This window comes from Nevskia soli DSM 19509 (assembly GCF_000711955.1).
Classification (GTDB): Bacteria; Pseudomonadota; Gammaproteobacteria; order Nevskiales; family Nevskiaceae; genus Nevskia; species Nevskia soli.
The window spans coordinates 1-110,264 of the sequence record NZ_JONR01000011.1; the positions used below are offsets into that span (position 1 = coordinate 1).

The following is a 110,264-nucleotide window of genomic DNA, read 5'->3' on the forward strand; positions in this document are numbered from 1 at the left end:
ACCATGGAATCACCATGCCGCACTCTGTCCGACTTGCACTGCGCAAAAATGACCGCCGTCGCAGGCGCGATTCATTCTGTTACAGGCTCTAAGTACTTGCCGTAATCGTCTTTCGGAAATCCCGAATGGTGGCCATACCACCGCACGCGCAAGCTTGAAGGCAATAGAAACGCGGAGGAGATCGATGGGCAACAGGATGCTGGCATATGTCGCGGCGGCAGTGAGCCGCCGGACCTTGCGGCCGCATATTCCGAGCGCGGCGCAGATCCGCAGGGGCGTGTATGCCGGCGCGCCGGCGTGGGCCGTTCCCGTCCTCCAGGGCACAAGCCCGGCAAGCGGGCTTGCGGGCCGCCTGTCGCGAAGCGGCACGCGGTAAACGGCGGGTCACGACCCGCCCTGTCTGGATTGCGCTATCGAATCAGATCATCGGCATCCTGATCCCCTGGACCTCGCAGACCGGGCGAATGAAGTGTGCAACGTGCGCCCTGGTCATCCACTGCTTGCCGGAGAGCTGCAGGATCCAGCCGAGGATTTCCGTGTGGGTGCGGCAGCGGTTCAGAGGCAGGCCGTACTTTGTGCGACGGTTGCCGGTGGTGATGTGGAAGCGGATGGTGCCGTTGAGCCGTTCAACCAATTTGCCGAAGTCGGCGGGCTCGATGTCGGCGGCGCAGATGATTTTGGGCTTGAGGATGGATTCGTTCATGTGTTGCTCCTGGATCGTTGGTTAGGGTTAAACGGTGTTTCGTGGGAAAGCGGATTGCCCTACTTCATGGCGCAGCCCATCTCGCGCATCACGCGCTGCGTCCTGGCCAGCACCTTGAGCCGCAGCAGCAGCGTGCGCCGCGCGTTGGCCACCATCAGGCTGACCAGTTGCTGGCGCAGGCCGATCTGCTGGCCGATGGTGCCTTGCGAGTACTCCATGGCGGTGCCGTAGAGGCAGACGCGCCAGTCGCGCGGCATGTCCATGACGATGGCGTGGATGCTGGCGGGCCAGTCCCAGTGGCGGCGTTCGTCGGCGAGGAGTTTGCCGAGGACGTGGTCGGCGTGCTGGTCGGAAGGGCGGCCGAGGCGGTTGGCGGCGTCGTAGGTGGTGCCGGCGATGGCGCCGTCGGCGCCGCTGAGGTTGCGCTGGGGGTTGTCGCCGTGGAAGGTCATGAACCAGTCGATCCACTGGCGCAGGGCTTCGCGGAACAGGGCCTGGTCCGGGTCGGGCCGGTATCTGCGGGTCATGGGGTGATCCTCTTGTGCTCGCCGCCGGGCCGCGCGGTCGGAGGCATGGTGTTGTGGTGGCATTGCAGGCATTTGCGGCGCCGCGTGCCGATCTGCTTGAAGCCCGTGGCGACGGGTTTGCGGGTCTGGCACCAGGGGCAGTAGAAGGTGGGCTGCATGGGGGGCTCCTTGGCCGGGCAGGTGGGTGTTCATTGGTTTGTTTCGCTCTGTTTCGAGGTTGAAAGCGGGCTGCGGCGAGAGTGGGTTTGGCATCTCCCTCGGTACAAATCGCCGCGCGATTCACTCGGGACATTCGGGAATGACATGTCTGCTGCGCCGTCACTCGGCATGCCCGGAGCTTGGCGCTGGCATCTCGATACACCCGCTACGCGGGCACTCGATGCGAACGGAGTTTTCTGTATGGGCGAGGGAAAAGCGGTTCCTGCACCGAGGGTGCGCATCACGCCAGGGCCATTCGGCACACCCGCGACACGCGGCGCGCTCATACCTTCTCCAGCACGGCGGTCACCGTGGGCAGGGGCTGGCGCGGATCGGCGTGCGGATAGCTGGGGCTGTAGACGAGGAAGCCGAGCTGGGGGCCGACATGGCTGGCGCTGACGATGTTGCCGTCCGCCGGCAGGTTGCGCACGCGGGCCTGGCCGCGCAGGAGGAGGTTGAACTGGCTCTTGTCGAGCACGAAGACTTTTACCTGGTGGGACATGTGCCCTCCCGGGCTGGTGTTTGAAGCAGCTGCGAAACGCGGGGGCTTGCGGTGTGTAGGGCGGCCCATGGCCGCCGGCTTTGGGTGGCGCAGCGGCGGCCACGGGCCGCCCTACGGGTGCTGCATGAGGTTGAACCGCGCTCGGGTAACAGAGCGCGAGAGCCGTCTGGGCGCGGTGCACCAGGCTGTTTGCCGGCCCCTGCGCCCAACCGTTCGTCCCGAGTGCGTCGCGAAGCAACGCGTATCGAGGGATGAACAGCAACGGAGTGCCGGGCTTTGAGTAGCGCCGAATTCCGGAAGTAAGATGAGAGCTTGGCACTGGCACCTCGATACATCCGCTGCGCGGACACTCGGTGCGAACGGACTTTTACCAAGCGTCCAGTGTTCAAAGCACAGCACTGCGCGCTCATGATCCCTCCCCCGCATCCTGCCAATGCGCTATCGGCGCACCACGCGGCGCGAAGTCCGGCTCGCCGCCGCGGCTGTCCTCGACCAGCTCGTGAAACGTCTGCGTGGCGCCATTGAAGCTGATGCGCTTGCCGATCCAGCCTTTGCGGCCGCCGCGGTTCTTGAGCAGGCCCAGCTCCATGGTGATGGTGGCCTGGTTGTCTTCGGCCTCGCTGTGGAGGAAGAGGCAGGCGTCGGCGTCCTGTTCGATGTTGCCGGAGTCGCGCAGGTCGGCGAGCGTGGGGCGGCGGCGGTCCTTCTCCACACCGCGGTTGAGCTGGCTCAGGGCGATGATGGGGATCTGCAGGCGCTTGGCGAGTTTCTTGAGGGTGCGGGTGATGGCGCCGATCTGTTCGTTGCGGGTGTTGTAGCCCTCGACTTCGATCAGGCCGATATGGTCGACGGCGGCCCACTCGATGTCGTGCGTGCGCTTGTACTGGCCGATCTGGGCGCAGATGCCGCTCAAGGAGTACGTGTCGGTATCCACGTGCAGCGGCAGGCCGCTCAGTTCCACCCCGGCGTGCGCGGCGGCTTCGTGCGGCTCGCGGTAGCCGCGCATGAGGGCGGAGACGTTGACGCCGGCGGCGCTGGCCATGGCGCGGATGCCCAGTGTTTCCGGGCCCATTTCCAGGCTGAGGATGAGGCCGGCGTGGCCGCGCCGGGCGGCGTGGACGGCGATCTGGTTGAGCAGGGCGGTCTTGCCCAGGCCCGGGCGGCCGGCGATGACGATGAGGTTGTCCGGCTGCCAGCCGCCGGTGCGCGCGTCCAGGCAGGGGATGCCGCTGGGCACGCCGCCGTCGATGCCGGCTTCGCGCTTGCGCTGGGCGAGGCTGATGGCCTGGTCGGCGACGTCGATGATCTCGGCGAAGCTGCGCGCGCGCACCTGCCGGGTGCGGGCGATGCGGGTGAGGCGGGACTGCGCTTCGTCGAGCAGGGCATCCGGCGCCAGCGCGCCGGGGCTGTAGCCCAGGCCGGCGATGTCCTGCCCGGCGGCGATGAGGCCGCGCAGCAGGGCGCGCTCGTGGACGATGGCGGCGTAGGCGGCGGCGTTGCTGGAGCCGGCGGTGTCGACGCTGAGGGTGGCGATGTAGGCCAGGCCGCCGGCTTCGTCGAGCAACTCGCGCTGGCGCAGGTGCTCGCTGACGGTGACGAAGTCCGCCGGCTCGCCGTGCAGCAGCAGCTCGCCGATGGCGCGGTAGATGAGCTGGTGGTCGCGGCGGTAGAAGTCTTCCTCCGCCAGGCGCTGGGTCACGTCGTGCCAGACGCGGTTGTTGAGGAGCAGGCCGCCGAGCAGGGCCTGCTCGGCTTCCAGCGAGTACGGCGGCTGGCGCGTGGCGGGGGCGCTGTTGCGCGCGGCGTGGTTGCGGTGATGGCGGCTCACAGGATGTCTCCTTCACCGAGGTAGGAGACCGGCGCCGTGGGCGGTGGATTGAGCTTGGCCCAGTCGTCGCGGATGGAGGCCATGAAGGCCACGTCCCAGTCGGCATAGCGCGCGGCGCAGCGGACGGCGTAGCTGGTGAAATACTCGAAACGGTGCTCCAGGCGGTCGTGGCCCCTGCGCTGCGCCCAGTCGCGCACGTGCTCGGAGATGGCGAAGTCCTTGGGCAGGTAGGTGCGGCGGACGGGTTTCTCCGGTGGTTCGTCTTTCGGGCCTTTCACGATTTCGTTTTCCAACACAGAGGCTGGTTTGGTGGGCGTGGGTGCATCGGGTGATGAACCGCCTGCTTCCCCTGGCGCATCGCCTGGTGGTGCCTCGCCGCTGTTGTTCACGGCCTGCGCTGCTGCCGGCTGGGGGCTTCCGTCAGGGAAGCCCCCGACAGCCGGTGTGCGAGCGCCTGCCGGCGTGATGACACGCGCCTGCGAACCCGAGCCCTTTTTCGCCGCCGCAGGGGTGCAAAAGGTTTTTTCTTTTTCTTGGTTGTTGGTTATTGGTTCTTGTTTGGCTAAGCCTTGGGTTAGGGTTGGGTTAGGGTTGGGTTTGCCCTGGGTTAGGCCTGGGTTAGGCGTGGGTTTTGTTTCGCGTGGAACATCGCCGCCGAACATGCGCGGCCTGCCGCCCTTCTTGCCGTTGTTGCGGCAGCGCTCGACATTGGACTGGTAATGCGCGATCTCCGCCTCGCAGCGCCTGTGGTAGAGCAGGCCGTCGCGCTCCTCGAAGTAGTTGAGGGCGACGATGAGCACCGCCGCCCGCTCCTCCTCGCCGCGCGCGCCCACGGCGCGGCACAGTGCCTCGGGCGCGGCGGGCAGCGGTTGCTCGTCGAGGTAATACAGATCGAGCATGGTGCGGTAGGCGCCGTGCTCGGCCAGGCTCAGGCCGCGCGTGGCGGCGGCGTAGTCGCCGATGTTGTGGGGGTAGTAATTCATGCCGCCCTGCTCTCCTCCGATAGGTGATGGGTGTGCTGCGCTTCCAGCTCGGCCAGCCGCTGCGCGGGGATCTGCTGCCGATAGGCCGCGGCGCGTTCGAAGCACTGGCGGCTCTCCGCTTCGCTGCTGGCGGCGCGGCGCGCATGCGCCTGCCCCAGCTCGCTGAACTGCCGCCACAGGCGCTCCGCGCCCGCCGCGGACACGCGCGGCACGGTGCTGTACACAGCCGGCTCCTGGCTCATGCCGGGCTCCTTGGGAATAGAAAGCGCCGGCCGCAGCCGGCGAAGGAGGCGCGGACGCGCCTCGGGAGGTAAGCGTTCACGTACCTGTTGGTACGTGTGATATGGATGTGGACCGGATGGCGCATCAGCCCCACCCCTTGCGCTTGCCCAGCGCCAGCGTGCCCCAGCCGATGACGCAGCCGAGCAGCGCGGGGCCGACGATGACGAGGTAGACGCCCAGGCCGTTCATCGCGTGGCCTCGATCTGCAAGGCGAGCTGGGGGGCGGGCGTAGCTTCCGGCAGGCGCTGCGCCCGCCCCGCCCGGCCGCCGATCTTGCCGGCCGCGGCGAACAGATCCGGCCGCATCTGGGCCTTGGTCACCGCCCCGGCGGAGCCGCATTCGAGCGCGGCGCAGGCCTCGGCGGTGAGCTTGCGGGTGTGCAGCCAGCGCCAGATATGGCCCTGTTTGACCCGTCCGCCACAACGCCGGGCCAGCTCGGATTGCGAGCCGGCACAGGCGGCGATGGCCTTGATTACGAAAGGATTTTGATAAAGTTGTTGTGACATGGCCACAACAATTTACAACGTTTGTTGTTATCAGGCAACAACAATCTTTGTTTGCGAATCAACAACGTACGTTGTTAAGTTCACAACATGAATCTCGGCGGACGAATCAAGCAGGTGCGGGAAGAGCTGCGCTGGAGCCAGGAAGAGCTGGCCCGGCGCGCCGGCATGCCCGGCAAGCAGCAGACCATCCAGGCCCTGGAAATGCGCGACAGCAAACGCAGCGACTACGCCGCGGTGCTGTGCAATGCCCTGGGCATCAATCTGCAATGGGCGCTCACCGGCGACGGCCCGCGCTGGTCGGACGAGCACTCGCCCGCCCCCACCGGCTACCGCGTCGAAGAGCCGCCGCCCGCCGCCGCCGACGAATTCACCTTCGTCCCCCGCGTCTACGGCCCCATGCTCTCCGCCGGCCCAGGCCGCTACGCCTGGAAGCAGGAAGTGGTGGACAACACCCACGCCTTCCGCCGCGAGTGGCTGCAAGCCAAGGGCCTGCACACCAACGAGTGCCGCCTGATCAGCGTGAAGGGCGACTCCATGTCGCCTTACTTGCAGGACGGCGACATCGTGCTGGTCAACATGGCCGACCGCGCCGTGAAGAGCGGCGAGGTCTACGCCATCGCCGTGGAAGACGAGCTGCGCGTCAAGCGCCTGGTCCGCCGCACCGACGGCGCCCTGGAAGTGAAGAGCGACAACCCCTCGCCGCAATACCCCACCGAAGTACTGGAAGGGGCGAAGATCGAGCGGCTGAATGTGATCGGGCGGGTGGTGTGGCGGGGCGGGTAAACCTGCATCGGCGACAGAGATGGTCGTAACGGCTTTAATGGGGAGGGCAAATGAATATAAAAACTCTGACCATAGGCTTGTGTGTAGCCCTTGCTCTCGGGGCATGTAAAGACAATAACGACACACAACAACTACAGCGCCAAATAGATGCGTTGGAGAAGAAAGTTCAGTCGTTAGAAAACGCGGCTTTCAAACCAGTGCCGCAGGTTCAATTAGACCCTGCAACAAAAAGCTACGACTACTACGAAGACGGACGATATCGCTTTGCGTTCGCCATAGAAAATATTCGACAACAAGCCGATGGTTTGGTAGTTCAAATAAGCATTGGGAACCTTTCTACGGCGACATTTTCTGGGGTTTCGTTCACCGTTGACTATGGTCGTCGCGAAGGCGAATCTGAGAATCCAGCGACTTGGTACTCTTCCGTTCGTGAAATTAAAAACGTAACAGCACCTAACGATATATTTGCGAGTCGCTGGAACATTGTCGAAGTAAGCCTGCCTAACATAAAGCAGGAAGATTTTGGTTATCTATCCATCATGGATGTGAATTCCAAAAGTATTCAATTTTCCGGCTACGCTCGATAATTCGAATGTCGAAGAAGGGTAAGCACCGATTAGCGGAGCATCGCGGGTCCGGACACTCAACAGGACACTGAAGGTCTATGGATTACGCACGTTTCCGTTCGCGCCTGGGCGCTCACATCCTCGACATCCTCCTGATGATTCCGCTCGTCGGCCTGATGATCGCCATCGGCGCGGGCAACCAGTCCACCGCCATATCGCTCATCCCGTTCCAGGGACTCATCCTCTGCGCCTACACCTTCTACTTCCACGCCAAGTCCGGGCAGACGCTCGGCAAGCGCTGGCTCGGCATCAAGGTGGTGACGCTGGAAGGCGGGCCGATCGGCTACGCCGGATCCTTCCGCCGCAACCTCATCATGCTCTGCGAAAGCCTGCCGTGGATCGCCGCCACCATGATCGCCGCCCTGCATGTGACCGAGGAGCAGTTCAGCACGCTGCATGGGCGCGCCTACACGCAACTGCTCAGGAGCCTGCAGCCGGCGTGGTACCCGGTCGTCGCCAAGGTATTCGCGGTGCTTCTGCTCGCCGAGATCGCTTCCATCTTCCTGAGCAAGCGCAATCAGAGCCTGCACGATTTCATCGCCGGCACCGTGGTGGTGAAGCTGCCGCCGCGGACGCAGCCGCTCGCGCCTGCGCCCACGGAGCCGGTCAATACCTGAGCTGCGCTGAATCGCCAGGAGAGATGTGCAATAGTGGGAGGCGCCGGTTCCGGCCGAGGGGAATCCCGCGGGACGCTGCACAATTGGGCGGCCGGTGCGCCCGGCATCGGGGAATCGAAGTGAGAGAAGTGACCGCATCCATCACCGGCACCGTGGCCGGCATCCTGTCGCTGGCCGCATGCGCGCTATGGGCGTTCGATGGCCCGCTGCTGTTCAGCCTGGTGAGGACCGGCGCCTTGAGCCCCGTCTCGGCGCTTCCGGCTATCGCCTTGGTACTGACGCTGCTGACCGGCGGGATCCGCGCGCTGCGGTGTCGCAGCGGCAAGGTGGTCTTCCCGCTGGCCATGGTGTTCACGATCCTGACGGCCTTCGCCATGCAGTTCTTCAACTTCCTGCCGACGCTCGCGCTCGCCCTGGCGGCCTCCATTGCGGGGCTGGTGTATGCGTTTGCGCCGAAGAGAAATCCGTAGGCCGGCTGCACACGCCCTGGATTACGAGGACGACTACCGATGGCCATGCACAATCCCACCCATCCCGGTAAATTCATCACCGAGGTCTACCTTGAGCCCAACGGCATCAGCGGCCGGGAGCTTGCCCTCAAGCTCAGCGTCGCCGCATCCACCCGGAGCCGGGTCTTGAAAGGCACCAGCGGCATCAGCCCCGAGATGGCGCTGCGGCTTTCCAAGGCGCTCGGCCGCTCGCCCGAGAGCTGGCTCGCCTTGCAGTACAACCACGATCTGTGGCAGGCGAAGCGGACGGTCGATCTGGGCAAGGTCGGCAAGGCCAGGCTTACCGCAGCTTGATACTCAAGCTGCCGTCAGAACATTCCCGGAGGCTCCCATGCCGACCATCGAACACCGCCTCTCCGCCCGCGGCCTGATCCTGCCGCCGCCGATCACGCCGCCGCCGGGCGTGGCCCTGCCCTTCCAGTTCGTGCGGCTGGTCGGCAACCGCGCCATCTTCTCCGGCCACGGCCCGCAGAATCCGGACGGCTCGCTCGCCGCGCCGCTGGGCAAGCTGGGGCGGGAGCTGTCGGTGGAGCAGGGCTACGACGCGGCGCGGCTGACGGCGCTGTCCATCCTTGGCAGTCTGCAACGCGCCCTAGGCGATCTGGATCGCATCACCGCCTGGGCGCGCGTCTTCGGCATGGTCAACGCGGCGCCCGGCTTCAACCGCCAGCCGAGCGTGATCAACGGCTTTTCCGACCTGATCCTCGAGCTCTTCGGCCCGGAGATCGGCGCCCACTCCAGAAGCGCGGTGGGCATGGCGGAGCTGCCGTTCGACATCCCCGTGGAGATCGAGGGCGAGGTGGCGTTTTCCTGAGGTGGGGCGGCGGACTGTGCTGCGGGTGGCTGGCAGGTTACCCTTTGCCGAATAACTGGAGCCAGACTTGAAACCCGCTACCCCGCTGCTACTCGCCGTATTGACACTCGCCTCATTGTCCGGATGCGCCTCGAGACAGGAAGAATCCACAGCGGCAGCCGCCGCCGGAGCCGAAACGCGCCCGTCGCTGGCCGCAAAGTACGCAAGCTCCCGGTCGCAGGATGTGGCCGCTTCGATCCTGCGCAAGTGGAAGCGCCCGCCGGGCTCGGATAAAAATGCCAGAGCGCTGGTGGACGTGGAAATGACCAGCGACGGCGACGTCGTGGTGGCGGAAGTCACCGAGAGCGACGGGGACGCCGCGTTCAATCAGTCGGTGATACAGGCGGTCTATCGAACCAGTCCGCTGCCCACATCCGACGATCCCCGCGAGTTCACTCCCAACGTGAGCATCTGCATCTCGCAGACCCCGCGCAATTGCCGATGAAGTCATGCGGGCTTTCACCCGGGGCCAGGCGGCTACGCTCACCCGCCTCCTGATCACGGCCCTGGCTTGCACCGTGCCTTGTGCCACAGCGCACGGCAAGGCGCCGGAGCGCGCGGTAACAGGCACGGCCGTCATCTCGGCACACGAGCCGGCATTGCGCATCGAGCGGCCGGCTACCGCACAATACGTCGGTGCGGCCCGCTGGGACCTGTACGGCATGGCCGACTGCGAGCTGCACGTCTTCGTCGAGGCCGATGCGCGCAAAAGCGTGGAGCGCCCGTACCGGGTGCAATTCGAAAGCCGCCTGCCGACGGCGCACCTTTGATCATGCAAGTTCGCCATACTAACGCTTTACGTTACTAACGAATTACGTTACTATTCGCCATGGCAATACAGTCCTTCGCGTGCACCGACACGGAAAGCCTGTTCGACGGCACGCGAATCCGGCGTTTCGTCAATATCGAGGCCGTGGCCATGCGCAAGCTGGCGATGCTGAATCGCGCGGGAAAGCTGGACGACCTGCGCATCCCGCCCGGCAACCGGCTGGAAGCCCTCAAAGGCAAGCGCAGCGGCCAATACAGCATTCGCGTCAACGATCAGTTTCGCGTCTGCTTCCGCTGGACCCCACAGGGCCCGACAGACGTCGAGATCGTGGACTATCACTGAGTGAGCAAGCACATGCGCAAGATCCCCTACCCACATCCCGGCGAAATCCTCCTGGAAGAATTCCTCAAGCCCATGGGTATCACCCAGTACCGGCTGGCGAAGGAAATCGGCGTATCGCAGCGCCGGATCGGCGAGATCGTGGCGGGTAAGCGCGGCGTCACGGCGGACACCGGCCTGCGCCTGTCCCGTTTCTTCGGCATGTCCGAAGGGTTCTGGACCGGCCTGCAGCTGGACTACGACGCTGCCCAAGCGAAGGATGCCCTGGCCAAAACGCTCGCCAGGATCAAGCCGTGGGCCGCAAGCGGCAGCCACGCCACCTGAGTGTTGCCGGGCGACCGGTTTTAATCGCCCTCTCCTCAAATCGCCGCCGCCGCATACCGGAACACCGCCATCGCCAGCACCGCCGCGCCCAGCAGCCGGCGGTGACGCGCCCGCTGATCATGGCGCGCTGGCGCAGGGCGGCGATGCGCTGCTGTGTTTCCGCTGAAGGCGGCGCACCTTCCGCGGCCCCTGCCTGCAACTTGAACAGGGCCTGGCCGGCTGGGCGGCCGATCAGCAAGGTCACCGCCAGCGACAGCAGCGCCGCCACGGCGCCGGCGGCGAGCACGCGGGCGCTGGCCGAGTCGTCGTGATGATGCAGGGTGGCGAACAGGTAGATGCCGGAGACGATGGTCAGCAGCGCCGCGATCAGCGAGACGCGGGCGGCGCGCCGCCCCACCAGACTCAGCCAGCGACCGGCGCCTTCCGCCGCGTGCCGCGCCAGCAGGGGCGCCACCACGCCGGCCATGATGAAGGTGGCGCCGGCCCAGGCCACGCCGGACAAGACATGGACCGCGCGGGCCAGCACAATAAGGCTCAGTTCGTTCATCGGTATCTCCTCGTCGCCGATATTGGATATACATACTGTATACTCAACTTATGATTGTCAAGAGCACACCCCGTTCCTACAGCAGCCCCGCGCGCGCCGCCGCCGCCGATGAAACGCGCGCGCGCATCCTCGTCGCCGCCCGCACCCTCCTCGGCGACGGCAAGGGCCTGCCGCCGTTCTCGCTCGACAACGTGGCCAAGCAGGCCGGCGTGACGCGGTTGACGGTGTACAACCAGTTCGAATCCAAGCGCGGCCTGCTGGAAGCGGTGTTCGACGACGTGGCGGAAGAAGGCGGCCTGACCGAATTGCCCGCGGTCTTCGCCGAACCCGACATCGACGTCGCCCTGCGCCGCTTCGTCTCCGTCTTCTGCCGCTTCTGGTCCGGCCACGGCAGCGCCGGCCCGCTGATGCCCAAGTTCGGCGCCCTGGCCAAGCTGGACCCGGAGACCGCCGCCAGCCTGCGCCTGCGCACCGAGCGCCGCCGCCAGTCCCTGACGGTACTGGTCAAGCGCCTGCTGCCGGACGCACCCAAGCCCAGCGCGGAACTGGTGGACGTGCTCTTCGCCCTCACCGGCTTCGAAATGTTCGAAGCCCTCTCCGCCCGCAACCGCAGCGCAGCGGCGGTGGAGGTGCTGGTGCAGGAACTGGTGGCGCAGACGGTGGCGCGGTATCGCGGCGGGAAGTGATGCGGCCATAGGCGCCACTCGCTTCATGCGCCTTCGCGTGGCATCCTGTTGCGAGGGGAATCACAATGACGACGCTTTGATCGGATTGCCCCACAGCCGAGCGCATTCCTGCCTACGACTGCTGATCACGAGCGCTTCCAACCCTACACGCTTCCGCTCCATCAAAGCAGGAATAAGATCGTCAGGCGTGAAGCAGTCCGGTGAACGCGCCCCCCCCGCGCGTTGACGGGCAGACCAGATCCAGGGAGGAACCCCAATGAGCAAACTCAAAGTCCAGGCCTTCTCCATCTCGGTTGACGGCTACGGCGCCGGCCCGGGCCAGAACCTCGAAAACCCGCTCGGCGTCGGCGGCATGGCCCTGCACGAATGGGCCTTCGCCACGCGCACCTTCCAGAAGATGTTCGGCAAGGGAGGCGGCGACACCGGCATCGACGACGACTTCGCCGCCCGCGGCTTCCACAACATCGGCGCCAACATCCTCGGCCGCAACATGTTCGGCCCCGTGCGCGGCCCCTGGCCGGACGAGAGCTGGAAGGGCTGGTGGGGCGACAATCCGCCCTACCATACGCCGGTGTTCGTCCTCACCCACCACGCCCGCGCCCCCATCCCCATGCAGGGCGGCACCACCTTCCACTTCGTCACCGCGGGCATCCACGCCGCCCTGGAGCAGGCCAGGGCCGCGGCCCAGGGCAAGGACATCCGCCTCGGCGGCGGCGTCGCCACCGTGCGCCAGTTCCTGCGCGCCGGCCTCATCGACGAACTGCACCTGGCCATCTCGCCCGTTGTCCTCGGTTCCGGCGAAAACCTGCTGGAAGGCATCAACCTGCCGGAACTGGGCTACCGCGTCACCGAGCACGCCGCCACGGCGAAGGCCACCCACATCGTCCTGACCCGCTGAGGCCGGAGAATAGCGCTGAGCTGAAGCACGCGGAACGCACGCCCCCCGCTACTTCCGGCTACAGGGAAACGCATCCTTGAACGCATCGAGCGCCACGCCGAAGTAATCCTTCTCCATCTGCTCGGGATGATTGCCGGCGTAGTGCGTGAACGCGGCGATGAGCTGCATCCTGGTGGTCTGCGGCGGCACGCAGGCGTCGAACTGCTGCCGGCCCCGCCAGTCCTTCGAGGTGGTTGCCGATTGCAGGCTGGAGAACGCGCCCCAGCAATAGCCGGTATAGAAATCCGTGGGCAGGCGGACCTCGCCGGTGCCGCTCTGCGCCGCGGGAATGGCCTTGCAGGCGGACAGCATCTGCCCCGCGGTGTCCTGCTGCGCATCCGCCGGGAAGACGGCGAGCGCGAAAGCCGCGGCAAGCGGCAACAGCAATCTGCTCATACGGCCATTCATGGGTTCGACCTTGTGTTTCACCGGGAGCCGTCGATACACGGCACGCCGCGCCTGTCGCGGCGCGAGCGGGCCACGAATATACCAGCCTCCCGGCCTTGCCCGGGCGTAGCGGCACCGCCGAGACACGGCAGCGCCGAATCCGGCAGACTTGATCGACGGCGGCGGCAGGACAGCATCCGCAAAGCCCTGCCTGCGCACGCTTCCTGCATCAGTCGCACATAGCATCCGCACCGCAGCGCCACCAGGGAACACCGGTGAACCAAGACCAGCCCCTCCCCCGCGTCCTCGGCGTTTCCCAGGCCACCGCCGTGGTGGTCGGCACCATCATCGGCAGCGGCATCTTCCTGGTGCCGCGCGAGATGATGCAGGCGGCCGGCTCGGCCGGGTTGGTGTACCTGGCCTGGATCGCCGGCGGCCTGCTCTCGCTGTTCGGCGCGTTGACTTACGCCGAGCTGGGCGCGGCCCGGCCACAAGCGGGCGGCGAATACGCCTACCTGCGCGATGCCTACGGCGACCTCGCCGGCTTCCTCAATATGTGGACCTGGTTCGCCGTGGCCAAGCCGGCCTCCATCGCCAGCGTCACCATCGGCATCACCCGCGTGCTCGGCACCTTCCCCGCGCTGGACTTCCTCAACCGCCCCATCGCCCACGGCCTGCCCCTGCTGTGGGCGCAGCCCGCCGCCATCGGCTTCGCCTGGCTCGTCACCGGGCTCAACTACCTGGGCATCGAGAAGGCCGCCAACTTCCAGCTCGTCTTCACCTGGCTCAAGGGCCTGCTGGTGCTGGTCATAGTCGGCTTCTGCCTCTCCGGCGGCCATGGCGACACCGCCAACTTCCACACCCTCCTGCCCGGCGCCACCGGCGGCTTCACCGGCTTCATGATCGCCCTCACCGCCACCCTGTGGGCCTACGACGGCTGGAACGATCTGAACATGGCCGCCGGCGAAGTGAAGAACCCGCAGCGCACCCTGCCGCTGGCCCTGATCCTCGGCCTGCTCATCGTCGCCTTCCTCTACATGCTCACCAACGCCGCCATCCTCTACGTGCTGCCGCCAGCGGACATGGCCGCCTCGCCGCGCCCCGCCGTGGAAGCCATGCTGCGCAGCGCCGGCCCCGTCGGCGCGGGCCTGGTCTCCGCCGCCATGGCCCTGAGCATGCTCGTCACCCTCAACGGCACCGTCCTCTCCGGCGCGCGCATCCCCTACGCCGCCGCGCGTGACGGCCTGTTCTTCCGCCGCATGGCCGCCGTGCACCCGCGCTTCCACAGCCCCGCCAACTCGCTCATCGTGCAGGGCCTGCTCGCCACCGCCCTGCTCCTGCTCAGCGCCGGCTTCCAGGCCCTGTTCGAACTGGCCATCTTCGCCGAGTGGCTGATCTACCTGCTCGCCGCCAGCACCGTCTTCGTCTTCCGCCGCCGCCCGGGCGAACCGCCCTCGCCCTACCGCATGCCCGGCTACCCGGTGGTGCCGGCGCTGTTCGTGCTCGCCGCCGGTGCCGTGCTGGTCTATACCTATGCCACCAACTTCCTGCACTCGCTCGCGGGGACCGCGCTGATCCTGGCGGGGGTGCCGTTGTATTGGTGGATCAGGAAGGGCCAACGACATCCGCCGGTAATCCACTGACCCGCTGTAAAGTCAGTTTGGGCAACTTGAGCAGGAGACCGCGCGGTACGCCCTCTTTCAGGCCGCCCCTACCGTCCATCCGGGCACGTCCGCTCCCGCCCCTTGGACGGGTCGCGCTTGCGCTAATCTGGTGGGCCCAAATCGCCGCCGCGTCCATCCCCGACGCGATGCAAGAGGCCTACGCCACCGCCGATCCGGAACATTGGGTCTTCTGGCAGTGTTTCGAAGATTTGCAGGAGAGAATTCGAATGGCCGACCCAGGGCATCCAATGATTCATGTACAGCTGGAAGAATCCGATTTCCTCCAAGGCAGCAAGCTCGGTACGCGCTGGAGCGTCAAGCGCTGGATTTTTGTGGCGTTCATTCCGAGCGTCATGTATCTCGGCATGGGTTTGTTCCTGATGTTTTCCCCTACCGCGGCACACAGGTATGGCTCCCTGGGGTTGTTCATCATGCTTCTGGTCCCGGCCGGATGGATACTGGGCGCGCTCACCCGACTGATCTACTTTCCCTACAGGGCACGCAAGATGTTCAGGGCGCGGAAGCAGATCAGCAGGCCCTTCACGCTTTCGTGGGGCGAGACTGGCCTCACCGTCGACAATGAGAACGGGCACATGCTCATACCCTGGGGAGATTTCGTCAAATGGCTTCAGGACGAACACGTATTGCTGCTGTTCACTTCCCGCATCCTGTACATGAACATTCCCAAGCGGACGTTCGCGAGCAGCAATCAGTTAGCGGACTTCACTGCACACCTCGTGAAAAAGGTTAATCCCCGGCCCGCAACTCCGGCGGAAAAACCGGCCGCCTTGGATCAACGCTGAATCCAGGCGAAAACTGATTTCAATGAAATGGCAATTGCTCCGATGAACTGGGCCTTGTGGCTGGGCGTATTTCTACTTGCCATCAATATTGTGGCGACGATCGGCGTCGCGTTCAGCCGAACCTACGAGACGCAGCAGAAACTCCTCCATATCCTGTTCATCTGGATCATCCCGGTCATCGGCGCTGTCGTCTGCTGGAATATCCTGCGTGAGGGGCGGCGATCGTGTCACCCGCCGAAAGCCGACAATGGATTGGTGGACGCCAGCGGCAGTTACTCCGCTTCGGGGAACTACGGCAATGGTCACAATCACAGCCACAGCGACCACGGCAATGGCGGAGGGCACGATGGCGGGAGTGGGCACTAGCCGGGCTTTTGCACCAGCTGGCCCAATGACCATGAATCCGCATCCGTTATGACGCTGTACTTCGTCCGCTCAACCGCCTGAAGATCTGACCCAATGGGCTACCACTTCACCACCATCGGCCTAGGCCCCGTCCTGCTGGCGCAAGGCCGCTATGTGCGGCGGGTGACGCCGCGCCTGCCGGAGCCGGACGGGCTGCGCCAGGGCGTCGAGGGGAGCGGGCCGCCGCTGAGCCTGTTGATCCTCGGCGATTCCTCGGCCGCGGGCGTCGGCGTGGCGACGCAGGCCGAGGCGCTGTCCGGCCAGCTCGTTGCCGCGCTCGCCGCCGCGTTCCGCGTGTCGTGGAAGCTCGTCGCCACCAGCGGCCTGACCAGTGCGGAAGTCCTGGCGCGGCTTGAGGCGGAACCGCAGCAGCCTTTCGACATCGTCGTCACCGCCACCGGCGTCAACGACGTCACCGGCAGCACCGGCCGGGCGCAATGGCTGGCGGTGCAGCAGCGGCTGGTCGCGTTGCTGAAGGGCAGATTCCGGGCCCGGCACATCCTGCTTTCCAGCCTGCCGCCCCTGCACCATTTCCCCGCCCTGCCGCAGCCGCTGCGCTGGTACCTGGGCCTGCGCGCCCGGCGGCTCAACCGGGACCTGCGTCACTGGGCGCCGCGTAACGAGGGCTGCACCTTCGTCCCCATCGATTTCCCGCTGGATCTGTCACTGATGGCCTCCGACGGCTTTCATCCCGGCGCGGGCGCCTATGCCCTGTGGGCGCGCCAGTTGGCCGGGATCATCCGCCGCCTGGAGCCGGCGGCGATCATGGCGGCGCGGCAATGGAGCGCCGACGGGCTTCAGACTTCATAGGACGCTCTCGCTGCGGCATGGCCATTCAAGCCTCACCCGGAAGCGCAAAATCACCACATCCAGGGGGAGACACATGATCTACAAAGGCAGCTGCCACTGCGGGCAAATCTCCTTCGAAGCCGAAGGCATGCTGGAGCAGGCGATGGAGTGCAATTGCTCGCACTGCAACCGCAAGGGCTACCTGCTTTGGTTCGTGCCGCGCAGCCGCCTCACCCTGCTCAAGCCCGACGCGAAGCTGGCTACCTACACCTTCAACAAGCACGTCATCCAGCACCATTTCTGCCCGACGTGCGGCTGCGCACCCTTCGGCTTCGGCAAGGACCGCTCCGGCGCGGAGACGGCGGCGGTCAATGTCCGCTGCCTGGAAGGCGTGGACGTGGCCGCGCTGAAGCGGATCGCGGTGGACGGGCGTTCGTTCTGATACCGTCCGGCCCAGCCGGGGATCGCCTGGACAACAAGGAACAGGTCGACGGCGTCAAGGCTGTACCCACAGCGGCAACCTGCCTCACTCCCCCGCCGGCACCATCCGCATGACGATGGGCACGATGTAGTCGCGGGCGAAAGCGCGGATCTGGCGCTCACTGTCCAGCGGCACGCCACCCTGCGGCGTCAGGATCAGCGACTGCGCCATGCGCGTGAGGATCTCCGCCACCGGCCGCGGATCGTAGGCCGGCACCTCGCCGCGTCGCTGCGCATCGCGGATCTGCTGGGCGATGAAGGTGCTGACGATGGCGACGACCGGGCCGGCCTGCAGCGTCATCACCGGCAGCAGATCTTCCGGCTCGATCGCCATCAGCCGCACCAGCAGGGGATGGCCGCGCATGGTGCGCAGGGCGAAGACGAAGCTCTCCACGATGCGCTGCTCCGGCGTGGCCAGCGGCAACATCACCGTGCGCATGTCGCCGATCAGGCGCCGGCACTCGCGCAGCAGCACCGCTTCGAGCAAGCGGTCCTTCTGCGGAAAACGGCGGTAGATGGTGACGCGGCTCAGCCCGGCGCGCTTGGCCACGTCCTCCATGCTGCTGCGGCGCAGGCCCACGCTCTGGAACTGCTCCAGCGCCGCGTCGAGGATGCGGTCGCCGGTGGCGTCGGCCGGCGCCGACGTATCGTCGGTGATGAAACGGGCGAGCTGGGCGGCGAGCGTGGCGGACATGTCCCGCAGTTTATCCCAGCGGCGGCTTGCTCCGGATGATCAGGCCGCAGCCTCGGTGATATGCCGCGCCGCCTGCCCGATCTGCGCCGACTCCGGCCCGGTCATCGAGCGCACGAACGCGATCGTCGCCCGCCGCCCGTGCCGCGCCTGCCATTGCCGCCCGCCCGGCAGCAGCCACACCAACAGGCGCCATAGCAAGTTCGGCGGCGCTCGCAGCAGCGGATACCAGGGCAGCACGTTCTCCGGCAGCCCGAGATTGCGCATGCCGGCGCGGCCGACGAAGAAACGGCTGACGCTCAGATGGCGCGCATACTGATAGCGTCGGCGCAGCCAGCGCAGGCGCGTGTAGGGACGCTGCAGCGGCTCGTTCATCAGCGCCTGGCCGAGCTGCTTGCTGGTCTCGTCCGGGTTGGTGATGCTCAGCGAGAACTGGTACAGCAGGATGCGCCCCTCCCGCTCGTCGCGCGGCACCCATTGATCTTCCACGCCGATCAGCCAGGCGGCATAGCGGCCCAGGTGCATCGCCGCGCGCGAATCGCGCCGCGTCAGCGGCACGCCCATCATGCGACCGCCCAGCAGCATCACCATCGGAAAGGCCAGGGCGGTGGCGGCCATATCCACCTGGTTGATCGGCAGGCCCCACTCTTCCAGGCGCCACTGCGGCAGGCGCCCGACGTGGCGCCGCACCAGCGCATGAATCATCCGCACCCGCACGGTGGACTTGAAGCCGACGCCGAAGCGCTCCATGCCCCCTTTCTCGGTGCAGTCCAACCACCATTGCACGGTTTCCGCCACGCGCCGCCCCGCACCTTTCTGCAAGGCCCCGGTGAGCAGCAAAGCCTTGTTGAAGGCCGATGCTTGATAGCCGCCCATCAGGGCCAGATCGCGATCGACCAGGAAATAATCCATGCCGCCGCGGTCATTGACCAGCGCGCCTTCCGCCACCAGCTTCATGTCCACCCAGTCCGGCCGCCGCTCCACCACGGCGAAGAACTCGCGCAGCGGCGCCGGCGCCTCGGGCACCGACTCGATGCCGTTCTCCAGCGCGCGCTCGAACAGCGGCCGCGTCACTTTCATGTCCCCGGCCAGCATCCACTCCACCAGCCGGTCCGCCGGCGCGTCGCCGCGCATCAGGTCCTCGCCCATCGCCTGCCAGCGCGCGGCGTCCGGCTCCGGATCACCGCGCATCACCAGGCGCAAGGTGCCGAGCAATCCACGCGCCTGCTCGCGCGCGGCGCCGTGACGGCTCGGGATGAAGCCCGGCGGCAGGGACCGCGGCGGCAAAGGCGCGGCGGCTGCCGCCACTGGCTGATCGAGGACTGAAGGCATGGTCGCGCTCCCGCTTGGATAGATACAATGTTACAAATAACATACTCTTGTATCATTGCAAAGCGCAAACCGCCGCTTCACTGCTGAAGCAACCGCTCCCCTGGCGCTACACCACCCCCACCTCATGCCGCGCGAACTCCCGCGCGATCCAGTCGATGAACACCCGCACACGCGGCGACAACTGGCGCCGGTGCGGATAGAGCAGCGACACTGGCGTCGCTGAAGGCGGCCACTGCGGCAGCACCGCCACCAGCGTGCCGGCCGCAAGATCCGCCGCCAGGTGATAACGCGGCGCCTGGATCAGGCCAAGGCTGAGGCGTGCGGCGGCGATAACGCCGACCACATGTCCTTCGGCCCCGCCGAAGCCTTCACTACGGAGCAGTTCGCCGAGTTGTAGGACATCAATGTGCACGAAGCGGATCGCGCGCCCCGCCCCAAACCGGCGGGGCGCGCCATTTCCAGCCCCGTTCAACCGTTCGGCGGGATATTTCGGATCCAGTGGAACCCTGGCACACTGCTCCCGGTCTTAATGCTGCAATGCACCATTTTTGACGGAGCAGCACCGGCATGATGCCTGTCCAGCGTGATTACGAATTCGACCTGCCCGCCTCCCGCCTGTCCAGCTGGCACCCTGACGGCGCGGGCGTGAGCCATTTCTTCAATGCCCTGTCCCTGTTCTTTCCGCCGGGCGAGCGCTTCTTCATCGGCAGCGTGCGCAACTACCGCGCCTGCGTGAGCGACGACCGCCTGAAGCGCGAAGTCAAAGCCTTCATCGGCCAGGAGGCCATGCACGGCCGCGAGCACGAAGCCTACAACCAGCAGCTCGAAGAGGCCGGCCTGCCCGCTGCCGAGCTCGAACAGCTGGTGAAAAAAGTGCTGGACCTCGTGCAGAAGACCGCGCCGAACGCCTGGCAGCTCTCCGTCACCATCGCCCTGGAACACTTCACCGCCATCCTCGCCGACAACCTGCTCGGCAACGAACGCATGCTGCACGGCGCGCAGGAACAATACCGCCAGCTCTGGCTGTGGCACGCCCTGGAAGAAACCGAACACAAGGCCGTCGCCTACGACGTCTGGCGCCAAGCCATGGGCGACGGCGTGGAAGCCTACGTCGTGCGCTGCGGCGGCATGCTCATCACCGGCGCCGCCTTCGTCGCCCTCGTCGCCGCCTTCAGCGCGGTGCTGATCGAGAAGGACGCAAGCCGAGGCGCCAGGCCGGGCCGCCTCGCCGCCTACCGCCCGCTCGCCGGCTTCCTCCTCGGCCGCGACGGCCTGCTGCGCAAAGGCCTCCCCGCCTGGCTCGACTACTTCCGCACCGACTTCCACCCCTGGCAGCACGACAACCGCCGCCTGCTGCGCCGCCTGAAGGAAATCGCCCCCGCGCAGCAACAGCGCAAGCAACTGGCGCAAGCCGCCTGAGTACCCTCATGTCCAATCCGTACTGGATGGTCGCCGCACCGCTTGCCGGCGCAGCGATGGTATTCGCCGCGACGCAAGTCCGCCAATTGCGCCGCGGCAGGACTTTGCGAGCGCCGACTCCAGGCTTCACCATCGACCTGGAAGGCCTGACCGAAGAACTGACCAATCCCTTGGCACGGTCATTCGACCCACCGGAATTTCCCGAGCCCCGCCTGAGCGGGCATGCCGCGTTGCCCTGGTGGCGGCGCCACGGCTAGGTCAGAAGCACGGGCTGGTTCCCGGCAGACCATCTCGCGATCAGTTCTTCCCAGGAATGCCTAACCCAGGTGCAGCGGCGCATACAGCCGGGTGACATACGGCACCAGCACCAGGGCCACCACGAAGTTGAATAGAGCGGCCGCGATCTTGAGAAACCCGGACGGCTCGGGATGATCGCCGAAATCGTTGGTGTATCTCGGCCCGGACAGAAAGCACAGCACCGGCAGGATGATCACGCCGATCAGCGGAAAAGCCAGCACCATCGACCATTTCCCCGGGCAATTCAAATCCTGCAGCCGCCCCCTGGAAAGGCGGAAGAACAAGTACCCCACCGGTGCCGCAACGACCCACAATACATAGCTTGCATAGTCCCGGTCGATCCTTCCCGGAAGGAAGCCATAGCTGTAGACGGCGATCATTGCCAGGCACCAGGCATTGACCGCCATGGACATGAACAGCAGGTAACTCCCGGCACCAACTCTGTAACCCATCTTCCATCCCCTCAATGGAATCCTGCTTCCAGCGCAAACGCTCAGCTTCCGCGTGAATTCGACACCCTACTCTGAGCATCGCGAATGATGTTGTAAACCCTGCGCACCTCTTCGACCAGATCGAAAGCCGGCGACAATTTCTTGCTCGTGCCCGGCCATGCGGTACCCGCCCAAGCCGCGGCCATGGGACCGGTCGGTCCGAACGTGATGGTGCCGCTGCGATCGCCGCGCTCAGTCAAAAGCATCTCGTTGAGACCTTGCAACGAGATGCTTTTGACCTCGCGATTCATCAGGCCGCCCAGAATGATCACCCGCTGGTCGGTGACGCCATAGTAGGTCCGCGCGCGGAGGTAGCTGTCGACAAAGAAGCGCCCGACGATGATGTAGATGCCGATCAGCACGAACGGCATGCCCCACAGCGAGAAGAAGAACGGCGCGCCTTTCGTGGTAACCGCCCCCTCCCAGAAAAAAGCGAACCCGCCCCACATCAAACTGAACGGTACCATGAAAATATCCGACTGCCGGAAGCGCAGCCCCTGGCGCGGCATGCCGCTCCACAGCAGGCGCTCGCCGCGCCCAAGCTCAGGCCGCAGCTCGGTTTCGCAATTGTTCACGCTCTCACTTCTCCACATTCAAAAACGGAATCGGCGCCCCCGCGTAAATCGCCGCCGGCAGCACCCCGTTCCAGCGGTCCGCCTTGGTCTGCTCCACCTCGATGCGGCGCAGCTCCAGCACGTCCTTGGCCTGCGTCAGCGCCGCGTTCTGCACCTTCAGCGCATCGGCCTGGGCGGTGGCGATCTTCAGGTTGGCGTAGGCATCGCCATCCGCCTTGGCCCGCACCGCGCTCGCTTCCGCCTCGGCGATGGCCACTTTCTGCTTCTGCTCGGCTTCCACCGTGAGCAGCTTGTTCTCCGCCACCAGGCGCAACTGCTCCTGCGTCACCTTCTCGTTGATCGCCGCCATGTAGGAGGGCGAGAAGGCGAAGCCGCGCATGTCGATGCTGATCACCTGGGCGCCGTAGACGGCCAGCTTGGTGCGCAGGGCATCGTTGATGTCCGCCGACACCTTGGCGCGCTCGGCGATCAGGTCCGGCGCGCTGTAGCGCGCGGTGACGGCCTTGAAGATCTCCTGCGTGGCGGTCTGCACATAGGAGGAGAGATCGCCGTTGTGGCTGTACTTCTCGTACACCTCCGCGACCTTGTCGGTGGCGATGGAGTAGCGCACCGTCAGGCTCACCTTGACCGGCTGCGTATCCGAGGTGCTGCCCTCGGCATCCTCGATGTCCGCCTGCTCGGCGCGGATGCTGAACACGCTTAGCTTCTTCCACGGCGGCAGCACCACCAGCCCCTCGTCCTCGATGCCGGTGATCTTGCCGAAGGTGGTGACCACGCCGCGGTTGCCGGTGGGCACCGTGTAGAACGGCCACAGCACCAGGAAGGCGACGGCAATCGCCAGCACCACCGCGACCAGGCGCACCACCTTCCCCGACTTTACAAAATCGACCATGGAAAAACTCCCTGTATTGTCCCTTGGATACTACAACGGCGAGGCGAGTGGCGACGTCCACCGGTTCACATTTGCAGGCGCTGCCGCGGCGCGCCCGCGTGGCCCAAACCCGCCGCGCCCACGCAGCGGCTTGACCGGCCTGTATCCGCCGTACATCATTGTTCCAGGGAATTTCTCGACATCCAGGAACCGGCCGGCAGTGCTGCGCTGAGCCCGGCGGGACACCCTGTTCATCGGACTCAAGCGAACCGCCGCTTCCGTCCATCGACCGGAGACAACGCTGGGCACATTGCGAAGCAGGCGCGGATGAAGGCACCACGAACCGTGGTACTCGCCAACCCGTATGCCATCGGCGACACCGTCATGATGCTGCCGCTGGCGGGCGCCATCAGGCGCCATTGGCCGGACGTGAAGCTGTATTTCGCCGGCTTGCAGCTGCAACTGGTGCAGGCCTGCGAATTCTTCGACGGCGTCATCGACAGCCGGGAACTCATCGCCGACCCCCAGATCCTGAAGCGGATGGGGACGGACGTCTTCCTCAACCCGTTCGCCTGCAACGACATGGCCCGCGTGGCTTTTGCCGCGCGCGTGCCGATCCGCGTCGGCAACCTGTTCCGCCGCCGCTCGGCGGCGTTCTACAACCGTTTCGTGGCCTACGGCGACACCGGGCACGCGCACATGCTGGGCTTTTCCCTGCGGCATGTGAAGGCGCTCGGCGTGCCGATCTATCCCCTGCCGTCCGACCCGCGCGCGCTGTTCGGCCTGACGCGCGTCGGCCCGCCGCCGGAACACCTGAAGCAGCAGCTCGACCCCGACCGCTTCAACCTGATCCTGCACCCGAAATCCGGCGGCTCCGGACGCGAGTGGCCGCCCGAGTACTATCTGGAACTGGTGCGTACGCTCGGCAAGACCAACCAGTTCAAGCTGTTCCTCACCGGATCGGAGAAGGAGCGCCAGGCCGTCGAACGGGAGTGTCCGCAGCTTCTGCAAAGCGAATCGATCACCAACGTCATGGGCGCGCTGTCGCTGGGCGAACTGGTGTCGTTCATCAACGTCGCCGACGGCCTGCTGGCCAGCGGCACCGGCCCGCTGCACATCGCCGCCGCGCTCGGGCGCCACGCCATGGGCATCTACGCCACCGGCCCCACCCTGGATCCCACCTCGTGGCGGCCCGTCGGCCCCTACGCCCGCACCATCAGCTCACCCGGCCGCTGCAAGCCCGGATCGCAAACCTGCCCCAAGAAAACCGGGCCGCCCTGCAACTGCACCCGGGCACTGCAACCGGACGAAGTCATCAGCCGCCTGGTGATGCCGGTGTTGCAGCGCGGGGCCGGCGAACTGCGCTGGAGCGAGTTGCCGGGAAGCGATATCAGGCTGGCACTCTAGCAGGGCCGCGCCCGCCCGGCCCTGCGGCTGCGATAATCGCCGGGCGCCACGCCCGCCTCGCGGCGGAACGAGCGGGCAAAGTTGGACATATCGGTGTACCCCAGTTCGTGGGCAATATGGGTGATCGTCAGGCGCCCGTCGTCCAGCAATTCCAGCGCCTTCTCGTGGCGCGTGCGATTCGACAGCGCGCGGAAACTCTCCCCCTCCTTTTTCAGGTAGCGATCCAGCGTGCGGGGAGACAGGTTCAGGGTTTGCGCCAGTTCGGTCAGGCCGGGCCAGCCGTCGCTGGCTTCGCGCAGCATCATCCGCATCCAGTCGCCCACCTTGCCCTGCGCGATGGCGCCGCGAATCTGCTCGTTGCAGCGTCTCTCCGCCATCTGCACCGCGCCAAGGTCCGCGAGCGCCGGCGTGCGCTGCGCCACGGCGGCCGGAAACTGCATCCGCAATCCAGGCCGTGACTGCCATCCGAAATGGCAGCGCGCCTCGACCAGCTCGTTGTAGCGCTCTTTGTGCGGCGGCGCGGCGATGGACAGGTACAGCTCGTAGTCCGGCATCTGGTTCTTCAGCAGCTCCCGGATCTCCCAGTGCAGCGCCACCGCGATGGCCTCCAGGTGAAACTGCAGGCAGCTCCTGCTCATCGGCAGCACCGGCAGGATCTCGATCTCCGCCAGTTCGGCATCGACGCGGAAGCGCATGCGGAAACTCGGCATGATCAGCCGGAAGTAACGCGCCGCCAGCGTCATGGCGTAACCGACCGTGGGACTGCTGAGCATGCCGTAGCCGACGATGCTGTGAGAGCTCAGCTTCAGCGCGCGGCCCAGATCGTGGCATTGATCCTGCCGCCGCGTCAGCCGGAACATCTCATCCAGCAGCATCTCCACCTGGTTGAGCCGGAGCACCGCATCCGGCGCCCTTACGGCGGCCGGGCGAATGCGCGCCGCCTTGAGCAGGGCGGAAACATTCACCCCATCCTGCCCCAGCAGCTCGCACAGGCGCGCATAGTAGCGCGCAGGCACCTCGGGGCTCTTCGCGGCCATGCCCAGGCTCCAGGGGAACGAGACCCTACTGTCTGAAAATGACCGATGATTGTCAAGAAATGACTTGGCCCGGCTTCCGCTTCCCGGCGAAAGTGCCTATGCGCCACCAATCAAAGCCGGCGCAAGAACGTACACCACGGAGGACACCGAACATGACGACCCAAAGCATCACCAACGACGCAGCGGTCCAATGGGCTGACGGCAAGCGTCTGCTGTGGCTGTTGAGCCCGGCCATTCCCCTGGCCGCCCTCGCCTTCCAGGTGCTGGCGATCGCCACCGGATATGGCCTGTGGTGCTGGGCGATGCCCGTGCTGTTCTACGGCATCATCCCCCTGTTCGACCACTTGATCGGCGTCGATCGCGTCAACGCGCCGGAATCGGCGGTGGCCCAGCTCGAAGGCGACCGCTACTACCGCGCCATCGTCTACGCCTACGTGCCGACGCAATTCGTGGTCACCGTCCTCGGCGCCTGGATGGCCGTCCGCGGCGGATTCGCCTGGTGGGAGATCCTCGGCCTGGTGGTCAGCACAGGCATGATCAACGGCATCGGCATCAACACAGCGCACGAGTTGGGGCACAAGACCAACAGCCTGGATCGCTGGCTGGCCAAGCTGACGCTCGCGCCGGTCGCCTACGGCCACTTCTTCGTCGAGCACAACAAGGGTCACCACAAGAACGTCGCCACCCCGGACGATCCCGCCAGCTCGCGCATGGGTGAAACCTTCTGGGCGTTCCTGCCGCGCACCGTGAGCGGCAGCCTGCAATCCGCCTGGGGCATCGAGAAGGAACGCCTGGCGCGCAGCGGCAAGAGCGTCTTCAGCGGCGACAACGAAAACCTCCAGGCCTGGGCCATGACCGTGATCCTGTTCGGCGCGGTGAGCCTGTGGCTGGGCTGGATCGCCCTCGCCTTCCTCCTGGCCCAGGCGTTCTACGGCGCCGCCCTGCTCGAAGTCATCAACTACATCGAGCACTACGGCCTGCTGCGCGCCAAGGACGCCAGAACCGGGCGCTACGAGCGCTGCGCGCCGGCCCATTCCTGGAACAGCAACCACGTCGTGACCAACCTCGTGCTGTACCAGTTGCAGCGCCACTCCGACCACCACGCCAACCCGACGCGCCGCTTCCAGGCCCTGCGCCACTTCGACGAAAGCCCGCAGCTGCCCTCCGGCTATGCCTCGATGCTGCTGCTGGCCTACTTCCCGCCCCTGTGGTTCCGGCAGATGGACCCGCTGGTCGTCCAGCACTACAAGGGCGACCTGACCCGCGCCAACCTCTACGCCGCCAAGCGCGAAAGCCTGCTCAACCGCTGGCAGGGCAAGACCCTCGACGACGGCCAACCCAGCCTCTACCCGCTCGGCCAGGAAGCCGCGCAGCAGCAGCCCCCCGGGGGCGAAGCCGCACGCTACCAGTGCACCGACTGCGGCTACATCTACGACGAGCGCAAGGGCTGCGAACACGAAGGCTTCGCCCCCGGCACCCGCTGGTCGCAGATCCCCGACGACTGGACCTGCCCCGACTGCGCCGTGCGCGACAAGCTCGACTTCATCCGCCTCGGTGCGGTCGAAGCCGCCTGAGCACCGGCCACGCCGTCCCCCTGCAAAGCCGATCTTTCCACGGCGCCCCGTCCTGATCAGCAGGACGGGGCGGCCAGGTGATCTGGATCAATGCCCGGCTGACAAGGCGGTGATCTACTTGAAACATATGGGTAGAGGAGCCTCGTCATGCCGGATGCACCAAACATCGATTGCCGCAAGATCCTTCAATGGTGGCCGGCAGCCGTCGCCGCAATCCTGTCCCTGCCGACAGCGCCATGGGCGCAGCAGGCCGCCAACACGGCAGCCGGGCACGAACTCGCCCGGAGGTGGTGCGTCAGTTGCCATGTCGTCGACTCGGCGCAGACGGTGGCGACCGTCTCGGGTGCACCGACTTTTTCAGCCGTCGCGGCGATGCCATCGACGACGAAGCGAAGCCTGCACACGTTCCTGGCAACACCGCATCCGCCCATGCCCAACCATCAACTGTCCAACCGGCAGATCGATGACGTCACGGCTTATATCCTGAGCCTGAAACAGCAATAGGCGGCGCCCGCTCGTTGTTCACCGCCTTCATTGCGGGCTTGATATGCATCAATGTCCAGGCGCCCTGATCCACTTATGGTGAACTTGGCGCATATGCGCCATAGCCGGATTGGTGCGACAGTGATCGATCGCGATCCCGATGTTTCAGCCGTGGCGGCCATTCAGTTGCCCCCGCCGGCGAACGACTGCGACGTCTCGGTATTCACAGCCCTGAAGCACCGCAGGACCACGCGCGAGATCAGCTCGAAAGCCTTGTCCGCTCAACAGCTTTCCAACCTCCTGTGGGCCGCATGGGGCGTGAATCGCGAGGCCGGTCCGTTCGGGCAGCCCGGAAGAACCGCGGCCTCGGCCAGCAACTCACAGGAAATCGAACTCTTCGTCGCGCTCGCGGAGGCCGCTTACCTCTACGACGCTGTCGAACATCGCCTGAATCCCGTCGCCGCGGGGGATATTCGCTTCAGCGCCTTGACGCCGCACCAGCGCGGCGTCGACGCCAAGGCCCCCGTACAGCTGGTTTTCGTCGTGGACCTGCAGCGGCTGATTCACACCGCCGGATTCCAGGAACCCGGCTTGCAGGACCCGGAAGTCCAGAAATCCTACTACTACGTCGACGCCGGACTCATCGCGGAAAATGTCTACCTGTTCGCCGCCGCTTTCGCGATGGCCGCCTGGTTTCACAACTGCGACAGGGCCCGCCTTGCGCGGGAGCTTGGCCTGCGTACCAGCCAGAGGGTGCTGTTCGCCCAATCCGTCGGCTACCCGGCCTGAGGCGGTCTCGTAAAGCATCGTCGGATCACGGCAGCGCAATGCAATATCCAAAGATCGATCTCGTCATGTCGCTGCTCGACCACCTCGAGGCAATGGTGGCTTATTGGGACGAGAACGAGGTATGCCAGTTCGCCAACAACGCCTACCTGTACTGGTTCGGCAAGACGCGGGAGCAGATGGCCGGCATTACGCTTCGGCAGTTGCTCGGGCCCGAACTCTACGAGATGAACTCGCCATATCGCATCGCCGCCTATGCCGGACAGGTGCAGGTGTTCGAACGCACCTTGACCACGCAGCAGGGCAACATCCGTCACACCCTGGCGACCTATACGCCGCACATCGTCGATGGAAAGGTGCGGGGAATCTTCGTCCATGTGGCGGACGTGACGCCGCTCAAGCAGCTCGAAACCGAGCTGCGGCAGGCGAAAGAGAACGCCGAACGGCTGGCCACCCATGACTTCCTGACCGGGCTGCCGAACCGCGTGCTGCTGAATGACCGCATTCGCCAGGCGCTGGCGCTCGCCAAGCGCACCCAGAATCTCATCGCCGGCGCTACGCTCGACCTTGACGGATTCAAGCAGATCAACGACTCCCTGGGCCACGCCGCGGGAGACAAGCTGCTGATCGAGGTGGCTGGCCGCATCCGCCACGCGCTCAGGGATGTGGATACCGCGACCCGGCTGGGCGGGGACGAATTCTTCCTGCTGCTCCCGGACATCGAGACCCAGGCCCAGCTGGAAGGGCTGGCCACGCGCATCCTCGACGCGGTGCGGGCGCCGGTGGACCTGTGTGGCACCACCTTGCGGCCCTCGTGCAGCCTCGGCGTGGCCATCGCATCGGACAGGCACATCGCACCGGAGGCGCTGATCGAGGCATCCGACAAGGCGCTGTATGCAGCCAAGGCGCTCGGCAAGAACTGCTTTTCGATTTCGTACCTTCCCCCAGCCGCATGATCCAGGGCTTGCTCCAGGCGAAGGCCAGTGCCCGGTTGGTCCCTCCAGCGCCAGCGCTTGACCGGTTCCAGGATCCCAGCTTCGGGCCGTGCGGCGGCTCTGGAGAGCCCGATCCTGTCGATGGCTCCTGGATTCAGGGCAGCGGCGCGGCCCATCAGCGGGACTCCGCCATCCAGGCCTCGGCATCGGCGCCGGCCGCGATGCGCAGCGGAGACGAGGGGTCGGTCACCGCGCGCCACACCGCTTCGGCAACATCCTGCGCGTGGGTGACCGGGGAGGCGGCATCCATCATCCGCGCGACGGCAGTCTTCACGATGCCGGCATAAGCCTCGTGATCGAACCCGAGCATGTGGGGACGCGCGTTGTCGCCGAAGCGCGTCTCGGGTGAGCGGCCCGGCAGCACCAGGCGCATGCGCACGCCGAACGGCTCGAGCTCCAGCGCCATCGACTCGGTGAACGCGTTCACCGCCATCTTGCTCGCGCGGTACGCGCCGATCAGCGGCAGCACCTTCAGCGTCACGCTCGAAGTGACGTTCACGACGACGCCGGCACGGCGCTGCCGGAACCGGGGCACCACCGCCTGCGTCATCGCGATCGTGCCGAAGGTGTTGGTCTCGAACACCTCGCGCACCGTCGTCATGGGCGTGAGTTCGGCCGGGGAAGCCGCACCGAAGCCGGCGTTGTTGACCAGCGCGTCGATCGCGCCCGCGGCGGCCACGCACCGGCGGATGCTCTCCGCATCGGTCACATCGAGCGCGAGCACGCGCAGGCGATCGGAAGGCGGCAGCACATCGTTGCGCGGCGTGCGCATGGTGGCGATGACCTGCCAGCCGCGGGCCAGGAAATGGCGGGCGGTCTCCAGGCCGAAGCCGGACGAACAGCCGGTGATCAGAACGGTATTCATGGGATGTCCTTGATTGGGGTGGGATTGCGAGGGCCACACGGTAGCCCGCCAGGACCGAACTAACTACAATCCAAAGTCCATATTTCTTTCGCGGGAGTCCGGCCATGATCGATCCGCTGGCCGAGGTGGTCACACTGCTCCAGCCCCGCGCGCGCTTCTTCAAGCGGGTACTCGGCGCCAGCCCCTGGCGTGTCAGGCGCTCGGATGCCGGCCAACCCTTCTATTGCGCGGTCCTCGAAGGCGGATGCCGCATCGTCATCGACGGCCACGAGCCGATCGAGCTCCGGTCCGGCGATTTCACCCTGATCCCTTCGACCGACAGCATCGCCCTGTCCAGCCTCGAAGCGCCGCCGGCGGGCATCGGGACGGCAGCGCCCGTTGCCCTGGGCAATGGGGAATTCAGGATCGGCGCAGAGGATGGCCCGATCGACACCCGCATGCTGGTGGGCCATTGCGACTTCGGTTCGCCGGACGCATCCCTGCTGATCTCACTGCTGCCGCAGCTCGTGCATGTCCGCGGTGAACAGCGCCTGGCCACGCTCATGCAGCTGATACGCGAGGAATCCAGCGCGCAGCGGCCCGCGCGCGACGTCGTGCTCGCGCGGCTGCTGGAAGTGCTGCTGATCGAGGCGCTGCGCTCCACCGCGGGAACCCAAGCGTCGCCGGGCTTGGTGCGCGGGCTCGCGGACAGCCGCCTCGCGGCCGCACTCCGCGCTTTGCACGACCGTCCGGCGCACGCCTGGACCGTCGCCGAACTGGCCAGGGAAGCTGCCCTTTCACGCTCGACGTTTTTCGAGCGCTTCAACCGCGCGGTGGGCACCGCCCCCATGGAATACCTGCTCGCCTGGCGCATGGCCCTGGCCAAGGACCTGCTGCGCCGCGGCGAAGGCCGCATCGTCGAGATCGCGGAACGCGTCGGCTACAGCTCCGCCAGCACCTTCAGCGTTGCGTTCGCCCGCCAAGTCGGTGTGCCGCCGGCGCGCTATGCGCGGGAGCAGACGGAGCCGCGGGCGATCGCCGCGGAAGCCGCCCTCGATGCGCAGGGCATCTGAGGAAAAAGGGCACCCTCAGCGCAGCGCGAAGCGCTTCATCAGGATGCGGTCGAGCGCAGCCGTGGGCAGCAGGGCCTTCAACAGCGGCAGCAGGCGGCTCAGCGGCCCGATGCGCACCACCGGCGCCGGCCTGGCGGAGAGCAGGACATCCGCGAGGCGGCTTGAAAACAATTCGGCGGCGATGGCGTGCCGCTGCGAGGCCTGCGCCCGGTCCGCCACCACTGCATCCTGCGCCGCATACCAGGAAGCCGCGGCGCGCGGCGGGCTCTGCCGCACGGCCGTGTCGCCGAAGCTCGAGCGGACCGCGCCGGCCAGCACGCTCACCACGTGGATGCCGAATGGCGCGAGCTCCATGCGCAGCACGTCGGACAAGGCATTGACCGCCGACTTGGACGCGCAGTAGGCGCCCGCGAAAGGCGTTGCCACTTCGCCCGATACGCTGCCGATGTTGGCGATGACGCCCCGCCCCTGGGCGCGCATCAGCGGTGCCGCCAGTTGCGCCAGTACCAGCGGCGCAACGGTGTTGGTCTGGAGCTGGGCGTTGAGATCGGCGGCGGACAGGTCCATCAGCGGCGCCATCAGGCCGTAGCCGGCGTTGTTGATCAACACGTCGAGGCGTCCGTAGCGCTCCCGGATGCGGGCCATCACGGCGCCCGCCTGCGCCGCATCGGTGACATCCAGCTCCATGCAGTCCGCCGCCGGCGCCAGCCGCGACAGCGCCTCGCGCCGGCGCGCGGTGGCGACGACGCGGCAGCCGCGCCGCGCGAACTCCTGCGCCAGGGCCAGGCCGATGCCCGAGGAGCATCCGGTGATCAGGACGACGGGGCCGCTCGGAGTGGTGTCGGGCATCGCGTGCTTTTCCAATGGTGACGAATCAGAACTGGTACTTGAGGAAGAACTGCGCATAGTCGCGGTCGCTCATGGTGTTGTAGACGCCGCCGCCGAAGAACCAGGTATAGCCCAGGTTCAGCGACAGGCTGGATTCGTAGCGGATCTCCAGCATCAGGTCCACCTGCTTGCGGCCCGCGACGAAGTTGCCGCCCGGTCCGGGCGAGGTGCCCTGCACATCATGCGACCAGATCAGGGAGGGATGCAGGCCCACGCGGGGCAGCACGTTTTCGTAGCTGAACAGGCCGATCACGCGGTAGCCCCAGGAGAACGGATCCGGAAAGCCCCGCGGGTCCTGCTGGTGCGGATTGAAGCGGATGCCGTCCGCGCCCAGGCTGCACGAGGCGTTGGTGGAGCAGGCCTGGCGCGAGCCATCGGCGCCCGACCCGTCCGCGCCGGCGCTGGCGTGGTAGTACACGCCCGGCGCCTGGAACTGCAGCTGGTCCAGGGCCGGCATGTAGGGCACATAGGTCGCGCCCCATTCCGTCACCAGGATGATCTGGTCGGCGCCGAAGGGGTTGTCGCTGGCGCCGAACACGCGCGTGCTGCCCAGGTTGAATTCATAGACCTGCTCGCGCTCGTAGCCGCGGATGTAGCAGGCGATGCCGGGGTGGTAGTCGGCGTCCGCCATGCCCGTGGGGCAGCCTGGGTTGTCGCCGACGCGGCCGCCGCGGAACGGGATCACGAAGCTGGGAAAGGCGCGCGCCGAACCGGGCACATGGCCGATGCCGACGTTGACGATATCCGGAAACGCCGCATGCCCCGGAGCCGCGATGAAATCGCTGGAGCCGTAGTTCACCGTGCTGCCGTCCGCCGCGTAGCCGATGCCGATGTCGGCCAGCGCCGCCGAACCGCCGCAGTGCGTCGCCTCGTCGTGGCAGGCGGTGAGCGTGGGGCCGAACGCGCCGAAGGCCAGATCCGTCAGCGCCACCTGCAGGGGCAGGTTCGGGCGGTAGGCCACCTCGCCCTGGATCGAGTACGCGCCCACCGTGGTGTTGAAGCTCAGGCCGTAGAGCTGGATGTTGCGCGGGTACTCGAGCTGGAAGCGCGCGCTGTCCAGCGGTGCCGCGCTGTCGGTGGCGTACTGCGCCGGCTCGTTCGGGTGCAGCAGCGAATGCGCGAACGGGATGTCCGGACAGTCCAGCAGGAACGAGACGAGGTCGGTGGCGTCGTTGCCGCGGCTGTTGCCCGCCTTGCGCGCGCAGCTTGGGTTGGCGGCGTAGAAGCTGCCGATCGGCAGGCGCGAGTGGTAGTTCATGAAATACAGGCCCACGTCCAGCCCGTTGCCGATGTCCTCGAAGTTGTGCTTGAGCGCAAGGCCGAACTGGCCGGCGGCGTTGGGCTTTGCGTCCGGCATGCGCCGCAGCGTCGAGGTGGTGTTGGACAGGCCCGCCAGCGGCGAGTCCAGCGGCGTGCCCTTGCGCGCGGGGTCCTCGGCCACCTCGCCGAAGTTGCCACTGGTGGTGTCGCCGATGTTGCCGGTGCCGATATCCAGGTCCGAGAAATAGCTGCCCGGCGCGGCGATCTCCACGCCCTTCCATTCCAGCTGGTAGAAAGCCTCGATGTTGTAATCGTCCACCGGCTCGAAACTCAGGTCCAGCATCGCCACCGGCGTGAACACCTCGTCGATCTGCCGGCCGACGCGGTTGTAGTTGTTGACGTCGATCGGGTTGGCCTGGTTGATGCTGTTGACCACCAGCGTGGTGCTCTCGCCCCAGCCCACCACCTGGCGTCCCAGCTTGATGGTCAAAGCCTTGTCGTTCCACAGCGGCAGCGCGCCGGTGACGTAGGCGTCCAGCCATTGCAGGTTGCTGCCGATCTGGCGCCCCTCCTCGCCGCCAGCGCGCCGGTTGCGGACCACGCCGCCGGGACCGTAGACGATGGTGGTGCCGTTCGGCCCCGGCTGGCCGTAGGGGCGCGCGTTGAGCAGCAGCCCGCCGATCTCGAAGGGGTTGGCGATCAGTGCCGTCGGATTGCCCAGGTCTTGCAACAGATTCTGCACGGCACCGGCCGCCAGACCCGGCGTCTGCCGCCCGACCTGCAGGTAGTTGTCGGCGGTGATGCGGTCGGGATGGTATTCGGTGAAGTCCTGATTGACCGGGTCATTGAAGTACAACCAGCGCGTGAAGAACTTCAGGCCCTTCCACGACAGGGTCCAGTCCTGCGTGACCTTGGCCACCGCCGACACCAGGTCGCCCTTGTTGTAATTGAGGTCGCCGTCGTCGTCGTTGTTCGAGGGCGCGCCCGGCGCGGCGACGAGACGCTGCGCCGGAAACAGCTGCTTGCGGAACAAGCCCTGGCAGGATTGGTAGGCGCCGTTCGGCCCGGAGCAGAGCTGCGGATCCAGGTTCGCCTTGCCGACCAGGTTCTGCGACTGGCTCTCCATGCGCACCGCGCCGCCGGCCGTGACCGTCGTGTTCACCGCCGCCTCCAGATCGGCGCCGCCGAGCGGGAATTCCCAGCTGGCGGAGCGCGCCATGGCGGACGCCAGCAGCAGCGCGCCGCCGATGCAGACCAACCCCAAGCGTTTCATGTTCTCCCCTCGCCGTCGGACGCGGCCTTGGCCCGGCCGCGTGCCGGCCGTGACTGACTGTTTCAACCGGGTGTGGAGACGGAGCGCCGCCGGCCCGGCCCGGCGGCGGCGACGTTCACGCCGCGTCGATCACCCGGTTGCGCTGCACGCCCAGGTCGATGGCGCCGTCCGGCGTGGCGATGCGCGACTCCACCAGGTCGCCGGCCTTGAGGTACTGGCTGCGCCCCGCCTGCACCTTCAGGAAGGCCTTCCACTTCACCGCCTCCGGCAGCAGCGCCGCAAGGCGCTGCTTGCCCGGCGAAGGCACGCTCAGCGCGCAACCGGCCGGCGTGCCGGTGGAGAGCAGGTCGCCCACGTGCAGATCCTGCACGCCGGACAGCTCGCTCAGGGTCTCGGCCGGCCCGTAGACCAGGTTCGCGACCGAGTCCTGCTGGCGCACCGCGCCGTTCACCGTGAGCTTCAGTTGCAGCTCGCGCAGCCTGGCGAAGTCGCCTTTCTCCAGCAGGCACAGGTAGGGACCGACCGGGCCGAAGGTGCGGAAGCTCTTGCCCTTGTAGAACTGCATCTGGGGGATCTGCACGTCACGCGCCGAGTAGTCGTTGACGATCACCGCACCGGCGACGTATTCGTGCAGGTTGGCGTCGGTGACGGACTGGCGCGCGGCGATGTCACGCTTCAGCACCAGGCCCAGTTCGATCTCGTAGTCGAGGAAGCGGACTTCCCTGGGCCGCAGCAGCGCGGAGTCGGCCGGCACGATGCAACTGGCCGCCTTGGTGAAGATCATGTTGAAGGTCTTCACGTCCGGGTCCATGCCGGACTCGATCATGTGCTGGCGGTAGTTCGCGCCCTGGCAGACGAACTGCTGGTTGCGCGTCACCGGCGACAGCCAGGCCACGTCCTTCTCGGCGATGCCCGGCCCGTCCAGGCGCGACAGCGCCTCGATGGGGTTCGACTGGAGGAAGGCGGCCGTGGTGGCGAAGGTGCCCGCCACCGGCGTGACGACGCCGTTGCGGACCACGCCCCACTGGGCGCGGCCCTGGTGCTCGAAATGCAGAACGTTCAGCGACATGATGTGTTCCCGTTGCCGATCAAGAGATGAAAGTCAGCCGAAGATCCTGGCCAGGGTGAGCAGCTTGCGCAGGCTCAGGTCCGGACTGCGGCGCAGGTTGCGCAACAGCAGCGCGAGATTGGCCGGCCCGAGCCTGGGCTTGGTGAAACTGCGCGGCATGGGCGCCCCCCATTGCGCCATCGCATCACGGCTGACGGCATGGATGCCGGTGGGCGCGTCGGCGGTGAACAGGTCGCCGTCGCAGTAATGCTCGTGCTTGTCGCCCCAGGGGTCCTGCCAGTAGTCGAAGATCTGGCTGCCGAGGATGTGGCGGCCGATGCCCCAGGCGTGCTTCCAGCCCCGTTCCCGCAGCAGGCGCTGGCCCATGCCCACCGCGTCGGCATCCACCACCTCGTAAGCGCTGTGGCTGTACATCGCGGCGAAGCCCTGCGCCAGCGCCAGCGTATGGTGATCGGCCGGCGCATCGCCCAGGTCCAGGCGCATGAAGGCCACCGCCGGCGAGCCGTCGGGCAGCACCTGCACATCGCTGGGGATGAAGCCGAAGTGGCGCGTGTACCAGGCGCAGGTGGCCTGGTAGTCGGCCAGCTCCAGCACCACGTGGCCGAGGCGGACCACGTCCGGCGGCGCAAGCGGCGGGCGCTGCGTCTGGTTGACGCGCGGCGTGGTGTCGGCGCTGTTGAGCGGCAGCGCCGCGCGCCGCGGCAGAGCGGCCACCGGCTCGCGGCCGCTGACCGCATGGACCACGAAGCCGGAAGGATCGCGCAGTTCCACGCGGTGGCCGCCGCCCGGACAGGTCACCGCCTGCACCGGCGAGGCGCCCGGCAGGCGCGACAGCGCTTCCAGGTCGGCGAGACGATCCACCTGCAAGCCCAGCCCGACGAAACGCGCGGCCGGCGCCTTGCGCACGACGTAGCAGAACGGCGCGCTGCCGGTGCCGCGCAGGAACAACAGGTCGCCGTCGTGCGCTACCGGGTGCAGGCCGAAATCGCGCAGGAAGCGCTCTGCCTGTTCGAGATCGGGCCGGTCGAAGATCAGATAGGCCAGCGCCGACGCCCGGGTGGTCGGGGCCGGGTGGCGTGCGGGTTGTGGCGTGCTGAGCTGCATGGTGTTCCTCATGCGGCGCGTGCGGCCGCGTGGACGGGGACCGCCTGATCTTTGGCCGGGTCTGCAGCCGGCGCGCCGAGCAGGGCCAGGCTTTCGCGCACCAGGCGCCCGGCCTCCGCCGCCGGGCCCTCGTGCAGCACGGTGCGGTCGGGCCGCACCACGGCGGCCCAGCCGAAGGGAACCACCGCCGGCAGGAAGCTGCCTTGCAGGTCTTCCCAATGCGCCGTGCCCGACAGGTGCAGGCGCTGCCCGCAATGCGTGATGCGCACGATCTCTCCGCCGGCGGCGGCGAAGGCGCGCGCGCAATCCGGGTCGAGCGCCGCGCCGGCATCGAGGCCGAAGCCGATCAGGGTGAGCGCGGCGCCGAGCACCTCGTCGCTGAGCCGGATCCCGCCGCCGGCGCCGCGCAGCAAGCCCTGCGGCAGCAACCCGCCGCGCACCAGGCGGCTGCGCGAGCGCCCCCGCACGAACAAGCCGCGCGCGAAAATGTTCTTGGGCTTGATGCCCAGTTCATCGAAGCGCGCGCGCATGCCGGGGACCAACCGCAGCAGGCGCAGCAGGCCGTGGGTCAGCACCGCGACGGCGGCGCTGCGCGGCATCACCAGCCGGCCCATCAGCTTGGCCAGGGCGATCATCGCCCTGGCATGCGGGCGCCGCTCCTGGTCGTAACTGTCGAGGATGCGCGGCGCGGCCCGGCCGCGCACCACCCAGGCCAGCTTCCAGCACAGGTTCGCCGCATCGCGCAGGCCGGCCACCAGGCCCTGCCCCACGAAGGGCGGCGTGATGTGGGCGGCGTCGCCGGCCAGGAACACATGGCCCTTGCCGAAGGTCCGCGCAACGCGCGCATGGAAGCGGTACACCGCCTTGCGCTCGATGTTCATCTGCTCCGGCGCGCCCCAGGGCGCGAGCAGTTCGCGGATGCGCGCCTCGCCTTCCATCTCCTGCCGCGTCTCGCCGGGCCGCAGCATGAATTCCCAGCGCTCGCGGCCGCCCGGCGCGCACATGTGCGGCGTGGGCCGGCGGTGATCGCAGATGAACTCGACATGGTCGATCGGTTGCGGCACCTCGAGCGCATCGACGATCAGCCAGTCCTCGCCATAGGTCTCGCCTTCGAACTGCTCGCCGATCAGCTGGCGCACCAGCGAGCCGGCGCCATCGGCGCCCACCAGGTAGCGCGCCTTCACCACGGCGCTGCGGCCCTCGCCCAGGTCCAGCGAAGCGACGACGCCGCCCGCCTCTTCGCGGAAGCCGGTCAGGCTCGCGCCGAGCAGGGTCCGCACCTCGGCGTAACACACCATACGCCGGCGCAACGCGCGCTCCAGGTCCGGCTGGTAGAAGGTGACCAGCTTGGGATGGCCGTCGATGCTGCCCAGGGTATTGACCCGCCCGAACTCGCCGAGCCAGGGCGAACGCATGCGCACGAACGGAATGGCGATGCGCTCGAAATCGTTCTCCTCCAGGCCGGCGAGCTGGAGGATGCGCAGCGCCTCGTTGTCCAGGGCGATCGCGCGCGGCGCGGTGAGAAGCTCGCGCGCCTTGTCCACCACCAGGGTGCGCACGCCGTAGCGCCCCAGCAGGTTGGCGATGGCGGCGCCGACCGGCCCGTAGCCGACCACCAGCACCTCGACCTCCGCCAGGGTTTCGGCCGGCCGGGCCGTCGCGGCCGCGCGTGAGTCTGCGCTCGAATGGGTCTCCACCTGCTCTCCGTGGTCCGGCCGGGCCGGATAGCTTGCTTTGGTGATATTAAATTCATAAATGATCATTTTGTCAATTATGATATTTCGGCCTATACTCGCCCCATCTCCACCCCGCGCCACGCCATGCCCAAGCCCACCCCGAAACGCGCCGCCGCCAAAGCTCCCGCCACCGCGGCCGCCGAACGCGAGCCGCGCGGCGCCCGCCGCAAGCGCGAGACGCGGGCGCGCCTGCTGGAAGCAGCGCTGCGCCTGATGGCGCGCAAAGGCATGGAAGGCGTGGCGATCAACGAGATCACCGAAGCCGCCGACGTCGGCTTCGGCTCCTTCTACAACCACTTCGAGTCCAAGGAAGCGATCTACGAGGCCTTGATGGACCAGGTCTTCGAGGACTTCGGCGACGCCCTCGACATCCTGGTGCGCGACATCGCCGACGTGGCGGAAGTGATCGCGATCTGCGTGCGCCACACCCTGCTGCGCGCCCGGCGCGAACCGATCTGGGGACAGTTCCTGATCCGCGAGGGCTTTTCCGCGCGGGTGCTGGAGCGCGGCCTGGGCCAGCGCCTGCTGCGCGACATCCAGAAAGGCATTGCCGCCAGGCGCTTCACCACCAAGGATCCGCTGATGAGCTTCGTCGCGGTGGGCGGAACCGTGCTGGCGGCGATCTCGGCCGAACTCCAGTTCGGCTCCGCTCAGGGCCCGCAAGCGGCAATGCTGGCAGCGCTGGGAGTCAGCGGCGAGGGTCTGGCCGGACGCGCCGCCGCTGCGATCCTCCAGACCCTGGGCCTGGCGCCGAAAGAAGCGGAGGCAATCGCCCGCCGTCCCCTGCCGGTGGTGGAAGCCGGCGGCTGAGCCTTCCCGGCGGCGGCTGCCGTGCCGCCGGCATGCGCCAGCATCCACCGGATGCACGGAGCGCGCAGGCGGATACCCGCATACCGCATCTGGTCGCCGCCCGCTTCGTCTCGAAAGTGAATTCCGCCAGGAAGGCGACCGGACCCCCATCAACCGTATCGATGGCTTCATTCCCTTGATGAATTGATTTTTTTATCTATATTGATAAAACTATCAATCTAATGCGATAGTGGACAGGGACGCGAGGGGCGCCCCGCGCAATCGAACAATGGAGGAGACCCATGGCATACGCCGTTTCACCCGCCCGCCGCCTGACGGAAGCGGAAATCGGGGAATACCGCAGCGCCGGCGTGGTGATGATCCGCAACGCGATCGAGCCGAGCTGGCTGCAGCTCATCGAAGCCGGGGTCGAGAAGGCCCGCGGCGCCATGTCCCTGCAGGGGCGCTTCATGTCGCGCAAGACGCGCGGCTACCAGATGGACACCTTCCTGTGGAAGCACGTCGACGAGTTGCGCGACGCGATCTACTACGGACCCTTCGCGCACTGGGCGCAACAGCTCATGGGCTCGAACCAGGTGCGCTTCTTCTACGACCAGATGTTCGTCAAGGAACCGGGCACCGACGCACCGACACCCTGGCACCAGGACCTGTCTTTCTGGCCGATCCGCGGCGAGCAGATCACCTCGTTCTGGATCCCGCTGGACCCGGTGACGCGCGAGAGCAGCGGGCTCATGTACGTGCGCGGCTCGCACCTGTGGCCGCAGCGCTTCAAGGCGATTTCACCGGACTACGTGGCCGCGATCATCGACGAGAAGATGGACGACATCCCGGACATCAACGCCAATCCCGGCCAGTACGAACTGCTCGACTGGGAGATGCAGCCGGGCGACATCCTGATGTTCCATCCGCTGACCCTGCACGGCAGCCACGGCAACCGCCACCGCACGCGCAGCCGCCGCGCCCTGGCGCTGCGCTGGACCGGCGACGATGTGGTGTGGGCGCCCTCGCCCAAGCGCATGCCGGTGCACTTCCGCCACGATTCGGTGGCCGGCGGCGGCCTCGCGGGCGCGGCCTTCCCGCGCATCCTGCCCTCCCCCATCGAAGCCGAGCGCGCGGCGCGGCGCGCGCCGGAACGGCCCAGCGGCGCGCAGCTGGCGGCCTCGGCCTGGAACAACTTCCAGGCGACGCTGCGCCTCAGGATGAAACACGGGAGCGCCGCGCCGCTGCGGCAGACCTGGAGCTAGTCCCGGCGCGGTCCGCCGCTCAAGCCAGCTCCGCCAGTGGCGGCAACTCGGCCGTGGCGAGGCGCCGCGCCTCATCCGGCGCGACCCCGAGGCCGCGCAGTACCAGCTCGGTCGCATCCGTTCCCGCGTCGCGCCAGGTGCGCAGCCCCTCCAGCACCAGCAGGATCGCCGAAAGCGTGGTGCCGGCGATGAGACCCACCGCGCCGTGCACCTGGTCCGGCCGTATCGTGTAGCGGCGCTGCTCGAAGCCGAGGGCGACGTCCTGCACCACTGGCCCTTTCCAGAACGCCACCAAGGATTCGCTGCGGAAGGAGAAGTGCGTCAGGAAGCGGCCCCAGTGCGGCTCCTCGTGCGCGCGGCGCACGTAGAGGCGGATGCCGATGGCGAGCCGCTGCGCGGAATCCTCGATCCCCCCATAGCTGCTGACCACGCGGCGGTTCATTTCGTCCGCCAGTTGCGAGGCCACGCTCTCGAACAGGTGATCGGTCGAATCGAGGTTGTTGTAGATCGTGCCGCGGGCAACGCCGGCGGCTTCCGCCAGGTCGCTGACGCTGACCTCGGAAGTCCCCTTCTCAGCGAACAGGCGCAGCGCGGCCTGATGGATACGCCGCTGCGCCGCCGACATGCTTGCCATCGAGCGATCGTCCTCGGGAAATGCGTGGATTGGACGGGATTGTCCAATATTCGACGCTCTGCGCGCAGTCATCGGCCATTTCCCCTCCCGGACCGATTCCGCATCAAGCCGCCGATCCGCCTTCACCGCCATAAATCCCTGCCGGATTCGAGAGTTACGCCCAGATTATAGAACACATATTGCTTTATTTGAACATTAATGTTCAAAATAGACTAAATATGTTCATAAAGCTTGCGCCATGAAGGCGGGCACGCCGGAGGAGACCAGGCGCTCAACCCCACCGTCGCGCCGCGAAATGCAGCACTTCATGGTCGTGGGGCGTGCCATGCCCGCCTGAAGCCCCCAGCCAAGGCTGGGTTTATACCGATATTCTGTGGAGGAACGAACGTGGCAGACGACAGCATTCCGGGACTCAAGTCCCGCACGGTGACATTCGGCCGGCGCAGCATCTTCGTCACCGAACTGGGTGAAGGCCACCCGGTACTGATGCTGCACGGCGGCGGTCCCGGCGCTTCGGGCCTGTCCAATTACAGCCGCAACATCCAGGCCCTGGCGCAGCACTTCCGCGTGCTGGTTCCGGACCTGCAGGGCTATGGCCGCTCCAGCAAAGGCGTGGACCGCAAGGATCCATTCGGCGATTTGGCCGACGCGATGCTCGGCCTGATGGATGCGTTGCAGATCCGGCGCGCGCATCTGGTCGGCAACTCGCTTGGCGGTGCCTGCGCGCTGCGCATGGCGCTGGAGCAGCCTGCGCGCGTCTCCGCGCTGGTATTGATGGGCCCCGGCGGCATCGGCACCACGCGCGCGCTGCCGACCAAGGGCCTGAACCTCCTGCTCAACTACTACGGCGGCAAGGGCCCGAGCCGCGACAAGCTGGCCACGTTCATCCGCGACTACCTGGTTTACGACGGCAGCCGGGTGCAGGACGCGATCATCGACGCGCGCTACGCGTCGAGCATCGACCCGGAAGTCGTCGCAGCCCCGCCGCTGCGCCGCCCGCAGAGCCTGAAGGCCGCGATCCGCATGGACCTCACCCGCGACCCGCGCCTGGCGCAATGCCGGACGCCGACCCTGGTGCTGTGGGGCACCGAGGACAAGGTGAACCGTCCGGGCGGCGGCGCCGTGTTGCAGCAGCGCATGCCCGATTGCGACCTCTACCTGTTCAGCAAGACCGGCCACTGGGTGCAATGGGAACGCGCCGAGGAATTCAACGCCATCACCGCCGCCTTCCTGGCGCGGCACAGCGCCTGAGCACGGCCATGTCGCAACACAAAGATCTGTTCGGCGCGGTCAGCCTCGGTTATATCGTGGTCGAGTCGCGGCGCCTGGAACGATGGCAGGTGTTTCTCAAGGATGGTCTCGGCCTGCACCTCGCCGCGAGCGACGCGAGCAGCGTGGCCTTCCGCATGGACAGTCATGCGCGCCGCCTGGTGGTGCAGCACGGACCGGCGGAGGACGTCGCGGCGATCGGTCTGCAACTGCGCGACGAGGCGGCACTGCAAGTGGTGCTGGAGCGCCTGAAGGTTCGCCGCATCGCAATCGAGGACGGCGGCGAGGCCGAAGCGGCGCGGCGCGGTGTGGCGCGCTTCCTGCGCGTCAAAGGGCCGAAAGGACTGCCGGTGGAGCTGTACGTCGACGCGCTCACCGGCGCCGAACCGCTGGACATGCTGGCCAGCGGCTTCGTCACCGGTGCCGGCGGCATGGGACACGTGGCCATGACCACGCGCCTGCCCGAAGCCGCCCGCAATTTCTGGCAGGAGATTTTCGACGCGCGCCTGAGCGACGAAATCGTCGAGCGGATGGCCGGCGTAACGCTGGACATCGGCTTCCTGCGCTTCAACGAACGCCATCACTCCATCGCGCTGGCGACCGTGCGCGGCCTGAAGCTCGACCCGATCCGCGCGCGTGTGCAGCATTTCAACCTGCTCGCCGCCTCGCTCGACGATGTGGCGCAGGCATTCCGCCGCTGCAAGGCCCTGGGTTTCGAGATAGCGCACGAAATCGGCCAGCACCCGAACGACAAGGAGGTGTCGTTCTACGCGCTGTCGCCCTCCGGCTTCGAAGTCGAGCTGGGCTGCAATGCGCTGACGGTAGACGAGGCCGGCTGGCGGCCGACGTCCTACCAGGGCATCAGCCTGTGGGGCCACCGGCCGCAGAACGCCTCCGCCTTCAACCGGCTGGCGATCGACGCCGGCAATTTCCGGCGCGGCCTGCTCTCGCTGCTGCGCCCCGAATACTCGCCGATCTGAAAGCAGACCATGAACAACGAACCCGAAGTCGTCATCGCCGGCCTGGGGCCGACCGGCCTGGTGCTGGCCCACGTGCTCGGCAGGCGCGGCCGCCGCGTGCTGGTGCTGGAGCGCGAGCCGCGCTTCTACGGCAACGCCCGCGCCGTCTACACCGACGATGAATGCATGCGCATCTTCCAGTCCATCGGCATGGCCGAGGAACTGCAGGCGAAGATGCTGCAGGAGACACCGGTGCAGTTCGTGCGGCCCGACGGCTCGGTGATGGGCCAGTACTTCCCGCTGAAGCGCCCGCTGGGTTGGCCGATCATCAACTTCTTCTACCAGCCCTACCTGGAGACCGCGCTGACCGAGGCCCTGGCGCGCTATCCCAACGTCGAGGTGCGGCGCGGCCGCGAGCTGGTGGACTTCAGCCAGGACGGCGCCGGCGTCAGCGTCACGCACCAGGCGACGCAGAGCGCCCGCTTCCGCGACGACAGCGATGCGCGCGCCGAGCGTACCGGCGAGGCCGATGCGCAGAGCATCCGCTGCCGTTACCTGGTAGGCGCCGATGGCGGCCGCAGTGCGGTGCGCGCCAGGCTCGGCATCGAGATGAGCGGCCGCAACTTTCCCGAGCCCTGGCTGGTGGTGGACCTCAAGGCAAAGGACGGCGAGGAAGCGTTGCGGCACATCCCCTACTTCAACTTCGTCGTCGATCCGGCGCTGCCGGTGGTGAGCTGCGTACAGCCGGACGGGCATCACCGCTTCGAGTTCATGCTGATGAAAGGCCAGACCAGGGAAACCATGGAGCGGCCGGAGACGGTGCGCGCGCTCCTGTCGCGCTTCGTCGATCCGGACAAGTTCGAGATCAAGCGCAAGCTGGTCTACACCTTCAACGCCCTGGTGGCGAACCAATGGCGCGAAGGCCGCGTGCTGCTGGCCGGCGATGCCGCGCACATGACGCCGCAGTTCATGGGCCAGGGTGCCAGTTCCGGCATCCGCGACGCCTGCAACCTGGGCTGGAAGCTGGACCTGGTGCTGTCCGGCAAAGCCGAAGACGCCCTGCTCGACAGCTACGAGCGCGAGCGGCGCGACCACGCCAAGGCGATGGTCGATGTCTCGGTGCTGATGAAGGACGTGGTCTCGATGACCCATCCGCTCAAGACGACGCTGCGCGACCTCGCCCTTAAATTGATCATGACTGTGCCGCCGCTGAAGAAGTGGTTCCAGGAAGGCGGCTTCAAGCCCAACCCGGTCTACACCAGGGGCCAGTACCTCGGACTGCCACGACGCCGCGGCCACGGGCCCGAAGGCGCCCTGGCGCCGCAGCCGCTGGTGCGCCGTCTCGATGGCCGGCGCCTGCTGCTGGACGAAGTGCTGGGTGAAGGCATCGCGCTGGTGGGCCTGGGCGTGGACCCGCGCGCCGGGCTTTCCGACGCCGCGCTGCACCTGCTTGCCGATCTGGGCGCCCGTCACGTTACGCTGTTTCCCTACGGCGAGCGGCCGCAGGGCCTGCGCGGCGTTGCCCGCAGCACCGCACCGGGCCTTGTCGAAGTGGAGGACGTCGGCGGCGAGATGGTGCGCTGGTTCGCCAGGGCGGGATTCAAATCCGATGCCGTGGCGATCCTGCGCCCCGACAAATTCGCCTTCGCGGTGGTGCGCCCAGCCGAACTGGAACCGGCGCTGCAACAGCTGCGTAGCCAGCTGCATTGGACCCCGCGCCCGCTGCCGCTGAGCAAGGCGGCCTGAGCCATGACCACGACACCGCATCATTCCCTGCAATCCGCCGCCGACGCGCTGCACCAGGCACGCGACAGCCGCCGCCCCATTGGCCGTGTTTCCGAAAGCCACGGCGTCAGCGGCATCGACCAGGCCTATGTCGTGGCAGCCCTCAACACGCAGCGGCGCATCGCCGCCGGCGCGCGCGTCATCGGCAAGAAGGTCGGCCTCACCTCGCAGGCCGTGCAGCAGCAACTGGGCGTGGACCAGCCCGACTTCGGCGTGCTGTTCGACGATATGGAGTACCTCGACGGCGAGGCGGTGCCGATGTCGCGCCTGCTCCAGCCCAGGGCGGAGGCCGAGGTAGCGTTCGTGGTCGGACGCGACCTGTCGGGGCCCGCGCCCAGCTACGGCGAATTCCTCGCCGCCCTGGCCTACGCGCTGCCCGCGATCGAGATTGTCGACAGCGCCATTGCCGACTGGAAGCTGACCCTGGTCGACACGGTGGCGGACAACGCCTCCTGCGGCCTATTCGTGGTCGGCAACCAGCCTCTGCCGCTGGGCCGGATCGAGCTTGGCGAAGCCGGCCTGCGGTTCGACAAGAACGGCCAGACCGTTTCTGTCGGCAGCGGCGCCGCCTGCCTGGGGCATCCACTGCGCGCCGCGTACTGGCTGGCGCGCACCATGGCCGCGCGGGACAGCGGGCTGCGGGCCGGTGAAATCATCCTGTCCGGCGCGTTGGGGCCGATGGTGCCGGTGGCGGCCGGCGATCTGCTCCAGGCACGCATCGGCGCACTCGGCAGCGTCGCCTGTCGCATCATCTGAGGAATTCAAAGTGAACGGAAAAATCCGGGGCGCCATCATCGGCAGCGGCAATATCGGCAGCGACCTGATGATCAAGATCATGCGCCACGGCCGGTACCTCGAGATGGGCGCGATGGTCGGCATCGACCCGACCTCCGACGGGCTGGCGCGGGCGCGGCGGTTGCACGTGGCCACCACGCACGAAGGCGCCGAGGGACTGCTGCGCCTGCCGGAATTCGCCGGCATCGACCTGGTGTTCGACGCCACTTCCGCCGGCGCGCATCTGCGCAATGAAGCGCTGCTGCGCGGCGCCAAGCCCGGCATCCGCGTGATCGACCTCACGCCCGCGGCAATCGGCCCCTACTGCGTCCCGGTGGTAAACCTGGAGCAGCACCTGGCCAGTCCCAACGTCAACATGGTGACCTGCGGCGGCCAGGCCACCATCCCCATCGTCGCCGCGGTATCGCGCGTGGCGAAGGTGCATTACGCCGAGATCGTCGCCTCGATCAGCAGCAAGTCGGCCGGCCCCGGCACACGGGCCAACATCGACGAGTTCACCGAGACCACCTCGAAGGCCATCGAAGCGGTCGGCGGCGCCGGCAAGGGCCGCGCACTGATCATCCTGAACCCGGCCGAGCCCGCGCAGCTGATGCGCGATACCGTGTACGTGCTGTCCGAGGAGGCCGACCCGGCCGCGGTGGAAGCTTCGGTGCAGGCGATGGCGAAGGCGGTGCGCGCTTACGTGCCGGGCTACCGCCTCAAGCAGGCACTGCAGTTCGAATCGATTCCGCCTTCGGCGCCGGTGCATATCCCCGGCCTGGGCCGCTTCTCCGGCCTCAAGACCTCGGTATTCCTCGAGGTGGAAGGCGCGGCGCACTACCTGCCGGCCTACGCCGGCAACCTCGACATCATGACCTCGGCCGCCCTGGCCACCGGCGAGCGCATCGCGCAGTCGCTGCTCGCCGCCTGAGGAGACCGCAGTGACCTTCAATCCCGCCAGGAAGCTCTACATCTCCGACGTGACCCTGCGCGACGGCAGCCATGCCGTGCGCCACCAGTATTCGATCCGCAACGTGCAGGACATCGCGCGGGCGCTGGACCGGGCGAAAGTGGACAGCATCGAGGTCGCCCACGGCGATGGCCTGCAAGGCTCCACCTTCAACTACGGCTTCGGCGCGCATACCGATCTCGAATGGATCGAAGCGGTGGCCGAAGTCGTCGAGCATGCGCGTATCGCCACCCTGCTGCTGCCCGGCATCGGCACCATCCACGACCTCAAGGCGGCGCATGCCGCCGGCGCCAGCGTGGTGCGCGTGGCGACGCACTGCACCGAGGCGGACATCTCGAAGCAGCACATCGAATACGCCCGCATGCTGGGCATGGACACGGTCGGCTTCCTGATGATGAGCCACATGACCACGCCGGAAGCGCTGGCCGGCCAGGCGAAACTGATGGAATCCTACGGCGCGCAGACCATCTACGTGGTGGACTCCGGCGGGGCGCTCGGTATGGCGGATGTGCGCGCGCGCTTCCGCGCGCTGAAGGCGGTGCTCAGGCCGGAGACGCAGACCGGCATCCACGCCCATCACAACCTGAGCCTGGGCGTGGCCAATTCCATCGCCGCAGTGGAGGAAGGCTGCGACCGCATCGACGCCAGCCTCGCCGGCATGGGCGCCGGCGCCGGCAATGCGCCGCTGGAAGTGTTCATCGCCGCGGCCAGCCGCCTCGGCTGGAACCACGGCACCGATCTCTACACCCTGATGGACGCCGCGGACGATATCGTGCGCCCCTTGCAGGACCGTCCGGTACGCGTCGACCGCGAGACCCTGGCGCTGGGGTATGCCGGCGTCTACTCCAGCTTCCTGCGCCACGCCGAGGCCGCGGCGCGCAAGTACGGCCTCAATACCGTGGACATCCTGGTCGAGCTGGGCCGGCGGCGGATGGTGGGCGGACAGGAAGACATGATCGTCGATGTGGCACTGGACCTGTTGCGGTTACAACAGCGGACCACCGCGGCGTAAGGCCCCGATACAGACCAAAACAGCAATGGGAGAGATATGGACAGGTCGAATCGGTTACGTGGGGAACAGCCCGCCCCGGTATCCCGGCGCGAGCTACTGAAGTCCGCGTTTCAGCTCGGCGCGACCGCGCCATCGGGCAACTACCGCATCGACGTGCACTGCCACCTGATCCCGGATTTCTACCGGCTGTCGCTGGCCACGCACGGAATTCTCACTGCCAGCGGCATACCCATTCCGCCGTGGAGCCCACTGCCGGCCACCTTGTTCATGGACGGATACGGCATCCGGACGCAGGTGCTGTCGGTGTACGAGCCTGGCATGTACCACCTGCCGACTCCGCCGGAGCGTCAGGCCATGGCGGTGCGGATCGACAACTACAACACCCGGAACATCACCAACGCATCGACGAACCCCAGCCGCGGATGCTCGAACGCCAGCGGCAATCGCCCCACCGTCTCGAAGCCCAGCCCCTGCCACAGCTTCACCGCGCGCGCGTTGCTGCTGACCACGAAGTTGAACTGCATGGCGCGGAAGCCACATTCGCGCGCATGCGCCAGCGAGTGTTCGCACATGGCCCGGGCCACGCCGCGCCCGACGGCATCGGCCGCCGTCATGTAGCCGCAGTTGGCCACATGCGCGCCGCCGCCGGGCTGGTTGGCGCGCAGGACATAGGTGCCGAGGATGCGCCCGTCCGCCTCGGCGACGAAGGTTTCGCGATCGGCGCCGGTCCAGTAGGCCAGCGCCGCGGCCTCGCTCATGTCGCGCGGCAGGGCGTAGGTCTCGCCGGCGCGGATGGTCGGCTCGAGGATGCGCCAGATGGCGGGGTGATCGTCCTGCCGCGCGTGCCGGATCAACATGCGTCTCCCGCTCCTGATCGTCGTACGCGGGAATTGTGGCGCAAAGCGGGCTCAGGCCGAACGCATCGCGTCGAGGACCCGCCGCAGCTGCGCCAGTTCCGCCGCGGGCAGCGCGGCCAGCGCCCCGGGCGCATGCTCGGAGATGGCGTGCACGCGCGCCACCATTTGTTTGCCGGCCGGCGTCAGCGCCACCAGCTTGGCGCGGCGATTCTCGGGATGCGGATAGCGCTCGACCAGGCCGCGCCGCTCCAGGTCGTTCACCGCCACGGTCGCGGCCGGGGCATCGGTGCTCATGGCATAGGCCAGATCGGCCAGGGTCAGCGGCGCGTCGACCAGGCGCCGCAGCGCGCGCACGCGGCTGAACGGCAGGCCGGTCACCTCGATGACCTGGCGCCGCCAGTCGCCGCGGCTGTCCATCACCAGCGCAACCAGCTGCTGCCAAACCTGGTCGGCCTCCCTGGCCGCCTTGCGACGGGCGCTCATCCGGCCACCGCCGCCGGCTTGCCGGACTCCGCCGCCGCGGCGTCTTCCAGCAACTGCGCCGCCTGGCGGCTGCTGGCGCGGGCCCAGCCGCTGTTGGAAAGCAGGCCGAGGCTGACCACCACCAGGCCCGTCGCCGCCATGATCCACCAGACGGCATGCGTCGCCTCGGTGAAGCTGAGGCCGGCGGCGACGCGCGCGCCGACCACGGTACCCGCCACCGCCACGCCCAGCGAGGCGCCGATCTGCCGGCTGGTCGACGCCACCGCGGCGGCGAGGCCGGCCTGCGCCTTGGGCATGCCGGAGACGGCGGTATTGGTGATCGGCGCATTCACCAGGCCGAAGCCGATGCCGAAGATCACATAGGCCAGCATCAGCAGGCCCAGCGAAGAAGTCACGGTGAGCTGCGTCATGATCAGGGCGCTGAGCCCGATGCCCGCGCCGGCCAGCAGCAGCGAGGGCCGCGTGCCGTAGGCGCCGACCATGCGGCCGGAGATCGGCGAGCAGATGGTGGTGGCCAGGGCCAGCGGCAGGGTGCACAGGCCGGTGTGGAACGCGGACAGGCCGCGCACTTCCTGCAGATACAGCGCATTGAGGAAGAGGAAGCCCATGAAGGCCGAGAAGCTGCAGATGGCGATGACCGCGGCGCTGCTGAACGGCACGCTGCGGAAGAAGCGCAAATCGAGCAGGGGATCGATGCGGCGCGGCTCGTACAGCAGCAGGCCCAGCACCGCCAGCCCCGACAGCGTGAACAGGCCGATGATCGCCGCCGAATCCCAGTGCAGCCGCGGGCCCTCGATCACCGCGCAGATCAGCGCCGCCAGTACCGTGAACACCAGCAGCTGCCCGACGGGATCGACCCGCCGCGCCCGCGCCGCCTTCGACTCCGGCACATAAAGCGCCGCCAGCACGATCGCCGCCGCGCCGATGGGCAGGTTGATCCAGAAGATCGAGCGCCAGCCGATGCTCTGCGTCAGCGCGCCGCCGATGGGCGGGCCCAGCGCCATCGAGATGCCGGCCACCGCGCCCCACACGCCGATGGCGCGCGCCCGCGCCCTGGGCTCGGTGAAGGTGTTGGCGATGATCGACATCGCCACCGGGTTGAGCATGGTCGCGCCCAACGCCTGCACCACGCGGAAGAAAACGAGGGCGTGGATGCCGGAGGCCAGGCTGCACAGCAGGGAGCCGAGCATGAACAGGCTCATGCCGGCCTGGAACACGCGCCTGCGGCCGAGGCGGTCGGCCATCGAGCCGGAGAACATCAGCAGGCTGGCCACGACCATGGTGTAGGCGTCGATCACCCATTGCAGGCCGGAGATCGAGGCGTCGAGATCATGGCGGATGGCGGGCAGGGCGACGTTGACGATGGTCGCATCCATCGAAACGATCAGCAGGCTGAGACAGCAGATCGCCAGGACCAGGTTCGGCCGCAGCGGCCCCCGCACCGTGTGGGGCACGACCGGCACGTCAACAGTTGTATTCATACAACCATTGTACATCAACAATGGTTGCGCGCAAATGGCGCCGCACCTGCGGGCCGCGGCGCAGCCGGGCGGACATCCCTGTCCGCCCCCCTCAGACGAGGTTCAGGCGACCGCTCAGTCACCGCCGCCGAAGCGGTACTTCAGGCCCAGGAGTATCGAGGGCATGCGGTATTCGCCGCTGACGCTGCCGCTCGCGCCGGACAGCGACAGACTGGTGGTCGCCAGGTAGCGGAAATCGAGCGAGGCGGAGAGGTAGGACAGCATGTCGTAGTTCATGCCGAAGCCGAGCTGATAGGCGAAGGCGGTCGAGGAGCCGTCGGCGCCGCCGGCGATGTCGGTGAAGGTGTTGAACTGCTCGTTGTGCAGGCTGACGTTGGCCACGCCGAGGCCGAGGCCGACATAGGGATAAAGGATCGACAGGAAGCCGTCGGAGCGCCGGAAGTCGTACCACAGGTTCCCCATCAGGGTCATCGCGGCGATCGAACCCGTCCTGCGGCCGGCGGGGTCGGTGGTGCCGGTCGAGGTGCTGGCGACCGTCACCGTGTCGATATTGGCATGGTGATAGTCGAATTCGATTTCAGGGCGCAGGCCGTTGCCGAACGAATAGCCGCCGTTGAAGCCGCCGACGAAGCCCGTGTCGTACTTGTTCGTGAAGCCGTCGCCGCTGGAGTTGAAGCTCTCGCTCGTCGGCAGATCGAAACCGATCTTGCCGCCGGCATACCAGCCGCCGCCGGTGTCTGCGGCGGCCGCGGAAAACGACAGCAGCGAGCCCGACAGGCACAGCAGGGCACAGCCACCAACGAGCAGCGAATGGCGATTCACGATGATCTTCTCCATAGATTCCAGGGATAAAGCGGCCACGCACGGCCGGTCCGCGCGCATGTTTGTTGTTGGGAACAGCCCGGCCAACCATCGGAGCGCAACAGCCCTCCCCGAAACCGGTCGCGCGGCATGGGGCGATTCAATGACGGAACGAGGGTCGATGGGCTCGCCACGCCGGTACCATGGGGTATTTCCTGGCTGCGGACGGTGGCGTGCGCTTCATGACCGGCGATAGTGGCATGGCCCGCCTTACATCCACCAAACATTAACGACTTGTTAATGTAAATTTCTGTTTCGACGCGCGGCGGCCCGGCAGGTCCGCAACCGGCGAATGGCGCGCAAGCCGCCCGGAGCCGGCCTGCGCGCCAGCCCGGCCGCCCTCTCCGGCGGCACCCTCGCCGCGATCATCGGGCTTGACAAAAACCTCCGCGCGATAATACTTAAGCAAATGCTTAACCAAAGCCTCGCACTCGATCTGATGTTCCAGGCCCTGGCCGACCCCAGCCGCCGGGCCATGGTGGACCGGCTGTGCCGCGGCCCCGCCTCGGTCAGCGAACTGGCGAAGCCGCTGGCCATGTCCCTGCCGGCGGTGGTGCAGCACCTCCAGGTGCTGGAAGACAGCGGCCTGGTGCGCACCGGGAAACTCGGGCGGGTGCGCACCTGCCATATCGAGCCGCGCGCTTTGCGCACTGCCGAGCAGTGGGTCAACGAGCGGCGCACCAGCTGGGAGCGCCACCTCGACCGGCTCGGCGACTTCCTCGCCGAGGAAGCGCAGACGGACGGCGGCAAGCCCGGCCACAGCCCGCCCCGCAAACCGGGCCACAGGAGGAAACCATGAAGGAAGCCATTCAGCAAAGCCCAGGCGGTTCCGGCGCACCCCTCAAGCTCTATCTGCACCCGCTCTCGTCCTACTGCTGGAAGACGCTGCTCGCCTTCTACGAAAACGGCACGCCATTCGAGCCGCTGATCGTGGATCTGGGCAACGCGGACGAGCGCGCGGCGCTGGCGAAGCTGTGGCCGTTCGCCAAGTTTCCGGTGCTGCGCGACGAGGCGCGCGACCGCACCATCCCCGAGTCCAGCATCATCATCGAATACCTGGCGCAGCATTACCCCGGCGCCGCGCCGCTGCTGCCGGCCAACGCGGAGCAGGCGCGGGAGACCCGCCTGCGCGACCGCTTCTACGACCTGCATGTCCACCAGCATATGCAGAAGATCGTCGGCGACCGCCTGCGCCCGGCGGGACAGCACGATCCCCTCGGCGTCGAGCAGGCCCGGGCGCAGCTGCGCATCGCCTACGGCATGATCGAGCGGGACATGGCCAGCCGCAGCTGGGCCATGGGCGAATCCTTCAGCATGGCCGACTGCGCCGCGGCGCCGGCCCTGTACTACGCCAACCGGGCGCAGCCCTTCGGCGAGACCCATCCGCATACCGCGGCCTACCTGGACCGCCTGATGCAGCGCCCCTCCTTCGCCCGGGTCCTGCGCGAAGCGCAGCCCTACTTCGCCATGTTCCCCCAATAAGCCGCCCAGCCGGCATATCCACGGCACAGCCAACGCACCACGGAAGAGACCATGAGCCAGCCCACCGTCGTCCACGCCAGCTTCACCATCGACCGCGTCTACCCCGCCGCACCCGCGCGCGTCTTCGCCGCCTGGGCTTCGGCTGAAGCCAAGGGCCGCTGGTTCGCCGGCCCCAACGGCTGGACCCAGGCGCGCCGCGAACTGGACTTCCGCGTCGGCGGACAAGAGCACGTGCACGGCCGCTTCGGCAACGGCGAGACCACCGCCTTCGACGCCACCTACTACGACATCGTCCCCGAGCAACGCATCATCTACGTCTACGACATGCGCCACAACGACGTGCACCTCTCCATCTCCCTCGCCACCATCGAGTTCAAGCCGGAAGGCAAGGGCACACGCCTGACCATCACCGAGCAGGGCGCCTTCCTCGACGGTTACGACAACGTGTCGCAGCGCGAAGCGGGTACGCAGGAATTACTGAACAGCCTTGGCAGGTCGCTACCGGACTGAACGGCGGCGCAGAACCACACGGCAAATCAAGCCATTCCCCGCTCATTGGATCGAATTGGCGCCAAACCTTGCCGATGCGGACAAACCGTGTAGGGCGGGAGCCATCCCGCCTGTCGCGGAAGGCGGGATGCACTACGCTTCTCCCGCCCTACCGGACTGAACGGCGATGCGGGGAAGTGGCATCCTACCGGCTGCCACCCCGGAGTCCGACATGTCCAACCTCGACGATCCACGCGTGTTCCTGGCAGCCGAGCGCTCGCTGCTGGCCTGGAACCGTACCTGCCTGGCGATGATGGGCTTCGGGTTTGTCATCGAGCGCTTCGGCTTGTTCCTGCGCCTGATGGACCCGGGGCACGCGCAAGCCGCGACTCGCGGCCCATCGTTCTGGGTCGGCCTTGCGCTGATGCTGTTTTCCGCTGCGCTGGCTTTGGCTTCAACATTGTCGTTCCGCGCCTTGGTCGCGACCTTGGGGCCGAAGGAGCGCCCGCCACGCTTCGCCCAGCTGGCGCTGGTCGCCAGCTACGGCATTGCCGCCGCAGGGGTCGCACTCACCGTTTACCTGGGTGGCGCCGCTCGCTGATAGGCGCCAGTCAGCTCAAGGCAAGACGCCGGTCTTCCCGCAACAACTGCTCGAACTCTTCCTTTGCCAGCCCCTGGCTGAACAGGAAACCCTGCATTTCGTCGCAGCGCAGCAGCCGCAGGAATCTGAGCTGTTCCGTCGAGTCCACGCCTTCCGCGATCACTCTCAGGCTCATCGAATGAGCCAGGGAAATAATGGTGGAGACGATGTTCATGGTGTCCGCGCTATCCGTCATCTGCATCACAAACGAGCGATCGATCTTGACTGCCGTGATCGGCAGCTTGTTGAGATAGGCCAGCGAGGAATAACCCGTGCCGAAGTCGTCAATGGCGATGGATACTCCCAGTTGGCGCACCGCGTTCAGCTTGGCGATGTGCCGCTCGATATCGGTCATCAGCACCGACTCGGTGATCTCCAGGTCGACCCCGGAACCATCGGCAACCGATTCGCCGAGGGCCGCGCGCAGTCTCTCCACAAAGTCCGGGCGTCGCAGCTGAATTGGCGACAAATTGACCGCCAACCGGGGAGGGCGCAGGCCTAGTGCCTGCCAGTCACGGTAGTCGGCCGCCGCCTGCTGCAGGGCCCAATGGCCAACCTCCAGAATCAGGCCGGTTTCCTCCAGCAGGGGGACGAAGCGCTCCGGGGGAACCAAGCCCAGATCCGGACTGTTCCAGCGAATCAGCGCCTCGGCTCCGCAGATCGCACCGGAATTCAAGGCGACCTTGGGCTGGTAATGCAGAACGAATTCGCGCCGTTCGAACGCCCGCCGCAGTTTGCCCTCCATAGACCGTTTCTCGCCGATCACGGCCCCCATTTCGCGGGTATAGAACAAAAAGCCTTCATGCTCCGACTTGGCCATTTTCAGCGCGGCTTCCGCGTTCCGGAGCAGCGTGTTCGCATCGTCACCGTCCTCCGGAAACAGCGCGATCCCGGCGCTGGCGCCGATGCGCAATTCCTTGTCCGACACGACGACCGGGCGGCCCAACATGGCCAACAGGGGCTCCAGTTGACGCTGCAAAAGGTCGGGGGAACGCAGTTCCGGGAAGACCATGGCGAAGCAGTCACCATGGATACGGGCGACATGGCTTGGACTGCCGGCAAAACCGACGATCCGGTCCGCCAGCAGCTTCAGCGCCTCATCCCCTCCCGCGCGACCGACGGCATCGTTTACAGCTGCGAAACGCAGCACATCCAGCTGCACCAGGGCCAGGCTGCTGCGATCCTGCCGCGCGCGCTCCAGAAACTGTTCCAGCCGCTGCACAAAGAGCTTGCGATTGGCGAGCCGCGTCAGGGGGTCGTAATAGGCCAGGTAGTCCAGCTGTTCATCGCGCGCAATAACTCCCAAGGCGTGGGAAATGTCTCCCGCCAGCTCGCTCAGCAGTTTCAGTTCCTCCGCGTCGAAGAATCCCACTTCTGTCGCATACAGGCTGATGCAACCGGCCAGTTCGCCGCCTTCCAGCAGGGGAAACGAGGCCGAAGCGCGATAGCCGCGCCGGAGCGCCGCCTCGCGCCACGGCGCCGTCGTCGGGTCGCCAGCGATGTCGTTGCAGACACTTTCGCGCCTGTCACGCAGTGCGCTGGCTGTTGGTCCCGGGTCCTCGGAGTCAACACCACTCAGGCTGAGATGGATGTTTTCCCGCACGTAGCCGTCGTCGAGCCCATAGACGGATACCGGGTGGAACTCGTCGCCGGCGACCAAGCCAATCATTGCCATGCGGAACTGCCCCTGCTCCACCGCCACCCGGCAAGCCTCGTCGAACAGATCCTGGCGGCTGCGCGCACGCACGATCAGGCTGTTGATGCCGGACAGCACCGCCTGCATCCGGCTGAGGCGCGCAATCCTCGCCTCGCGCTCCTTGCGCTCGGAAATATCACGGAGGAAGCCCGAGAACAGTCGCTTGCCGTCCAGGCGGACCTCGCTGAACGCCAATTCCAGGGGGATTTCGCGTCCGTCGCGTCGCAGGCCGGAAACCTCGATGGCCCGCCAGTCGAGTTTGCGGACGCCGCTTCCCAGATAGCGCTGGAAACCCTGGAGGTGCGATTGCCGCAGCCGTTCCGGCTGAAGCATGACCAGAGCCCGACCGACCAGTTCCTCCGGCCGGTAGCCGAACACCGATTCGACAGTGGGGTTGGCGTAGCGGATCGTACCGGCCTCATCCACCAGCAGCACAGCGTCCCGGGTGGTCTCCAGCAGGCTCCGGTACTTTTCCTCACTTTCGTGGAGATCCTGCAGCATACGGGTGGTGCGTGCGCCCAGCCGCGCGTCGAACAGCGAGGCCAGCAGCGTCAGCGACAGGATCAACAACATCATCACGCCGATGCTTTGCCCGAGGTAGCTGTTGTCGGTTGCCAGACGGACGGCGGCGGTGCAGACGCTGTCGGGCGCAAAGCGCGCGGCCTCCATACCGGTGTAGTGCATGCCACTGATGGCGATGCCCATGACCACGGCCGCCAGCAGCTTGAACATCACGGACCGCGACGTGACCGCTGAACGCAAGGTAAAGGCCAGCCACAACGCCGCCATCGCGGCGCAGACGGCGACCAGCACCGATGCCCCGAAGAGAAGCGGCTCGTAGCGGATGGCCGGAACCATCCGCATCGCGGCCATGCCGGTGTAATGCATGCCGCAGATCCCGGCCCCCATGACCACGCCGCCGACAAGAATGGTGACTCTATTCAAGGTCTTTCGGCTGACGACGGCCAGGGCGAAGCCTGAGGTGACCACGGCGATCAGCAGGGATGCGGCGGTAAGCAGGGGGTCGTAGCCCAACTGGATCGGCATCTTCACCGCCAGCATGCCGATGAAGTGCATCGACCAGATGCCGGCGCCCATCGCCACGGCGCCGCCGACCAGCCAATACCGCGCGGCGCGCCCCTCGGTGTGAGTAACCCGCCCGGCAAGATCGAGCGCGACATAGGACGCCATCATCGCAACGATGACGGACATTGCGACCAGATCCAGGTTATAGGCGAATCGCATCTTGAACACACCCCCGTGATGCGTAAAACACAGTGTACGCCCTCACGACTCCGGCCGGAGGCCGCTCCGATCGCTCACGCCCCGCCGGAGTTGGCGGTCAACCCCTTCGGAATGCTTATTCCCAATAGCCGGGCCGCTTGTAATGCCGGTACAGCACTTCTTCCTGGACGCGGCTGAATTCCATCTTCGGATCGTATTCGGGCGCACCCTTCACCGTCTCGCGCGTCACGTCGACCTCGACGATCTTCTCCGGCCACTCCAGGCGCTTGATCCAGTGCGGCGGAATCACCACCTGCTTGCCCGGCAGCCAGTTGCGCGTATCGACCACGATGTAGCGGATGGCCCAGCTCTCGCAGTCGAGCAGGAAATCCTGGAGGTGGCCGATGGCATCATCGGTCGCGTGCAGGTGATAGCCGATCACCTCCGCCGCGCTGTGCAGATGCTGGTCGTTGTGGTTCTCGGGGGACTCGACCAGCGCCTCCTCGGCCGGGGAGACGATCGCCGGCGGCATCACCGGCACCGGCATCGCGCCCCACAGCAGGGAGCCGCCGAGATAATCGGGATAGCCGTAGTAGCCGAAGTACTCCATCTCGTACTGGCGCGACACCGGCTTGTCGCTGTCGATCGGCGGACTGCCCTTCACCTGCGCCCGCGTCAGCCTGACCTGCACCGTGCGCTTGTCCCAGTCGATGCCGGTGATGGCGATCGGCGAGATCAGCACCTTGCGGTCCTCCAGCCAGCCGCCCGCATCCACCACCAGGTAACGCGCGGCCCAGCGCCGGTCGTCGAAGTAGACGTCCTTGACCTTGCCGATCTCGCCATCGGTCGCACCGATCGACAGGCCGATCAGCTTTTCCATGCGATAGAGCATCATCCTTCTCCGGTAAGCGTGGGCGCTTCAGCAGCGGCGCGCACGGCTCGACATCCGCGTACGCATCCGCCGCGGCGGGATTGACGGACAAGGCCGAGGTCCGCTCTGCGGCCTTGCGGCAGCAGGTAGCGGATGATGGCGGTTCCTGCCTCGATTTTAAGACCCCCTGCCGGAACACATGGTTCCGTCGGCCCGGGCCCGGCAGGCCACTGCGCGCATTCGCGGCGGCGCGGCGCCCGTGCGAAGATGATTTTCACCTTCCACCGGCCACGCACCGAACGTGCTCCAGGATTCCCTGCTGTTGCTGCTCGCCTTCCTGCTGGTGCTGCTCAACGGCTTCTTCGTCGCCGCCGAGTTCGCCATCGTCAAGCTGCGCAACACGCGCGTGGCGGAGCTGCGCCAGGTCGGCGGCTGGCGCGGCCATGCCCTGGCCCGCGTGCATGGGCAGATCGACGCCTACCTCTCCGCCTGCCAGCTCGGCATCACCCTCGCCTCGCTGGCGCTGGGCTGGATCGGCGAGCCGGCCTTCGCCCACCTGGTGGAAGTGCCGCTCGGCTGGCTCGGCCTGCAACTGGACCGCGCCGCCATCGAAGCCATCGCCTTCGTCGTCGCCTTCTCGCTGATCTCCTTCCTGCATATCGTCATCGGCGAACTGGCGCCCAAGACCATGGCGATCCGCCGGCCGGAATCGGTCTCGTTGTGGACCGCCCTGCCGCTGTGGCTGTTCTACTGGGCGATGTATCCCTTCATCTGGCTGCTCAACAACAGCGCCAACCTGGTGCTGCGCCTCGCCGGCCTGGACCGCGCCGGCAACGAACACGAAGCGGCTTACTCGCCGCGCGAACTGCGCTCCATCCTGCACCGCAGCCGCCCCGCCATGCAAGGCGAGGAACGCGACACCGCCGCCCTGGCCAAGCACGCGCTGGAACTGCCGGAGCTGGACGTGAGCGAGTTGATGCGCCCGCTGCGCGAAATGGTCGCCATCCGCGACGGCCAGAGCCACGCCGAAGTGCGCCGCATCCTGCAACAGCAGCACTACAGCCGCTATCCGCTGCTGGACCAGAACGGCGAGGTACTCGGCATACTGCACGTCAAGGACATCCTCGAAGCCCTGCTCGATCATCCGGGCGACGATTTCCCTGCCCGTCTGCGCAGCAAGCTGCACGAACCGCTGATCGCGCGCGAGGACGACAGCCTGGCCGACTTGTTGCGCCGCTTCCGCCGCGGCACGCACTTCGCCCTGGTGCTGGACCAGGATTTCCAGCGCACCGGCTTCCTCACCCTGGAAGACCTGCTCGAAGCCCTGCTCGGCGACATCAGCGACGAGCACGAGGCGCTGCGCCCGCAGCAGGTACGGCGCCAGCCGCGCCGACTGCGCGAGGGCCACTGGCTGGCGCGCGGCGACACGCCGATCTTCATGGCCGAACGCGAACTCGGCCGCGCCATCGCCGGCACCGAGGAGTCCAGCACCCTCGCCGGCCTGCTGATGGAACGGCTCGACCGCATGCCCGCCGAGGGCGACGTGGTCGAGCAGGACGGCGTGCGCATCGAAGTGCTGCGCGTGCGCGGCGCGCGGGTCGAGTCGGTGCAGTTTTCCGAGCATCGGGAAGAAGCGGGCGACCAGGAATAATTGCAGGCGGAACCGCCACTTGGGCGATTCCACCCGGATCAATACACTGTCCCTGTCGATTTCGCGGCGCCTGCTTCGACGTAAGCATGGAGCCCGAATTTTCGTGCCGTACTTAGAGCCTGTAACAGAATGAATCGCACCTGCGTTGCAGTCCAAAATCGCGTCAGGCAAGGCGGAGGCCCCAGCCATGGTGATTCCATGGCTGGGGCTGACAACGCAGTCTGGCGCGATTTTGGGCGCAACCCTTCGGGACGGGGCCATTTTTTCGCAGTGCTGCGCCGGCCAGAGCGCACCATGGAATCACCATGCCGCACTCTGTCCGACTTGCACTGCGCAAAAATGACCGCCGTCGCAGGCGCGATTCATTCTGTTACAGGCTCTTAACAGGAGTTTTGACGATGCGATTCATCATTCTGCGCAAGGCCGATCCCGATACCGAAGCCGGCGTGATGCCAGGCGAGGCCCTGATCGCCGCGATGACCGAGTACAACGAGCAGCTGGTCAAGGCCGGCGCAATGGAAGGCGGCGAAGGCCTGCACCCCAGCAGCAAGGGGCTGCGGGTCAAGTTCAGCGGCGGCAAGCCGCACCTCATCGACGGCCCCTTTGCCGAGGCCAAGGAACTGGTCGCCGGCTTCACCATGATCGACGTGGAGTCGAAGCAGGCCGCGATCGACTGGGTCAAGCGCTGGCCGCCGCTGGACGGCGGCGGCAACGCCGAGATCGAAATCCGCGAGGTCGGCTGCGCCGCGGGCATGGAAGGTCACCGCCCCTCGGCGGAAACCGCCACCGCACCGCAGGACGGCCCGGCACTTGGCCGCTACATGGTAATCCTGAAAGCCACCCCGGAGACCGAGGCCGGCTACCTGCCCGACCAGGCCCACCTCGACCGCATGACGCGGCGCAACCTGGAAAGCGTGCGCTCGGGAATGATGGTGGCCGGCGATGGCCTGCAACCGAGCAATCGCGGCGTGCGGGTCAAGTTTTCCGGCGGCAAGCCGAAGGTGATCGACGGCCCCTTCGCCGAGGCGAAGGAGCTGGTCGCCGGATTCTGGATCCTCCAGGCGCGCACGCGGGAGGAGATCGTCGAGTGGGTCAAGACCTATCCCTTCCCCCTCGGCGACGAAGCCACTGTAGAGATCCGCAAGGTGTTCGAGGCGGCGGACTTCGGCGAGGCCTTCACGCCGGAGCTGCGCGAAGCCGAGGAACGCCAGCGCGCGCGCATCCTCGAATCGGGCGGCAAGCCCTGAGGCAACACCGCGCGCGCCGCCAGGGCTGAAAACTCCTGCGCCGCCCGCATGTCGAAATGAAGATGCCCGCTGTCCGCAGCGGCGCATCTCCACTCGACCAGCCGCGGAGCGCCCAGGCCTGTGAAGCCAGATCCCGACGACATCTCCAGCCGGCTCGATCCCGAGCTGGCACCGCAATTCCGCGCCCTGCCGCGCCCCGAACGGCCGCTCAACCTGGACGATGTGCGCCTGCTCCAGCTCCAGTACGGCGAGTTGCTCAAGCAGGAGATGGCGCCAGACCAATCGGTGGCCAGCGAGGACCGCCTGATACCGGGACCGGCGGGCGCAGCCGCCGTCCCGGTACGCATCTATCGTCCGCTGCATGCGCCCGCGGACACGGCTCTGCTGTGGATGCACGGCGGGGGCTTCATCATGGGCCATCACGCCACCGAGGACATCATGGCCCTGCCCTGGGTGCGCGCAACCGGCTGCACCGTGGTTTCGGTGGGCTATCGCCTGGCACCGGAGCATCCCTTCCCGGCGGGCGCGGACGATTGTTACGCGGCGCTGTGCTGGATGGCCGGCGCCGACAAGCCGCTCGGCTTCAAGCCGCGCAAGCTGGCGGTCGGCGGCATCAGCGCCGGCGGCTGCCTCGCCGCCTCGACCGCGCTGCGCGCCCGCGACCTCGCCGGCCCGAAGCTGGATTTCCAGTTGCTGCTGGTGCCGGTGCTCGACAACCGCAACGAGCTGCCCTCCACCCACGAGATCACCGACCCGCGCGCCTGGAACCGCCACAGCGCCCTGGTCTCCTGGGAGATGTATCTCGGCCCGGACTTCCTCGGCGAAGCTTCACCCTACGCCGCGCCTGCCCGTGCGCAGGATCTGGGCGGACTGCCGCCCTGCTTCGTGGAAGCGGCGGAAGTCGACCTGCTGCGCGACGAGGCGATCGAATACTCGCGCCGGCTGATGCAGGCCGGCGTCACCACCGAGCTGCACGTCTACCCCGGCGCCTACCACGCCTCGACCATGGCGCGGCCGGACGCCGCTATCAGCCGGCAGGCCTTCGCCGACATCACCAACGCCCTGAAAAAGGCGCTGGCCTGAGCGGGCAGGCGGCTAAAGCGCGGGGACTTCGGCTGCCGGAGAAGCATCGAAACCCTGCCGCTGCTCGCGGTTGAGCATGGCGTAGAGCAGCTCGTTGGTGCGGCGGGCATGGGCTTCGAGGGCGGTGAGCAGCTTGATCTGCTCGCCGGCCAGGTGCTGGAACTGCGTGGTGCTGCCATCCATGGGGCGTCCTCCTATTGGTATGGCTCCAGGCTACCGGGGATGCCCGCCCGGCTCAGGGCGGTGAGCCACATATAGGGGCCCCAAAAATAAAGATAAAAAATGTGGCGCGGCGTGTCGATTTGGCCCGCCGAGGTTCGACGGTTCCATGTAGCCAGTCCTGGAACGGCCGGAATCCCGCCCGCCAGGCCGGCCCCAGCCTCAACCAATAAGGAGATATGCCATGCGTTTCATGATGATCCTGAAGGCCACCAGGAACAGCGAAGCCGGCGTGATGCCCAGCGCCGAACTGCTCACCGCGATGGGCCATTACAACGAAGAGCTGGCCAGGTCCGGCGTGCTGCTCGATGCCGCCGGCCTCCAGGCCAGCTCCAAGGGCGCCCGCATCGACTTCCGCGGCGGCAAGCGCATCGTCAGCGACGGCCCCTTCGCCGAGACCAGGGAGCTGATCGCCGGCTTCTGGATGATCCAGGTGAAGTCGAAGGAAGAGGCCATCGAATGGGCCAAGCGCTGCCCCGAACCGATGCCCGGCGAGGATGCGCAGATCGAGTTGCGCCGCGTGTTCGAGGCCAGCGACTTCGCCGATGCCCCGGCCGAGGTGCTGGAGCAGGAAGCCCGCCTGCGCGCCGCCGCCAAGCACAATTGATCCACAAGCAATCAAGGAGACGACCATGCAAGCTTCCCTGCAAGTAACCCCCTACCTGTTCTTCGACGGCAACTGCGAAGCCGCCTTCCGCTTCTACGCCCAATGCCTCGGCGGCACCATCGCCATGATGATGCGCCACAGCGACGCGCCTGCCGGCACGCCGATACCGGAGGGGAGCGGCAAGCTCATCATGCACGCCCGCCTGGAACTGCCCGGCGGCCAGGTGCTGATGGCCTCGGACGAAATGCCCGGCCAGCCGCACCGGGTCGAGGGCTTCCGCGTCTCGCTGTCGGTGAAGGAAGTGGCGGAGGCGGAGCGGCTGTACCAGGCGCTGTCGCAGGACGGCACCGTGGTCATGCCGCTGCAGCCGACTTTCTGGTCGGCCCGCTTCGCCATGTTCAGCGACCGCTACGGCACGCCGTGGATGATCAACTGCGAACTGCCCGCCTGAACCAGGCACACCAGCAGTAAACATCACAGGGAAAACACCAATGTTCAAAATCATCGCCCTCGTCGTCGCGGTCGCGCTGGCCGGCGTGCTCATCTACGCCGCCACCCGCCCGGACACCTTCAGCGTGCAGCGCAGCCTCGCCATCAAGGCGCCGCCGGAGAAGATCTTCCCGCTGATCGAGAACTTCCACCGCTGGAGCGAGTGGTCGCCCTACGAGAAGCTCGACCCCGAAATGAAGCGCAGCTACACCGGCCCCGACAGCGGCCCCGGCGCGGCCTACGCCTGGGACGGCAGCAGCAAGGTCGGCGCCGGCAGCATGGAGATCCTGCGCACCAGCGTGCCGGGCAGCATCGTCATCAAGCTCGACTTCATCCGCCCGATCACCGGCCACAACACCGCCACCTTCACCCTGGAGAATGCCGGCGACACCACCACCGTCACCTGGATCATGGCCGGACCCTCGCCCTACATCTCCAAACTGATGGGCCTGTTCTTCAACATGGACCAGATGATCGGCAAGGACTTCGAGACGGGCCTGGCCAACCTCAAGCGCATCGCCGAGCGGCAGTAGCCGCAGCCAAGGCATAGACTGAATAGCCATGAGCACCTCACCCGCCCACCGCGCCATCGACGCGGTCTGGAGAATCGAGTCGGCGCGCGTCATCGCCACGCTGGCGCGGATGGTGCGCGACGTCGGCCTGGCCGAGGAGCTGGCTCAGGACGCCCTGCTTTCCGCGCTGGAGCAGTGGCCGCAGTCGGGCGTGCCGGACAACCCCGGCGCCTGGCTGGTGGCCGCGGCCAAGCACCGCGCCATCGACCATTTCCGCCGCAACAGCATGCAGGAGCGCAAGCACCAGCAGCTCGGCTACGAAATGGACCTGGAGCAGGAGACCGCCGACGCCGAGCGCGCCGCGCGCATCGACGAGGCGCTGGACGACGACATCGGCGACGACCTGCTGCGCCTGGTCTTCACCGCCTGCCACCCGGTGCTCTCCACCGAGGCACGGGTGGCGCTGACCCTGCGCCTGCTCGGCGGCCTCGCCACCGACGAGATCGCCCGCGCCTTCCTGGTACCGGAGCCGACCATAGCGCAGCGCATCGTGCGCGCCAAGCGCACCCTGGCCGAGGCGCGGGTGCCGTTCGAGGTGCCGCGCGCCGGCGAGCTCGATGCGCGCCTGTCCTCGGTGCTGGAAGTGATCTACCTGATCTTCAACGAGGGCTACTCCGCCACCGCCGGCGACGACTGGATGCGCCCGGCGCTGTGCGAGGAAGCGCTGCGCCTGGGCCGCATCCTCGCCGGCCTCGCGCCGGAGGAGCCGGAGGTGCACGGCCTGGTGGCGCTGATGGAAATCCAGGCCTCGCGGGCCGGCGCGCGCACCAGCCCCGCGGGCGAGCCGATCCTGCTGATGGAGCAGAACCGCGCCCAGTGGGACCAGTTGCTGATCCGCCGCGGCCTCGCCGCGCTGGACCGCGCCGCCGGACTCACCGGTACGCTCGGCCCCTATGCGCTGCAGGCCGCCATCGCCGCCTGCCACGCACGGGCACGCACGCCGGAAGAGACCGACTGGAAGCGCATCGTCGCGCTCTACGATGCGCTGTCGCAGCTGATGCCCTCGCCGGTGGTGGAACTGAACCGCGCCGTGGCCCTGACCATGGCCTTCGGCCCCGCCGCCGGGCTGGAACTGGTGGATACCCTCGTCGGCGAACCCGCCCTGGCCAACTACCACCTGCTGCCCAGCGTGCGCGGCGACTTCCTGTTCCGTCTCGGCCGCTACGCCGAAGCCCGCGCCGAATTCGAACACGCCGCCGCCATGACCCGCAACACGCGCGAGCGCGTGCTGTTGCTGGATCGCGTCGCCGCCTGCGGCAATGCTGCCGGAGAGCCGCAGCCGCGTTCGCATTGATGACTTCCGGTGATTGTTCTCATTCATTTGAATGCCGCCACACCACGGCGGTATGCCGCAGCTTTTATTTAAACCCGGGTAATATTGACGGGATATTTATATCCGGGTAATATTTGGCAGGCTCGAAATTTATCTAGATCAAAACCCGTGAACGACGCCTCCCCAGCCAGCCGCTTCCCGCCCTGCACCGCCTTCGACGGCCAGCGCCGCCTCGCCACCGGTCCGCTCGACCGGGTGGCCCTGGCGGTCAAGACCGCCATTGAAGACGGAGCCGCCGGCCCGGTGCTGATCTACGGCGACGACACCGGTCGCGTCATCGACGTCGACACCCGCGGCAACGAAGGCGAAGTGCTGGCACGGCTGGCGCTGATCCACCGCGCCGCACCCTCCACGCAGCCCACCGATGCCGAACCCGCGGATACCGAACCACGCGGCCGCGGCCGGCCCAGGCTCGGCGTCATCGCCCGCGAAGTGACCCTGCTGCCGCGCCACTGGGAATGGCTGGGCACTCAGCCCGGCGGCGCCTCGGTGGCCCTGCGCAAGCTGGTCGAAGCCGCGCGCCGCGACCACCGCGCGGCCGACGATGGCCGGCGCCGGCGCGATGCCGCCTACCACTTCATGTCCGCCATGGCCGGCGACCTGCCCGGCTTCGAGGAAGCCACGCGCGCGCTCTATGCCGGCGACGGCGGCCGTCTGCGTGTACACATCGCCGGCTGGCCGCAGGACCTGCGCGAGCATGTCGTCCGCCTCGCCGACGGCGAGCCTTCAACCACCGCCACCTGAGATCAATGCCATGGCCAAGCGCAACGGCAAGGACATCCTGACCCGCTTCCTGTGGGAGGTGTGGAACCAGGGCGACATCGACGCGGCCGACCGCTACCTCGCGCCGAAGTACACCATCCACCACGACCCCGGCGATCCCTGGCACCAGCAGGAACTCGACCTCGCCGGCTTCAAGGACCGCGTGCGCCGCTCGCGCGCGCCGTTCCCGGACCAGTACTTCGAATTGCAGGAACTGTTCGCCGAGGGTGACGCCGTCATCGCCACCTGGCTGTGGAGCGGCACCCACCGCGGCGACCTGCCCGGCTTTCCCGCCAGCGGCAAGCGCATCACCATGTCCGGCGCCACCGTCTATTATTTCGAGGAGGATCGCATCTGCGGCCATTGGCAGGTCACCGACCGCCTCGGCGTCCTGCAGCAACTGCGGCCCTCGCCGTCCGCGTAACGCGGCGCGCCCCTTCACCGTATCGTTCAGCGCATCACACAGGAGCTCCCCCATGCCGCTCGTCCGCGTCGATGTCCCCCAAGGCAAATCCCCCGATTACCTCAAGACCATCGGCGAAGTCATCTACCAGGCCATGCGCCAGACCATCAACGTGCCGGAGAACGACCGCTTCCAGGTCTTCACCGAACACGCCCCCGGCCGCATGGTCTTCGACCCCGACTACCTCGGCGTGCATCGCAGCGAGGATTGCATCTTCATCCAGGTCACCCTCAACGGCGGCCGCACCGTGGAAATGAAGCAGGCCTTCTACAAGGCCATCGCCGATGGCCTGCACCAGCAGTTGCAGCTGCGGCGCGAAGACGTGGTCATCAACCTGGTCGAGGTGAAGAAAGAGGATTGGTCCTTCGGGAATGGGGAAGCGCAGTACGTGAAATAAGGCGGACCAGGGCCACGCGATGTGGGCAAGCGCGCGCATCCGCCCACTTCGTCATCCCCGCGCAGGCCTGGATCCAGTTTTGGTTTGAGTCCGGAAGTCCGATCGGTTTCTATGGTGTCGTTCCCCCATGCGTGCCATGCGTGCCAAGGTTTGTTGTTGGCACGCATGCGGCGAGCGAATAACACACATGGTGTTTTTGTGGTGTCCAGGAAGTACGAGAACATCCGAAGAAGGTTTTTACAGTCGGGTTTCCGGGTTTGATTGCCCGCATTCGTGCATCGAGCTCAGCAGAACTGGATCCCCGCCTGCGCGGGGATGACGGAAAGGGCTGAGGAACGCCTAAGAGCGACATTTCGGCTTTTGATGTTCCCCCCGTTGTCTGCGCCGAGCATCGGAGTCCGCGGCGACATTGGCCCGCGCGCTTTTCGCGCGGGGAGAGGCATGGATGCCGAAGCGTTTTCAGACAGGCCAGGGATGGCCTGTCTGAAAACCCCCACCTTGGCCGAGAAGCGCAGGGGGGAGGGCCTGTTGGAGTGACTCAATGTCACTCCAACAGGCCCGAACGCCCGGCCATGGGTGGCCGGGCCGGGGGGGGGGAAAGAGCAATGAAGCCTCGCCAGGGACGGCAAGGATGAACTCGAAAACGAAATGTCGGCGCAGACATCGAGTCGCATCTCTCTTTATTCCCCAGTGAGAATACTGGCTAGGCCATCGACACACGGTCACCAAGCCCTTCGCAGTCTTTCTGCGCACACTGATACCACCTTGCATCGCCAAACGTGCAATCTCCGCCGAGATTATCTTTAACAAACCTGCATCCGATGAATGAGCACTCCACGAACCTGGAACCGGTAAACCCGGTACCGCGGAATGTGCAGTTCTCAAACTGACACTCCACGAATAGACACAAATTGAAGAGCCCCCAATAAATATCCAGGTTCCTCAAAGTACATGAGAGTAGCGCTCCTGCAACGTGACCACCTTCCGCATGGAAATCCTCAAACGTGCAATAGCGAAATATAGTCTCATCGAATTGCCGGGACATCAGCTTCTTTGGCTCCGTGATGGTTTCTTGTTCGATCAGCATATGCGTCTCGCTAAATTTCACGGATTGTAGAAGGTCAGACGGATACAGCAGTTAGCCCGCATACGGATCCTTGATGCCATAGGCCCCAAGTACGAGTTGCCACTCATGGTCTTTGGTTTCGACATAGCCATGCAGCTCATTCCAGATAAATAGTCCATGTGAAAACCCGTCACGGAGAGCTGCCACATAATCAAGATAACTATCGCATATCAGCTCTTCCACGCCTCCCTCCATATCGACCAGCGCCAGGCCAAGCGTCTTGCAGTCAAGGCACAGTTGCACGTCCCCATTTATATCGACTACGGGGAACCACTGCTCTTGCCAGCCAAATCGGCTCCCCAGCCCTTCAGCGAGCTGTCGGTAAAGGCGATACATACCGATAGCGTCGCCTAGCGAGAGGACGCGAGTGAATGCGTTCAACTCGTCGATCCCGTTGCGCCATTCGTAGAGGGAGACAAGCTCCTTTGTCGGCAGATGGTCGAACTCGGAGAGGCCTTCAAGAATTTCTGATTGAGCCAATCCGGTTGTCTCTCGCACCAGGGGATTGATCCGTTTGATATCCGCAAGCAGGCCTTCCAGGTGAGCGATCGACATGTGTTCAGGAGGAAATGAGGGAGCGTCAACTCTTCGGAAATATAGTGAGCGCGGCTTCTTTAAATGGAAGGCTCGATGAACGACATGACTAACCCGACAGAGCCAACTACCGCCCCGACCAAGAACAATGCACACCAAAACGCGAGCATGCCGCGCTGAGCTTCGACGGCGGTACCTTCTAGCCCGGGGTAAGTACGGCGCATGAAGGCGTATTGAAATCCAACCGTAAGCAGCTCACCCTCGGTGGGTGGCCAAGAGTAGCCGAGGGCGGCAAACACCCGCTCCGCCCTGTCTGGATGGGCGGACAAGGCGTTGCGAAGGGAGACACCGAGACGCACATGTCCCACTGACGCCATCAAGGCCCCAACCGCCATAAGTCCCCTACTCAGAGATTTCATCAGGCTCCTCAATTTTCAACTACACAGACACCAGCTTGAACGGTGTTGGTCCACCCCTCTTTTTCCCGGAGGTTAGCAGAACTGGATCCCCGCCTGCGCGGGGATGACGCAGAGGGTTGAGGGACGCCCAAGAGCGACATTTCGGCTTTTGACGTTGCTTTGCGCTTTTGATTTGGCTTTTGATGTTCCCCCGTTGCCTGCACCGAGCATCACAGCCCGCGGCGACATAGGCTCGCGCCTGTTTGGCGCGGGGCGAGGCAGGATGCCGAAGCGTTTTTGTACAGGCCAGGGATGGCCTGTACAAAAACCCCCGCCGCGGGCGAGAAGCGCGGGGGCCCCATCAATTACCGACAGGTGATTGATGGGCGCAGGCTCCGAGGCGGCGCTTCTTTGGTTTCTTGTCGCTGGAGACAAGAAAGTGACCCGCCTTCAAGCCCCGGCGGCCATACCAAACTACTCCACCCTTGGCCGGGTCAGAATGCCCCACCTCAACAGCCGGTGTCAGCCCGAAGCAGCTACCCCGGGGGGAGGGCGCCGCTGGCGATAAAAGGCAAAATCTTCCGGTGGATGTCCGCTATCGGGCATGGAGCCCCACGTCTCCAGCGGACCGGAAGCAGCCGGTCGAGTCCTCGACTTCGCTGCCGCACGGCATTCAATCTCACGATTGTTGAGAGTGCTATACGCAAACCTCGGGAGCGCGACAGCGTGCGCTCTGCTCCAATTCAGAGGGGCTCACCGCATTCCGCAAAGCAACTCTAGCAGAAGAGCCGGGTCCGGCCAGAATATTGACCGGACCCGGCAAGATTGACGAACGCTGCCGGCAGGAGAAGTCGGTGGGAGGAGGGGCGTTCGTCAAGTAGGAGTGATTCGACTACCAGCCGGTACTACGGGCCGCCTGGGGGAATCGGTGCTGCCTTGCCTGACGCCGCGTCGCCAATCACCTTGGCGACCAGTTTGGGCACTGCCAGCATGGCGACGTGGCTGGTAGGAACCTTCGTCACTTTGGCGTTCATGGCCTTGGCCTCGTCGCGCTGCTGGTCAGGGGCGATCATCCGATCATTCGACGCAATCACGAACCAACTGGGCTTGGTTCGCCAGGCTGCGGAGGACACCGTACCGCCGAGGGCGGCGCCTTGGGTGGGAATCTGGGTCGCCAGGAGCAATTCCTTGTCCGCTGAAGACAGATCGGGGGCAAAGTCTTCCCGAACTCCCTTGGGGCTAAGCACCAGGAACCCGTCCGCCAGCGGCCGCAGCTCTGCGACCCCGGGCGTCTGTCCGTAAGGCTTGCCCTGGCTCGCCGCGGACTGGCCCTGATCCGGTGCGAATGCGGCAACGTAGACAAGCGCCGCGACCTTCGGGTCGTTACCTGCCTCGGTGATCACCGCTCCACCGTAGGAGTGCCCGACCAGAATCACCGGACCATCCTGGGCATCCACGATCCGTTTGGTCGCCGCCACATCGTCGGCAAAAGAAGTCAGGGGGTTCTGCACGCACACGACGTGCAGTCCCTTCGCCTGGAGCAGCGGCACGATCTTGCGCCAGCTGGAGCCGTCAGCCCAGGCGCCGTGAACGAGGACAACGTTCTTGACCGCCGGCGGCGCAGCTTGATCCGCACGGCTGTTGAACGACAAGGTGGCCAGCATAGCCATGACAAGCGCTGCGCCGATGATCCGAAAGCGAATACTCATGTCGACCTTCCTGGTATGGACCGCGTGCATGCGCATGCATGGCGAGACCGCGTCCAACTCGAGGCCACACTATCGTGTGGGACGAGCTGCCCCCAGGCCCGATCGGAGCCCTTGGGGGTAGCCCTATGTGGCTAGCAGGTAGATGAGTTGGTTGAACTGCGCTACGACGATGGCGCAAGTTCTACATCTCGATGTAGCCGCGCCGGATAGCGATCATGACCGCCTCGGTGCGATCGCCGGCGTCCAGTTTCGACAGGATATTCTTGATGTGGTTTTTGACGGTGTGCTCGGAAATTCCCAGGTCCGAGGCGATCGTCTTGTTGCCCTTTCCCTTCGACACGCCGCGCAGGACTTCCAGTTCCCTGGAGGTGATGGTGTCGTCTGCGGCATGCTCGGCGATCATCTGGGCAACGTCATTGGGAATGCGCTTCTTGCCGGCATGCACGGACCGGATCGTGTCGATCAGCTCGGTGCGCAGCAGGTTTTTGAGAAGATATCCGGCCGCGCCAGCCTGGAATGCCCGGATGGCCTGGATGTCCCCTGCCGCCGTGGTGAGAATCACGATGCGAGCTGTCGGGAAGTCCTTTTTTATCGCCTGGATCGCCTCAATGCCGCCGACGCCGGGCATCCGGATGTCCATCAGCGTAACGTCGGGCCGGAATGTGCGGAATGCCGCCACCGCCTCCATGCCGTCCGCCGCTTCAGCCACAACGCACATATCGGCCTGTAGATTGATCTCGCCCGTGATTCCCGACCGCATCAGCGGGTGATCGTCGACGACCAGCACTCGGATTGACGACATCTTGGTTCCTCCGGGGTGAAGCCGCAGTGTGACGATCGTTCCTGTGCCTAGCTTCTATGCATCCGACCGGCGCTGTACAGGGCTCGAAAGGGCTAGGCCCCAGTGGCTGCAATTGGGCTGTTGGTCGATCCCATTCGCTCCTAGAGTCTTTCCAGACGACAGGCAAACCAACACCAGGAGTCACCCATGGTACAGAACACGAGGCAGTCGCTGTTCACGTCGCTGGATCTTGGCCCCATGCATCTGAAGCATCGCGTGGTCATGGCGCCCCTGACGCGGTCGCGCTCGATCCAGCCGGACTCGGTTCCGGGCGACCTGATGAGGCAATACTACGAGCAGCGTGCATCGGACGGCGGCTTCATCATCACCGAGGCCACCAACATCTCACTCACCAGCCGCGGCTGGCTTGGCGCGCCGGGCCTGTACTCCGACGAGCAAGTTCAGGGGTGGAAGACGATCGTTTCGGCAGTCCAGGCCAAGGGCGGGCACATGTTTGCCCAGCTCTGGCATACCGGGCGCGCCTCGCATGTGGCCATGACCGGCGGGGCGATACCTGTTTCGGCTTCAGTCAATCCGGCGTACTGGGAACATCCGAACCACCTGGTCTCGATCCCGGGCAGCTGGGCCCAGTCCTCCCCACACCGGGCGCTGACCGTGGCCGAGATCGCCGGCATCGTGCAGGACTACCGTCGGGCCGCCGAACGGGCCATGGACGCCGGTTTCGAAGGGGTCGAAATCCACGCCGCCAATGGTTACCTCATCGACCAGTTTCTACAGGATGGCAGCAATCAGCGCACCGACCAATACGGTGGGCCCATCGAAAACCGCGTGCGTCTGTTGTCCGAAGTCGTGACCGCCGTGGCATCGGTCTGCGGCGCGGACCGGGTGGCTGTCCGTATCGGCCCGCGCGGCACCTGGAATGGCATGTCGGATAGCGATCCCGGGGCGCTGTTTTCCTACGTCGCGGCGCACCTGGATCACTTCGGCCTGGCCTATCTCCACCTGATCGAGCCCCGCGTCGGCGGCAGCATCACGACCCACCCGGAGCAAGGCGCGGTAGCGGCCGAGCAATTGCGGCCGCTATTCAAGGGAAAGCTGATTGCGGCAGGCGGCTTCGAGCCCGAAACGGCCGTGGCGGCTGTCAGCAGCGGGCTTCTCGACGCCGTGGCCTTCGGGCGCCATTTCGTCTCCAACCCCGACCTGGTGCACCGCATTCGCGAAGGCCTGCCGCTGGCGCCGGCCGATCGCGACACCTTCTACACCTTCGACGCCAAGGGATACGCCGACTATCCGGCCTACCAGGCTGCAGTCGCCGCATAAGTCGAAACAACACCTCGATGCAGTCACTGAAACAAGGACATCCAATGAGCAAGAACGCAAATATTCTGCTGGTACATGGCGCCTGGGCCGATGGCTCCTGCTGGAGCAAGGTCATCCTCCTGTTGCAAGCCAAGGGCTACAAGGTAACCGCGGCGCAAATCCCGCTGACCTCGCTGGAGGACGACATCGCGGTCACGCGCCGGCTGCTCGCCGCCCAGACCGAACCCACGGTCCTGGTGGGGCATTCCTACGGCGGGGCCGTCATCACCGGGGCCGCCACGGGCCAGGCGCAGGTCAAGGCCCTGGTGTACATCACAGCCTTCGGCCTGGACCAGGGCGAGAGCCTGGACTCCCTCAGCAAGCAGGGGCCGCAATCCCCAGGCTCCGCGGCCATCGAACCCGACTCCAGCGGCTATCTCTGGATCAACCGGGAAAAGTTTCATCAAGCCTTTGCGGCCGACGCGACCGCCGATGAAGCCTCCATTATGGCGACAGTCCAGAAGCCATTCGGCGTGGCGAGTTTTACCGGCGCCGAAGGCATGCCGGCCTGGAAGAGCATCCCCTCGTGGTACCTGGTCTGCACCGACGACCAGATGATTCCGCCGCCGGCGCAGGAACTGATGGCCAAGCGCATGAACGCCACGGTCCGCACCGTGCCCTCCAGCCATGCGCCCTTCATGTCCCGGCCGCGTGAAGTCGCCGAGATCATCGAGCTTGCCGCGTCGTCCATCCGGGCCTAGCTGCGCCGTCGTACAACTCACTCTAAAGGACCGCTGAACATGAACAGGAAACCGCGTGTGTTGGTGCTGGGTGCGACAGGCCAGGTTGGCGGTGCCCTGGTGCATTTGTTGAAGGTACGTCCGGAAGTCGAGGTGGTCGCCGCGGCGCGGAATCCCGATAAAGCAGCTCGCCTGGGCGTCCCGGTCGTACACCTGGACCTCGATCGCATCGAAACCTTCGCACCGGCCCTGGAGGGTGTCGACCGGATCTTCATGGCCACCGGCTACACCGTGGACATGCTGCGTCAGAGCAAGGACCTGGTGAACTCGGCCAAACGCGCTGACGTCAGCCAGATCGTCCACCTGGGCGCCTGCGGCGATGACGATACGCGCGTGGCCCACTACGGCTGGCACCAGTTCATCGAGCGCTACATCGAGTGGTCGGGCGTGACCTTCACCCACCTGCGCCCCGAGATTTTCATGCAGAACCTGCTCGGCTACGGCGGCGAAAGTTTCATCGTCAATGGGGCGATCCGGCACTACGTCGGCGACGCGCGCCTCAGCTGGGTGGATTGCGACGACGTGGCGGCGGCGGCCGCCGCCTGCCTGCTCGATCCACAGCGCCATGCCGGGCAAATCCTGCGCATGGGCTACGAGGCGCTGACTTATCACGATGTCGCCCGAATACTCACGGCGGCGCTGCATCAGCCCTTTTCCTACGAAGCGCGGCCGCCCGCGGAATTCCTGCGCAACGTGCTGGCCGCCGGGGCGGAACCCGCTTACATGAAGTGCGTCTTCGACAGCTATACCGATTTCACCAATGGCGTGGATATCGGCGCCGACCAGATCTTCGACAACTTCCCGGAGATCGCCGGCCGCCAGCCCGGAACCCTGGCGGCCTTCGTCGGCAAGCATGCCGACCGTTTCCGCTACTAGCTGAAGCCCGGATAGCAGCTCACCGAAGGTATGGAGCAGCCGATGAACAACAATGCGACACCGATCCGGGTTGGTCTGGTTGGGGTGGGCAACTGGGCCCGCTACGGCCACATCCCCGCGCTGCGGCTGCTGCCCGGGTTCAGCATCACCGCCATCTCCAGCCGGTCGGAAACCCGGGCGTCGGCCATCGCAGCCGACCACGGCATCCCGCATGCCTTCAGCGATCCCCGAACCCTGGTCGAGCATCCCGAAGTGGATCTGGTGGCGGTCCTCGCCCCGGCTCCCGAGCATGCCGCCGCGGTCAGAATGGCGGTTGCCGCCGGGAAGGCCGTGTACTGCGAGTGGCCGCTTACGGTAAGCACCGCCGATTCAACCGAGTTGCTGGCGCTGGTGCGGCGCGCCGGGGTGCGCCACGTGGTGGGATTGCAGCGGACCGTCGGGCCCAGTGCGCGATACCTGCGAGACCTGCTGAGCGAGGATTATGTCGGGCAGCTGCGCTCTGTGCGGATGCACGTCAGTGTCGCTTCGTTCGGATCTGTGCGTCCGCCGGACCTGGCCTGGACTCTGCCGGCGGAGAACTTCTCTCATGTGCTCTCCATTTACGGCGGCCACTTCATGGACATGTTGTTCCGGGCCGTCGGCCGCCCCCGCACTGTCGGCGCCGTGGTGGCGACGCAATTTCCGCTGTTGGAGTTGAGCGGTACCGGGAAGACGTTCGCCAGCGAAACACCGGACGGCGTCATGGTCCAGGGCACGCTGGAGAATGGCGCGCTTTACCAGGTCCAGATCGAGGGCGGCAAGCGCCACAACGCCGGCCTACAAATCGACATCACCGGAACGCAAGGCGATCTGCGCATCAGCAACGAGAAATCGTTCGTCACCACCCACGACAACATCATCGAAGGCGCGAACAGCTCGGACGGGACATGGCGCATTCTTCCGGTTCCGGCCCGTTATCAGCGCATCCCCGATTCGTCGCTCGACGTGAGTGTGCAGGATCTGGCTCACCTGTACGCATCGTTCGCGGAAGGGAATGGCGCGGGAAACGGAGGCGCTCCCGATTTCTCGGACGCCGTGGTTCTGCACCGGGTCATCGATGCCATCCAGGGCTCGTCGGCCACAGGCAAAACCGTCGAGATCGGAGGCACGCGATGACCGCGGATCTACAGGAAAGAAACAAAGCGATGGTCCTTGCCGCGTTCGATACCTTGTTCAACCAGCGCGACTATGCGGCTGCCGAAGACTTCTGGTCCCCCGACTACCTCCAGCACAGTGCGTATATCCCGCCTGGGCGGAGCGGCCTGTTCGACCTGATCAGGTCCCTGCCTCTTTCCCTGCGCCACGAACCGGGGCTGATTGTCGCGAGCGGCAACTACGTCGTGTTGCACGGCCGCTTCTCGGGACACGGGATGCCGAAGAACTGGATCGTGGTCGACATCGTCCTGATCCGGGATGGGCTGCTCGTGGAGCACTGGGACGTGATCCAGGATGAAGCCGGCGTGGCGGAGTCCAGGAGCGGGCGCCTGATGTTCGAGTCCATCTATCCCATTTCCTGAAGTATCAACCTTCGAATCGCAGGAGTCAGATATGAAACTTAGCGGCAATACGATATTCATCACGGGCGGCGCTTCGGGCATTGGCCGGGCCCTGGCGGAAGCTCTGCACCGGCGCGGCAACAAGGTAATCATTTCCGGCCGCCGCAAGGACTATCTGGCCAGGATGGCTGCCGCGAACCCCGGCATCGACGCCATTGAGCTAGACATCACCGATCCGGCCAGTATCCGCAAAGTGGCCGGGGACCTGGTCGCCAGGTATCCGGGCTTGAACGTACTGATCAACAACGCCGGCATCATGCAGATCGATAATGCCGCGGCCAGGATCGACGATGAGCTTCTTTCCTCGACTGTCACCACCAATCTTCTGGGGCCGATCCGTCTCACCGGCGAACTGATCGAACACCTCAAGCAGCAGGACTCCGCCGCCATCCTGATGGTCTCTTCGGTCCTGGCTTTCACGCCCATGGCTATGACCGGGGTCTATTCCGCGACCAAGGCCGCGCTGCATTCCTATTCCCAGTCCCTGCGCTTCAAGCTACGCAATACGCGGGTACGCGTGCTCGAGGTGATTCCGCCCTGGGTGCGGACCGAACTGCTGAACAGCAGCGAGGAACCGCGCGCGATGCCCCTGGACGAATTCATCGACGAGACCATGCAAGTGTTGGCGACCGACGCCGACGAGATCCTGGTGCCGCAGGCCCGCTTCCTACGCGATCAGGCAGGTCCGAACGAGGCGGCGTTCGTCATCTCGTTCAACGAACAGGCAGAGGCGCCGGTCACCTGAAGCGCCCGCAGCGGCATCCTGCATCGAACGCATAGCGCGAAAAAACATCTGTCGGCCAAGGCCGGCTATTCAGTCAAGAACGGAGAGTCTCTCATGAACGATTTATTGGCGACGGCGGTACAGGCACATGGCGGACTCGATCGCTGGAACAAGTTGTCGGCCGTCAAGGTCAGCGCTTCCATTACGGGGGCCATCTGGCATCTGAAGGGGAAGCCCGACTATTTCAAGAACATCGTAATGACGGTGGACACCAGGAAGGAGCGCATGGTCACGGAGTTCCCGGATGAGGACAAGCGCATCGTCTTCGAGCCACGGCGAATCGCCGTGGAACGCAAGGACGGAACGCTGATCCAGGCGCGCGACAATCCGGAAGCTGCATTCCAGGGGCAGGTGCGGGAGACCCCCTGGGACGATTTCCACGTCGCCTACTTCCAGGGGGAGGCCCTTTGGACCTACCTGAATACGCCGTTCCTTTACACACAGGACGGATTCATCACCGAAGAGATCGCTTCGATCGAAGTGGAAGGCGAGACCTGGAGGCGGCTGAAGGTCAGCTTCCCGGATCGCGTCAAAAGCCATACGCGCCAGCAGATCTCCTGCTTCGGCCCGGACGGTTTGTTGCGCCGCCACGACTACACGGTGGACATCCTCGGCGGAGCCACCGGTCTCAACTACGCCTCTGATTACCGCAACGTCGACGGCATCATATTTCCTACCAAGCGCCGGATTTACGCCTACGAGGGCGACTACCAGCGGGTGCCCGAGCCTCTGCTGGTGAAGATCGACATGGGCAACATCACCACCAGCTGATCCGGCGTCTGCGCTCATGGCGAAGGCTCCGCTTCCACCCAGGTTTCACAGGAAGAACATCCGATGAAGCACACTGCGCTCTTCTCCCCTCTTCAACTGGGAGCAATCCGGCTTCCAAACCGCATCGTGATGGCGCCGATGACCCGTATGCGAGCCGGCCCCGGAAACGTGCCCACTGCGCTGAACGCCGAGTACTACGCCCAGCGCGCTTCCGCTGGGTTGATCATCGCTGAGGGCACGGCCATCAGCGCCGACGCCCAGGGCTATCCGAATGCGCCTGGAATCTACACCCCGGCACAAATCGCCGGCTGGAAGCGCGTCACCGACGCGGTCCACCACCGTGGCGGCCGCATCGTCCTGCAACTCGCACATAATGGGCGCAACTCCCATTCCTCGCTCATGCCTGATGGCGGGCCACCGCGTGCGCCTTCCGCCACGGTGGCCAATATCCCGGCGTTGACCCGGGATTTCCAGCAAGTACCCCCGGAGATGCCCAGAGAAGTCGGCATCGCGGAAATCGGGCAGATTGTCGCCAGCTTCCGTGAGGCGGCGGAGAAAGCCATGGAAGCCGGGTTTGATGGTGTGGAACTGCAAGGGGCCAACAGTCACCTTATCGACCAGTTCCTTGAGGATGGCACCAACCGGCGTCTCGATAGCTATGGCGGATCGCCTGAAAATCGGGCTCGTTTCCTTCTGGAGATTGTCGAGCAGGTTGGGAGCGCCGTCGGACATGATCGCCTTGGGGTGCGTCTGTCGCCGTTTGGCCAGTACGGCGGGATACACGACAGCAACGTCCTGCAACTGTTCAGCATGGTGATCAAGTCCCTGAACGGCCACATCGCCTATCTGCACCTGATCGAGGGCCGCGGTTCCGAACTGGGCTTGAGCGACACCCTGCACGCAGACGCCCTGAACAATGCCCGCTTGTTCCGCCCGGTTTTCAAAGGTCATCTGATCTCGGCGGCAGCTTATGCTCCGGATAGCGCAGTGCAGGCCGTCGAGTCGGCCTGGGCCGATGCCATCGCGTTTGGCCGCCACTTCCTGGCCAATCCCGACCTGGTCGAGCGCATCCGCGAAGGCTGGCCCCTGATGCCCTACGATCGCTCGACCTTTTACGGTGGATCCGCTCATGGGTATACCGATTACGGCGTCCACGGTGTCGCGTGAGCGCGTCCACGCCTCCGGATCATGTTGATCCGCTGCCTGGTACCCCCGGGAGCGCGATGAGCCTTTTCGATTGCGGCGACATACACCAAGCATTGCCGGGGCCGCTGGCCCGGGCCTTGGTCGGCCTTTGGGTTCTCGAGCGCTATTCGGAGACGGATGAGACAGGAACCGAGCGGCTGCCCTTCGGGTCCGCCGCGGAGGGTTTCCTGATTTATACAGTGGACGGTTTCATGTCCGTGCAACTGATGAAGCCAGGGAGGCCGCCGCTCGGCCATGGAGCCTGGGGGCAGGGCCACGGAGAGCCCTACGAAGCCATTGCCAGCGGATACATTGCCTACTGCGGCCAGTATCGGGTCGACGAACCGCGAGCCGAAGTCGCTCACCTGGTCGTTGTAGCGCTGACACCCAACCTGATCGGCCAGCCGCAGCGGCGAACTGTTGAAATGGCAAACGATCGACTGGTGCTATCGGCGGGCTATTCCCGGCCGGACGGCGGCACGGTCGGATCCCGACTGCAGTGGCGGCGAAAAGCCGAACTGATTCCTGTCGTCTCCAAATGCAAGCAGGGAGATCCGATATGACAGCCGGCAATGTGCTCGATGCACAGAGAAACCTGTTCTACCGGGCCTTGATTGCCATGGACCTTGAACTCCTGGCGTCCGTGTACTCGGATGACTACATGCTGGTAAGAGCGGATGGGACCGTCCTCGACAAGCAAGATGTTCTGGACGACTTGAAGCGAGGATCGCTGCGGTTCAAGTCCATAGAGCTGTTCGACGAACGTATTCGCATCTGCGGCGACCACGCCATCCTCACCGGTGAAAGCCGGGTTGTTTCAACCCGCTCCGGCAAGGAACTGTCGCTGCACTTTCGGCTGGTGGCGTTATGGATACAGTCGTCACCTGCTCTTCAGCTGGCTTATTTCCAGAGCACGACGATCGATAGAAGTCCCGATATTACGCTTGCAGGGCAGGCCATCGTGGCGCCCAGCCAACAAAGAGGTCGCTCATGAACAACACCGGAATGGCGCAGGGTGCGCTCGAGATCGTCAAGTCCTTCTACAGCGGAGGGGCGCGTGGCGAAATCACGAGCTTTGCGGATCGTCTCTCTGATCGCTTTGAGCTGTTCGTTCCCGGGTATCTGCCGTGGGGCGGCCACTTCAACAAAGCGCAATATCTGGAGCTCTTGCCGCGTGTCGCGGACACACTCGATTTCTCGAAGCTGCGCTACATCAGCCTGACTGCACAAGGCGGACACGTCGTCGCTCTGATTGATATCGGGGTTCGAGGCACGGAACAGAGCGTCATCATTTCGGAGCACTGGGATATCGAGAACGACCTGGCCACACGCCTATTGGTTGCCTATTTCGATCCAAAAGTCCTTCTGGATCGCGTGGCAGCTGTTTAACCCGAACCAACTCAAACTGGTGCATTCAATGGCTAACCAAGACTATTCGCGGCGTGACAGCGTGGTGCGTCACAACATTTATGCGTCCGTTCGGCGTCGTGACGGCGTTCCTTCTGAAATGTTCGAAACGTACTGGCGCGACGTACACAGCACTCTGTGCTCCCGGCTGCCCGGCCTCGGCTTCTATGTACAGCAGCACTTCGACAGGTCCCACTCCGCCAATCTGTGGCCCATCGCCGACGGTGTGAGGCCGATTCTGGCGGTGCTGGACGGGTCCGCGGAACTCGGGTTCGAGAATGCAGAAAATCAGGCCATCTTTGCAAAAGCCGGAACCATTCTCTATCAGGACGAGGCGAATTTCATTGGCGAAGCGGTCGCCTATGCGCTGCCGACTGGATCAACGACTTACGTTGATCGGGAGGAGGACGGTTGCCGAAATGGGCCGGACCGATATCACCGCGTGCACGTATATATGAACAAAAGGACCGATGTCGATGCAACGGGGTGGCTTCGCGAGACCAGCGCCGAGCTGGCACGAACCGATGTTGTTCAAAAGTGGAAACTCCATCTGCCCGATGCATACGACAACGCGCACCCGGCTCCGCCCAGTCCGGGAGTCGCGCATATCGTGGATGACGATCGCCTGAATCTGGCGGTTATCGAGGCGGCCTTTCCAAGTGCCCGGGCGGCGCGCGAGTTCTTCCGGTCCCCCGCATTTCAACATGTTTTATCCCATCAAAGGGAGTTTGTGGCCGCTTTGGGCGCCTACAAAGTCAAAGGGTTCTACACCTTCGTCCGGGGCGGGCGTCCCACGACGGCCGGCCTTCGAGGCAGCCGGGCGGCAGAACTCATCGAATCCGCTGGCGCAGTCAATCAGATTGAACAATCGGTTGTGTCCATGTTCGCACCTCGCTGATCGTGCGCTGTATGACCGTATGGTGCCGCGTGATACCGAAATCTGGTGGCTGGGTTTCCGCTCTCCTTGAGCCCCAGCCCTCAGGAGTCTTGTTCCGGTAGGACAACGACACGGCGGCCATATCGTCTCCCGTCAATGGAGTAGGCGCCCGGTCCCAGGAGTGATAGTGCGATCGCCTGGAGGATGGCAACTGCGGCCTGCAGCGGATCCGGGGTCCCGGGTACGACCAAAAAGGTGATCTGGGCAGCGATTGCGATCAGGCAGCACAGCGGGGTCCACACTCCCAGGAACAAGCTAGCAGTTACCGAGCCCATTAGGGCCAAAGTCGGCGGATAACCTGCCGTGTCCGGTTGCGAATGTGCAAGTGCCAAGATGGATTCGGCGACACAAGCCCTCAGCATGATCAGAGCGCAACCTGCCGCTCCTGAGGGGAACCCGGAAAACAGTCTTTGCATCCGCGGAGGATAGGCTTCCGCAGGTCCCACTCCGCACCTCGCAATGACTAGATCAGCATGGCCCTTTAGGGGGGGAACGATACGGCTCGAAGTAGCGTACGATCAGGCACCTGCCCGGGGACGGAACAATGAGACGTGAAAGAGGGAAACTCGTCTCCGGCGGCATGATTTACGCGCTATCCGTAAGTCTCCTCCTGGGCTTTTGTCCGGCGCGCAGCTTTGCTCTTGGGCCGCCCAAGCAATTGCGGCAGTCTGGTCATACCGCCTGGCGCGTGCAGGATGGCGTCTTCAGCGGTGTTCCGGCCGCGATTGCCCAGACCGGTGATGGTTATCTGTGGATCGGCACCAGCAATGGATTGACGCGGTTTGACGGCACGCGCTTTGTTGCTTGGACCCCGCCGGCCGGCGTGCGCATTCCCAACATGAATGTGACCTCCCTGCTCGGCTCGAGCGATGGCAGTTTGTGGATCGGAACCGCCGGCGGATTGGCGCGGTTGAAGAGCGGTACGGCTACCTCATATGCCGACATCACCGGTCGGATTCAGGGGATTGTAGAAGACCCCAGTGGATCGATCTGGATTGGGCGGACGAGAACTGCCGTCGGTAAGGGGCCGCTGTGCCAGATAACCGGTACGACGTCGCACTGCTTTGGAAACGCTGATGGAATACCGGCGCCGTACGTGCCAACGCTTGCGCTGGATCCACAAGGGTATTTGTGGCTTGGTCATAGCAGTTCGATTACCCGTTGGAAGACCGGTTCGGCTACTACTTTCGAGATGCCCGCTCTGAAGACGGCAGATGGCCTCGAGGGCCTTGGTGCAACGCTCGTCGATCAGGATGGGTCGATCCTTGTCGGCGTTCAAAGAGCAGGCCCAGGGCTAGGACTGCAACGATTGCTGAATGGACACTGGGATTCGTTCGCTGCGCGCGGGCTCGACGGCAGCACATTGGAGGTATCCGCGCTGCTCAAGGATCGAAAGGGTGCCTTGTGGATAGGAACGGTCGGTGACGGAATTGTTCACGTCCAGGGTGATGTTGTTGACCACTATCGAAGGTCGGATGGTTTATCCAGCGATGGAGTGAAGCAGATCTTTGAGGACAGGGAAGGCAATGTTTGGATTGTCACGTCCCTGGGGATGGACCGATTCCGAGACCTCAAGGTCATCACGTTCTCCAAAGCAGAAGGCTTGAGCGAGAATGTCGTGCAATCCGTGCTTGCGGGTCGTGATGGCTCCATCTGGATCGGCAACTTTGGGTCGTTGGACTCGATCAAGAACGGTCAGATCCTCCACTTGACCAAGAAGTCTGGACTTCCTGGGGAACGAGTGACCTCTCTCCTCGAAGACCACACCGGCGCCGTGTGGGTGGGTGTAGACAACCAGCTCTACGTCTACGACCAAAGGGTTTTCCAGTTGTTGAAGCCACCCGGACGAGATCAACTCGGCACCGTAATAAGCATGACCGAGGATTCGGCCCACGACCTGTGGGTTGCAACCGCAAGTCCGCTCTCCTTGCTCCGTATTCATGAGCGCAAGTTCGTCGAAGAGTATCCAGCTGATCGCGTACCATCAACAATGGCAATTGTGGCTGGAGAGCGCGGCATTTTCCTTGGGCTGATAGACGGTCGGCTGGGTCTCCTGCGTGACGGCAAGCTCGAAACCTTCGATTTGTGGTCTCCGAATCCAAATCATGACCGCATAGGGAGTCTGATTCAGGGGCTAGACGGATCAATCTGGGCCAACTCAACTGGCGGACTGGTTGGTTGGAAGAATGGGATCCGGAAAATCCTTGATGAGAAGAATGGTTTGCCGTGCAGGCGGATTAATTCCTTGGTCATGGCCACAAACGGCGACTTGTGGCTGTCCCAGCCCTGCGGCTTTACGAGGGTTCCGAGTGAACAGTTGGAAGCAGCATGGAATAACCCATCTCCCATGCTCAAGGTTGAAACCCTAGATGTATTCGATGGCGCACAGAGTGGACGATCGGTCTTTGCGCCCTCTGCAACTGCCGCTGCAGACGGCACGCTTTGGTTTGCGAACGAAACCGACTTGCAGATGATTGATCCGAGCGACTTGCGACAGAATTCCCTGGTGCCGCCTGTGCATATCGAAGGGGTCATAGCCGACCATCATGATTACTCCTCCGCTCAATTTCTCAGGCTCCCTGCTCTGACCAGGGACGTTGAGATCGACTACACCGCATTGAGCCTCGGTGTTCCTCAAAAGGTGCGATTCCGATACAAGCTCGAAGGGTGGGACAAGGACTGGCAGGATCCCGGCGCGCGCCGGCAGGCTTTTTACACCAACCTGAGCCCGGGAAGCTACAGGTTTCGGGTGATCGCGAGCAACGATGATGGTGTATGGAACGAAGACGGGGCGACCTTGGCCTTCGATATCGAGGCCGCGTTCTACCAGACGGCATGGTTTCTTGTGAGCTGCCTTTTGGCGTCAGCTTTGCTTCTTTACCTGTTGTACAGATTCAGGCTTCGGCAATTGGCCGGCCAGATCAAGGCGCGAATGCTTGAGCGTTTGTCAGAGCGGGAACGCATTGCCCGCGATCTGCACGACACTTTTTTTCAAGGCATCCAGGGACTGCTCCTCAGATTCAATAGCGCCACTTCGCAACTCGCCTCCACTGAGCCGGCACGTGCAGTTTTCATCGAAACACTGGAGCAATCGGATCGTGTCATGCTTGAAGGCCGCAAGCTGGTGCTGGATCTCCGTGCGGTCGGGACTGAAGCGCTGGACTTGCCGGAATCCCTGGCTCAGGCGGCCGAGGAGTTCAACACGCTGAACCGGACCGAATTCCGGGTTGTCGTGACAGGACAGTCCCGCCCGCTGCAACGCACGTGCGCCGGAGAGCTCTACCTTCTCGGAAGAGAAGCGATATACAACGCGTTCAATCATGCAAACGCCGGCAAGATCGAGGTGGAACTTGACTTTGAAGCCGCTGGGCTAAGGATTCGAATTACCGATAACGGGGCCGGCATCGACGATCAGGTTCTCATCGACGGCGTGCGGGCCGGTCACTGGGGCCTCACTGGAATGCGGGAGCGAGCGCAGAAGTTGAGCGCAAAGCTGACGATCAGGAGCCGTAAAGGTGCCGGAACGGAGATAGAAATATCGGTGCCTGCCGCAGTCGCATACCTGGTCGTAAGCAGGACTCTATTTGGTGTCTGGTGTTTGGCCTGGATGCGTAAGCTCAAGCCTGTAATTGGCGGGTGACACAGCTAGCTCGCCGAGGCATGCGCCAACACCAGCACCGCCTTGTCCCGATAACGCTCCGGAAACAACCGCTTCAGGTTTTCCACCTTGGGCAGGTCGTTGATGGCGATATACGGATAGTCCGGATTCAGCGTCAGGAAATCCTGGTGGTAATCCTCGGCCGGAAAGAAGCCCGGCGCCGGATCGGTTTGGGTGACGATGGGCCGGGAGAAAACCTTGGCCTGGTTGAGCTGGGCGATGTAGCTGTCGGCCACCCGCTGCTGCACGGCGTTCTGCGGGAAGATGGCGGAGCGGTACTGCTTGCCGCTGTCCGGCCCCTGCCGGTTGAGCTGGGTCGGGTCGTGCGCCACCGAGAAGAAGATCTGCAACAGCCGGCCGTAGCTGATCTGTTTCGGATCGTAGGTGACCTGCACCGACTCGGCGTGGCCGGTATCGCCCAGGCCCACCATCTGGTAGTGCGCGGTGGCGGCGCTGCCGCCGGCATAGCCGGACACCGCGCCGCTCACGCCCCTGACGTGCTGGAACACGCCCTGCACGCCCCAGAAGCAGCCGCCGGCGAACACCGCGGTTCCGGAAGCGCTGCCGGTGGCCGCCGGCTCATCCACCGCCGGCGGCGGCACCAGGCGTGCCGGCCCTTCCGAGTACGCCGGAAACTGGCAGAACAGCGCCACACCGGCGGCGAGGCCCAGGGCTGCGATCCATTTGTTCATGGCATCAGGCCTGAGCGGTCTTGAAGGTCATGGCCACGCCGTTCATGCAGTAGCGCAGGCCGGTGGGCCGCGGGCCGTCGTCGAAGACGTGGCCGAGGTGGCCGCCGCAGCGGGCGCAACGCACCTCGGTGCGCTCCATGCCCAGGGTACGGTCGCCGCGCTCCGTCACGGCTTTGTCCAGCGGCTTCCAGAAGCTGGGCCAGCCGGTGCCGCTGTCGAACTTGGTCTTCGACGAGAACAGTTCCTGCGCGCAGCCGGCGCAGGCGAACACGCCCTCGCGGTGCTCGTCGTTGAGCGGACTGCTGTAGGGCCGCTCGGTGCCTTCCTGCCGCAGCACATCGTATTGAGCGGGCGTCAGCAGCTTGCGCCATTCCGCATCGGTATGGGTCAAAGGGTAGGTCTCCGTGCTTGCCGACTGGGCGCGGGTGCCGATCAGGGCAAGCGCGAGAGCCGCCGCGCCGCCGCCGAGCAAACGCCTTCTGTCATGGTCCATGGCCACCTCCTGTGGTCGCCGTCCGGGAGGAGTATTCAAGCCTCCACCATGGGGACAGCTTAACGCCCGCTCCGTGCGGTGAAAGTGCCGGGCGTCCGGACAATGTGTTCGTAAATCCCCAACGCGGTTTGCACCAACGCGGGTTGCACCTTGAATACGAAAAACCGGCGAAATCCGATGCGCAAGACATAATTTGGCATCTGTTTTGCTATATTTATCCCGCCGGCCATTGCAGACCGGCACAGGACACAGACGTCCACGCCGCGGCCACCGCCGCAGCGTGGACTTTTTTTTGGCCGCGGGCTTTTGCGGCGAATGGTTTTACGGTGGTCCGCGGAGGTTCTCCCTACGCCACGGACTGCGCCGTTACCGGGAACGATCTTGTCCGCGCACCGGCTCCCCCGCCAGTACACGGCCTGACCGGAAACGGCACTCCCGGCTCGCGCTGCCCTGTGCGAGCCGGGTCTTTTATTCCTGCCGCACCAACTAGACGCACCCAACCAGACGCACCAATAACGATCACCGCACCACAGATCTACAGACCCACCCCGAAAAAGGATCGACATGACACACTTCAAACCGCTGGCGCTGCTGCTGTTGTGCACCGGCCTGCTGGCCGCTCCCGCAATGGCGATCGAAGTGCCGCCGCCGCCCGCGCCGACGGCGCCGAATGCGGTCAACGTCGGCTGGATGGTGTTCGTGCCCGCCACCATCACCGTACCGGCCGGCACCACGGTCACCTGGACCAATGCCGACGACTCCAACCACATGATCAAGTTTCCGGACGTGAAGGGCCCGCGGATGGACAAGGGCGCCACCTTCTCCCGCACCTTCACCGCGCCGGGCGAGTATCCCTACCAGTGCGGCATCCACGGCGCGCGCATGACCGGCACGGTGATCGTCAAGTAAGACTCCGCCGCGCGCCGGGATGAAACTCAGGCGCGCAACAGGCCGTCATAGCGCGCGAGCCGCGCGCTGCCGGGGAACACCTTCTCGGCCAGCACCGCATCGCTCAAGCCCAGGTGCCCGGCCAGCACGCCCTTGAACACGGCGCGCAGGTCGGTGGTGGCGTGGATGTCGCGCTGCTGGTAGAGCTCGCCCGGCGCCATGCCGGGCCACTGCCCGCCGACGCGCCCGCCGTGCACCGCGCCGCCGGCGAGGAACAGCGCGGCGCCGGTGCCGTGGTCGGTGCCGCCGGTGCCGTTGATGGCGGCGGTGCGGCCGAACTCGGTCACCGTCACCACCACCGTCTTCCCCCAGGCCGGGCCGATGGCGTCGTGGAAGGCGCTGTAGGCATCGTCCAGCTCCTTCAGCTTGCGCACCAGGATCGCCGCCTGGTTGGCGTGCGTGTCCCAGCCGTAGTCCTCGACGAAGGCGATGCGCGCACCACCGGCGGCGGCCATCATGCCGCCTGCCGATTTCATCAGCGCCGGCAGGCGGCCGCGCGCAAGGGCCTTGGCCGCCATCCTGTCGTCGCTCGCGGCGGCCTGCGCGCCCGGCTTCATGCTCATGCCGGTCTCGCCCATCTGCATCCCGGCATCGGCCGCTTCGTCCATGCCCGCGCCCTGGTTGCCCAATGCTTGCGCGAAGGCCGCGGCCAGGTGCGGATCGTCGCCGTAAAGCGGCTCCAGCCTTTGCAGCAACACCGGATCGACATGCTGCGGCAGCGGCGGCGACCAGGTTTCGACGCTGGCCGTGCCGCGCATGATCAGCGGCATCACCGCCGCCACGGCGAGACCTTCGACACCGGGCATGGCGGCAACGGCGCGGTTGAGCCAGCCGCTCTGCGCGCCGTGCGGCGCATCGGTGCCGTTCTCGACGCAATCCTGCGCGTCGAAGTGTGAGCGCCCCCAGTACGGCGGTGCCGCGGCGGCCACCGGCATGAACTCGCCGCGGCCATAGAGCTGCGCCGCGAAGGCCAGCTGCGGATGCAGGGCGAAAGTGCCGTCCAGCTTCCACGCCGCCTGCGCGCCGTCCGGCGCCAGGGCCAGCGGGCCGCGCAATCTGGCGTAAGCGGGATCGCCATGAGGCGGCAGCGCATGCAGGCCGTCGAGGCCGCCGCGCAGCAGCAGCACCAGCAGGCGCGTATCGGCGCCGGTGGCGGCGGCGCTGATGCCGGGCCACAGGCTCAGTGTGGCGGCGCCCGCGCCAAGAGTACCCAGCGTTCCGAGGAAGCGGCGGCGGTTCATCACGGTCAGGTTCTCCACTGGAAGGCCGGCGCGGCGAACAGGATCGCCACCGCCTGCTGCGGCGCCTCGGCGCGGGCCAGGGCCTGCTGCGTCTGCGCGTCGAGCCGCGGGCCGAGCACGGCGTGGGCCAGCGCCTGCGGGTCAAGACCCTGGCGCGGCACGTGCTCGCTCAGCGCCTCGGCCACCTGTACGCGCTTCCACAGCGCGTCAGGCGCGATCCAGTCGGAGGCGATATCGCTGTAGCCGGCCGGCGAGCGCGGCTGGAACGTCGGCTGGCCCAGGCGCACCAGCACGCCCTCCCAGGCGCGCGGACGCGGGCCGACCGGTACGCCGCCGGCACGCATGCCGGCGACGACGAAGTCCTGCGGCGTGCGGAACTTGCGCGCCGTGGGCGCCCAGGCTTCCGGCGCGTGCAGCAGAGCCTGGTACAGGGCCGGCAATTGCCCCTGGCTGTCGAGGTAGGCGCGCGCCATGCGCCGCACCAGTTCCGGCGACGGCTCGTCGGCGACGAAGTGGCGGGCCAGCTTCAGCGCAAGGTGCTGCGCGGTGGCCGGATGCACGGCGAGGTCGGCCAGCACCGCACGCGCCTGTTGCTCGCCCTCGTCCGCGTAATGCTTGCCGAGGATGGTGCGTACGCCGGGTTGATGCGCCTGCGGGCGATACAGATAGGCGCTGTCGAAAGTCTCGCCGCGCTGGAGCTGGCGCGGCCCCGGCATGCTCCAGCCGGTGAGCGCGCGGGCGAATTCGGTGACGTCGTCCTGGGTATAGCCGGAGCCCGCACCCAGGGTGTGCAGCTCCAGGATCTCGCGTGCCAGGTTTTCGTTGAGGCCGCGCAGGGGCGGCATGTCCTCGTCCGCTTCCGGCTGATGCAGGGCGAAATAGCGCGCCGCCCTGGAGTCCGGACCGATCGAGCGCACCTGGTCGAGGTAGCGCAGCATCGCCGGATGCGCTTCCACCGCCAGCAGCAGATCGGCGAAGCGGCCGTTCACATGCGGGCGGATCGCCTCGCGCTCCAGCGGCGCCGCATACAGCGCCGCCGTGATCTTGTCGGTGGAGACGGCGAAGTGATTGGACCAGAAGCGCACCAGACGCTCGGCGAATGGCGTATTGGTCTCCGCCGCGATCTGCCAGCGCGCCAAGTACTCGCGCCGCAGGTCCTCGCCGAACAGGTCCAGGTACAGCGTGCGCTGCGGATCGTTGGCGGCGGCCGGCGCATCTTTGGCCGTGGTGGCGGCATCGCTTTTCAGCTTGCGCCGCCGCTCCAGGAAGTCCGCCTCGCGCGCCATGTAGTCGACGCTGCGCGGCAATCCCGCCAGCTGCGGTGCGTCCGCCGGTGCGCGCGCCTGCTGCTGCAGCCAGGCCAGCGGATCGCCCAGCGCCGCCGCCTCGCCGGCGCGCGCGCCCAGGCCGAAGCGGTTGAGGGCGCTGCCCGCCGTGAGTGCGGACGCGCCGTTCACCGCCGCTCGCCCCGCAGCAATGCATCCCGCCCCGCCGGGGAAATCGTCTCCACGCCGTTCAGCAGGGCATCGAAGGTCAGGTCGCTCACCGCGGTGCGTTTGGCGCGGGCCTCGCGGATCGCCGCCTGCAGCTTGTCCTCGTTGCGCGGCGATTCCTGCAGGGCGGCGAGCACCGCTTTCAACGACTGCCGGTACTCGGCATAGGCCGCCTGGGTATCCCCGCGACGGGCCACGAAGGCGCGCCGCACCACGCGCGCGTCGTCGTGGTCGAGCTGCCGCGTGACCTGGCGCAGCGCCAGGCGGTAGACCTCCTGCTCCGGATGCAGGCGCCAGCGCATCACCAGCGCGCCGGCGGCGCCGGCCAGCAGCAGGTTGAGGCACAGCGAGGCGATCAGCACGCCCCTGATCCAGCGGTAAGGCGATGCGGGGTTCATCAGAAATCTCCGAAGACGAGGACCGCCCCGACCATGTAGTCCTGCGACTCGCCCAGGCGCTGGTCCACCGTCCAGCCCAGCGCCGCGCCGGCGAACAGCAAGGTCAACGCCGCCGGCAGTGCAACGCGCCAGCGGAAGAAATCGGACAGGCGATATTGCTGCCGCGCCACGCGCGCGAACACGGCGAGGCGGATATTGCGCAGGCGCGCCTCCGGCAGCGGCGCGCGCGCATCGAGCAGCTCGGCCAGCGCGCGATCCAGTTGCGCTTCGTTGTCACCGCCTTGCTGATCCCGGCTCATGCCCGCTCTCCGCCCAATGTCGATTCAAGGTATTCGCGCAGGCTGCGGCGCGCGCGCAGAACCAGGGATTCGAAGGCCTTCTCGCCCAATCCCATCACCGTGGCGGCCTCGCGCGCGGTGAGCTCGTCGATGTAATGCAGCACCAGCGCGGCGCGATGCCGCTCCGACAGCCGCGCCATGCCCTGCGCCAGCAGCAGCCGCGTCTGCCGGTGCTCTTCCTGTTGGCCCGGACCGGGCGCGGCATCCGGCAGCTCGTGGTCGATGGCGACCCATTCGCCGCGGTGGCGGCGCCGCCGGTCCAGGCACAGGTTGAAGGTGATCTTGTACAGCCAGGTGGTGAAGCGCCCGCGCTGGCCGCTGCTGTCGAAGGCATGGGCGTTGCGCCAGACCCGGGTGAACACTTCCTGCGCCACATCGTCGGCGCCGTCCGGCTCGCCCAGGATGCGCTGCGCCAGCCCGACCACGCGGCCGAGGTGGCGCTCCATCAGGCGGCGCAGGGCGTCTTCGTCGCCGCCGGCGACGGCGGCCATCAGGCGCAGATCCTGTTGCGCATCCTCGCTGCTGCTCACGGCCGCTTCCGTGTGGAGAGTGTGGCGTGGCGCGGGCCGGCCGCCCGCGCGCGGCAGCCACGATAACACCGGCCACGGCAGGCCTGTCCAGTCCGTCCCGCTTCGGGTTTGCGCCAGCGCCAGCATGCGGCTGCCTCTTCAGTCGTTCACGGACTTGATACGGAGCCGCGGCAAAATCCCTTCGCGGACCGCCGAAGGGATTCCGGTCCGGCTGCGTACCAAGCGGCAACCCCCACGCAAACACAAGGACATACCGCATGAAAACCAGGCTCGCCCCGCTCTTCGCCCTGGCTCTGTTCGCCGCCGCCGGCGTCTGCCAGGCGCAGGGCACGACCGATACCGACTCCGGCGCCACGCCGCGGCAGCGCATGAAGGCGCTGTGCGATCAGAATCCGGACAAGTGCCAGCAGCTCAAGGACTACTGCAAGAACAACCGCGACCAGTGCAAGCAGGCGCGAGCGGAGATGAAAGCCAAGCGCGAGGAGCTGCAGCAGGAATGCCAGAAGGATCCGGCCACCTGCGAGCAGAAGAAAGCAGCCCTGCGCCAGCAGATGCAGCAGCACATGCAGCAGATGCAGGGCGGCGCTTCGGCGCCGGCCGCGCACTGAGCGATGCATGAACCGCCGCCTTCCGCGAAGGGAACGGCGGCGGCTTGCGTATCAGCTGAGGTGGGGCGCATTGTGGATAACCCGGCCCCGGCGGACCGGCCCTCGATGGACCCGCACATTTCGGCTTTTCGACACGGACGACCAGCAGTCCCGGAGGTTTCGATGAACACATTGAACATCACCATCGCCGCGGCCATGGCGCTTGCCTGCCTCGGCGGCGGCGCGGCGCAGGCACGCGAACCGGTTCCCGGCGCACAGGGCGCCCGCTTGATACCGGTGCGCGTCGTGCAGCGCGAACGGCAGCACACGGTGACCGGCGCCGCCGGTGGCACCCGCTCGCGCAGCGTGGACTACAACCACCAGCCCGGTTCCACCAGCCGCCAGGTCAGCGGCAGCCAGACCGGCCCGAACGGCGCCACCCATGAGCGCAGCGTCGATTTCAACCACCAGCCGGGTTCGACCAGCCGCCAGGTAAACGCCGGCGGTACCGGCCCCAACGGCGGCAGCTACAGCCGCAGCACGGACGTCAACCACACCGCCGGCGTCGGCACCACGCGCGATGCCACCGCCACCCGCACCGGCCCCAAAGGCGCCACGGCCACGCGTACCGTCGACTACTCGCACCAGCCCAACGGCGACACCAGCCGCACCGTCACCGTCGACGGCACGCGCGCCAACGGCAGCAGCTTTTCCGAAACGAAGAGCGTCGACGTACAGCCCCACTAAAAGCTCCCCCGGCCGCAGCGATGACCCGGCGCCGAACGCAGGCCTAGCACGGCGCCCCCGGCATCCGCCGGCCGGCTGAAACTCGAACAGGGCGGCTCTCGCGGCTGAGGACACCCCTGCGTCCGCCCGCGGGCGGATCAACAGGATATTCATGCGATACCCGAGCCGGCGGCCGCAAGGCCGCCGCAACGGGCCCTGCCGTGCCGCGACACCCGTTGCGGCGCCAGGCAGCCCCTGTGCAGCCATTAAAACGAACCAAGGAGCCATCATGATCAAACAGACTTCTCTCATTGCCATCTTGGTGGGTGCCGCCCTGCTCGCCGGTTGCGACGACTCCGGCGAGGACGACTATTTCTACGCCACGCCCGGCGGGATCTATGAAGGCACGCTGACCGACAACATCACGCAGCGCCAGACCCAGGTCTTCGCCATCATCGACGAGGACGGCAACGGCCGCATGATCGACGACGACACCGGCGACTTCTACAGCCTGTCCCTGTCCAACGATGGCCTCGACCTCAGCGGCACGCTGCAAGGCTACGCCGGCGGCAGCGCCTTCCCCGGCGGACAGGCGCAGGTCTCCGGCAACCTCGGCGGCCAGATCACCGACGAAGGACTCTCCGCCAGCTTCACCGAATCCAACGGCGACTCCGGCACGCTCAACCTGAGCTTCGACTATTACTACTACTCCTACTCGAATCTCCCGCTGCTCGCCGGCGGCTGGGGCTACAGCGATTCCGGCTTCAGCCTGAGCCTGTCCATCAACGCCGACGGCAGCTTCAACGGCAACAGCTCCGACGGCTGCGCCTACGCCGGCCACTTCTCCATCTTCGATTCCTATTACAACGCCTACCACGTCAACTACACGCAGACCTGCGGTAATAGCAGTTCGAACTTCACCGGCCTGGCCTCGTACTTCCCGGACGACTCGCTGGGCCCGGAGGAAATCGAATTGCTCGCCGACAACGGCAGCGGCGGCTACCTGGCGGTGCCGCTCACCCTCGGCGCGCCCGTTGCGCAGCCGCTGTCGCCGGCGCAGCCACAATCCTCAACCCAGCCCATGCCGCAGCAGTGGGTGAAGTCCGGCGCATCGCTGCGTCCCGCCACCGCTGTGCGGCGCCGGTAGGCGGCCATGAAGCGCGGCTTGCTCGGCCTGCTGCTGGTGCTCACGCTCTCCGGCTGCGTGCGCGCGCTGCATCACCTGGCGCAACAGCACAAGCAGGGCAAGTCCGCGCCCGGCGAGGTAGTCAATGGTGATACCCCGGTGCCGCAGGAGGTGCGCACGCAACTCGAAGCCCTGGTCAAGGGCGGCGTACCTGGCGTTACCGCGATCGTGATGCGCGACGGCAGGCTGCTGTACCGCCTGGATGTCGGCAGGATCGACGCGGATACCCGGTATCCGGTCGCCTCGGCCTCGAAGTGGATGACCGCAGCCCTGCTCATGACCGTGGTCGACGAAGGCAAGCTGTCGCTCGACGAGCCGGTGTCGAAACATCTGCCGATGTTCCAGGGAACCCCCGGCGAGATCACGCTGCGCCAGCTGCTGGCGCAGACCTCCGGCGAAGGCAGCCTGAAGGACCTGGTCGACATCCGCCAGGACCCGCGCATCACCCTCGCCGCCTCCGCCGCCGAGATCGCCGCGCGGCCCCTGCAAGATCCGCCCGGCCAGGTCTTCAAGTACGGCGGCCCGGGATTCCAGGTGGCGGGCGCGCTGGCCGAGGCCGTCACCGGCCAGCGCTGGTCGGAACTGTTCGCGCAGCGCATCGCGCAGCCCCTGGGAATGACGCACACGGTCTGGAAGCATCTGCCGGACCGCGGCGTGCCGCCGGAGCAGACCCTGAACCCGCTGCTCCAGGGCGGCGTGGTGACCAGCGCCGGGGACTACATGAAGTTCCTCGGCATGCTGGCGCGCGGCGGCACGGTGGACGGCCGCCGTATCCTCTCCACACAGGCGGTGGAGGCGATGGAAACCGCGCAGACCCTGGGCAAGCCGATGGCCTACCTGCCTCCCGGCGGCGTGCCCGGCACCGCATACGCATTGGGCAACTGGTGCGAAACCTGGAACGCCGACCGGCGCTGCACCATGGTGTCCAGCCCGGGCGCCTTCGGCACCTTCCCCTGGATCGATCGCGGCAGCGGCCTCTACGGCATCTTCTTCCTGCGCGACCGCTTTCCGAACGTTTCCGCGCAACTGCTCAAGGCGCGCGCCGCCATCATCGCCGCCACGCCACCGGTGCCCGCGTCCGCGCCCTGAGGGAAGGCCTGCGCTGCCGGCGCGGGACATGCGGCCGCCGGTGCCGCACACTATCCGCGCCATTCCTTCCGGAGCAGCAGCCATGAGCAACTGGCCCGACCGACGCATCCTCGATCTGTTCGGCATCGAGCTGCCCATCATCCTGGCGCCGATGGCCGGGCCCGGCACGGCGGAGCTGGCCATCGCGGTGAGCGAAGCGGGCGGCCTCGGCTCGCTGCCCTGCGCGCAGCTCAGTACGGATCAGGTGCGCGCCGCGATGATCCAGATGCGGCGCGCCACCAGGGGGCCGCTCAACCTCAACTTCTTCTGCCACAAGCCGCCGCAGGCCGATCCCGCGCGTGAAGCCGCCTGGCGCGCGCAGCTCGCGCCCTACTACGCCGAGCTGGGCCTCGACGCATCGGCGCCGCTGCCGGCGGCGAGCCGCAAGCCCTTCGATGCCGACTTCTGCGCCGTGGTCGAGGAGTGCAAGCCGGACGTGGTCAGCTTCCATTTCGGTCTGCCCGAGGCGGACCTGCTGCGGCGGGTGAAAGCCAGCGGCGCCAGGGTCATCTCTTCCGCCACCACCGTGGCCGAGGCGCGCTGGCTGGAACAACACGGCTGCGACGCGATCATCGCCATGGGCCTGGAAGCCGGCGGCCATCGCGGCTACTTCCTCAATGCCGACATGTCGCGGCAGATCGGCACCTTCGCCCTGGTGCCGCAGGTGGTGGACGCGGTGCGCGTGCCGGTGATCGCCGCCGGCGCCATCGGCGATGCGCGCGGCATCGTCGCGGCGCTCGCGCTGGGCGCGTCCGCGGTGCAGATCGGCACCGCCTACCTGTTCTGCCCGGAAGCCAAGGTACCCGCCGTGCATCTGCGGGCCCTGAAGAACGCGGCCGACGACGGCACCGCGCTCACCAACGTCTTCACCGGCGGCCCGGCGCGCGGCATCGTCAACCGCCTGGTACGCGAGCTGGGGCCGCTGTCCGCCGCCGCGCCACCCTTCCCGCTCGCCGCTTCCGCGGTGACGCCGCTGCGTGCACGGACCGAACCGGGCGGATCGGACGACTTCGTCAATCTCTGGTCGGGCCAGGCCGCGCGCCTCGCGCGCGAACTGCCGGCCGGCGAACTGACTGCGATCCTGGCGAAAGAAGCCCTGGCGAAGCTGGCGCGCGGCTGAAGCCGCGCCGCATCAGCGGCCCTGCTGCGCCAGTAAGGCATATCCCGCGGGTGTGAGCCGCTGCGCGTGATCGATCAGCCCGGCGCGCCGCAACCCGGCGAGGACTTGCAGGCGCTTGCGGAAATCGCCGTTGGCGTCGCAGCCGGTGAAGGCATCATGGCCGGCGGCGATATGGCGCAGGATCTCCAGCTCCGAGGCCGCGCAGGGCGGAGGCACGTTCCCGCGCGTCATCATGGCAGTGCGTCTGCGACCACCACCGGCGCCGCGTGCAGCGCATGGATCGCGGCGGCATAGCGCATGGCCATGAGCCGCACCTGCATCACGTAGCCATAGGTCTCGCGCGGCGCGTGCTGCGCGATCCAGTGCTCGGCGTCGGCCGCTTCCCAATTTGCGGAGGCCGCCGGCAGCTGCGCATCGAACAGGTCGGTGCCGCAGTTGTAGGAAGCGACAGCCAGCAGCAGGCGCACCTGGGCCGAGTCGAAGTTGACGAAGTGCCGGTGCAGGCCGCGCAGGTAAGCCGTACCCAGGCGGATATTGGCCTCGGGATCGCGCAGCAGGGCAGCGGCGGGCTGGCCGCTCTTGCCGTAGGCCTGGCGGTAGGCATCGCGCGCGCCGCTGCCCGGCATCAGCTGCATCAGCCCCAGCGCGCCGGCCTTCGACACGGCATCCGGATGACAGGAGGACTCGGCCTCGATGATGGCGGCGACCCAGGCCGGCTCGACCTGGTAGACCCGCGCCGTGGCCCAGGCCATGCGGTAGATCGAAGCGGAGCAATGCGCGCCGCTGGAGCGCAGCGCCCGCAGCTCCTCGTCGCTGAGCGCGTCAACGGGAGTGGCGCGCGGCAGGCGCGACACCGGCGCGGGCAGGACCTGCGTGCCGCGGCTGAACGAGACCGGCACCACGGGCACGGGCGGGGCCGCCACGGCGCCGGGCACCGAGACGAAGCCAGCGAAAGCCAGTGCGCTGCCGTAGCGGCCCACGGCCCGGACGCGATGGCCGGACCAGGCGCGCAGGCCGCGCAGCGCCTGCAACGGCGCATCGATGAAAGCCTTCGCCAGCGCCGGCAGCGCGGCACGCGGCGGCGCTTCCCCGATGCGCGTCTCGCCGCGCGACGCAGCGGGCACCGGGATCTCCAGGGTTACCGCGCAATTGCGATACCCCAGCGAGCGCCAGAAGCGATAGCCGGCGCGGTTGGAAGTCAGCACCTCCAGGGTCAGGCGCTTGTCCTTGCACCAGATCTCCGAGCGCAGCGTCTCGAACACCTGGCGGCCGATGCCGTGGCGGCGCGCCGCGCCCAGCACCATGAACTGGCGCAGGTAGATCTCGAACGGCTGCTCCTCGTACACCGCGTAGGCCATCACTTCTCCATCCCGGTTCTCGAACAACACCGCGTGGTCATGTCCGCTGCTCAGCCAGCGCCGCATGCGCCGCTCCAGGTAAGCGGGCTCGGCCGGACCGAAGTCCGCACCGTCTTCAACCAGATGGACATTGAGACGCGCCAGCAGGGCGGCGTCGCCGGATGTTGCAAATCGATAACGCAAGGCGTACATGGATGGGGTGTCAGGGGCATGCGGCGGATTGCCGCGAAGCGCGCTTTTTTTGAGCAGGCGCGTTCAGAGCGAACGGGTGTTGCAGGTATGCAGCGGGTAGCGCGCGGCGGCCAGCCGCGCGGTGGTGATGGGGGTTTGCACCGCATCGGCGCCGCGCACATCGGGCGCGATGCAGGGCGCGGCGACACGCCGCAACAACGGCGTCACCACCATGAACGCGGCGAATGCGCCGTAGACCAGGGCCACCAGCAGGGCCGCATCGGCGATCAGGGCGTGCATTTAAGCGCGCCCCGTAACGGCGCCCGGGCGGGCAAGAATGAAAATCCGGGAATCGAATAAGGGAACGACTGACATGGAATGCTCCCATGCGGCGCCGTCGGTCGACTGGCCGCGGCATTAGATCGCCGCCGCCCGTTGGAAATCGAGAGTCCCGCCCCCGTAAAAAGTGAAATGCCGCAGGTGGAAATCAGTGCCGCGTCATAAAGGATTCATAAAAAAAAGCGGCACGTCCAGGTCGGCTTGCGCCCCGGCAGCCAATTCCAGCCATGCTCGAAAACATGCGCGCAAACTTGCCGCGTCAATGCAAAAAAAAGCCGCACCTTGCGGTGCGGCTCCGATCATCCTTGATCTTTATACCGGACATCCGTTCCGGTAAAAATTACTCTTGAAACCCGGCGATGGCGACTGCGCCGTTGAAGCGCTCAGGCCATGTGCGACTCAGCGCTTGATATGCGAAATCTTGGTGCCTTCGATGCTCAGGCTGCCCATCAGGCCCTGCTGGTCGAAGATGAAGGCATAGGCATCGTCCTTCAGGGTGGTGGAAGACAGGTTCTTGGCCACGCCTTCGTTCACCACCACCACGGTCGGGCCGACGCCGATTTCCCAGCCCTTGGTCTTGTCGAGGTATTCGACAGCCTTGTTGTTCATCAGGAACACCGCATAGCCGTAGGACTGCGCGCCGGCCTGCAGGCCCCAGGAAGCGGAGACGGAGTTGTAGTAACCGGCGATGGTCGTACCCTTGGTCAGCACGCCTTCACCGTAACTGCCGCCGAACACCAGGCCCGCCTTGACGATATTGGGAAACACCAGCACCGCCCTGGCGTGCTTGGAAATCTCGGCGGCGACCGGGCTGGCCTTGTACAGGTTCTGCAAGGCCTGCGCGGCGTCGCGGTTGAGGTCTTCGGCGGTGGATTCGGCGGCGCCGCTGGCCATCGCCGCGATCGGGAAAGCGGGCGCGATCGCAAGGACCAGGGCGAGCGCAATATGTCGTAGATTCATTATGTAGTATTCCTTCAACTGGTTTGACCATCGGTGCCGGCCGCGATGCGGGCGGTGAAACGCGGGCTCTTCGCCATGGCGGCCGGCAACGGCCGCCGGCGAATGTCTCCCGCTTGCGTCCTGTATCGAAATCGCTTCCGGAACCGTCGTCCTCGACGGCATCGGGCTTCGACACACCTTAGTCGGGCACCGCGATACGGTCTGTTCGATTGCGCACATGGAGGCGCCGCCGCAGTGTTCCGGCGGATCTGCGGAGGTCCATACGGCAGCGCCGTGGTGCTCTGTGCGATGGCGGACAGACATCCGTAAAACTTCAGCGTATACATGTAGATCGCTCCCGGGTTCTGCTTCCGGACTGCCGCTGGCGGTTACGGATGCGGTACCGCACCTCAGGACACGCGATGCCCATCAAGAACAACGCCCGACTGCCGCAAAGCGGCCCGGCGGCTGCCTGATCGACTCACCCGCCACGCTGAAAATCGCAGCCGCGGTGCGTGCGCTGCTGCGACAGCGACTTGCGTTCTGGCGCCGCCGGCATTTCGACATCGACGATGACGAGGGCCAGACGCCGCTGCGTGCCGAACTGTTCAGCGCCGAGCAGATGGAGCAGCACGGCAAGGCCCTGGCGGCGACGCATGTCCTGAGCCGCAGCCGCAGGCGCGACCGCCTGTTGCAGCGTCTGGACGAAAACGAGCGGATATTGATCGATGCCAGCCGGCTGCTGACCTCCGCGGTCAAGGCCAGGCACCGCATCGCACCGGCCGGCGAATGGCTGCTCGACAATTTCTACCTGATCGAAGAGCAGATCCGCACCGCGCGCCAGCATCTGCCGAGCGGCTACAGCCGCGAACTGCCGCGCCTGGCGCAAGGCCCTTCCGCCGGCCTGCCGCGCGTCTACGACCTGGCGCTGGCGGCGATCTCGCACGGCGATGGCCGCGTCGATGCGGAAACCCTGGCCCGCTTCGTGGCGGCCTACCAGACCGTAACGCCGCTGACGCTGGGCGAGCTGTGGGCCATTCCGATCATGCTGCGCCTGGCGCTGATCGAAAACCTGCGCCGCGTCGGCGCGCGCATCACCACCGCGAGAATCCACCTCAACCAGGCGGAGGACTGGGCCAACCAGATGATGGAGATCGCCGCCAGCGATCCGAAGAGCCTGATCCTGGTGATCGCGGACATGGCGCGCTCGAACCCGCCGATGGTCAGCGCCTTCGTCGCCGAGCTGGCGCGCCGCCTGCAAGGTCATGGACCCGCCCTGGCCCTGCCGCTGACCTGGATCGAGCAGCGCCTGGCGGAATCGAGCCAGACCATTGAACAGATGGTGCAGTCGGAAGCCCAGCAGCAGTCGGCCGATCACGTCTCGATCAGCAACACCATCGGCAGCCTGCGCTTCCTCGGCGCGACCGAATGGCGCAACTTCGTCGAGACCATGAGCCTGGTGGAGCAGGTGCTGTTGCAGGACCCCGGCGGCGTCTACGGCGCCATGGATTTCACCACGCGCGATCGTTACCGGCAGGTGATCGACCGGCTGGCGAAACGCAGCGGACGTCCGGAAATCGAGGTGGCGCGCACGGCCATCGCGCTGGCGCGGGACAGCGGCGGCACGGCACACATCGCACACGTCGGCTACTACCTGATCGACCGCGGACTGCGGCAGCTGCGTCGATCGGTGGGAGCGCACAAGACATGGACGCCCCTGCTGCACGGATCGATCGGCCGCACTCCGCTGTGGCTGTATCTCGGCGCCATCCTGCTGATGACCGGACTGCTCGGCGCAGATCTGCTGCTGCGCGCCCATGACGACGGCGTCGCCGGCTGGCGCCTGGCGCTGCTGGCGACGCTGACCCTGTTCGCCAGCAGCCAGCTGGCCTCGGCACTGACCAACTGGCTCGCCACCCTGTTGACCACGCCGCAGTTGCTGCCGCGCATGGACTATTCGCGCGGGCTGCCGGCGGAATTGCGCACGCTGGTGGTGATCCCGACGCTGCTGGCCACGGCGCGCGACATCGAAGACCTGCTCGAAGCGCTCGAAGTGCGCTTCCTCGGCAACCAGGATCAGTACCTGCATTTCGGCCTGCTCACCGACCTGCCCGACGCGCACGAGGCAACGCTGGCCGGAGACGAGGCCTTGCTGCGCAAGGCCCATGAGGGGATCGACCGGCTCAACCGGAAATATCCGGGCACGGGCGGCGGCCACTTCTTCCTGCTGCATCGGCCGCGCCGCTGGAATCCGGCGCAGCGCATCTGGATGGGCTATGAGCGCAAGCGCGGCAAGCTGGGCGACCTCAATGCGCTGCTGCGCGGCGACGCCGGGGAGCGCTTCGCGTTGCTGGTCGGCGACCTCGGCGTGCTGCCAAAGGTGCGCTACGTCATTACTCTCGATACCGATACGCAGCTGCCGCGCGATTCGGCACGGCAATTCGTCGGCGCCATGGCGCATCCGCTGAACCGGCCGCGCTACGACGAGAAGCGGCAGCGCATCGGCGGCGGCTACGGCATCCTGCAGCCGCGCATGGCCGCGACCCTGTCGGCGGCGAACCGCTCGCGCTACGCGCAGCTGAGCGGCAGCGAACCCGGTATCGATCCCTACACGCGTTCGGTCTCCGACGTCTACCAGGACCTGTTCGGCGAGGGCTCGTTCATCGGCAAGGGCATCTACGAGGTCGACGCCTTCGAGCGCGTGCTGAAGGATCGCTTCCCGGAAAACCGCATCCTCAGCCATGATCTGCTGGAAGGCTGTTACGTGCGCTCGGGCCTGCTCAGCGATGTGCATCTGTACGAGGAATATCCGGCGCATTACCAGACCGACGTCAGGCGGCAGCAGCGCTGGATCCGCGGCGACTGGCAGATCGCGCACTGGCTGCTGCCCCAGGTTCCCGGCCCGGACGGAAGTACCCTGCGCAATCCACTGTCGGCATTGTCGCGCTGGAAGATTCTCGACAATCTGCGCCGCAGCCTCGCCCTCGTCGCCCTGACCTCGCTGCTGCTGCTCGGCTGGTCGATACTGCCCCGGCCCTGGCTGTGGACGCTGGCGGCGCTCGGCGTGATGCTGCTGCCGCCTTTGCTGATTTCCCTGGTCGACGCCCTGCGCAAGCCCCGGGAAGCGCTGCTGGGCCAGCATCTGGGCGCCGTGCTGCGCGCAGCCGGGCGCAGTTTCGCCCTGGCCGGATTCAGGATCGCCTGCCTGCCCTACGAAGCGCTGTTCAACCTCGACGCGATCCTGCGCACCGCGTGGCGCATGCTGGTGACGCATCGCCATCTGCTGGAATGGAACGTAGCCACGGCCGGCACGCGGGGCGGCGGCGCGACCGGCAAGCCGCACCAAGGCGATCGATACGACGCCGCCGGGATCGCGGCTTCGTATCGCACGATGTGGATCGCTCCCGTTGCGGCCGTCGCCGCGGCGGCGGCCGCCAGCCGGTCCGGCACCGGGGCGCTGGCGGTGGCGGCGCCCATCCTGTGCCTGTGGCTGGCGGCGCCCGCCATCGCCTGGTGGCTGAGCCAGCCGCTGCCGCGCCACGAAGCCAGGTTCGGCGCCGGCCAGATCCTGTTCCTGCGCAAGATCTCCCGCCGCACCTGGGCCTTCTTCGAGCGCTTCGTCGTCGCCGAGGATCACTGGCTGCCGCCGGACAATTTCCAGGAGCAACCGGGCCCGATCCTGGCGCATCGCACCTCGCCGACCAACATCGGCCTGGCGCTGCTGGCGAACCTGACGGCCTGCGACTTCGGCTACATCGCGGCCGGATCGCTGCTGCGGCGCACCGCGGATACCTTCCGTACCCTGGCGCAACTGCAAAGGCACCAGGGACATTTCTACAACTGGTACGACACGCTATCGCTGCAGCCCTTGCCGCCGCGCTACATCTCCTCGGTGGACAGCGGCAACCTGGCCGGCCATCTGCTGACCCTGCGCGCCGGCCTGCTGGCGTTGCCCGGAGAGAGAATCGTCGGTGCGCGCGTGTTCGAAGGCCTGGCCGACACGCTCGGCCTTCTCGCCGACGCGGCGCCAGAACCCGCGCAAGCGCCGATCGTTCGACTGCGGGCGCTGCTGGATGGAGCCTGCGCCGCACCGCCGGGGCGCCTGCGGCAGGTGCTGCGCACGCTCGAAGCCATCGCGGACACCGCCGCCGGCATCAGCGCCGGTGCGGGCGCCGCCGCCGAAGACGAAGCAGCCGATTGGGCCGGCGCCTTCACCCGGCAGTGCCAGGACGCGCTGGAGGAACTGCGCTTCCTGGCGCCGTGGCTCGCCTTGCCGGCGGCGCCGGAAAGCCTGGGCAACCCCGTCGAGCCGGACGGGATCCCGACCCTGCGCGAACTGGCCGGATGGGCCGTCCGTCTGCCGCCGGCCGTCGATGCGGGCCTGCTCGAAGAGGCGGCATCGCCGCGGCGCGACCGGCTGCTGGCCCTGCGCCCGCTGCTGCTGGAGGCGGCGGAACGCGCGGCGGAGCGCATCGCGACGGTCGAGGGCCTGGCGCTGCAGGCGAGTGGATTCGCAGCGATGGAATACGGCTTTCTCTACGACCGCGAGCGCCACCTGCTGGCAATCGGCTACAACGTCGATCAGTTCCGGCGCGACACCAGCTTCTACGACCTGCTGGCTTCGGAAGCGCGGCTGAGCAATTTCGTCGCCATCGCCCAGGGGCAACTGCCCCAGGAAAGCTGGTTCGCGCTGGGCCGCCTGCGCAGCAGCAGCGGCGGCGAACCGATCCTCCTGTCCTGGAGCGGCTCGATGTTCGAGTACCTGATGCCGCTGCTGGTGATGCCATCCTACGAAGGCACCCTGCTCGACCAGACCTGCCGTGCGGCGGTGGCGCGGCAGATCGCCTATGGCAACCAGCGCTCCCTGCCCTGGGGCGTGTCGGAGTCCGGCTACAACACCGTCGATGCCGCCCTCAACTACCAGTACCATGCATTCGGCGTGCCGGGCCTGGGATTGAAGCGCGGCCTGGCCGAGGATTCGGTGATCACACCGTACGCCACCGCCCTGGCCCTGATGGTGGCGCCGGAAGCGGCCTGCGCCAACCTGCAGCGCCTGGCGGCCGACGGGCTGGTCGGCCGCTTCGGTTTCTACGAAGCCGCCGATTACACCGTCTCGCGCCTGACCCGCGGCCAGACCCGTGCGGTGGTGCAATCGTTCATGGCGCACCATCAGGGCATGACGCTGCTGTCGCTGGCGCATCTGCTGCTCGGCCAGCCGATGCAGCGGCGCTTCGAATCGGACCCTCGGTTCCAGGCCACCATGCTGCTATTGCAGGAGCGCATCCCGAAGAACTCCACCGCGCAGAAGTTCAGCACGGAGTATTCGGAGGGCGGTGCTTTTTCGGGAGCGGCGGAAAGCTCGACGCAGGTGCCGCTCGGCGCCAACACGCCGACGCCGAAAGTACAGCTCCTGTCCAACGGCCGCTACCACGTCATGGTCAGCAACGCCGGCGGCGGCTACAGCCGCTGGAAGGACCAGGCCATGACGCGCTGGCGCGAAGACACCACCAGCGACAACTGGGGGACCTTCATCTATCTGCGCGACACCAGCAGCGGCGAGTTCTGGTCGGCGGCGCACCAGCCGACGCTGCGGCGGGCGGACAGTTACGAGGCGACATTCTCCGAGGGGCGCGCCGAATACCGACGCCGCGACCACGATATCGAGAGCTATTCGGAGATCGTGGTTTCGCCGGAAGACGATATCGAGCTGCGCCGGGTGCGCCTCACCAACCGTTCGCGCCTGCGCCGCACCATCGAGATCACCAGCTACGCGGAAGTGGTGCTGGCGCCGCCGGCGGCGGACCTGATGCAGCCTTCGTTCGGCAACCTGTTCGTGCAGACCGAGATCCTCCGCGAACGCCAGGCCATCCTGTGCACGCGGCGGCCACGCTCCGTCGGCGAGCACACGCCGTGGATGTTCCACCTGCTGGCGGCGCATGGCAGCGACATCGGCGAAGTCTCCTACGAGACGGACCGCATGCGCTTCATCGGCCGCGGCGGCGGCGTCGCCGCGCCGTGCGCGATGCGCGAGACCGCCGCCCTGTCCGGCAGCGAGGGCTCGGTGCTCGACCCGATCGTCGCCATCCGCTGCCGCGTGGTGCTCGAGGCAGGGCAATCGGCCACCATCGACCTGGTGTCCGGCGCCGCCGACAATCGCGAAGCCGCCATCAGCCTGGCCGAGCGATACCAGGACCGGCATCTCGCCGACCGGGTCTTCGACCTGGCCTGGACCCATGGCGGCGTGACGCTGCGCCAGATCAATGTCGGCGAGGCCGAGGCGCAGCTGTACCGCCGCCTGGCCAGCTCGGTGCTCTACGCCAATGCCTCGCTGCGCGCCGATGCCGGCATACTGCTGCAGAACCGGCGCGGCCAGTCCGGCCTGTGGGGTTATGCCATCTCCGGCGATCTGCCGATCGTGCTGCTGAAGATCGCCGACAGCGGCAACATCGAGCTGGCGCGCCAACTGATCCAGTGCCACGCCTACTGGCGCCTGAAAGGCCTGGTGGTCGATCTGGTGATCTGGAACGAGGATCACGCCGGCTACCGGCAACAGCTGCAAGACCAGATCATGGGCCTCATCGCCACCGGCACCCAGGCCCAGACGATCGACCGGCCCGGCGGCATCTTCGTGCGCTCCGCCGAACAGATTCCGAACGAGGACCGCATCCTGCTGCAGGCGGTGGCGCGCGTCATCCTCGCCGACAGCCGCGGCACGCTGCTGGATCAGGTGAACCGCCAGAGCCTGGCCAACAAACGCATGGCGCGGCTGACGCCCGTGCGTTTCCATCGCGCCGAGCCGGCAGCGCTGCCCGAACCGCCGCGGCAGGACCTGATCCTGGCCAACGACCTGGGAGGCTTCACCGCCGACGGCTGCGAATACGTCATCGGCACGTCGCAGGCGCGGAGGACGCCCGCACCCTGGTCGAATGTGCTGGCCAATCCGCACTTCGGCACGGTCGTCACCGAGAGCGGGCTCGGCTATACCTGGAGCGAGAACGCGCATGAGTTCCGGCTCACGCCGTGGAGCGACGACCCGGTCGGGGCCTCCGGCGGCGAAGCCATCTATCTGCGCGACGAGGAGAGCGGCCATTTCTGGTCGCCCACGCCACTGCCCAGTGGCGGCGCGATGCCCTACCTCACCCGCCATGGCTTCGGCTACAGCGTGTTCGAGCACACCAGCGGCGGCATCCGCTCGGAACTGTGCGTGTACGTCGACCTCGAGGAAGCGGTCAAATTCTTCGTACTGAAAGTGCGCAACGGCTCGGGCCGCGCGCGGCGCCTGTCCGCCACCGGCTATGTCGAATGGGTGCTCGGCGATCTGCGGCCGAAATGCGCCATGCATGTGGTCACCGAGATCGATGCGGCCAGCGGCGCGCTGTTCGCGCGCAATGCCTACAACACGGAATTCGAGGGGCGCGTGGCCTTCTTCGACATCGACGACCTGTCGCGCACCCTGAGCGGCGACCGCACCGAGTTCCTCGGCCGCAACGGCACCCTGACCCATCCCGAAGCGATGAGCCGCTCCGGCCTGTCCGGCCGGCTGGGCGCGGCACTGGATCCCTGCGGCGCGATCCAGGTGCCGTTCGATCTGGCCGACGGCCAGGAGCGGCAGATCATCTTCAGGCTCGGTGCCGGGCACAACCTCGCTCAGGCGCGCGAGCTGGCGCAGCGGCTGCGCCAACCGGGCTCGGCGCGCGCCGCGCTGGAAAAGGTGCAGCGCTACTGGAAGCAGACGCTGGGCGTGGTGCAGGTAGCAACGCCCGATGCGGCGCTCAACGTGCTGGCCAACGGCTGGCTGCTGTACCAGGTGCTGGCGTGCCGCATCTGGGCGCGCAGCGGCTTCTACCAGTCCGGCGGCGCCTTCGGCTTCCGCGACCAGCTGCAGGATGCGATGGCCCTGGTGCACGCCGAACCGGGGCTGCTGCGCCGGCACCTGCTGCTCTGCGCCGAACGCCAGTTTCCGGAGGGCGACGTGCAGCACTGGTGGCATCCGCCGGCCGGGCGCGGCGTGCGCACGCGCTGTTCGGACGACTACCTGTGGCTGCCGTTGGCCACCTGCCGCTACGTGCTGGCAACCGGCGACTACGGGGTGCTCGATGAAACCGCGCACTTCCTCAGCGGCCGCCCGCTCGGCGCCGACGAGGAGTCGTATTACGACCTGCCGGGCCGTTCGGCGGAAAGCGCCAGCCTGTATCAGCACTGCGTGCGCGCCATCGAGCATGGCCTGCGCTTCGGCGCGCACGGCCTGCCGCTGATGGGCTCCGGCGACTGGAACGACGGCATGAACCTGGTCGGCATCCACGGCAAGGGTGAAAGCGTCTGGCTGGCGTTCTTCCTGCATGAGGTGCTGTCGTCCTTCGCCGAAGTCGCCACGCTGCACGGCGATGCCGCCTTCGCGGGTCGCTGCCATGAGGAAACGGCCCGGCTGCGGCACAACGTCGCGCTGCATGCCTGGGACGGCGCCTGGTATCGCCGCGCCTGGTTCGACGACGGCTCGCCGCTCGGCTCCTCGACCAATCCGGAATGCTCCATCGATTCCATCTCGCAGAGCTGGTCGGTGCTGTCCGGCGGCGGCGAAGCCGCACGCTCGCGCCAGGCGATGGAAGCGGTGGACCAGCGCCTGGTACGACGCGAGCACGGTCTGATCCAGCTGCTCGACCCGCCGTTCGACAAGTCGGCGATGAACCCGGGCTACATCAAGGGCTACGTCCCCGGTGTACGCGAGAACGGCGGCCAGTACACGCACGCGGCGGTGTGGACGGCGATGGCCTTTGCCGCCCTGGGCGACAGCCGCCGCGCCTGGGAGCTGCTGGCGCTGATCAACCCGGTGAACCACGCGCTGAGCGCCGAGGCGGTGGCCACCTACAAGACCGAGCCCTATGTCGTGGCGGCCGACGTCTACGCCATCGCGCCGCACACCGGCCGCGGCGGCTGGACCTGGTACACCGGCTCGGCCGGCTGGCTCTACCGCCTGATGACCGAATCGCTGCTGGGCCTGCAGCTGAAACAGGGCAGCCTGCGTTTCACGCCCTGCCTGCCGCGGGAGTGGACGGCATATTCGATCAGCTACCGCCACGGCGAGACCAGCTATCGCATTGCCGTCCAGCAGACGCCGGCCCCGGACACCGCGGACACCACCATCGACGTCATCCTCGATGGCGTGGCCCAGGCGGACCGCGCCGTGCCGTTGGTGAACGACCTGGGCACACACCAGGTCGAGGTGCGGATCAGGCGCGCCGGCTTGCCGGCCGCCGCAGGCTGAACGCATGATGTAGGGACGGGCCACGGCAAGGCACGCGTCTGGAACGATCCCGCTGATGCGGCGGTCAGATTCATACAAGGCGCCGCCGGCATTCAGAGCGGCCAAAAAGAAGGCGGATCAGGATGAAGAGCAGCGGCACCCCACCGTCCGGCGCGAACCCGGGGCATGATACAGCGGCGCCGCGGCGCATCCTGGTGCTGGATATCGGCGGCACCCATGTCAAGGCGATGCTCAAGGGCGGCCGGCAGGAGATCAAGTTCGTTTCCGGGCCGAAGATGACCCCGGCCGCCATGCTGGCGCAATTGCTGCCGCTGCTGGCGGGCAAGCATTACGACGCCGTCAGCATCGGCATCCCGACGCCAGTGCTCCATGGCCGCGTGGTGCAGGATCCGCGCAACCTCGGCAAGGGCTGGAAGGACTTCGATTTCGAGCAGGCCTTCGCCTGTCCGGTGCGCCTGATCAACGACGCGGCGATGCAGGCGCTGGGCAGCTACGACGGCGGCCATATGCTGTTCCTCGGCCTCGGCACCGGCCTCGGCTCGGCGGCGATCCTGGACGGCGTGGTGCAGCCGCTGGAGCTGGCCCACCTGCCCTTCCGCAAGAAGACCTTCGAGCACTACGTGGGCGAGCAGGCGCTGCGGGACCTGGGCAAGAAGGAATGGCGCGCCAACGTCGAGAAGACCATTGAAATCCTGCACGCCGCGTTACAGCCCGATTACATCGTGCTCGGCGGCGGCAATGTGCGGCACCTGCGCAAGCTGCCGCCGGGCGTGCGGCGCGGCGACAATGCCAACGCCTTCGCCGGCGGTTTCCGGCTGTGGCGGAACCACGTATGAAACAGCCTCTCTCCCAGGAGCGGGCGATGGGTAAACCATGGAACGATCCCGCCTGCGTGGCGGTCAGACCTACGCACAGACTTGCACATGGTCCCGTGGTGCCGCCCAGGCGCGCCAGGGGCGGCCACGGATAAGGCGAAATCGAGATGACCACACCCAGTTCGGACGCGTTCGTATTCTTCGGCGCAACCGGTGACCTGGCTTACAAGAAGATCTTTCCCGCCCTGCAGGCGATGACCAAACGCGGCGAGCTGGAGATGCCGGTGATCGGCATGGGCCGCTCCGGCTGGAGTGTGGAGAAGCTGCGCCAGCGCGTGCACGAGAGCCTGGAGCACAACGGCGACATCGACGAGGAGACCTTCGCCAGGCTCGCGGCGCGGATCCAGTACGTCGATGGGGACTACAGCGAAGCGGCAACCTACGAACACCTGAAAAAGGCGCTCGGCGCCGCGCAGCGCCCGCTGCACTACCTCGCGATCCCTCCCAGCATGTTCGGTACCGTGGTGCAGGGCCTGGCCAGGGCCGGCTGCGCCAAGAATGCGCGCGTGGTGGTGGAGAAACCCTTCGGCCGCGACCTGGCCTCGGCGCAGGCGCTCAACCGCGAACTGCACGAGGTCTTCGACGAATCGGCGATCTTCCGCATCGACCACTATCTGGGCAAGGAGGCGGTGCAGAACCTGCAATATTTCCGCTTCGCCAATGCCTTCCTCGATCCGATCTGGAACCGCCACTACGTCGACAACATCCAGATCACCATGGCCGAGAAGTTCGGCGTGCAGGGCCGCGGCGCGTTCTATGAGGAAGTCGGCGCCATCCGCGACGTGGTGCAGAACCATCTGCTCCAGGTGATCGCACTGCTGGCGATGGATGCGCCCACCGGGCGCGATGCCGAGGCGATGCGCGCGGAGAAGCTGCGCCTGTTCCGCGCCATGCGTCCGCTGGACCCGAAGGAAGCGGTGCGCGGTCAGTTCCGCGGCTATCTCGAAGAAGAGGGCGTCGCGGGGGATTCCAAGGTCGAGACCTTCGCCGCGGTGCGCCTGCACATCGACACCTGGCGCTGGGCCGGTGTGCCCTTCTACATCCGCACCGGCAAGAACCTGCCGATCACCGCCACCGAAGTGAAGATCGGCCTCAAGTGCCCGCCGCTCGCGACCTTCGACGATATCAGCCCGGCCACCGCCAACTATTTCCGCTTCCGTCTCAGCCCCGAGGTGGTGATCTCCACCGGCGCGCGCGTCAAGCGCCCCGGGGACGAGATGCACGGCGAGCCGGTGGAATTGATCGCCCGCCACCAGACGCGCGGCGACCAGGAACCCTACGAGCGCCTGCTGCATGATGCGATCGAGGGCGATACCTCGCTGTTCACCCGTGACGATGCCGTCGAAGCGGCGTGGCGGGTGATCGATCCGATGCTGGGCGACGTGCCCCCACCCGAGCAGTACGAGCCCGGCAGCTGGGGCCCGGAGGCGGCCAACCGCGTCATCAGCGGCACGCAGGGCTGGCACGACCCGAAACCCGAGGAGACCACGCCGTGCTAGCGGCAGGCCCCATGCCGCCCGCAGCGCGCAACGCGCAGGGCATCGTGTTCCTGCTCGATGTCGACAACACCCTGCTCGACAACGACCGCTTCGCCGACGACCTCGATACGCGCCTGGAGCAGGATTTCGGCCGCGCCGGGCGTGATCACTACTGGGCCATCTACGCACGGCTGCGCGAGCAACTCGGCTACGCCGACTACCTCGGCTCCCTGGAAATCTTCCGCGCCGGCCTCGACGACCATCCCGCCTTGCTGGAGATGTCGGCCTTCCTGCTGGAATATCCCTTCGCGCAGCGCTTGTACCCACGCGCCCTGGAAGCCATCGCCCACCTCGCCACGCTGGGCACTCCGGCAATCCTGTCCGACGGCGACGTGGTGTTCCAGCCGCGCAAGGTGCAGCGTTCCGGCATCTGGGACGCGGTCTCGGGCCGCGTCTCGATCTACA

At 66.3% G+C, this 110,264-nt stretch carries 116 protein-coding genes and 2 pseudogenes (1 of these 118 running past the window's edge); 71 read left to right on the forward strand and 47 right to left on the reverse strand.

The genetic code is table 11. The annotated features are described in order from the left end of the window. Positions 1–418: 418 nt before the first annotated feature. From BP26_RS0107230 to BP26_RS0107270, 8 genes are all read right to left on the reverse strand, one after another. The gene (locus tag BP26_RS0107230; RefSeq protein WP_029919906.1) at positions 419–703 is read right to left on the reverse strand and encodes a hypothetical protein; all 285 of its coding nucleotides are present in this window, start codon (positions 701–703) and stop codon (positions 419–421) included. Positions 704–762: 59 nt separating this feature from the next. Beyond that, positions 763–1,230, reverse strand: a complete 468-nt coding sequence (locus BP26_RS0107235; RefSeq protein ID WP_029919907.1) for a hypothetical protein — start codon at positions 1,228–1,230, stop codon at positions 763–765. Next, complete coding sequence (locus BP26_RS29295; protein ID WP_157572408.1) at positions 1,227–1,388, reverse strand: hypothetical protein; 162 nt, start codon at positions 1,386–1,388, stop codon at positions 1,227–1,229. Before BP26_RS29295 ends, BP26_RS0107235 begins: the two co-directional genes overlap by 4 nt. A 323-nt stretch (positions 1,389–1,711) precedes the next feature. Further along, positions 1,712–1,930 carry a hypothetical protein gene (locus BP26_RS0107245; RefSeq protein WP_029919908.1) on the reverse strand — a complete coding sequence of 73 codons (219 nt, stop codon included), beginning with the start codon at positions 1,928–1,930 and terminating at the stop codon, positions 1,712–1,714. Between the two features lie 406 nt (positions 1,931–2,336). Then, the gene (locus BP26_RS0107250) at positions 2,337–3,758 is read right to left on the reverse strand and encodes a replicative DNA helicase (protein WP_051748551.1); all 1,422 of its coding nucleotides are present in this window, start codon (positions 3,756–3,758) and stop codon (positions 2,337–2,339) included. Further along, the gene (locus BP26_RS27440) at positions 3,755–4,741 is read right to left on the reverse strand and encodes a YdaU family protein (protein ID WP_051748554.1); all 987 of its coding nucleotides are present in this window, start codon (positions 4,739–4,741) and stop codon (positions 3,755–3,757) included. The genes BP26_RS0107250 and BP26_RS27440 overlap by 4 nt, the downstream gene beginning before the upstream one ends. Next, positions 4,738–4,983 carry a hypothetical protein gene (locus BP26_RS0107260; protein ID WP_029919911.1) on the reverse strand — a complete coding sequence of 82 codons (246 nt, stop codon included), beginning with the start codon at positions 4,981–4,983 and terminating at the stop codon, positions 4,738–4,740. The genes BP26_RS27440 and BP26_RS0107260 overlap by 4 nt, the downstream gene beginning before the upstream one ends. Before the next feature lie 225 nt (positions 4,984–5,208). Beyond that, positions 5,209–5,529, reverse strand: coding sequence for a YdaS family helix-turn-helix protein (locus tag BP26_RS0107270; RefSeq protein WP_084182887.1), 321 nt, complete (start codon positions 5,527–5,529; stop codon positions 5,209–5,211). A gap of 87 nt (positions 5,530–5,616) precedes the next feature. On the opposite strand from BP26_RS0107270, the gene BP26_RS0107275 reads away from it, so the two are divergent. The 10 genes from BP26_RS0107275 to BP26_RS0107315 all read left to right on the forward strand — a co-directional run bounded on the left by BP26_RS0107275 (position 5,617) and on the right by BP26_RS0107315 (position 10,349). Further along, positions 5,617–6,312 (forward strand): LexA family transcriptional regulator, encoded by a 696-nt coding sequence (locus BP26_RS0107275; RefSeq protein WP_029919913.1) that lies wholly within the window; start codon positions 5,617–5,619, stop codon positions 6,310–6,312. 50 nt (positions 6,313–6,362) lie between these two features. Continuing rightward, positions 6,363–6,899 carry a DUF3251 domain-containing protein gene (locus BP26_RS28340; protein ID WP_084182888.1) on the forward strand — a complete coding sequence of 179 codons (537 nt, stop codon included), beginning with the start codon at positions 6,363–6,365 and terminating at the stop codon, positions 6,897–6,899. 77 nt (positions 6,900–6,976) lie between these two features. Next, positions 6,977–7,555 (forward strand): RDD family protein, encoded by a 579-nt coding sequence (locus tag BP26_RS0107280; RefSeq protein ID WP_029919914.1) that lies wholly within the window; start codon positions 6,977–6,979, stop codon positions 7,553–7,555. Between the two features lie 128 nt (positions 7,556–7,683). After that, complete coding sequence (locus BP26_RS0107285) at positions 7,684–8,025, forward strand: hypothetical protein (RefSeq protein WP_029919915.1); 342 nt, start codon at positions 7,684–7,686, stop codon at positions 8,023–8,025. A 39-nt stretch (positions 8,026–8,064) separates the two neighbouring features. After that, positions 8,065–8,358: a HigA family addiction module antitoxin gene (locus BP26_RS0107290; protein ID WP_029919916.1), complete on the forward strand. Its 294-nt coding sequence runs from the start codon at positions 8,065–8,067 to the stop codon at positions 8,356–8,358. 37 nt (positions 8,359–8,395) lie between these two features. Continuing rightward, positions 8,396–8,878, forward strand: a complete 483-nt coding sequence (locus BP26_RS0107295; protein WP_029919917.1) for a RidA family protein — start codon at positions 8,396–8,398, stop codon at positions 8,876–8,878. Between the two features lie 67 nt (positions 8,879–8,945). After that, positions 8,946–9,362 (forward strand): energy transducer TonB, encoded by a 417-nt coding sequence (locus BP26_RS28345; RefSeq protein WP_169740659.1) that lies wholly within the window; start codon positions 8,946–8,948, stop codon positions 9,360–9,362. Positions 9,363–9,366: 4 nt separating this feature from the next. After that, positions 9,367–9,687: a hypothetical protein gene (locus BP26_RS0107305; RefSeq protein ID WP_029919919.1), complete on the forward strand. Its 321-nt coding sequence runs from the start codon at positions 9,367–9,369 to the stop codon at positions 9,685–9,687. Positions 9,688–9,746: 59 nt separating this feature from the next. Continuing rightward, positions 9,747–10,028, forward strand: coding sequence for a type II toxin-antitoxin system RelE/ParE family toxin (locus BP26_RS0107310; protein WP_029919920.1), 282 nt, complete (start codon positions 9,747–9,749; stop codon positions 10,026–10,028). A gap of 12 nt (positions 10,029–10,040) precedes the next feature. After that, entirely contained in the window at positions 10,041–10,349 is a 309-nt protein-coding gene (locus BP26_RS0107315) for a HigA family addiction module antitoxin (protein ID WP_029919921.1), read from the forward strand. Here BP26_RS0107315 and BP26_RS0107320 read toward each other — a convergent pair. After that, positions 10,312–10,896 carry a DUF1772 domain-containing protein gene (locus BP26_RS0107320; RefSeq protein ID WP_029919922.1) on the reverse strand — a complete coding sequence of 195 codons (585 nt, stop codon included), beginning with the start codon at positions 10,894–10,896 and terminating at the stop codon, positions 10,312–10,314. The genes BP26_RS0107315 and BP26_RS0107320 overlap by 38 nt on opposite strands. 50 nt (positions 10,897–10,946) lie before the next feature. On the opposite strand from BP26_RS0107320, the gene BP26_RS0107325 reads away from it, so the two are divergent. Then, positions 10,947–11,582: a TetR/AcrR family transcriptional regulator gene (locus BP26_RS0107325; RefSeq protein ID WP_029919923.1), complete on the forward strand. Its 636-nt coding sequence runs from the start codon at positions 10,947–10,949 to the stop codon at positions 11,580–11,582. 256 nt (positions 11,583–11,838) lie between these two features. After that, positions 11,839–12,480 (forward strand): dihydrofolate reductase family protein, encoded by a 642-nt coding sequence (locus BP26_RS0107330; RefSeq protein WP_029919924.1) that lies wholly within the window; start codon positions 11,839–11,841, stop codon positions 12,478–12,480. A 48-nt stretch (positions 12,481–12,528) separates the two neighbouring features. On the opposite strand, the gene BP26_RS0107335 is transcribed toward BP26_RS0107330, so the two are convergent. Then, positions 12,529–12,915, reverse strand: coding sequence for a Rap1a/Tai family immunity protein (locus tag BP26_RS0107335; RefSeq protein WP_029919925.1), 387 nt, complete (start codon positions 12,913–12,915; stop codon positions 12,529–12,531). 266 nt (positions 12,916–13,181) lie between these two features. Here BP26_RS0107335 and BP26_RS0107340 point away from each other — a divergent pair, with 266 nt between their 5' ends. The 5 genes from BP26_RS0107340 (at position 13,182) to BP26_RS0107360 (ending at position 17,009) form a co-directional block, all read left to right on the forward strand. After that, positions 13,182–14,549, forward strand: coding sequence for an APC family permease (locus tag BP26_RS0107340; protein WP_036516283.1), 1,368 nt, complete (start codon positions 13,182–13,184; stop codon positions 14,547–14,549). 167 nt (positions 14,550–14,716) lie between these two features. Beyond that, a complete protein-coding gene (locus tag BP26_RS0107345) occupies positions 14,717–15,373 on the forward strand; it encodes a YcxB family protein (protein ID WP_084182890.1) in 657 nt (218 codons plus the stop codon). A gap of 42 nt (positions 15,374–15,415) precedes the next feature. Further along, positions 15,416–15,739: a hypothetical protein gene (locus BP26_RS0107350; RefSeq protein WP_029919928.1), complete on the forward strand. Its 324-nt coding sequence runs from the start codon at positions 15,416–15,418 to the stop codon at positions 15,737–15,739. Between the two features lie 93 nt (positions 15,740–15,832). Further along, positions 15,833–16,588, forward strand: coding sequence for an SGNH/GDSL hydrolase family protein (locus BP26_RS0107355; protein ID WP_084182891.1), 756 nt, complete (start codon positions 15,833–15,835; stop codon positions 16,586–16,588). A gap of 73 nt (positions 16,589–16,661) precedes the next feature. Continuing rightward, positions 16,662–17,009 carry a GFA family protein gene (locus BP26_RS0107360; protein ID WP_029919930.1) on the forward strand — a complete coding sequence of 116 codons (348 nt, stop codon included), beginning with the start codon at positions 16,662–16,664 and terminating at the stop codon, positions 17,007–17,009. Positions 17,010–17,093: 84 nt separating this feature from the next. Here the strand turns inward: BP26_RS0107360 and BP26_RS0107365 are convergent, their stop codons facing one another. From BP26_RS0107365 to BP26_RS28350, 3 genes and pseudogenes are all read right to left on the reverse strand, one after another. Beyond that, a complete protein-coding gene (locus BP26_RS0107365; RefSeq protein WP_084182892.1) occupies positions 17,094–17,741 on the reverse strand; it encodes a TetR/AcrR family transcriptional regulator in 648 nt (215 codons plus the stop codon). A 39-nt stretch (positions 17,742–17,780) separates the two neighbouring features. Beyond that, positions 17,781–19,070 (reverse strand): oxygenase MpaB family protein, encoded by a 1,290-nt coding sequence (locus BP26_RS0107370; RefSeq protein ID WP_157572409.1) that lies wholly within the window; start codon positions 19,068–19,070, stop codon positions 17,781–17,783. A gap of 106 nt (positions 19,071–19,176) precedes the next feature. Next, a pseudogene (locus BP26_RS28350) lies at positions 19,177–19,401 on the reverse strand (LysR substrate-binding domain-containing protein); the annotation flags it as partial. A 236-nt stretch (positions 19,402–19,637) separates the two neighbouring features. On the opposite strand from BP26_RS28350, the gene BP26_RS0107380 reads away from it, so the two are divergent. Next, positions 19,638–20,489 (forward strand): metal-dependent hydrolase, encoded by an 852-nt coding sequence (locus BP26_RS0107380; RefSeq protein WP_029919934.1) that lies wholly within the window; start codon positions 19,638–19,640, stop codon positions 20,487–20,489. 8 nt (positions 20,490–20,497) lie between these two features. Then, positions 20,498–20,746, forward strand: coding sequence for a hypothetical protein (locus tag BP26_RS0107385; RefSeq protein WP_029919935.1), 249 nt, complete (start codon positions 20,498–20,500; stop codon positions 20,744–20,746). A gap of 60 nt (positions 20,747–20,806) precedes the next feature. On the opposite strand, the gene BP26_RS28355 is transcribed toward BP26_RS0107385, so the two are convergent. From BP26_RS28355 to BP26_RS0107400, 3 genes are read right to left on the reverse strand one after another with little or no spacing between them, the layout of a single operon-like run. Beyond that, the gene (locus BP26_RS28355; RefSeq protein WP_084182894.1) at positions 20,807–21,238 is read right to left on the reverse strand and encodes a DUF805 domain-containing protein; all 432 of its coding nucleotides are present in this window, start codon (positions 21,236–21,238) and stop codon (positions 20,807–20,809) included. 41 nt (positions 21,239–21,279) lie between these two features. Next, the gene (locus BP26_RS0107395) at positions 21,280–21,852 is read right to left on the reverse strand and encodes a hypothetical protein (protein WP_051748560.1); all 573 of its coding nucleotides are present in this window, start codon (positions 21,850–21,852) and stop codon (positions 21,280–21,282) included. A 4-nt stretch (positions 21,853–21,856) separates the two neighbouring features. Continuing rightward, positions 21,857–22,744, reverse strand: a complete 888-nt coding sequence (locus tag BP26_RS0107400; RefSeq protein ID WP_029919938.1) for a prohibitin family protein — start codon at positions 22,742–22,744, stop codon at positions 21,857–21,859. A 306-nt stretch (positions 22,745–23,050) separates the two neighbouring features. Between BP26_RS0107400 and BP26_RS0107405 the strand changes: the two genes are divergently transcribed. Next, positions 23,051–24,130 (forward strand): glycosyltransferase family 9 protein, encoded by a 1,080-nt coding sequence (locus BP26_RS0107405; RefSeq protein WP_029919939.1) that lies wholly within the window; start codon positions 23,051–23,053, stop codon positions 24,128–24,130. Here BP26_RS0107405 and BP26_RS0107410 read toward each other — a convergent pair. Then, a complete protein-coding gene (locus BP26_RS0107410) occupies positions 24,127–25,167 on the reverse strand; it encodes a helix-turn-helix transcriptional regulator (RefSeq protein ID WP_029919940.1) in 1,041 nt (346 codons plus the stop codon). The genes BP26_RS0107405 and BP26_RS0107410 overlap by 4 nt on opposite strands. 152 nt (positions 25,168–25,319) lie before the next feature. On the opposite strand from BP26_RS0107410, the gene BP26_RS31045 reads away from it, so the two are divergent. The 4 genes from BP26_RS31045 to BP26_RS0107430 all read left to right on the forward strand — a co-directional run bounded on the left by BP26_RS31045 (position 25,320) and on the right by BP26_RS0107430 (position 28,966). Continuing rightward, entirely contained in the window at positions 25,320–26,741 is a 1,422-nt protein-coding gene (locus BP26_RS31045; RefSeq protein WP_029919941.1) for a fatty acid desaturase, read from the forward strand. 147 nt (positions 26,742–26,888) lie between these two features. Then, the gene (locus BP26_RS0107420) at positions 26,889–27,245 is read left to right on the forward strand and encodes a c-type cytochrome (protein WP_051748562.1); all 357 of its coding nucleotides are present in this window, start codon (positions 26,889–26,891) and stop codon (positions 27,243–27,245) included. A gap of 120 nt (positions 27,246–27,365) precedes the next feature. Continuing rightward, positions 27,366–28,013 carry a nitroreductase family protein gene (locus tag BP26_RS0107425; protein ID WP_051748564.1) on the forward strand — a complete coding sequence of 216 codons (648 nt, stop codon included), beginning with the start codon at positions 27,366–27,368 and terminating at the stop codon, positions 28,011–28,013. A gap of 38 nt (positions 28,014–28,051) precedes the next feature. Then, a complete protein-coding gene (locus BP26_RS0107430; protein WP_029919944.1) occupies positions 28,052–28,966 on the forward strand; it encodes a GGDEF domain-containing protein in 915 nt (304 codons plus the stop codon). Between the two features lie 154 nt (positions 28,967–29,120). Here the strand turns inward: BP26_RS0107430 and BP26_RS0107435 are convergent, their stop codons facing one another. Next, positions 29,121–29,870 carry an SDR family oxidoreductase gene (locus tag BP26_RS0107435; protein WP_029919945.1) on the reverse strand — a complete coding sequence of 250 codons (750 nt, stop codon included), beginning with the start codon at positions 29,868–29,870 and terminating at the stop codon, positions 29,121–29,123. 104 nt (positions 29,871–29,974) lie between these two features. Between BP26_RS0107435 and BP26_RS0107440 the strand changes: the two genes are divergently transcribed. Then, positions 29,975–30,922 (forward strand): AraC family transcriptional regulator, encoded by a 948-nt coding sequence (locus tag BP26_RS0107440; protein ID WP_051748567.1) that lies wholly within the window; start codon positions 29,975–29,977, stop codon positions 30,920–30,922. A gap of 15 nt (positions 30,923–30,937) precedes the next feature. Here BP26_RS0107440 and BP26_RS0107445 read toward each other — a convergent pair whose 3' ends face one another. The 5 genes from BP26_RS0107445 to BP26_RS0107465 form a co-directional block, all read right to left on the reverse strand. Next, positions 30,938–31,771: an SDR family oxidoreductase gene (locus BP26_RS0107445; RefSeq protein WP_029919947.1), complete on the reverse strand. Its 834-nt coding sequence runs from the start codon at positions 31,769–31,771 to the stop codon at positions 30,938–30,940. 25 nt (positions 31,772–31,796) lie between these two features. Beyond that, on the reverse strand, positions 31,797–34,343 hold the full coding sequence (locus BP26_RS0107450; RefSeq protein ID WP_029919948.1) for a DUF1302 domain-containing protein: 2,547 nt from the start codon (positions 34,341–34,343) through the stop codon (positions 31,797–31,799). 115 nt (positions 34,344–34,458) lie between these two features. Further along, entirely contained in the window at positions 34,459–35,412 is a 954-nt protein-coding gene (locus tag BP26_RS0107455) for a fumarylacetoacetate hydrolase family protein (protein WP_029919949.1), read from the reverse strand. A 33-nt stretch (positions 35,413–35,445) separates the two neighbouring features. Beyond that, positions 35,446–36,516: a VOC family protein gene (locus BP26_RS0107460; protein WP_029919950.1), complete on the reverse strand. Its 1,071-nt coding sequence runs from the start codon at positions 36,514–36,516 to the stop codon at positions 35,446–35,448. A gap of 8 nt (positions 36,517–36,524) precedes the next feature. Beyond that, positions 36,525–38,213: a bifunctional 3-(3-hydroxy-phenyl)propionate/3-hydroxycinnamic acid hydroxylase gene (locus BP26_RS0107465; protein ID WP_051748624.1), complete on the reverse strand. Its 1,689-nt coding sequence runs from the start codon at positions 38,211–38,213 to the stop codon at positions 36,525–36,527. 123 nt (positions 38,214–38,336) lie between these two features. On the opposite strand from BP26_RS0107465, the gene BP26_RS0107470 reads away from it, so the two are divergent. Next, complete coding sequence (locus BP26_RS0107470; RefSeq protein WP_029919952.1) at positions 38,337–39,062, forward strand: TetR/AcrR family transcriptional regulator; 726 nt, start codon at positions 38,337–38,339, stop codon at positions 39,060–39,062. A gap of 281 nt (positions 39,063–39,343) precedes the next feature. Further along, a complete protein-coding gene (locus tag BP26_RS0107475; RefSeq protein WP_029919953.1) occupies positions 39,344–40,306 on the forward strand; it encodes a phytanoyl-CoA dioxygenase family protein in 963 nt (320 codons plus the stop codon). A 19-nt stretch (positions 40,307–40,325) separates the two neighbouring features. Here BP26_RS0107475 and BP26_RS0107480 read toward each other — a convergent pair whose 3' ends face one another. Continuing rightward, positions 40,326–40,940, reverse strand: coding sequence for a TetR/AcrR family transcriptional regulator (locus BP26_RS0107480; protein ID WP_029919954.1), 615 nt, complete (start codon positions 40,938–40,940; stop codon positions 40,326–40,328). A gap of 387 nt (positions 40,941–41,327) precedes the next feature. On the opposite strand from BP26_RS0107480, the gene BP26_RS0107485 reads away from it, so the two are divergent. From BP26_RS0107485 to dmpG, 6 genes are read left to right on the forward strand one after another with little or no spacing between them, the layout of a single operon-like run. Continuing rightward, positions 41,328–42,191, forward strand: a complete 864-nt coding sequence (locus BP26_RS0107485) for an alpha/beta fold hydrolase (RefSeq protein WP_029919955.1) — start codon at positions 41,328–41,330, stop codon at positions 42,189–42,191. Between the two features lie 8 nt (positions 42,192–42,199). Next, positions 42,200–43,189 (forward strand): VOC family protein, encoded by a 990-nt coding sequence (locus BP26_RS0107490; RefSeq protein WP_029919956.1) that lies wholly within the window; start codon positions 42,200–42,202, stop codon positions 43,187–43,189. A gap of 9 nt (positions 43,190–43,198) precedes the next feature. Beyond that, positions 43,199–44,914 carry a bifunctional 3-(3-hydroxy-phenyl)propionate/3-hydroxycinnamic acid hydroxylase MhpA gene (gene mhpA / locus BP26_RS0107495; protein ID WP_036516284.1) on the forward strand — a complete coding sequence of 572 codons (1,716 nt, stop codon included), beginning with the start codon at positions 43,199–43,201 and terminating at the stop codon, positions 44,912–44,914. A gap of 3 nt (positions 44,915–44,917) precedes the next feature. Next, positions 44,918–45,709 (forward strand): 2-keto-4-pentenoate hydratase, encoded by a 792-nt coding sequence (locus tag BP26_RS0107500; protein ID WP_029919958.1) that lies wholly within the window; start codon positions 44,918–44,920, stop codon positions 45,707–45,709. A 10-nt stretch (positions 45,710–45,719) separates the two neighbouring features. Next, positions 45,720–46,658: an acetaldehyde dehydrogenase (acetylating) gene (locus tag BP26_RS0107505; protein ID WP_029919959.1), complete on the forward strand. Its 939-nt coding sequence runs from the start codon at positions 45,720–45,722 to the stop codon at positions 46,656–46,658. A 10-nt stretch (positions 46,659–46,668) separates the two neighbouring features. Beyond that, positions 46,669–47,709 carry a 4-hydroxy-2-oxovalerate aldolase gene (gene dmpG, locus BP26_RS0107510; RefSeq protein WP_029919960.1) on the forward strand — a complete coding sequence of 347 codons (1,041 nt, stop codon included), beginning with the start codon at positions 46,669–46,671 and terminating at the stop codon, positions 47,707–47,709. A gap of 374 nt (positions 47,710–48,083) precedes the next feature. Here the strand turns inward: dmpG and BP26_RS0107515 are convergent, their stop codons facing one another. The 4 genes from BP26_RS0107515 to BP26_RS0107530 form a co-directional block, all read right to left on the reverse strand. Continuing rightward, positions 48,084–48,566 (reverse strand): GNAT family N-acetyltransferase, encoded by a 483-nt coding sequence (locus tag BP26_RS0107515; RefSeq protein WP_029919961.1) that lies wholly within the window; start codon positions 48,564–48,566, stop codon positions 48,084–48,086. A 51-nt stretch (positions 48,567–48,617) separates the two neighbouring features. Next, entirely contained in the window at positions 48,618–49,049 is a 432-nt protein-coding gene (locus tag BP26_RS0107520) for a MarR family transcriptional regulator (protein WP_029919962.1), read from the reverse strand. Next, the gene (locus BP26_RS0107525) at positions 49,046–50,530 is read right to left on the reverse strand and encodes a DHA2 family efflux MFS transporter permease subunit (protein WP_084182896.1); all 1,485 of its coding nucleotides are present in this window, start codon (positions 50,528–50,530) and stop codon (positions 49,046–49,048) included. Before BP26_RS0107525 ends, BP26_RS0107520 begins: the two co-directional genes overlap by 4 nt. Positions 50,531–50,644: 114 nt before the next feature. Then, positions 50,645–51,352, reverse strand: coding sequence for an outer membrane protein (locus tag BP26_RS0107530; RefSeq protein ID WP_169740661.1), 708 nt, complete (start codon positions 51,350–51,352; stop codon positions 50,645–50,647). 448 nt (positions 51,353–51,800) lie between these two features. Here BP26_RS0107530 and BP26_RS0107535 point away from each other — a divergent pair, with 448 nt between their 5' ends. The 4 genes from BP26_RS0107535 to BP26_RS0107550 all read left to right on the forward strand — a co-directional run bounded on the left by BP26_RS0107535 (position 51,801) and on the right by BP26_RS0107550 (position 53,963). Then, a complete protein-coding gene (locus BP26_RS0107535; RefSeq protein ID WP_051748629.1) occupies positions 51,801–52,190 on the forward strand; it encodes an ArsR/SmtB family transcription factor in 390 nt (129 codons plus the stop codon). Beyond that, positions 52,187–52,873 carry a glutathione S-transferase family protein gene (locus BP26_RS0107540; protein ID WP_051748575.1) on the forward strand — a complete coding sequence of 229 codons (687 nt, stop codon included), beginning with the start codon at positions 52,187–52,189 and terminating at the stop codon, positions 52,871–52,873. The genes BP26_RS0107535 and BP26_RS0107540 overlap by 4 nt, the downstream gene beginning before the upstream one ends. Positions 52,874–52,924: 51 nt before the next feature. Next, a complete protein-coding gene (locus BP26_RS0107545) occupies positions 52,925–53,383 on the forward strand; it encodes an SRPBCC family protein (protein ID WP_029919967.1) in 459 nt (152 codons plus the stop codon). A 211-nt stretch (positions 53,384–53,594) separates the two neighbouring features. Continuing rightward, complete coding sequence (locus tag BP26_RS0107550) at positions 53,595–53,963, forward strand: YidH family protein (protein ID WP_029919968.1); 369 nt, start codon at positions 53,595–53,597, stop codon at positions 53,961–53,963. A 10-nt stretch (positions 53,964–53,973) separates the two neighbouring features. Here BP26_RS0107550 and BP26_RS0107555 read toward each other — a convergent pair whose 3' ends face one another. Continuing rightward, positions 53,974–56,943, reverse strand: a complete 2,970-nt coding sequence (locus tag BP26_RS0107555; RefSeq protein WP_157572410.1) for a bifunctional diguanylate cyclase/phosphodiesterase — start codon at positions 56,941–56,943, stop codon at positions 53,974–53,976. Positions 56,944–57,058: 115 nt separating this feature from the next. Then, a complete protein-coding gene (locus tag BP26_RS0107560; RefSeq protein ID WP_211254858.1) occupies positions 57,059–57,817 on the reverse strand; it encodes a PRC-barrel domain-containing protein in 759 nt (252 codons plus the stop codon). A 277-nt stretch (positions 57,818–58,094) separates the two neighbouring features. Here BP26_RS0107560 and BP26_RS0107565 point away from each other — a divergent pair, with 277 nt between their 5' ends. The 4 genes and pseudogenes from BP26_RS0107565 to BP26_RS0107575 all read left to right on the forward strand — a co-directional run bounded on the left by BP26_RS0107565 (position 58,095) and on the right by BP26_RS0107575 (position 61,774). Further along, positions 58,095–59,444, forward strand: coding sequence for a hemolysin family protein (locus BP26_RS0107565; protein WP_051748586.1), 1,350 nt, complete (start codon positions 58,095–58,097; stop codon positions 59,442–59,444). A gap of 398 nt (positions 59,445–59,842) precedes the next feature. Beyond that, positions 59,843–60,181: pseudogene (locus tag BP26_RS31050) on the forward strand (YciI family protein); the annotation flags it as partial. 84 nt (positions 60,182–60,265) lie between these two features. Further along, entirely contained in the window at positions 60,266–60,691 is a 426-nt protein-coding gene (locus BP26_RS31055; protein ID WP_051748634.1) for a YciI family protein, read from the forward strand. A gap of 120 nt (positions 60,692–60,811) precedes the next feature. Further along, positions 60,812–61,774 (forward strand): alpha/beta hydrolase, encoded by a 963-nt coding sequence (locus BP26_RS0107575; protein WP_036516285.1) that lies wholly within the window; start codon positions 60,812–60,814, stop codon positions 61,772–61,774. A 12-nt stretch (positions 61,775–61,786) separates the two neighbouring features. On the opposite strand, the gene BP26_RS29300 is transcribed toward BP26_RS0107575, so the two are convergent. After that, on the reverse strand, positions 61,787–61,957 hold the full coding sequence (locus BP26_RS29300) for a hypothetical protein (RefSeq protein WP_157572411.1): 171 nt from the start codon (positions 61,955–61,957) through the stop codon (positions 61,787–61,789). 220 nt (positions 61,958–62,177) lie between these two features. Here BP26_RS29300 and BP26_RS0107585 point away from each other — a divergent pair, with 220 nt between their 5' ends. The 7 genes from BP26_RS0107585 to BP26_RS0107615 all read left to right on the forward strand — a co-directional run bounded on the left by BP26_RS0107585 (position 62,178) and on the right by BP26_RS0107615 (position 66,616). Further along, positions 62,178–62,600, forward strand: a complete 423-nt coding sequence (locus BP26_RS0107585) for a YciI family protein (RefSeq protein WP_029919974.1) — start codon at positions 62,178–62,180, stop codon at positions 62,598–62,600. Positions 62,601–62,625: 25 nt separating this feature from the next. After that, positions 62,626–63,051, forward strand: coding sequence for a VOC family protein (locus tag BP26_RS0107590; protein WP_211254859.1), 426 nt, complete (start codon positions 62,626–62,628; stop codon positions 63,049–63,051). 40 nt (positions 63,052–63,091) lie between these two features. Beyond that, on the forward strand, positions 63,092–63,622 hold the full coding sequence (gene kdpF, locus BP26_RS0107595; protein WP_029919976.1) for a K(+)-transporting ATPase subunit F: 531 nt from the start codon (positions 63,092–63,094) through the stop codon (positions 63,620–63,622). 28 nt (positions 63,623–63,650) lie between these two features. Then, positions 63,651–64,955 (forward strand): RNA polymerase sigma factor, encoded by a 1,305-nt coding sequence (locus BP26_RS0107600; protein WP_029919977.1) that lies wholly within the window; start codon positions 63,651–63,653, stop codon positions 64,953–64,955. A gap of 147 nt (positions 64,956–65,102) precedes the next feature. Further along, positions 65,103–65,738, forward strand: coding sequence for a DUF2239 family protein (locus BP26_RS0107605; RefSeq protein WP_029919978.1), 636 nt, complete (start codon positions 65,103–65,105; stop codon positions 65,736–65,738). A gap of 10 nt (positions 65,739–65,748) precedes the next feature. Then, entirely contained in the window at positions 65,749–66,180 is a 432-nt protein-coding gene (locus BP26_RS0107610) for an ester cyclase (RefSeq protein ID WP_029919979.1), read from the forward strand. 52 nt (positions 66,181–66,232) lie between these two features. Then, complete coding sequence (locus tag BP26_RS0107615) at positions 66,233–66,616, forward strand: tautomerase family protein (RefSeq protein ID WP_029919980.1); 384 nt, start codon at positions 66,233–66,235, stop codon at positions 66,614–66,616. A 703-nt stretch (positions 66,617–67,319) separates the two neighbouring features. On the opposite strand, the gene BP26_RS31060 is transcribed toward BP26_RS0107615, so the two are convergent. From BP26_RS31060 to BP26_RS0107645, 4 genes are all read right to left on the reverse strand, one after another. After that, entirely contained in the window at positions 67,320–67,703 is a 384-nt protein-coding gene (locus BP26_RS31060) for a pentapeptide repeat-containing protein (RefSeq protein WP_029919982.1), read from the reverse strand. Between the two features lie 51 nt (positions 67,704–67,754). Then, entirely contained in the window at positions 67,755–68,297 is a 543-nt protein-coding gene (locus tag BP26_RS0107630) for an SMI1/KNR4 family protein (RefSeq protein ID WP_029919983.1), read from the reverse strand. A 1,282-nt stretch (positions 68,298–69,579) separates the two neighbouring features. Then, positions 69,580–70,383 carry an alpha/beta fold hydrolase gene (locus BP26_RS0107640; protein WP_029919985.1) on the reverse strand — a complete coding sequence of 268 codons (804 nt, stop codon included), beginning with the start codon at positions 70,381–70,383 and terminating at the stop codon, positions 69,580–69,582. Between the two features lie 181 nt (positions 70,384–70,564). Further along, on the reverse strand, positions 70,565–71,185 hold the full coding sequence (locus BP26_RS0107645) for a response regulator (protein WP_029919986.1): 621 nt from the start codon (positions 71,183–71,185) through the stop codon (positions 70,565–70,567). Positions 71,186–71,371: 186 nt separating this feature from the next. On the opposite strand from BP26_RS0107645, the gene BP26_RS0107650 reads away from it, so the two are divergent. The 13 genes from BP26_RS0107650 (at position 71,372) to BP26_RS0107715 (ending at position 84,479) form a co-directional block, all read left to right on the forward strand. Beyond that, positions 71,372–72,505, forward strand: a complete 1,134-nt coding sequence (locus tag BP26_RS0107650; RefSeq protein ID WP_029919987.1) for an alkene reductase — start codon at positions 71,372–71,374, stop codon at positions 72,503–72,505. A gap of 44 nt (positions 72,506–72,549) precedes the next feature. Then, positions 72,550–73,245 (forward strand): alpha/beta fold hydrolase, encoded by a 696-nt coding sequence (locus BP26_RS0107655; protein ID WP_051748590.1) that lies wholly within the window; start codon positions 72,550–72,552, stop codon positions 73,243–73,245. Between the two features lie 39 nt (positions 73,246–73,284). Next, positions 73,285–74,160, forward strand: a complete 876-nt coding sequence (locus BP26_RS0107660) for an NmrA family NAD(P)-binding protein (protein ID WP_029919989.1) — start codon at positions 73,285–73,287, stop codon at positions 74,158–74,160. Between the two features lie 42 nt (positions 74,161–74,202). Then, on the forward strand, positions 74,203–75,315 hold the full coding sequence (locus BP26_RS0107665; protein ID WP_051748635.1) for a Gfo/Idh/MocA family protein: 1,113 nt from the start codon (positions 74,203–74,205) through the stop codon (positions 75,313–75,315). Next, positions 75,312–75,716: a nuclear transport factor 2 family protein gene (locus tag BP26_RS0107670; RefSeq protein ID WP_029919991.1), complete on the forward strand. Its 405-nt coding sequence runs from the start codon at positions 75,312–75,314 to the stop codon at positions 75,714–75,716. Before BP26_RS0107665 ends, BP26_RS0107670 begins: the two co-directional genes overlap by 4 nt. A gap of 31 nt (positions 75,717–75,747) precedes the next feature. Further along, the gene (locus BP26_RS0107675; RefSeq protein WP_029919992.1) at positions 75,748–76,500 is read left to right on the forward strand and encodes an SDR family oxidoreductase; all 753 of its coding nucleotides are present in this window, start codon (positions 75,748–75,750) and stop codon (positions 76,498–76,500) included. Positions 76,501–76,593: 93 nt separating this feature from the next. After that, positions 76,594–77,310: a hypothetical protein gene (locus tag BP26_RS0107680; RefSeq protein ID WP_029919993.1), complete on the forward strand. Its 717-nt coding sequence runs from the start codon at positions 76,594–76,596 to the stop codon at positions 77,308–77,310. Between the two features lie 63 nt (positions 77,311–77,373). After that, on the forward strand, positions 77,374–78,477 hold the full coding sequence (locus BP26_RS0107685) for an alkene reductase (RefSeq protein WP_029919994.1): 1,104 nt from the start codon (positions 77,374–77,376) through the stop codon (positions 78,475–78,477). Positions 78,478–78,533: 56 nt separating this feature from the next. Next, positions 78,534–79,058, forward strand: coding sequence for a lipocalin-like domain-containing protein (locus BP26_RS0107690; RefSeq protein ID WP_051748592.1), 525 nt, complete (start codon positions 78,534–78,536; stop codon positions 79,056–79,058). Beyond that, the gene (locus BP26_RS0107695) at positions 79,055–79,489 is read left to right on the forward strand and encodes a nuclear transport factor 2 family protein (protein WP_029919996.1); all 435 of its coding nucleotides are present in this window, start codon (positions 79,055–79,057) and stop codon (positions 79,487–79,489) included. Before BP26_RS0107690 ends, BP26_RS0107695 begins: the two co-directional genes overlap by 4 nt. Beyond that, complete coding sequence (locus BP26_RS0107700) at positions 79,486–79,884, forward strand: nuclear transport factor 2 family protein (RefSeq protein WP_157572412.1); 399 nt, start codon at positions 79,486–79,488, stop codon at positions 79,882–79,884. Before BP26_RS0107695 ends, BP26_RS0107700 begins: the two co-directional genes overlap by 4 nt. A gap of 28 nt (positions 79,885–79,912) precedes the next feature. Further along, positions 79,913–80,800 (forward strand): EthD domain-containing protein, encoded by an 888-nt coding sequence (locus BP26_RS0107705; protein WP_036516287.1) that lies wholly within the window; start codon positions 79,913–79,915, stop codon positions 80,798–80,800. A gap of 583 nt (positions 80,801–81,383) precedes the next feature. Then, positions 81,384–84,479, forward strand: a complete 3,096-nt coding sequence (locus BP26_RS0107715; protein ID WP_084182899.1) for a sensor histidine kinase — start codon at positions 81,384–81,386, stop codon at positions 84,477–84,479. Positions 84,480–84,484: 5 nt separating this feature from the next. Here the strand turns inward: BP26_RS0107715 and msrA are convergent, their stop codons facing one another. Both msrA and msrB read right to left on the reverse strand, forming a co-directional pair. Next, on the reverse strand, positions 84,485–85,189 hold the full coding sequence (gene msrA / locus BP26_RS0107720) for a peptide-methionine (S)-S-oxide reductase MsrA (protein WP_029920001.1): 705 nt from the start codon (positions 85,187–85,189) through the stop codon (positions 84,485–84,487). A 4-nt stretch (positions 85,190–85,193) separates the two neighbouring features. Beyond that, on the reverse strand, positions 85,194–85,682 hold the full coding sequence (gene msrB, locus BP26_RS0107725) for a peptide-methionine (R)-S-oxide reductase MsrB (protein WP_029920002.1): 489 nt from the start codon (positions 85,680–85,682) through the stop codon (positions 85,194–85,196). Between the two features lie 564 nt (positions 85,683–86,246). On the opposite strand from msrB, the gene BP26_RS0107730 reads away from it, so the two are divergent. Further along, complete coding sequence (locus BP26_RS0107730; protein ID WP_051748603.1) at positions 86,247–86,591, forward strand: cupredoxin domain-containing protein; 345 nt, start codon at positions 86,247–86,249, stop codon at positions 86,589–86,591. Positions 86,592–86,617: 26 nt separating this feature from the next. On the opposite strand, the gene BP26_RS0107735 is transcribed toward BP26_RS0107730, so the two are convergent. Genes BP26_RS0107735 through BP26_RS0107755 form a run of 5 tightly spaced genes read right to left on the reverse strand, consistent with a single transcriptional unit; the run spans position 86,618 to position 90,756 of the window. After that, on the reverse strand, positions 86,618–87,871 hold the full coding sequence (locus BP26_RS0107735) for a DUF1501 domain-containing protein (protein WP_029920004.1): 1,254 nt from the start codon (positions 87,869–87,871) through the stop codon (positions 86,618–86,620). A 5-nt stretch (positions 87,872–87,876) separates the two neighbouring features. Beyond that, positions 87,877–89,328 carry a DUF1800 domain-containing protein gene (locus BP26_RS0107740; protein WP_029920005.1) on the reverse strand — a complete coding sequence of 484 codons (1,452 nt, stop codon included), beginning with the start codon at positions 89,326–89,328 and terminating at the stop codon, positions 87,877–87,879. Further along, positions 89,325–89,762: a periplasmic heavy metal sensor gene (locus tag BP26_RS0107745; protein WP_029920006.1), complete on the reverse strand. Its 438-nt coding sequence runs from the start codon at positions 89,760–89,762 to the stop codon at positions 89,325–89,327. Before BP26_RS0107745 ends, BP26_RS0107740 begins: the two co-directional genes overlap by 4 nt. After that, positions 89,762–90,061 (reverse strand): hypothetical protein, encoded by a 300-nt coding sequence (locus BP26_RS0107750; RefSeq protein WP_029920007.1) that lies wholly within the window; start codon positions 90,059–90,061, stop codon positions 89,762–89,764. The genes BP26_RS0107745 and BP26_RS0107750 overlap by 1 nt, the downstream gene beginning before the upstream one ends. Next, the gene (locus BP26_RS0107755) at positions 90,058–90,756 is read right to left on the reverse strand and encodes an RNA polymerase sigma factor (RefSeq protein WP_084182900.1); all 699 of its coding nucleotides are present in this window, start codon (positions 90,754–90,756) and stop codon (positions 90,058–90,060) included. Before BP26_RS0107755 ends, BP26_RS0107750 begins: the two co-directional genes overlap by 4 nt. Before the next feature lie 131 nt (positions 90,757–90,887). Between BP26_RS0107755 and BP26_RS0107760 the strand changes: the two genes are divergently transcribed. The 5 genes from BP26_RS0107760 to BP26_RS0107780 all read left to right on the forward strand — a co-directional run bounded on the left by BP26_RS0107760 (position 90,888) and on the right by BP26_RS0107780 (position 95,377). After that, entirely contained in the window at positions 90,888–91,238 is a 351-nt protein-coding gene (locus tag BP26_RS0107760) for a hypothetical protein (RefSeq protein WP_029920009.1), read from the forward strand. Positions 91,239–91,400: 162 nt separating this feature from the next. Next, the gene (locus BP26_RS26490) at positions 91,401–91,964 is read left to right on the forward strand and encodes a hypothetical protein (protein ID WP_036516288.1); all 564 of its coding nucleotides are present in this window, start codon (positions 91,401–91,403) and stop codon (positions 91,962–91,964) included. Positions 91,965–92,232: 268 nt separating this feature from the next. After that, positions 92,233–93,090, forward strand: coding sequence for a hypothetical protein (locus BP26_RS0107770; protein WP_029920010.1), 858 nt, complete (start codon positions 92,233–92,235; stop codon positions 93,088–93,090). Positions 93,091–93,096: 6 nt separating this feature from the next. Continuing rightward, entirely contained in the window at positions 93,097–94,218 is a 1,122-nt protein-coding gene (locus BP26_RS0107775; RefSeq protein WP_029920011.1) for a serine hydrolase domain-containing protein, read from the forward strand. An 82-nt stretch (positions 94,219–94,300) separates the two neighbouring features. Continuing rightward, a complete protein-coding gene (locus tag BP26_RS0107780) occupies positions 94,301–95,377 on the forward strand; it encodes an NAD(P)H-dependent flavin oxidoreductase (RefSeq protein WP_029920012.1) in 1,077 nt (358 codons plus the stop codon). 12 nt (positions 95,378–95,389) lie between these two features. Here the strand turns inward: BP26_RS0107780 and BP26_RS0107785 are convergent, their stop codons facing one another. The 5 genes from BP26_RS0107785 to BP26_RS0107800 all read right to left on the reverse strand — a co-directional run bounded on the left by BP26_RS0107785 (position 95,390) and on the right by BP26_RS0107800 (position 98,139). Then, positions 95,390–95,611 carry a hypothetical protein gene (locus BP26_RS0107785; RefSeq protein WP_029920013.1) on the reverse strand — a complete coding sequence of 74 codons (222 nt, stop codon included), beginning with the start codon at positions 95,609–95,611 and terminating at the stop codon, positions 95,390–95,392. Then, positions 95,608–96,927: a GNAT family N-acetyltransferase gene (locus tag BP26_RS27450; RefSeq protein WP_051748606.1), complete on the reverse strand. Its 1,320-nt coding sequence runs from the start codon at positions 96,925–96,927 to the stop codon at positions 95,608–95,610. Before BP26_RS27450 ends, BP26_RS0107785 begins: the two co-directional genes overlap by 4 nt. Before the next feature lie 63 nt (positions 96,928–96,990). Next, positions 96,991–97,206 carry a hypothetical protein gene (locus BP26_RS0107795; protein ID WP_029920015.1) on the reverse strand — a complete coding sequence of 72 codons (216 nt, stop codon included), beginning with the start codon at positions 97,204–97,206 and terminating at the stop codon, positions 96,991–96,993. Between the two features lie 198 nt (positions 97,207–97,404). Beyond that, positions 97,405–97,548, reverse strand: coding sequence for a hypothetical protein (locus BP26_RS29305; protein WP_157572413.1), 144 nt, complete (start codon positions 97,546–97,548; stop codon positions 97,405–97,407). A 96-nt stretch (positions 97,549–97,644) separates the two neighbouring features. Continuing rightward, positions 97,645–98,139: a lipid-binding SYLF domain-containing protein gene (locus BP26_RS0107800; protein ID WP_366518043.1), complete on the reverse strand. Its 495-nt coding sequence runs from the start codon at positions 98,137–98,139 to the stop codon at positions 97,645–97,647. Between the two features lie 556 nt (positions 98,140–98,695). Here BP26_RS0107800 and BP26_RS0107805 point away from each other — a divergent pair. From BP26_RS0107805 to BP26_RS0107820, 4 genes are all read left to right on the forward strand, one after another. Next, complete coding sequence (locus BP26_RS0107805; protein WP_211254860.1) at positions 98,696–107,446, forward strand: GH36-type glycosyl hydrolase domain-containing protein; 8,751 nt, start codon at positions 98,696–98,698, stop codon at positions 107,444–107,446. Positions 107,447–107,568: 122 nt separating this feature from the next. Next, positions 107,569–108,282, forward strand: a complete 714-nt coding sequence (locus tag BP26_RS0107810; protein WP_051748609.1) for an ROK family protein — start codon at positions 107,569–107,571, stop codon at positions 108,280–108,282. A 146-nt stretch (positions 108,283–108,428) separates the two neighbouring features. Beyond that, a complete protein-coding gene (zwf, locus tag BP26_RS0107815) occupies positions 108,429–109,820 on the forward strand; it encodes a glucose-6-phosphate dehydrogenase (protein WP_029920019.1) in 1,392 nt (463 codons plus the stop codon). An 11-nt stretch (positions 109,821–109,831) separates the two neighbouring features. Continuing rightward, positions 109,832–110,264, forward strand: the 5' portion of a protein-coding gene (locus BP26_RS0107820; RefSeq protein ID WP_036516289.1) for an HAD family hydrolase. Its footprint extends 305 nt past the window's final position; the window shows 433 of its 738 coding nt (coding positions 1–433); it begins with the start codon at positions 109,832–109,834; the stop codon falls past the right edge of the window.

Excerpts from the sequence above, each read along its gene's own strand:
- BP26_RS0107585 (WP_029919974.1), top strand. The coding sequence starts at position 62,178 with ATGCGTTTCATGATGATCCTGAAGGCCACCAGGAACAGCGAAGCCGGC.
- BP26_RS0107290 (WP_029919916.1), top strand. The coding sequence starts at position 8,065 with ATGGCCATGCACAATCCCACCCATCCCGGTAAATTCATCACCGAGGTC.
- BP26_RS0107280 (WP_029919914.1), top strand. The coding sequence starts at position 6,977 with ATGGATTACGCACGTTTCCGTTCGCGCCTGGGCGCTCACATCCTCGAC.
- zwf (WP_029920019.1), top strand. The coding sequence starts at position 108,429 with ATGACCACACCCAGTTCGGACGCGTTCGTATTCTTCGGCGCAACCGGT.
- BP26_RS0107560 (WP_211254858.1), bottom strand. The coding sequence starts at position 57,817 with ATGATGCTCTATCGCATGGAAAAGCTGATCGGCCTGTCGATCGGTGCG.
- BP26_RS0107645 (WP_029919986.1), bottom strand. The coding sequence starts at position 71,185 with ATGTCGTCAATCCGAGTGCTGGTCGTCGACGATCACCCGCTGATGCGG.
- BP26_RS0107515 (WP_029919961.1), bottom strand. The coding sequence starts at position 48,566 with ATGTTGATCCGGCACGCGCGGCAGGACGATCACCCCGCCATCTGGCGC.
- BP26_RS0107385 (WP_029919935.1), top strand. The coding sequence starts at position 20,498 with ATGTCCAATCCGTACTGGATGGTCGCCGCACCGCTTGCCGGCGCAGCG.
- BP26_RS0107630 (WP_029919983.1), bottom strand. The coding sequence starts at position 68,297 with ATGTCGATCGCTCACCTGGAAGGCCTGCTTGCGGATATCAAACGGATC.
- BP26_RS0107445 (WP_029919947.1), bottom strand. The coding sequence starts at position 31,771 with ATGCCCGACACCACTCCGAGCGGCCCCGTCGTCCTGATCACCGGATGC.
- BP26_RS26490 (WP_036516288.1), top strand. The coding sequence starts at position 91,401 with ATGAACACATTGAACATCACCATCGCCGCGGCCATGGCGCTTGCCTGC.
- BP26_RS0107400 (WP_029919938.1), bottom strand. The coding sequence starts at position 22,744 with ATGGTCGATTTTGTAAAGTCGGGGAAGGTGGTGCGCCTGGTCGCGGTG.
- BP26_RS0107230 (WP_029919906.1), bottom strand. The coding sequence starts at position 703 with ATGAACGAATCCATCCTCAAGCCCAAAATCATCTGCGCCGCCGACATC.
- BP26_RS0107650 (WP_029919987.1), top strand. The coding sequence starts at position 71,372 with ATGGTACAGAACACGAGGCAGTCGCTGTTCACGTCGCTGGATCTTGGC.
- BP26_RS31060 (WP_029919982.1), bottom strand. The coding sequence starts at position 67,703 with ATGCTGATCGAACAAGAAACCATCACGGAGCCAAAGAAGCTGATGTCC.
- BP26_RS0107330 (WP_029919924.1), top strand. The coding sequence starts at position 11,839 with ATGAGCAAACTCAAAGTCCAGGCCTTCTCCATCTCGGTTGACGGCTAC.
- BP26_RS0107810 (WP_051748609.1), top strand. The coding sequence starts at position 107,569 with ATGAAGAGCAGCGGCACCCCACCGTCCGGCGCGAACCCGGGGCATGAT.
- BP26_RS0107245 (WP_029919908.1), bottom strand. The coding sequence starts at position 1,930 with ATGTCCCACCAGGTAAAAGTCTTCGTGCTCGACAAGAGCCAGTTCAAC.
- BP26_RS0107475 (WP_029919953.1), top strand. The coding sequence starts at position 39,344 with ATGGCATACGCCGTTTCACCCGCCCGCCGCCTGACGGAAGCGGAAATC.
- BP26_RS0107735 (WP_029920004.1), bottom strand. The coding sequence starts at position 87,871 with ATGAACCGCCGCCGCTTCCTCGGAACGCTGGGTACTCTTGGCGCGGGC.
- BP26_RS0107780 (WP_029920012.1), top strand. The coding sequence starts at position 94,301 with ATGAGCAACTGGCCCGACCGACGCATCCTCGATCTGTTCGGCATCGAG.
- BP26_RS0107690 (WP_051748592.1), top strand. The coding sequence starts at position 78,534 with ATGAGCCTTTTCGATTGCGGCGACATACACCAAGCATTGCCGGGGCCG.
- mhpA (WP_036516284.1), top strand. The coding sequence starts at position 43,199 with ATGAACAACGAACCCGAAGTCGTCATCGCCGGCCTGGGGCCGACCGGC.
- BP26_RS0107520 (WP_029919962.1), bottom strand. The coding sequence starts at position 49,049 with ATGAGCGCCCGTCGCAAGGCGGCCAGGGAGGCCGACCAGGTTTGGCAG.
- BP26_RS0107525 (WP_084182896.1), bottom strand. The coding sequence starts at position 50,530 with ATGAATACAACTGTTGACGTGCCGGTCGTGCCCCACACGGTGCGGGGG.
- BP26_RS29300 (WP_157572411.1), bottom strand. The coding sequence starts at position 61,957 with ATGGATGGCAGCACCACGCAGTTCCAGCACCTGGCCGGCGAGCAGATC.
- BP26_RS0107655 (WP_051748590.1), top strand. The coding sequence starts at position 72,550 with ATGAGCAAGAACGCAAATATTCTGCTGGTACATGGCGCCTGGGCCGAT.
- BP26_RS0107260 (WP_029919911.1), bottom strand. The coding sequence starts at position 4,983 with ATGAGCCAGGAGCCGGCTGTGTACAGCACCGTGCCGCGCGTGTCCGCG.
- BP26_RS0107450 (WP_029919948.1), bottom strand. The coding sequence starts at position 34,343 with ATGAAACGCTTGGGGTTGGTCTGCATCGGCGGCGCGCTGCTGCTGGCG.
- BP26_RS0107325 (WP_029919923.1), top strand. The coding sequence starts at position 10,947 with ATGATTGTCAAGAGCACACCCCGTTCCTACAGCAGCCCCGCGCGCGCC.
- BP26_RS0107540 (WP_051748575.1), top strand. The coding sequence starts at position 52,187 with ATGAAGGAAGCCATTCAGCAAAGCCCAGGCGGTTCCGGCGCACCCCTC.
- BP26_RS0107705 (WP_036516287.1), top strand. The coding sequence starts at position 79,913 with ATGGCTAACCAAGACTATTCGCGGCGTGACAGCGTGGTGCGTCACAAC.
- BP26_RS0107500 (WP_029919958.1), top strand. The coding sequence starts at position 44,918 with ATGACCACGACACCGCATCATTCCCTGCAATCCGCCGCCGACGCGCTG.
- BP26_RS31045 (WP_029919941.1), top strand. The coding sequence starts at position 25,320 with ATGACGACCCAAAGCATCACCAACGACGCAGCGGTCCAATGGGCTGAC.
- msrB (WP_029920002.1), bottom strand. The coding sequence starts at position 85,682 with ATGGACCATGACAGAAGGCGTTTGCTCGGCGGCGGCGCGGCGGCTCTC.
- BP26_RS0107755 (WP_084182900.1), bottom strand. The coding sequence starts at position 90,756 with ATGCTGGCGCTGGCGCAAACCCGAAGCGGGACGGACTGGACAGGCCTG.
- BP26_RS0107345 (WP_084182890.1), top strand. The coding sequence starts at position 14,717 with ATGCAAGAGGCCTACGCCACCGCCGATCCGGAACATTGGGTCTTCTGG.
- BP26_RS0107355 (WP_084182891.1), top strand. The coding sequence starts at position 15,833 with ATGGGCTACCACTTCACCACCATCGGCCTAGGCCCCGTCCTGCTGGCG.
- BP26_RS0107590 (WP_211254859.1), top strand. The coding sequence starts at position 62,626 with ATGCAAGCTTCCCTGCAAGTAACCCCCTACCTGTTCTTCGACGGCAAC.
- BP26_RS0107700 (WP_157572412.1), top strand. The coding sequence starts at position 79,486 with ATGAACAACACCGGAATGGCGCAGGGTGCGCTCGAGATCGTCAAGTCC.
- BP26_RS0107480 (WP_029919954.1), bottom strand. The coding sequence starts at position 40,940 with ATGGCAAGCATGTCGGCGGCGCAGCGGCGTATCCATCAGGCCGCGCTG.
- BP26_RS0107335 (WP_029919925.1), bottom strand. The coding sequence starts at position 12,915 with ATGAGCAGATTGCTGTTGCCGCTTGCCGCGGCTTTCGCGCTCGCCGTC.
- BP26_RS0107270 (WP_084182887.1), bottom strand. The coding sequence starts at position 5,529 with ATGTCACAACAACTTTATCAAAATCCTTTCGTAATCAAGGCCATCGCC.
- BP26_RS0107750 (WP_029920007.1), bottom strand. The coding sequence starts at position 90,061 with ATGAGCCGGGATCAGCAAGGCGGTGACAACGAAGCGCAACTGGATCGC.
- BP26_RS0107785 (WP_029920013.1), bottom strand. The coding sequence starts at position 95,611 with ATGATGACGCGCGGGAACGTGCCTCCGCCCTGCGCGGCCTCGGAGCTG.
- BP26_RS0107715 (WP_084182899.1), top strand. The coding sequence starts at position 81,384 with ATGAGACGTGAAAGAGGGAAACTCGTCTCCGGCGGCATGATTTACGCG.
- BP26_RS29305 (WP_157572413.1), bottom strand. The coding sequence starts at position 97,548 with ATGATCGGAGCCGCACCGCAAGGTGCGGCTTTTTTTTGCATTGACGCG.
- kdpF (WP_029919976.1), top strand. The coding sequence starts at position 63,092 with ATGTTCAAAATCATCGCCCTCGTCGTCGCGGTCGCGCTGGCCGGCGTG.
- BP26_RS0107615 (WP_029919980.1), top strand. The coding sequence starts at position 66,233 with ATGCCGCTCGTCCGCGTCGATGTCCCCCAAGGCAAATCCCCCGATTAC.
- BP26_RS0107730 (WP_051748603.1), top strand. The coding sequence starts at position 86,247 with ATGACACACTTCAAACCGCTGGCGCTGCTGCTGTTGTGCACCGGCCTG.
- BP26_RS0107795 (WP_029920015.1), bottom strand. The coding sequence starts at position 97,206 with ATGCACGCCCTGATCGCCGATGCGGCCCTGCTGGTGGCCCTGGTCTAC.
- BP26_RS29295 (WP_157572408.1), bottom strand. The coding sequence starts at position 1,388 with ATGCAGCCCACCTTCTACTGCCCCTGGTGCCAGACCCGCAAACCCGTC.
- BP26_RS0107405 (WP_029919939.1), top strand. The coding sequence starts at position 23,051 with ATGAAGGCACCACGAACCGTGGTACTCGCCAACCCGTATGCCATCGGC.
- BP26_RS31055 (WP_051748634.1), top strand. The coding sequence starts at position 60,266 with ATGGTAATCCTGAAAGCCACCCCGGAGACCGAGGCCGGCTACCTGCCC.
- BP26_RS0107295 (WP_029919917.1), top strand. The coding sequence starts at position 8,396 with ATGCCGACCATCGAACACCGCCTCTCCGCCCGCGGCCTGATCCTGCCG.
- BP26_RS0107600 (WP_029919977.1), top strand. The coding sequence starts at position 63,651 with ATGAGCACCTCACCCGCCCACCGCGCCATCGACGCGGTCTGGAGAATC.
- BP26_RS0107640 (WP_029919985.1), bottom strand. The coding sequence starts at position 70,383 with ATGAGTATTCGCTTTCGGATCATCGGCGCAGCGCTTGTCATGGCTATG.
- BP26_RS0107470 (WP_029919952.1), top strand. The coding sequence starts at position 38,337 with ATGCCCAAGCCCACCCCGAAACGCGCCGCCGCCAAAGCTCCCGCCACC.
- BP26_RS0107235 (WP_029919907.1), bottom strand. The coding sequence starts at position 1,230 with ATGACCCGCAGATACCGGCCCGACCCGGACCAGGCCCTGTTCCGCGAA.
- BP26_RS0107695 (WP_029919996.1), top strand. The coding sequence starts at position 79,055 with ATGACAGCCGGCAATGTGCTCGATGCACAGAGAAACCTGTTCTACCGG.
- BP26_RS0107775 (WP_029920011.1), top strand. The coding sequence starts at position 93,097 with ATGAAGCGCGGCTTGCTCGGCCTGCTGCTGGTGCTCACGCTCTCCGGC.
- BP26_RS0107680 (WP_029919993.1), top strand. The coding sequence starts at position 76,594 with ATGAACGATTTATTGGCGACGGCGGTACAGGCACATGGCGGACTCGAT.
- BP26_RS0107420 (WP_051748562.1), top strand. The coding sequence starts at position 26,889 with ATGCCGGATGCACCAAACATCGATTGCCGCAAGATCCTTCAATGGTGG.
- BP26_RS0107670 (WP_029919991.1), top strand. The coding sequence starts at position 75,312 with ATGACCGCGGATCTACAGGAAAGAAACAAAGCGATGGTCCTTGCCGCG.
- BP26_RS0107380 (WP_029919934.1), top strand. The coding sequence starts at position 19,638 with ATGATGCCTGTCCAGCGTGATTACGAATTCGACCTGCCCGCCTCCCGC.
- msrA (WP_029920001.1), bottom strand. The coding sequence starts at position 85,189 with ATGAACAAATGGATCGCAGCCCTGGGCCTCGCCGCCGGTGTGGCGCTG.
- BP26_RS0107770 (WP_029920010.1), top strand. The coding sequence starts at position 92,233 with ATGATCAAACAGACTTCTCTCATTGCCATCTTGGTGGGTGCCGCCCTG.
- BP26_RS0107460 (WP_029919950.1), bottom strand. The coding sequence starts at position 36,516 with ATGCAGCTCAGCACGCCACAACCCGCACGCCACCCGGCCCCGACCACC.
- BP26_RS28355 (WP_084182894.1), bottom strand. The coding sequence starts at position 21,238 with ATGGGTTACAGAGTTGGTGCCGGGAGTTACCTGCTGTTCATGTCCATG.
- BP26_RS27440 (WP_051748554.1), bottom strand. The coding sequence starts at position 4,741 with ATGAATTACTACCCCCACAACATCGGCGACTACGCCGCCGCCACGCGC.
- BP26_RS0107545 (WP_029919967.1), top strand. The coding sequence starts at position 52,925 with ATGAGCCAGCCCACCGTCGTCCACGCCAGCTTCACCATCGACCGCGTC.
- BP26_RS0107315 (WP_029919921.1), top strand. The coding sequence starts at position 10,041 with ATGCGCAAGATCCCCTACCCACATCCCGGCGAAATCCTCCTGGAAGAA.
- BP26_RS0107675 (WP_029919992.1), top strand. The coding sequence starts at position 75,748 with ATGAAACTTAGCGGCAATACGATATTCATCACGGGCGGCGCTTCGGGC.
- BP26_RS0107455 (WP_029919949.1), bottom strand. The coding sequence starts at position 35,412 with ATGTCGCTGAACGTTCTGCATTTCGAGCACCAGGGCCGCGCCCAGTGG.
- BP26_RS28340 (WP_084182888.1), top strand. The coding sequence starts at position 6,363 with ATGAATATAAAAACTCTGACCATAGGCTTGTGTGTAGCCCTTGCTCTC.
- BP26_RS0107365 (WP_084182892.1), bottom strand. The coding sequence starts at position 17,741 with ATGTCCGCCACGCTCGCCGCCCAGCTCGCCCGTTTCATCACCGACGAT.
- BP26_RS0107660 (WP_029919989.1), top strand. The coding sequence starts at position 73,285 with ATGAACAGGAAACCGCGTGTGTTGGTGCTGGGTGCGACAGGCCAGGTT.
- BP26_RS0107555 (WP_157572410.1), bottom strand. The coding sequence starts at position 56,943 with ATGCGATTCGCCTATAACCTGGATCTGGTCGCAATGTCCGTCATCGTT.
- BP26_RS0107310 (WP_029919920.1), top strand. The coding sequence starts at position 9,747 with ATGGCAATACAGTCCTTCGCGTGCACCGACACGGAAAGCCTGTTCGAC.
- BP26_RS0107685 (WP_029919994.1), top strand. The coding sequence starts at position 77,374 with ATGAAGCACACTGCGCTCTTCTCCCCTCTTCAACTGGGAGCAATCCGG.
- BP26_RS0107490 (WP_029919956.1), top strand. The coding sequence starts at position 42,200 with ATGTCGCAACACAAAGATCTGTTCGGCGCGGTCAGCCTCGGTTATATC.
- BP26_RS0107745 (WP_029920006.1), bottom strand. The coding sequence starts at position 89,762 with ATGAACCCCGCATCGCCTTACCGCTGGATCAGGGGCGTGCTGATCGCC.
- BP26_RS0107350 (WP_029919928.1), top strand. The coding sequence starts at position 15,416 with ATGAACTGGGCCTTGTGGCTGGGCGTATTTCTACTTGCCATCAATATT.
- BP26_RS0107435 (WP_029919945.1), bottom strand. The coding sequence starts at position 29,870 with ATGAATACCGTTCTGATCACCGGCTGTTCGTCCGGCTTCGGCCTGGAG.
- BP26_RS0107275 (WP_029919913.1), top strand. The coding sequence starts at position 5,617 with ATGAATCTCGGCGGACGAATCAAGCAGGTGCGGGAAGAGCTGCGCTGG.
- BP26_RS27450 (WP_051748606.1), bottom strand. The coding sequence starts at position 96,927 with ATGTACGCCTTGCGTTATCGATTTGCAACATCCGGCGACGCCGCCCTG.
- BP26_RS0107370 (WP_157572409.1), bottom strand. The coding sequence starts at position 19,070 with ATGCCTTCAGTCCTCGATCAGCCAGTGGCGGCAGCCGCCGCGCCTTTG.
- BP26_RS0107440 (WP_051748567.1), top strand. The coding sequence starts at position 29,975 with ATGATCGATCCGCTGGCCGAGGTGGTCACACTGCTCCAGCCCCGCGCG.
- BP26_RS0107800 (WP_366518043.1), bottom strand. The coding sequence starts at position 98,139 with ATGGCCAGCGGCGCCGCCGAATCCACCGCCGAAGACCTCAACCGCGAC.
- BP26_RS0107535 (WP_051748629.1), top strand. The coding sequence starts at position 51,801 with ATGCTTAACCAAAGCCTCGCACTCGATCTGATGTTCCAGGCCCTGGCC.
- BP26_RS0107410 (WP_029919940.1), bottom strand. The coding sequence starts at position 25,167 with ATGGCCGCGAAGAGCCCCGAGGTGCCTGCGCGCTACTATGCGCGCCTG.
- BP26_RS0107665 (WP_051748635.1), top strand. The coding sequence starts at position 74,203 with ATGAACAACAATGCGACACCGATCCGGGTTGGTCTGGTTGGGGTGGGC.
- BP26_RS0107305 (WP_029919919.1), top strand. The coding sequence starts at position 9,367 with ATGCGGGCTTTCACCCGGGGCCAGGCGGCTACGCTCACCCGCCTCCTG.
- BP26_RS0107550 (WP_029919968.1), top strand. The coding sequence starts at position 53,595 with ATGTCCAACCTCGACGATCCACGCGTGTTCCTGGCAGCCGAGCGCTCG.
- BP26_RS0107760 (WP_029920009.1), top strand. The coding sequence starts at position 90,888 with ATGAAAACCAGGCTCGCCCCGCTCTTCGCCCTGGCTCTGTTCGCCGCC.
- BP26_RS0107320 (WP_029919922.1), bottom strand. The coding sequence starts at position 10,896 with ATGAACGAACTGAGCCTTATTGTGCTGGCCCGCGCGGTCCATGTCTTG.
- BP26_RS0107430 (WP_029919944.1), top strand. The coding sequence starts at position 28,052 with ATGCAATATCCAAAGATCGATCTCGTCATGTCGCTGCTCGACCACCTC.
- BP26_RS0107360 (WP_029919930.1), top strand. The coding sequence starts at position 16,662 with ATGATCTACAAAGGCAGCTGCCACTGCGGGCAAATCTCCTTCGAAGCC.
- BP26_RS0107610 (WP_029919979.1), top strand. The coding sequence starts at position 65,749 with ATGGCCAAGCGCAACGGCAAGGACATCCTGACCCGCTTCCTGTGGGAG.